Below are 115,343 nucleotides of genomic sequence, written 5' to 3'. Positions count from 1 at the left end.
GACTGTGGGATTTTGTTTAAAATAAAAGCATTTTCTAATACACGCACTAATATATCTTGACCTACTAGATCTTTAAAGCTACTAGGACGATGTTTTAATGCTATATTCATAGCCTCTGATAAAACAAATAAGAAATAGGTATGCAACCCAAAAAGGTTCTGATATGGCTGCTTCATTTCTGATCTGACCAAATTACAGAGTTTTTGCCTGCATACCTTATAAAATATTATACTTTTTTTTTTATTTAGCAAGGTATATCCTATATTAGTCTTATAATTTATATGTTAGACCTTTTGCAACATTACTTTGGAGTAAACAACTGTTACCTAAAATACTCTTCTCTTGTCATTCCAACTTGGATCCAGAGAAAAAAGATGTGGATTTCAGTGTCACACACTGGAATAACAACCTATAGGTACTGGGATAACAAAAGAGGAATATTATGATTTTATATCATTTTCCTCTTTGTCCATTTTCACGAAAAGTTAGAACTTTTCTAAAAGAAAAAAAATTAGGCTGCGATCTAGTGTATGAAAATCCGTGGGAAAAACGGAATGAATTTATGGAGATCAATCCAACTGGGCAAGTACCAGTATTAATAGATAATAACTTTGTAATAGCGGATAGTAATGCCATTTGTGAATATATAGAAGAGACTTACAATAGCGACGTCAAATTACTTGGTTCATCCACTATTATTAAGTCTAAAATACGCGCTCTAATCAATTGGTTCGACAACAAATTTTACAATGAAGTTACTAAGTATATTATGAATGAAAAAGTAATTACTAACCGCAGCCCTGACTCTAGATTTCTTCATGCAGCTCAGCATAACCTGCCTTGCCATATGGAATACATCGAACACTTAATTAACAAGAACGTTTGGCTTGCAACTGATAAGTTCACTTTGGCTGATATTGCTTTAGCATCGCATATTTCCGTAATGGATTATGTAAGTAGTTTTCCATGGGAAAAAAGTAAAATTTTAAAAGAATGGTACTCCATTGTTAAATCAAAGCCTTGTTTTCGTGAGATATTATTAGAGAGAGTTTCCGGTTTAACCCCTCCTAAACATTACGCTGACCTTGATTTTTAACTTATGTTAGCTTTAAAGCTACAGTCATTCCTTCATCAGTTGGAATCAATATAGAGAAATATTTCTTTTCATCTGATAATCTATTATTAAACTCCCTCATAGCATGCCATGATTTTTCTGATACTTCTTTTGGAGGCGATTCTAAAAATACTGTATTAAATAATAGAGTGTTATCTGCAACGATTAGCCCATCTTGTTTAATGTATGACTCTGCCCAATCTAAATACTTAGGATAACTACTTTTGTCAGCATCGATGAATATCATGTCAAATGGTGCCTTTGCTGATAATTCATTAATTTTTTCCAGTGCATCACCTTCTATTAGAGTAATTTTATCACTTAGATTAAAAGCACTAAAATTTTTTTTTGCTATTCTTGAGTGTTGAGGATTATTTTCTATTGTATATATATGACCGTCTTTCAGTAGAGCTTTTGCCATGCAAATCGACGAATAACCGTATAACGTGCCAATCTCAACAATACTTTTGATTTTATGGATTTTTATAAATAAACTTAATAGCTTTCCTTCTTCAGGGCCAATCTGAATATGTTGCTTTTTTTCAAGAATACAATATTCTTCTATTTTTTTATATTCTTTTGCAAATAGATTTCTTATATATGATAATTTTATACTAAAATTATTACGCATTACGTTTTATATTATAAATTAGGGAAGCTTAATTCATACACAGTTTATAAATATAATAATATAGTTTAAAATAATAAAAACATTTATTTTAAGTTATTATTTCATAGTATAAAATTTTAAGTGACAAAAATTATTATATATCGTACTATGGTTAACTAGTATAATAAACAATCGATTATTATACTAGAATTAAAGGGATTGTTTATGCGCATTTCTCTTTTTAAAATATAATTTTTATAATCAATTAGAGGGGGTTATATGTCTTATACTATTGCTAGTGAAGTTGAAACGTTAAACAAAAAATCTAACAAGAATGAAGGGGTTATGTTACTACATAATCCAGCTTATCGTGAAAAGTATAAAGAACGTTTTAATGAAGCTCAGAGAAAAGTTATGGATATGGTTCAGTTTTATGATGGGACAATAGTATTAATAGAGAATAAAATCGCTATGTATTACTACACTTGGCACAGTAAAAAAAGAGAGTTTGAGCGTAAAAAACAACAAACAGTAGTGAAAAACAATGACTCAGCATAGAGTCTTTTATATGGTAAGCTACAGTGGTATTACTTCACTATAGCTTTTCCATATAATTTATCTATCACATCAGTAAGATATTTCAGCTCTTTATACCCTTCATGTTTAACTTTATTATGCTCTATATATGACTTACCATCATCGTTAAGCTTGATGAAAAATATTGGAGTGGCTGTGATACCAAGTTTATTGATTGCCAGTGATTTATCATTTACGATTTTATCCATAATTTTCTTATCATTAATGCATTGGTTAAATGCATCTTGCTTTAAGTTGCTTAGTGCAGCAATTCTTTGTAGTAAAGTCAAATCACTTAAATTGTAGTAATTCCACGAATCTATTGAGTTAAAAACAGCTTTGTTAAAATTAAAGTAGTCTTCTTGTTTTTCGTAGCAATGACTTAGCATTGCAGCCTTTAGCCCTCTGTAATCCAAAGGAAAATGACGAAATATATATAACATCTTACCTGTGTCTATATATTTCTCTTTAATTTTAGGAAAAACATTCTTATGAAAAAGAGAGCAGTGATAGCAAGTTAATGAAGCATATTCTATCATTAGAATTGGTGCTTTTGGATCTCCTAATAATTTATCATCAGGTAATAGTGATAGTAACTCCTTTGATGTTATTTCATTAGTTTCTTTTTGAATATGTTGGTTACTGGATTTAACAACTGCATAAGAATTAACACTCATAAGAATTAGTAAAAACAATAGTCTGAAAATCATTACAATACAAACACTTAACTTACTAAAAAAATTACATATTTATATTAATAATGTCAAGATAACTTTTGTTTAGCAAGGCTTTCAGCCCTATCTTTAAATGCAGCAATTATTTTACTCTGTGTATATTTATATACTGAGTTTAATAAAGTGGAAAATGAGTTGGACTTAAACTTAAACTCTATATAAAACTTTACCATAGTTTTATTTTCATCTATGGGAATGAATTGCCATTCATTGTATAGATGTTTAAATATTCCATTTGATGATACAGCTTTTATCCAACCTTCATTTGTTCCACTTGGAGAAAGAAAGGTTACTTCTGATGTGTACTTTCCTTTAATTCCATGAAAAACTGCGAGAAGATCCACAACCATTTGGTTGTCAATTTTTTCTTTTATATAAACGGCTTTGCACCAAGGAACAAAATCAGGATACCTTTCAACATCAATTACAATTTGGAATACTTCATTAGGCGAACATAGGAAGGTACCTTGTTCTCTGCATTGATGAAGCATAAATTTAGTACCAATCAAAAAAGGATCCGTATCTACCGTCAGCCTTAGTAGATTCCTGAGACCTGAAGTTAAGGTGGGCATCGCATATTAGTTTCAACGAAACCAGCAGAGGCAATTCCCTTCTCTAGAAATTATCGCTCGGGAAATTTAACTTAACTCATAACGCATAGCACAGACCCTTACTTGAATTATAGATGATTTACACAGGGCATGTCTATAGGTATATTAAAGTCAGCGATTATTATTTAATCTTTATTAAATTTTGCATTTTAAGTATTATAGTTTATCTTATGAACATTACTAAAGTTTTAATCATTATTGTTTTTATTGCAATTTCTTCAAGAGCTTACACTAGTTGTACAGATCACAAAATTTTTGTGCATACTATGAAGCAACAAGTGGATGGTATATCTACAAAAGGAAATAGAAAAAACCTAGGGCATGTACACGAAAAGCTTCAGGAGGTCATTCAGAATAATGTTAACCTCAAAGGAATATCGCAATTCGTTATAGGAAAACATTGGGCTTTAGTTAAACAAAAAGAAAAAGAAGATTTTTTAAGAGAGTATGAAGTGTATCTTACGCGTTTGTGCGTTAAAATTTTATATAAATACATGCATGATAGTGAAATGATCATAATGAGTACAAAAGCAGTTGAAGATGAAACTTGCTTAATTGGTACAAGATTTTCTTACGGTGATGAAGAATTTACAAATATTGATTTTAAAGTTACTAAAAATAACAGTTCTTTCTTGATAAGTGATGTTGTAATGAGTGGAATAAGTATTGCTATTAATCAACGTTCTCAATTTAGTGAAAAAATCGACACGCATGGCATAGCAAGCGTTATAGCTGAATTAAAATGCAATAACAATCCATGATATATATGCCTCATTGGCCTAAACCGCTTGGTAGTAGACCAAAGGATTTTTCTCTTGATCGCATAAAAAGCTTTCTAAATAAATTGGACAATCCTGAGAAAAAAATGCCTCCCGTAATTTATATAGCTGGGACTAACGGGAAAGGCTCAACACTAGCATTTATAAGATATATAATGCAAGCAGCAGGGTATAAGGTCCATGCATACACTTCTCCACATTTGGTGAATTTTAATGAAAGAATAGTTATTGCAGGCAGTTATATCGACGATAATGAATTATATAGCTTATTAGAAGAATGCCGTGCCGTGATTGCAGAACAACCTATCACTCTGTTTGAAGCTGCAACTATTGCAGCTTTTTTAGCTTTTTCTCGTCATAAAGCCGATATTACTTTAGTTGAAGTAGGTATGGGCGGAAGACTTGATGCAACAAATGTTATAGATAGTCCGATTTTAACAATAATTACTTCCATTGCCCTTGATCATACAGAATATCTTGGCCCTACTGTAGAAATTATAGCAGGTGAAAAGGCTGGAATAATGAAACCTAATGTTCCTTGCGTAATAGCACCACAAGAAAAGTCTGTGATGAGTACACTAGAATTCCATGCAATAAATAAGAAATCTCCTCTATATAGAGGAGGTCTTGAATGGAATTGCAAAAAAAAGAACAACAAAATGGTTTTCCAATCAGCTATTCAATCAATAGAATTTCCTTTGCCATCTCTGAAGGGTGAACACCAAATAATCAATGCAGGAAACGCCATTGCAGCATGTAGTATTTTAAGTGGAAAATATGGATTTGATATTGGAGAAGAGGATATCACTTCAGGTTTACAGCGTACCTACTGGCCTGCACGACTAGAGCTAATAAAAGAGGGTAATTTAATTTCCCTACTACCGAAAGATTGGCAATTATTTTTAGATGGTGCGCACAATAATGACGGTGCTAGAGTGCTATCTCAGTGGGTAAAAGATAATTTTGCTGAAGGTATCTATATAATTTTTGGTGTTACTCGTAACAGAAATGTGGCAGAGTTCTTAGAGCACTTAAAGCCATATATCAAGCTACTATGTGCGGTTTGTGTTAAGTCTGAACCTAAAGCAACAAATACAAATTTGATTAGGGAAAAAGCCAATAACATAGGAATAAAAGCAGTTGAATGTGAATCAATTGGCGATGCAATATCAAATCACATATTAAAAGCCTCTATCCAAAACATCAAAACCATACTAATCTGTGGCTCATTGTTCCTAGCTAGAGACTTCGCTATGGAGAATAACTAACTTTGATGATATGTGAGCATTAACTGACCGATGGGGAAATAACTTTGATTGCTCATAGTACTGCTTGGTTGTTCGTCATCAACTTCTACAAGTGGACCATCACCTTTAAATTGCTCCTCAATTGAATTTATAGTCGTCTTTTTGAGAATATAATTACTTGCAGCATTGAAAACAGGTGAAGTAACAATTAAAAGCTTGAATGGTAATGAAAGTAATAAGCCGGATAACATCATAGAGTTAGTTATACCAAAGCCGTTGGCAACTAAATCTAATCCCACACCGAAAAACATTAAAGATGTACAGATTATGTTGCTCAAAATAAATGAATTTTTTAGCCACTTTAATTTAGTCCTATCACTCTTTGAAAAATTTTCGCATTCTTGGTCAAAGTAAAACAATAATAAAATATTAGTCTGATTATTAAACTCTTTTCCATTTCTAGTATAAATGCTCTTGATAGCTGAACTCAAAATAAATCCTGCTAACAAGGGAGCAAGAAAACCTACTGCTATTGGTACATTACAAGAAATACCATTAATGATTAAAAATGCAATTGATGTGAAGAATACCTAAAAGACTTCCTAAGAGATGTGAATAAGAAGAATATTTTGAATAAGCAGTTACATTATTGTTAATTGACTGCTGCTTATTATAGAGTTTATTTCTGTGCTTATCATCTAAGTATTTTTGCAATTCTTCATAACTGCGACTCCACAACTTACCGCGTAATTCTTTTATTAAATTATTTCTTTTATTGAGACCTTTCTCCAACGGCTCTATTATAAATTCTTCAAAAAATGGCTTATTTAATGCAATAACCTTAAATTTCTCCTCCGCTTCTTTATTGTTTGGGTTTTTATCTGGGTGATATTTTAACGATAATTTACGATATTGTTCACTAAACTTTTTATTAATATTCTCAATGCCAGAATTTACCACATCCTTCTTCTGAATACCAAACATTAAAAACAACCGCTTAAAAGCGTGATACTCATTTTTATTCAAAATCTTTCTAGCCATATTACACCTACAAATTAACTAACTATTAATGTTCTATAATATACATATTTCCAAACTATGTCAATTATTTCATAAATATCTCTGGTAAAAATTATTTCTGTTATGACTAGCATGATAAGTGTATGAAGCGACTAAAATTGTCATTACAGCGCTTAGTGTACGACAGTGCTCCAACATTTAGGGTTGCAGTTTACTTGTAAGCAAGCAAACTGAGTTGGTGAGTATAAAAGTATAGCTTCTACGTCATAACGCCGCGGTATCTCAGCCGCTAACAAGTAGCGGGATGACGGTTGTCGTTTAGCTATAAATATTTAAGAAATTTACCAAACGAAAAAAAAGGCAAAGAAATCCCGTGGTAATTAGTGTTCACTCCCTAATCCTGCAAATTGGCGTACTATACTGTCTTAAACGACTTATAAGCGCGTTTCAGCTTATATAGGCAAAAACCTAGAAATGTTGTGAAGACATAGGATGCACATAGTGCAAAAAATTAAAAATAAGACGCCAACTACGTTGTTTTTTTGCTGTTTAATCTGCACAGATGAAGATAACTGAATACCTTCAGTACCATGATAAGAGGGCTGGCGGAGTTTGTCAAGGAATTTTTTCGTTTCTATGTTGTCAGCTACTTGGATTTGCCACCTGTTAATTACAACGTTCGTACAGATGTATGCTTGACATAGGATCCAGAAAATTTAGTTATATATAGGAAAATCTGATTTGACTACACCAACTCACGTTCAGCAAAAAAGAAAGCTATCTCCTTACGAGCATTTTCTAGACTATCCGAGCCGTGAACTCTATTTTCACTAATGTCATCAGCAAAATCACCCCTGATTGTACCTTTATCTGCCTGCTTTGGATCGGTAGCTCCCATGATTTGTCTGTATTTACTTACTGCATTTTCACCAACTAAAACTTGAACTATCACAGGACCAGAAGTCATAAACTCTACCAATTCCCCAAAAAAAGACCTATCTTTATGAATTTCATAAAACAGCTCTGCTTGTTTTTTTGTCAGTAACATCATTTTTTGTGCTATAATTTTGAGCCCAGAGCTTTCAATGTATGAATTTATCTTGCCTGTAATATTATTTTTTACTGCATCAGGTTTTAATATCGAAAGTGTTCTCTCAATTGCCATATTATCTCCTTATATAAAATAGTATATTTATAGATTTATTTTATTGTAAATTTTGATTTGATAAAAGCAGTTTTTTACTTATAGTTAAGAATAAACCATCAAGGGAAGATTGTATGCATACTTGTTGTAAAAAAACTAATGAAAAACCTGAATCTACTACCAAACAACTGGTTGAAACTGAATCTACTGCTAAAAAATTGGTCAATAACTTGAAATCGTCAATTTTTTGTGGAGCAAAAGGGTTTTTAACTTTTAATTTGGCTTTTTTAAGTTATTTAGAATATGGTATGTGTGACCATATTCTACAAAAGCAAGGAAAAAGTAATAATCAATACACGGAGCTAAAAAAAGGCGCTGCCTTTGCAATGAAAAGAAACACTATTCCATTTCTTGAAATGGCTATAATAGTGCCATTTGTTTGTTTTGCGCTGCCAGCTATGGTAGGTAGTATAAGTCTTATGCAGTGTGCGCTTATATGTGCTGCATTGATGGTTACAACATGCTTTTTTGTAAGAACTTTTCACGTGCGTGAGTGGTCACTAGAAAAATGGACCAAACATAGTACACAAGAAATAGATGGGCAATTTAAGAAAGATACTATAAAATTTCCTATCTTTGATCAAAATAGAAAGCATATTGAGTATAATTCGCCTAACTCAGGGCGACCACTGGATGAAACAAGTAGCACCTCTCTTTTCGTTAAAGTTTTACTTTTTCCCCTCAAGGTTCTTCTGAATGTCCTGCAAAGTTGTATAATGCTATCTTTAGCTGCTGTTGAACTTCTTGAAACGGTACCAAGTCTTTTTGTCGATACATTTTTCGATTGGAACTTCACATCCACCAAGAGTAACCTGAAGAGATCAGGCCACTTATTGTATGCCAGTGTAAGAAATTTAGTGCCTATAACTAAATTTGATGAGTGTGTAGCTAATTTTATAGGCACCCCAGAAGTAACTTGTTGTAGTAGTGCGTAGGTGAAAAAGGCAGTTATCTTATTTAATCTTGGCGGGCCTGATTCACTAAATGCGGTCCGTCCTTTTTTATTCAACCTTTTTTATGACAGGAGAATAATCAATCTACCGAATCCCTTTCGGTTTCTTTTAGCAAAGTTTATATCTGCGAAACGAGAAAATACTGCACGAAAAATATACGAGGAAATCGGAGGTAAATCGCCAATTCTGGAGAATACAAAAATGCAAGCTAATGCTTTAGAACTAAAATTAAATGAAGATAGAAACCATGTACACAAGGTATTCATTTGCATGCGCTATTGGCATCCATTTGCTGACGAAGTTGTTAAAAGTGTAAAACAGTTTGATCCTGATGAAGTAATTTTGCTGCCACTATACCCTCAATATTCAACTACCACAACTTTGTCATCCATCGAAAATTGGCAAAAAAATGCTAAAAAGCATGGCCTAAAATGCAATACAAAAATAATTCATCATTATTATGACAATGAAAACTTTATTGAGGCTCATACTAACTTGATAGCCAAGTACTACAAATTAGCCAGCAGGATTGGTAAGCCAAGAGTCCTATTTTCAGCTCATAGCTTGCCCCTTAGCGTTATTAAAAAAGGCGACCCTTACGCTTCACAGGTAGAAAGAAGCGCAGAGTTAATAGTAGAAAAGTTAGCTATCAATAACTTAGATTGGTCAATATGTTATCAGAGTAAGATTGGTCCTGTAAAATGGCTAGAGCCAAGCACTGAAAGTGAGCTATCACGTACAAAAGCTGATGGTGTACCTGTAGTTTTATCACCTATATCTTTTGTTTCTGAGCATTCAGAAACTCTAGTTGAACTTGATATAGAATATAAAGCAATTATCAAGGATGGATATTATTTTCGCGTACCAACTCTCAGTATTGATTCCTTGTTTATAAAATGCTTAGCCGATTTATGCATAAATCACCCTTAAAGTCCTGATTTATAGGGCTTTTCTTCAAGGCTTTTATGTGATAGAATAAAAGGGAGTTATTATTTTGTTAACTATTTCATGCCAAACAAGCTAAAAAAGAAATCTAACATACTCGCACAAAAGGTGCATGATATTTATGATCATGATTTCAGGAAGGTAATCTGCATCACAACAGGTTTAACAGCCCTATTGTGTAAGATTTCACTGCAATTTTGCTGCGAGTTCATTGACAATAATAGATCCAATATCTTTCTTATACGGAATGTTGCTCGACTAGTAAAGTTTCCGACATCTATTCTATATATTGCCCATTCTGCATTTACTCTACAGGATCTAATTAAGGATTACAGAAACCCTGAGAGTAAAAAAGAGCTGGCAAAAGTTGTGGGTAAATCGGCTAATCTTGCAAGCAGCATCATAGAAGCATTGATGATGTTGAAAGTCATCCATTTTTTTACTAGGGGTAATGGAGACGTAATAAGTCACATTCACTTAACATCAACGATCCTATTTCTGTTTATTTCAGAACCTATAAGCTACTATTATTCATGGAGAAAATACCTAGATAATAAGGATCCTGAAAAGTCTGCTAAGTGTAAGAAGGACCTTATTATCAGCACATTAACTTTGTCATTAGGTTTGTTAAACTTCATATTAAAAAGAATGGAGACTGCAACCATACCAATAAACTTAGGTAATGGTATAATCTATAATTTCAACTTAAGCGTAACAGTTAGCATAATATATAGTGCAGTATTTCTGGCAGTTCAGCTTGACAAATTGTTTCAACAACCTGTCAATGATGATCCTTCCACTGAACTTGATAATGCTGGCCATAACCATATTCAGCCCGGTAATGATGATAATGATCTGCCCGATGGCAACGCTGTGGGAATGTAAGGGTTAGAGGTGAAAAGATTTTATTTCTACTGCCAACGCTAGTACTGCTAATTTGCCAACAATACTCCAAAGTGACAGAATTTTACCTTCCACAACCTGGCTAACATCATGAAACTCACAGTCAGTGGCATTCAAGCTAGAATATACATCTTTCCTGCTATTACATCGGTATAAGTAACATGTTGGAGTATCTCCTATATAGTATATCAGCGGTTCTGCAGAACTGCTTTTAAATATGTCAATGGTTGGTACACCTTCTTGTATAATAACGCTATTGATTGCTATTCCTTCTTTTATCTTTTTCATTTTATGACGCTTTTTTTTATTGAGATTTAATATTTCCTCTCCACTTGTTGCTGTTATAATGCCCATCCCATATGTGCCATTGCTTGCTTTGATAAAAACGTAAGGTTGTGTTTTTATTTCATATTCCTCATACTTTTTTTGCACTAGAGATAATATTTGGTCAACTTTAGTCGCTACTGCTCCTAGTGATGAATCATCATTAAAGTCAACTCCATTACAGCTTTCTGTAAGCACAGAAATAAGCCATGGGTCCATTTTAAATTCGCTACAAAATTCGGACGCTAATTCTTGATAGATTTCAAAATACTTAAATTTCTGTCTGCTATGCCAACCGTATAGTGGGCTTGGTACTATATCTTGCTTTACGTCTTTTAGCGTGTCTGGAATGTGGCTCGTCATATCACGATTCAGTATAATAACATCAGGCACAAATCCTGAAGTTGTCTTTAGCAGAGAGTTTTCTTTCACGATAGTTTCATATGGTTCTATTAAATTATATGCTTCGTTGTGAAAGAGGCCAATTCTAGTTTCAAAACCTGCGAGCTGCAGTACTTTCTCTATAACAAATACGTTTTCTATATACATTTTATTTCGTGTGTAATTCTCCGGTATTATAAGAGTCTTTTTATATTGTTTTGTTTCAAAATAACTTTTTATTAGTTTTGCTGCTGTTGCTCTTGATGTCTCACTTAGATTGTTGAACCCTGCAGGAAATAAATTAGCGTCCACTGGGGCAATTTTGTAGCTGGAGTTTCTAAGATCTATAGAGCTATAAAATGGCAATGTAAGGCCGTTAAATTTTGCCTCAAACCAATTATTTATACTTTTTTCCAAATCTGGGTGAATTATGTTTTGCATCTACACTTTAAATGTTATAAGGAAGGTATTATATTATAAGCTATAATTAAACATATTTAGCAAATTTGACTAAAGATTAAAGTAAAGATTAAAGTATAATGAGATTCTTATTTAAAGTAATAGAAAAATGATTCAACACGATAACAATAAAATGTATGGAACTACTATACTGTCAATTAGAAAAGATAAAAGCGTAGTAGTAATAGGTGATGGACAGGTTTCACTGGGCCACACTGTTATAAAATCCGGAGCAAAAAAAGTTAGGCGTCTTTCTGGTGATTCTGTAATTGCCGGTTTTGCTGGAGCAACAGCCGATGCATTTACTCTCTTTGAAAGACTAGAATCTAAACTTGACAAGCACCCAGGGCAATTAATGAGAGCATGTGTTGAACTTGCAAAAGACTGGAGAATGGATAAATATCTAAGAAAATTAGAGGCTATGATGATTGTTGCAGATAAATCTATTTCATTAGTAATTACGGGAACAGGTGATGTTCTTGAACCTGAAGATGGAATCGCAGCTATTGGCTCTGGGGGAAATTTTGCTCTATCTGCAGCAAGAGCTTTAATTGACATTAAAGGAATATCAATAGAAGAGATTGCAAAAAAGGCTATGAAGATAGCTGGCGATATATGTGTTTATACAAATCATAATGTAGTTATTGAAAAGATAGAGGAGTGATATGTCTTCCAAGCAAAAAACTTTGTGCACTAATTTTTCCAATCAGCCTATAACCCTTTCAGAAGGGCGGCCTTGTAGTAGTGACACCTATGATGAAAAAAATGACCTCTATAAAGATACTAAGAGTGGTTTTGATTCAAATGACAGCGATATTCAAGTTAATGACAGTACTCAAGTTTTGTTAGATGACCTGCCACCACAGAAGATAGTTAAAGAATTAGATAGATTCATAATCGGACAGGATGATGCAAAGCGTGCTGTTGCTATTGCGCTCAGAAATCGTTGGCGTCGCAATCAGGTTCCATTTCCATTGCGTGATGAAATCATACCTAAGAATATATTGATGATCGGTCATACAGGGGTTGGTAAAACTGAAATAGCTCGCCGCTTAGCAAAACTTGCCGGTGCACCGTTCATAAAAATTGAGGCAACGAAGTTTACTGAAATAGGATACGTTGGACGTGACGTTGATTCGATAATACGCGATTTAGTTGATGCAGCAATAGTTTTAGTTAAAGAGAAAGCCCATAAAGCCTTAGCTAACAAGGCTTTAATTTTAGCTGAGAAAACAATAGTAAACTCTATGGTAGGCGAAAATGCAACCGAAGAGAGTAAAAAAATTTTTAGAGAAAGGTTGAGGAATAAAGAGTTTGAGGACGGAGAAGTTTCTATTAACGTCAGAGAGAGCAAGAGTATGTTACCTACTTTCGATATACCAGGCATGCCAGGTGGGCAAGTTGGTGTGATGAATGTAACAGAAATAGTGGGCAAGATGTTTAACGGGAGCAAAAAAACAAAAACTATTACGGTGAAGGTAAAAGAAGCGCGTGAAATATTAATTAATGAAGAAAGTGAAAGGCTAATCGATGAAGATAAGATAATCAAAGAAGCCATTGATCTTGTTAGTAATGACGGTATAGTATTTTTGGATGAAATAGACAAAATTGCAGCGCGTACAGAAGTAAAAGGTGAAGTAAACAGAGAAGGAGTGCAACGCGATCTGTTACCACTACTTGAAGGAACAACTGTTACAACTAAGTATGGCCATGTAAAAACAGACTATATATTATTTATTGCATCTGGTGCTTTTCATCAGTCTAAACCATCTGACCTCTTACCGGAATTACAGGGCAGATTACCGATCAGGGTAGAACTTAAGGCACTTACTCAAGAGGATTTAATAAGAATATTAAAGGAGCCAGAATCTAGTTTGTTAAAGCAGTACATAGCTTTAATGAAAACAGAAAATGTGATGCTTGAGTTCACTGATGATGGTATAAAAACCATAGCTGAAATAGCGTTTACAGTTAATAGGCAAGTGGAAAATATAGGCGCAAGAAGGCTTCACACTATCATGGAGAAGCTTTTAGATGAAATAAGTTTCATTGCTTCTGAGAAAAATAGCGAAAAATTCATTATAGACAGCAAGTATGTAAAAGATAAACTTGAGTCAATTTCGAAGCAGCTTGATTTATCTAAGTTTATACTTTAGGAAAAACAAAAAGCCTACTTTAAGTAGTATAGAGAGTGTTCAGAAGGTCAGCCAGTAAGCCTAAAATTTCAGCTATATTCTTTAGGCTGTTTTTCAACAGTAGAATGGTGTGCTGCGACCTCTTGCTTAATATCTAAGCTTAAGTCAATTATTGAGATATTTTCTTCATCATAATCTATGTCTTTTATTAACATATCGTCAGTAATAGTCAAAAGGTCAGGCGGAGAAAGAATAGTTCTTTTATTACCAGCTCTCATTCCCACAACTCCAAGCTCTATAGCAAGTGGTATTTTTTTATCGCCAACCCTAAATTGCACTGTTTGATCTTTGACTATATATTCCCCATTATGCTCCTTTACGCTATATTTAACTGATATCTCATCACCGCACCTTACTTGTTTTCCAGTCTTGTTAATTAAGTCATTAAAAACCATCAGATTATTCACTGAGTCGGGATATTTATCCTTTACTTCGATCAGTTTGACGTAATAAGAATTAAAATTCATTTTGTTATCATTGGCAATAGTAACTACACGCTCTCCGCCTTCTTTCATACCTATCACCCCTAAACCCACTTCTTTTAGGTCATCTTGACCTATTTTAAAAGTAACATCAGAAACTTTGCTAGGGAGTGTTGCTGAGTTATTATTAGAAATTTTATATATTTGCAATAGGACTTCCATGCCACAGAAAGCCTTGCTGCCACTGCCTTCAGTAATTTCATAAAAATTTATCGAATCTTCTTCCTTTTGCTGCGTCATTTCTTCTAAATATTCTGTTAGCCCATGCTTTTCAATATAGCGGTCGAGTGCTGATTCAAGTATTGGCTTCACTAGATAATGTGCTATTGTCTGTATCAAACCACCATGCGTGGCACTTATCTCATAAAGCTTGTCCTTTTTTCCCGGTTTACCTTTGTTTATATAGACAATAGTAAACATAAAAGCAGAGGTTAAAGTGAGAATCATTACTATGGAAATAAGCATTTGTAATATAATTTTTCTAACCATCTTTCTTTACTTGATTCAATAAATCATATAAATAATTAGTATCCCCTGAAAGCGCACTCAAATTATCCAAGCCTTGTTTAAAGAGGGCGTCTATATAGTCCTCTACTTCACTTTTACCAAGTACAGACATTAGATTATTTGTTTTATCTTGTTCGTAATCTTCAATATCATCCTTAGCTTGAAAGATAAGCCCTAGGTTTATCCCGTAGTTATATAACGCTTTACGTTGCTTATCTGTAGCATTCCCTATTATAGCACCTATTTCACATGAAGCTGCAAATAGTTTTGCGGTTTTCATCAAATGAATTTCTTTTATTTTGTTAAAATCTGCACCAATATCTAAAATCTGTCCTCCTACCATTCCCCTAATTCCTATTGCCTGAGAAAGAACTTTCATGATTTCACAGCATTTCTCATTTAACGAAGATAATACCTCAAAAGCCAGAGTAAGTAGTGCATCTCCGGCAAGCACTGCTGTTGCTTCATCAAATTTTTTATGGCAGCTTAGCTGGCTTCTGCGAGTATCACTGTTGTCCATGCACGGTAAATCATCGTGAATTAGAGAGTAAGCATGAACAAATTCAATTGCTGCAGCAACTGATATTACTTTTTTAGCTTCCGCGTTAAACACTCGCGATGAAGCTACGACTAAAAAGGAGCGTATATGTTTTGCAGGAGCAAGGAGTATATAACGCATAGCTGATATAAGCTTATTCTCGCTATTTTCTGGTAAAAGTTTATTTACTTCTACAATAAGCAAATTTTTTGTTGTTTCGTCTAGCATTTTTGAATTGTTAATTGTTTAGCACGTAACGCTAGCCAGCTAGGGCAGTAGAAAACTTTGCTGTAGTTTACCAGTTATAAAAGATATTGCAAACATAAAAATTTTTTATAACATCAAAGAATAGGTTATTTTTTTGGTAAGAAATGTGAATAGCGAACTAGCAAAGAGCACTAGAGAAGACATAGAAGAGAAAGTGAAAAAGATTATACTAGAGCACATTAGTAAGGATGTAGAGAAATTCAACAGCTCTTCAAAGCTTTCGGAGCATGGTGCAGACAGTTTAGATGCAGTTGAAATCATCATGGCAGCAGAAGAAGAGTTCGGAATAGAAATTCCAGATGAAGACGCACAAAAAATGGAAACTATGGAGCAAATAGTTGAGTACATTAATAGTAAAAAAGGCTAATAGTTAGTGTTAAATGAGCAGAAGAGTAGTAGTCACTGGTGTTGGTTTAATCACTCCACTAGCGGCAGATGTTGACAACACTTGGTCAAGGCTGATAAAAGGCGAGTCTGGCATAAAAGCAATCAATACAGATAGATTTGACTCTTCTGATCTTGCTTGCAAGGTTGCAGGGCAGGTGCCTGTGCAATCCGATAACATTGAGAATTACTTTAATCCTGTAGGTTATATTTTTGAAAAAGATCTAAAAAGAACGGATCGTTTTATTCATTACGGCATTGCAGCAGCGATTCAAGCTGTGGAAGATTCATCTTTAGAAGATTCAAAAGTAGATAGAGAACGTGTTGGCGTAACTATTGGCTCTGGTATAGGTGGTCTTCCGTCAATTCAGGAAAATGTTATTACCATGCAGGAAAAAGGGCCCAGACGTGTCAGTCCATTTTTTGTCCCTGCAAGTCTAATAAATTTGATATCTGGCCATATTTCTATTAAATACGAATTTACAGGTCCAAACGATTCAGCAGTAACCGCATGTGCAACAGGTGCGCATGCAATCATAAATTCAGCAAGAACTATAAAACTTGGTGAAGCGGATATTATGATTGCAGGTGGAGCAGAAAGTGCACTGTGTAGAGTTGGAATTGCAGGTTTTGCGTCTATGAAGGCATTATCAACTAAATTCAATGATAAACCGGAAGAAGCTTCAAGGCCATGGGATGCAGAACGCGATGGTTTTGTTATGGGTGAAGGAGCAGGTATATTGGTGCTGGAGGAATACGAACATGCAAAAAAAAGGGGGGCAAAAATACATGCAGAACTGGTTGGGTACGGACTCACAGGAGATGCGCACCACATTACAGCACCACATCCAGAAGGAAGAGGCGCATTTAAGGCAATGCAGCTTGCCTTAAAAAGTGCGCAAATTAATCCAAATCAAGTAGGATATATCAATGCACATGGAACTTCAACGCCACTTGGAGATAAAATTGAAGTAATAGCAATGAAACAGTTATTTGGTGACTACGTTTATAAAATACCTGTTTCTTCAACTAAATCTTCTATAGGACATTTACTTGGTGCTGCAGGGAGCGTTGAAGCAATATTCAGTATTCTTGCGTTAAATAATGGAATTATTCCGCCAACCTTAAATTTACATAAACCTTCAGAAGGATGTGATTTAAATTTTGTACCGTTTAAAGCTCAGGAGCATAAAATTCAATATGCACTTTCTAATTCGTTTGGTTTTGGTGGCACTAATGCATCGCTCATCTTTGGACAAGTGTAATCAATTTTGCTGCTAAATAGCTAAAATGTACGAACATTATGATCTGTGATAGCTATATTATCTGTAATTTGCCTTTTACTTTCGATTTACTATACTTATTTGGTAAGATCTAGCTTAATTAAATGCACAAAATATTAGTAAGTAGTAACCATAAACCTCTGGTCGGAAAAATCAAGATTAATGGCTCAAAAAATGCTGTTTTACCAATAATGGCAGCAAGTCTATTGAGTAGCTTCTCGGTAATTTTGCATAATGTACCTGATTTAATTGATGTGCATCTAATGTCTAAGCTGCTTGAGAGTCTTGGAGCGAAAGTGAATTTTACACGCAATAAAGATTATAAAGCAAATCATACTTTGGAAATTGATTGCAGTAATATCAACAATCACGTAATGTCACACGAAACTGCAAGTAAGCTGCGAGCATCTCTTTTAATGCTAGGTCCAATTCTCAGTAGATTTGGTAAAATCACAACAGTCTTTCCTGGTGGATGCAATATCGGAAAGCGTCCCGTTGATATGCATATCAAAGCATTAGAAGAAATGGGAGCTAAAATTGAAGTTGAAGGCTGTAATATAATTGCAACAGTGAAAGGAAAGCTACAAGGAAAAGAAGTTATACTTGAGAAAATAAGCGTTGGTGCAACAGAAAATGTAATAATGGCAGCAACACTTGCAGAAGGAGTGACAATAATAAACAATGCTGCAACGGAGCCGGAAGTTCTTGATTTAATAGAGTTCCTAAAGAAAATGGGTGCTAATATTGAGATTAGTGATACAAGGATCACAATAACAGGAGTTGAAGAATTAAATGGATGTGTTCATAAAATAATACCAGATCGCATAGAAGCAGGCACCTATGCACTAGCTGCTATAATAACCGGTGGTAAGTTGGAGTTAGAAGGAATAAGTCTATCTGATATAAGATGTATTGTGAATGAATTGAAGGCTATAGGGGCTAATGTTGAACTATATAATGAGGGGGTTATGATTTCCAGAAAAAATTGCTCTATTAGGTCTGCTAACATTGCAACAGATCCATACCCCAACTTTCCCAGTGATATGCAACCACAACTGATGTCTGCAATGTGCATCGCTGATGGGATATCAGTAATTGAAGAGAACATTTTTGAAAACAGATTTGCACATGCAGATGAATTGAGAAAGTTAGGCGCTAATATCAGCATCGAGAAAAGCAAAGCTACTATAAGTGGAATAAAAAGCTTATCTGGAGCTAATCTGTGTGCCACTGACTTAAGGTCAACAGCAGCTTTGGTACTTGCTTCTTTGGTAGCTGGTGGAGAAACTACAATAAATAATTCGCATCATTTATGGAGAGGATATGAAGCAATGCACGAAAAACTCAATTCATGTGGAGCTGATATTTCCATTTCATCTTGAGGATATTTTATGAATGAAGCAACTAAACGAACTACAGTAAAAGAGATAGATGAAATCTTATATGAAGAACATAAGGTATTAGACCATGGATTTATTCGAGTAGTGGATTATATGGGCTCTGATAGCGCTATAGTTCAAGCTGCTCGTGTTTCTTATGGCAAGGGAACAAAACAGATAAGTCAGGATGAAGCACTTATAAAGTATTTAATGAGACATCATCATACAACTCCATTTGAAATGTGTGAAATTAAGTTTCACGTGAAACTTCCAATTTTTGTTGCAAGGCAATGGATAAGGCATAGAACTGCAAATGTGAATGAATATTCGGCAAGATATTCAATACTTGACAATGAATTTTATATACCAAAACCAGAACAGATTGCAAAACAATCTGATAATAATAAACAAGGTAGCGGTGAAGCTTTTGATCCGGATACCTCAAAGGAAATAATAGATTCTCTAACAAACGACTCTAATTTAGTATATTCTCATTATGAAAAATTTATTGAGCAGGGGCTTGCAAGAGAAATTGCCCGAACTAATCTAACGCTTAATTACTACACGCAATTTTATTGGAAAATAGATCTGCATAACCTCCTTCATTTTTTGAAGCTTAGAGCTGATAAGCATGCCCAATATGAAATCAGAGTTTATGCAGAAGTTATGCTGGATATAATAAAAAAATGGGTCCCATTGGCCTACAATGCCTTTGTTGAATATTGCCTAGAATCAGCTTGTATTTCAAGAACTGGTCTAGAAATAATTTGCAAATTAATTAAAGGGGAAAACGTTACTAGAGAAGAAAGTAATATTGGTAAAAGAGAATGGGACGAGCTGATGTCTATACTTGATAAACAATCTTAAAGATAAAGGCATACGTGTCAATCTCCTCTGTCAGTTAACTCTCGTTCACCAAATTGAATCTTGCTTTTTACATCACATTAACTCATCACTTCTATAGAACATCTCATTAAAATCATCCAAAGTTCCAAAATCTTTATTTTGAACAAATAGATGACCATCTGTTATGTATGCCTTAGGCAGGGTAAATGGTTTATCATAATGCTGCGATGCTGGCCTAACAATTTCATTATATAAAACCATTACTTGCTCGTAGTTATATCCATCACCAGCATGATATTTACCACGTACGGTATCATAAAAATTCTTTATATCATCATATGTCACTTGCAGCTCCACCTCATACTTTCCCACCTCAAGAGGACTTCCTGTCCTTATTTTTAAGGGATGTTGTGCATTTGCAATACTGTTAGAATCTTCTGCTTCACTATCAGAATTTTTATCCATATTTTCTATCACACTTGCCATAACAGTTTCTTGTTCTTCTTCTATTGGTTTTGCTTGTTTTTCAATTTTATTATTGCTACTGTCAGTTTCCACAGTGACTTTTCTTGTTTCCATATCTTTTTGAGCTTTCTCATTACTTTGCTTGCGTATTTCATCTCCATGCAATTTCTCCTGCAGAGCTTTTTCCATGTCAGCATAACCGTCACGATTGCTTTGCAAAGCTGGTTGATCTTCAACATAACTGCTGCTATCATCTGCTTGCATTTGATCTATATAGTTAGATTCTTCTTCCTGTATAGTATTTTTTGTAACTCCCTTAAGGTAATCAAGCATATCTTTTCCAGTCTTTTCCCAACTTGCAGCATCTGCATATTTTCTATCATTATTGATTACATCCTTTAATATTCTTCTATCATCTATCCATTGTTCAGCATGCTCAAATAGCGTCCATCCTTCATTACCACAAATATCAACATCAGCTCCATTCTCTATCAGGTACTTTACTTTGTCCAATTGCCCATGCCTTACTGCATGAATAAGTGGTGTCCAGCCTTCACTATCTCGAACCTCAATATTTGCATTATTCTTTATTAAATATTCTAATATCTCTTGATTTCCTAAATTAACAGCAAAGTGTAAAGGTGCTAAACCGTAACTATCTTTAACATTAACATCTGCACCATGCTTTATTAGATATTTAGCCACTTCCATGTTTTTTATACTCATAGCAAAATGTAATGGAGATTTACCAGAACTAATATCTCGAGTATTAATATCTACATTGTGATCTATTAAGTATTTAGCTATCTCTGTATGTTTGAGTTCAATAGCATAATGTAGTAGTGTTTGAGCAGAGGTGTTTTTGACATTAAGATCTGCACCATGTTGAGCTAAATATTCCACCATATCCAGCTCACCTAGCTTAACAAAATGGAATATCGGATTACGTACATTAATATCTGCACCATTGTCCACAAGATATTTTACTAAAGCTGTGTTCTTTATAGCATAGTCGAGCGGCCTGAGATTGTGAGCATCTGGAATATTAGGATTTGCACCATGTTCCACTAAGTATTCAACTATTTCCATGTTTCCCGATTTTATGGCATAGTGCAAAGGTGTCTTAAAACAAGAGTAATCAGTTCCTTCGTAATAAATATCTTGAGAATTGAGATTTGCACCTTGATCGATAAGATATTTTGCTATTTCTGTATTTCCTGATTTAATAGCATGATGTAGCGGTGTTTGTCCGGCTTTATCTTTCGCGTCAATATTTGCGCTATGTTCTACAAGTTCGATAACTTCATTCAAATCCCCTGATAAAGAAGCAGAGTGCAAACGCGTCGCACCGGTTACCTCATTTGTTTCATTTATGTTTCCTATAGTATCTTCTGCATTATCTTCTTCAACTGCCCTTTTCTTTCTAGATTTGACTTCACTTTTCACTGTAACTTCTTCGTTCATAGGTTGATCACTAAACATAACTTCTGCATCTATCTGGTTACTATCTTTCTCCAACTCATGAGATAATTTTTCAGATAGCTGATCACCACTCAAATATGGTTCCTTTGAATATTTAGCGTAATTATAGGGATCAGTGCTGTCTGCTGAATAAAACCCACTTTCAAAGTCTGAGTAGAAGCTTTGATTGAGCGCGAAAAATAAATTTTCATAATCAAGTAGCATGTCATAATCAGAGCTAACACAATGCAAGAATTCACTATCTTCATAATCTGCTATATAGAATTTTTCGGAATCAAGGGTAATTTCATTTGTCCCCTTACCTTCTGCAGTAAACTGTAAAACTACTTCTGAACGCCCGTTACCTACGTCATTACCTTTTACCACTTTAAACAAGGTAATTTCACCTTTTTCTATGAACTCCTTTAATTTCTCATTCTTTTGATCTAATTCTTCTTCTGCTTGTCTTTTCTCTCTTATCAATTTCTCCTCTTTTTCAGTAGCTCCATTTTGCAACTGTAAAAACATCTCTTGTGTGGTTAAGCTATTTGTGTTGCTTAAAAAATTATCTAACATATTTGATGCAATTGGTGACAATTCACCGTGATCATCAAATACTTTTTCCTTTGCCTTATCATAGTGATTTGGGTTATAGATTGCATAAAGAGGATAAAAGCCATAATTTGCTATTGACGCCCCATCAGATGATAGTTCCATTGAGAATCCATAGTGATTAAGTGGAAGATTGGAAGTTAAATATCTACCGTTATCATCCCTAACGTATAGCTCACTTCTACCATTGTGCTCACTATATTTATTGTAGTAGATATAAAAATTCTCATGGTTAAGATTGAAGTGATCATCTAGGTTATCGAATTGAATTGTACTGCCAAGCTTCTCACGCAAAAGATTTTTGCTTTCATCTGTAAGCCTCATACGTGCAGAAAAGTAGTATCGATCTATAGGTTCGCCTTTTTCTATCTCAAAGTTCAAAGTAATCTTGTCGTTGACCATTGGTAGCCTCCAAACATTATGTAAATCTATTCATTATTTTATTTATCAATCATACGGTGTGTACTATGAAAAATGTGTTAAGTATTAAGATTTTTTTTTCTGTATCTAGATAAGGTAACAGTAATCTGTCATTTCAGCGCGTGAAGCTGGAATCTAGCTTTTTAAGTCATGAGAGCTACGAAAAATTACTTTACAAACTCCGCCAGCCCCCTTATCATGAAACTGAAGCTATTTATTTATCTTCGCAATCTGTGCAGGTTAATGACAAAAAACTTAGGGTATTTGGCGTCTCATGTTTAATTTTTCGCACTACGTGCATCGCATGTCTTTAAAAATTTCTGGGTTTTTACCTATAAAAGCCGAAACGCGCTTACAAAGCGTTTAAGACAGCAAAAAACGTCAAATTGACAAGGGAGAATTTGAATGCTAGCTACTACGGGGTTTCTTTGCCTTTTTTTCCGCTCAGTAAATTTCTTAACGTTTATAATTTAGGTTAGTTGCAAGTTAAAAGCAGCTAAATCGCTCTTAATCAAGCGTTTTAGAATAAAAAAACGCCGATATTTTAGTACATAGTAAATAGCCAACCACCAACGGGGTTTCTTTTGCCTTTTTTCTTCGTTTAGTAAATTTCTTAATGTTTATAGCTAAAGTAACTTAGGTTCATCGACAATCGTCATCCCGCTACGTGTTAGCGGGATCTATGCTAAGAGATACCGCGAATGAATCGCGGTATGACGGTTAATTATTCCGTGACGGTATCTGCTTTTTCCTTGATCCTAAGTTCCTGCATTGGCAATCTATTCTCATCAATACTCGTGCCATCTTCAAGTACTGCAGGTATTATGATCTTCTCAAACTGTCGCTCTGATTTTTTCTCTAAATAACCAAATATGTCGTAAACACTGATCCTTTGACCAATCACTAAAAATGGCGTATCAGCAGTATTACGCCTTGAAGTTATGCATTGTTCAAACTTTTGACAGGCACTGATCAGCGATACCCGACTATAAGCGCAGCTTGCATCATGTAAATCATCAAGGATAATGCAACCACCGTACTTTCGACCTTCATCAAAATCAAGAGAACTATCCCCAGCTCCTGTACCTGTTACATGCCCTGATATTGAAAAGCCATTAACAAAACCTCCTTCTTTAGTTCTAATTACTCGCGTACTTTTGCGACCAACTACTTTTACGTTTGGAAAGACTTGACGGTAAAATGGAGACTCAAGGACAATGTGCATTTCATTGATTTTTTCACGCATCAAATCTCTTTGGTGCGTAATATACATAAACTTTGCCCTTGGATTATTACCGAGGGCAAACGCCACATGAAATATAAAACCCAGTGTTGTCTTAGCACAGCGTGGTGGTATGTTCCACCATTGACTGTGTGCTTTTTCAAACACCAAGCGATTAATGCTGCTGAACAGCACCCACAAATAGTTTTTGCTGCCATCTTTTCTTTTTAAATTTAATCTGATATTAAACACTCGCAGCATGCCTTGAAACGCAAAGAAACCAAAATCTTTGCGGCATAAAATAATATCCTCCTGAGATAGCATTTTTCATCCTTTAAACTAATTCCAGCATACACTAATTTATTGAAAAATTAAAAAAAATGTTGTAAAATTGTTACAGTAGTAGATTTTGGTAAAACTTATGGCAGACTTAAACGCTAATATAGTTCTCAGTAAAGAAACTTTACTGCACCTTGCCGAGCTAGCTGAGCTCACTAAGCAGCCTGCTCAAGAATTAGCAGAGAAACTACTCAAAGAAGCAATTGAGCTTGAAATCGAGGATTTTTTAGTGTCTAAAATTTCTGATGAGCGTGATGTTGAAGGCGCAGAAACAGTTGATTTTGAAGATATTAAGTGGGACTAGAACGTTATAAAATTAAGTCTCTAAAGAGCGTTACTGAAAGGGATTTACCAAATCTTCCAAAGACAATAAGGCTAAGAGTTCAAAAGGCTATAAAAGAACGACTTACAGTCGATCCAATAAATCTTGGTGAACCACTACATCATAGCTTAAAAGGGCTCAGAAGGTTAAGAGTAGGTGACTATCGCGTGGTCTACAGGGTAGATCAATCAGAACGTACAGTGGTTATCACAGAGATAGGACATAGAGATACTATTTACAAGAGATAAGTACATTCTTTTCTTTATTGAAAAAATAAAATGCTGTAGTTGGCTATATTGCAGCCTTACCCGCAACCTGACCAAAATTATCTAACATTTGATTCATAGCTATCCAACGATCATTTAAAGATTTTCCGTAAGAAGTGTAACCACCACCTAGATTTTGACCAATTTGTGCACCAAGTCCATGTGCTCCGATAAGACTTTGCAGCCCTCCTAAAGATGAACCGATAAAGTCATTCAAGCCACGCGACGCAAGTTCAGAGTTTAAACTTGCAACTTTAGATAGACCATAGCTTGATTGATCAAGCCTACTTGCTCTTAATTGGTTGCCAATCATTTGATTGCTAATAAACTGCTGGTAAGGATTGCCTTGATATTGCGATGCTATTTGATTAATAAATCCTCCTGGACCATCTTTTCCTAAGCCCCCAAGACTATCCATGAATTTATTGTACCGACCATACAATTCTTTTTGTACTCCGATATTATTTTCAAATTGGCGATTAGCTTTAGAACTACCAAAAAGAAAGTCAAATAAATCTCCTAATACCAATTCCCGCTATACAAGTAACGGATAGACAATAATGGAAAAAAGCCATACTGGAGTAAGTAAAATAGCGAGGTTTAAATGGCATTAAGATCAAAATTATTGGATGAAAAAGTGAGCAAAAGAAATGCTGAAGAAAGTAAGAAATAATGCATATGTTGCAAAAAAACTAAATGCTGTAATTGCAGCAAAAAAGCATAGTATAACAGCCGTAGCAAAAATATGTTGCATTTCAAGAAAGGCACTTACTGCATGACCTAAAATTTGGCAGAGAAGAAAAATTATTTGCTCCACCTCAACGCCGTAGAAAAACTATATTGAACCAAAGCCAACTTGAACAAGTTGAAGCATGGATACAAGCATCGAACAGACGAAATCTGTCAAATCAGAAAGAAACACACAAATTTAAGTTTTTAGTAGTTTTCAAGTATAGTTGTACAGGGAGCGCCTCTGCAGTTATGACCGACATTTTCAATGGTGCCTAAGTGCCCGTATGCAAGCATGGTTTTGGAAGGAACGGTCAAATCATTGATGGAGTCATTTAGACTACCTCGGTTAGGAGATTGTACTATCAACCGTTCCAAGCTGAAGCGTTTCCCTATTACAAATTATATGTAGGAGTTACCATGAAAAAAGCAAAAAGTAAATTAGAAATAGTGAATCCTAATGCAGCAGGAATAGACATTGGTTCAGCTGTACACTATGTGTGTGTACCTGAAGGAAGAGATGAACAACGCGTTCAGAAATTTGGCTGCTTTACTGAAGACCTTCATAACTTAGCACAGTGGTTGAAAAAGTGTAAAGTTACAACAGTAGCTATGGAATCAACAGGAGTATACTGGATTCCTTTATTTCAAATACTTGAGTCATACAAATTCGAGGTAAAATGCACGGCATGTAAAGAATGTACCTGGTAGGAAGTCTGACGTTCAAGATTGCCAATGGCTCCAACAACTGCATAGCTACGGACTGCTTCATGGATCGTTTAGGCCAGATAATCAGATGTGTGTATTGCGCAGTTACGTGCGGCAACGCAAAAATCTCACTGAAAGTGCATCTACACATATTCTGCGTATGCAGAAGGCATTAATTCAAATGAATATACAATTACACAAGGTTATTAGTCATATTACTGGGATAACTGGTATGAAAATCATTGAAGCTATAATTGAAGGCGAAAGAGATTCTGAAAAATTAGCAGAATTCAGGGACGTGCGAATGAAAAATGATCAGTCTACTATTGCAAAAGCGTTAGCTGGTGACTATAGAGAGGAACACTTATTCACGCTAAAGCAAGAATTTGAATTATATAATATTTATCAAGAAAAAATAGCAGAATGTGATAGAAATATTGAAGCCTATTATAAAACGTTTGAAACAAAGTCTTGTGAAAGCAAACAGCTAAGTAAGCAAAAGAATAAAAATAGCAAAAGTAAGCCAAGCTTTGCTTTGTATGAGGAACTGCACCGAATAACTGGTATGGATTTCACTAAAATTCCTGGATTTGATGTATTAAGTATACAAACCATAATTTCAGAAGTTGGTATAAACCATAGTAAATGGCCAACAGAAAAGCACTTTTCGTCGTGGTTGGGACTCAGTCCTGCTAATAAAGTTACAGGGGAAAAAGTGTTTAACACAAGAACACGTAAAGTCATTAACCGTGCTGCGAATGCTTTGCGAATAGCTGCTCATTCTGTAGGAAATAGTAAAAGTGCGTTGGGTGCATACTACAGAAGATTGAAAAAACGACTAGGAGCACCAAAAGCAATAACAGCTACTGCAAGAAAAATGGCATGCATATTTTATAGTATGCTCAAATACGGACAGGAATATGTAGAAAAAGGAATGGAATACTATGAAACACGCTATAAAGATAGAACTGTAAAAAATTTGATCAAAAAAGCGAGCGAATTTGGCTACATATTAGTTCAACAAGAAGAGTTAGTTGAGTGAGTTTCTTAGGAGAAGATACCTTAAGAAAAGTTCTGGAATTGATAAACGGCAGTGATTTAGCAATAGATAATTTTATTCATGTTGCATCTATTTGGGGACATGCAAGTAAGCACAGTAGGTTGATTGATGATTTTTATTTTAGTTCTATTTATTGTGAGCACAAAAGTACTATATTACATTTACTAGCTGAAAATAGTGACTGTGAAGCAATTCAAGGAATACTAACGCATATAAAAGAAAAACATTCAGATAGATTTAGTTGTGTTCTTAATGCTAAGAATAAGTATATTATTACCCCATTACATTCAGCTGTTTATGGTGGAAACTTGAATGTAATAGAATATCTTGTTGAAAAAAACGCAGATATCAACGCTAAAGATAAAGACGGTTTAATTCCATTACACGTGGCTGCTGAGTATGAAAACTTAGAAGCAGTAAAGTACTGCATTGAGAAAGGTATTGATGTGAACGTTAAAGATGGATGTGGTAGTACGCCATTACATATGGCTGCTTTGTATGGAAATTTGGAGATAGTGGAATATCTTGTTGTAAGAGGTGCAGATATTAATGCTGAGGCTAAAGGAATATTTTACAGTGGGACTTCATTACATATGGCTGCTAAAGGTGGAAACTTGGAAGTAGTGGAATATCTCGTTAAAAGAGGAGCTTATTTAAGTGCTGAGGATAAAGATGGTATGACTCTGTTACACGTTGCTGCTGAGAATGGTAACTTGGATATAGTTAAGTACTTCGTTAACAAAGGTGCTGACATTAACGCTAGGAATAGTATTGGTAATACTCCATTATATATGGCAGCTTTTTGTGGAAAGTTGGAGGTAGTGGAATATCTTGCGGACAAAGGTGCTAACGCTAACATCAAGAACAAAGCTGGCAATACTCCATTACATCTTGCTGCTATCAGAGAAAAAGTTAATATAGCTAAAGTGCTACTAGAACACAATGCAGATATTAATGCTGAAAATGATGAGGGAGCAACAGTGTTACACTATGCTATTATAGGAAAAAACTTGGAGGTGGTGAAGTACATTATCGAAAAAGGTGCCAATGTCAACGCTAAGGATAAAGATGGCAAAACACCACTACATCATGCTGTTCTGATGGGAAAAGTTGATATAGCTATGGTATTACTAAAACACAATGCAAATGTTAATGCTAGAAATAATTGGGGAATGAAAGTATTAGGTTATGCCGCTGATGACCACCAAGAGCTTGTGGAATTGCTTTTAGCTCATGGTGCATCCTATGACTACTAGAAATTTTGCATTTAATTTATAGCTCCGCTTCTATCAGGGCATAGGATGACAGAAGTGGGCTTTAATAGCTGTAGTACTATAGCTGTTATACTCCAAAAGTAAGTATTAGATATAACAAATAGAAGAAATTAGATAGAATGATTAAAGGGGCAAGGATATAAAGGTTTAACTTGAAATAACCTGATAAAATTTGAATCACACTTCCAAGTGCTGGCACCCATGAAAGTAATAAAGTTGCAAAAATTAGCAAATTTTTTGTAACTTTTGGCATTGTATATTCGTTTTCTAATTTGTGGTATGATTCTCGCATTAAGATTGTTATTCTACCTAAATACCAGTTAACTATTCCACCAAGGCTTGATCCTAGTACTCCAAAAAATAACATAAGTAGTAGATTGTGATGTGATCTAAAGTACAGCATAGCTTCAAACATAAAGCCTTGGTGTATAGGCAAGATTAACGATGATAATAGGCTATCTTTAAACAGCAGAAAGTAATCTTCCATATAAGTTTACCAAGTTGTTGTACCATCTTCATTGTCAGAAATTGTAACCCCCATTTGTTTCAACTGATCCCTTATTTTGTCTGCAGTATCGTAATTTTTATTTTTTTTTGCAATTTTTCTTAAGTCTATCAACCTTTCTATTTCTTGATGATTTACATCCACAGCAAACCACTCTTGATAACTTGACTCAAGAAGACCAATAAATCTGGCACTCTTAACAAAACTCTCAGTTAATTTAAGCTTTTCACTTTCATTACTCATTTTGTTAATTTTTGCAGCCATTTCATGCAGTATAGCTAGAGCTTCAGGAATGTTTAAGTCGTTTTTTAAAGCGTCTATAAAATCTTTAGAAATCTCTGCGTTACTTTCATCAATATTCGTTGTATCTAAGCCACGTAATAACCGATAAAATTTATTTAAGGTTTCCTGTGCATCAGAAATAACGTTTTCTGTCCAATCAAGTGGTTTTCTGTAGTGAGTTTTGAGCAGTGCATAGCGTATTACTTCACCCTTTATTCCACTATCTAGCAAATCTCTTACTTTGACTATATTAAATAAGGACTTGCTCATTTTTTCTTCACTTACTGTAAGAAAGCCGTTATGTATCCAGTATTTTGCAAACATTGATCCAGCAAATGCAGACTTACTCTGTGCAATTTCATTTTCATGGTGAGGAAATTGTAAATCTATGCCGCCACCATGAATATCAAAATCTTTGCCAAGATAAGCATATGACATTGCTGAGCATTCTATATGCCATCCAGGCCTGCCCTCTCCCCATGGGCTATTCCAATAACTTGAAAGTTTGTAGTCAATATCACTTGCAGGCTTCCACAGTACAAAATCTCCAGGGTGCTTTTTATTTTCATTAACTTCAACTCTGCTACCTGGAACCAATTCATCAGTTTTTTTTCCTGATAAAGCACCATATTCATGGTAAGATTCTATATTAAAATACACGTGTTTGTCAGACTCGTAAGCGTGGCCTGATTGCAGTAAATGTTCAATTAATTCTATAATATAATCTACGTTTTCCGTTGCTTTTGGTTCGTGTGTTGGCTCTTTACAATTTATGCTTTCCATATCATTATGAAAAGCTTTAATGTAATATGTGGTTATACTTTCTATGTTGCTATTTTTCTCACTTGCTGCATTGATTATCTTATCATCAATGTCGGTTATGTTACGCACATAGGTAACTTTGCCATAACAAAACTTAAGTAGCTGAAATAACACATCATACACAACAACAGACCGTGCATTGCCTATATGTGCTGTGTCATATACTGTTGGTCCGCAAACATACATTTTCACATGATCTTTATCGATTGGTGTAAAAAGTTCCTTTTTTTTTGTTAAGGTGTTGTAAAGCCTAACCATATACGAAGCTTTTGAGAAAAGAAAATGCCCCAATGATAAGTTGTGGCCCTTTGACTACTACAACAAGAGTAAGCAATAGTCCGCACAATGATATTAAAACTCCCAATATGGATAGAAACCCATCTTTACTCATAATACCAAGTGAAATAAGAGTCGTACCAATTGCAGGAATAAAGTTGGTAAGAGGTAATGGAAGAGCTATTGATAATGCACAAAGCAACATTACAAAAGCTAAAATTTTTTCGCCAGGCCCATAGAAAATAAAAGACATTCTTGGCTTCATGAATTTTTCTATTTTTCTTAATGCTGGAGAAGTTTTCTCCACCACAAGAGCTAGTGTTGAACGTTGAAAAGATCTTCTTTCTAGCCAACTGGGCATCCAAGGAGAATCAAATCCAAATAGAAGCTGCAGTGAGAATAAGATTAAAGGTATAGAAAGAATAGTTGTATAACCAGGTGGAACCGGTATAGGCACCGATAGTGGCAAGGAGAAGATGATTATTAAAATACCAAAACCGCGCTCATGCAAAGCTGTTTTAATATCGAACAAAGTTACTTTATCGCTATCATTGTTATTGGTATCTGCAACCTCTTTTAGAATATCAGAAGCTAGTTTATCACTTTTAGTCAACTTATCATTTTGTGACACGAAAAACCCTTGATAAAAGTAATTCTTAACACAATTATTGTTTTATTTCAATATGCATATTCATTTCGCGCTAGTACTTCATTCTTTTGTTAAAGTGTTGTAAAGCTTTTAAGAAGAGAAAGTGCTCCGGTTATAAGTTGTGGTCCTTTGACTATTACAACAAGAGTAAGCAACAACGCACACAATGACACTAAAACTCCCAATATGGATAGAAACCCGTCTTTACTCATAATACCAAGTGAAATAAGAGTTGTGCCAATTGCAGAAAGGAAGTGAGTAAAAGGTAATGGAAGAGCTATTATTATTGCACAAAGCAACATCATAAAAGCCAGAATCTTCTCACCAGGCCCATAGAAAATGAAAGATAGTCTTGGCTTCATGAATTTTTCTATTTTTTCTAATACAGGGGAAGTTTTCTCTACCACAAGAGCTAGTGTTGAACGCTGAAAAGACCTTCTTTCTAGCCAACTGGGCATCCAAGGAGAATCAAATCCAAATAGAAGCTGCAGTGAGAATAAGATTAAAGGTATAGAAAGAATAGTTGTATAACCAGGTGGAACCGGTATAGGCACCGATAGCGGCAAGGAGAAGATGATTATTAAAATACCAAAACCGCGCTCATGCAAAGCTGTTTTAATGTCAAACAAAGTTACTTTATCGCTATCATTGTTATTGGTATCTGCAACCTCTTTTAGAATATCAGAAGCTAGTTTTTTATCTTTAGTTAGTTTCTCACTTTTTTGCACAATTATCCTTTAATCAAACTATTCCTTTTAAACTAACGTAATTATTGCTGTATTTCAATATACATTTATTATTGTTAATTGTTAGAGTTAAAGTACAATCGTAATTTTGTCATTATACTTGCAGTTGGTGCAAATGAAGTTGTTTGTTACAGCATCAATGCAATACAGTTTTCCCTTGCGTGTTTTTTGGGTTACACGCAAGGGTTAAACTACCTATAAAAAAAAGTTATAGTATATCATTAGTATCTGACTGTGAATAACGACTTTCGTCACTTAATGGATCAGAATACAATGAACTCTGTGATAATTCGATAGATTCACTTTCTTCTTCTGTGCCCCATATCCATGATATAAAACTTCTAAAAATAGATGCAATAGATGAAAATACACCAGGTTCACTCGTTTGTGTAGATTGACTTTCTTCTGTGTTATCATCTAGCTTAGCGGTTTCTTTTTGCACTTCTCTTTTTTCTCTATAGAGTTCTTTGTTATTATATAGTGTATCTCCTTCTGTTTCCTCTTCCTCCACTATATTTGTTTTTTTATCATCTTCATTGCTTTCTCTAAGCTCTAATGCCTTGTTATGAGCTGGATTTTCATATTCTTCAGTTTGATATTCTTTTATCTCTCCACTATCTATATCTTTTTTGTTTTCTTTTTCTACTTGACTCCCAATTAAATTTCCAACTAATTCAGGGTCTAATGAATTCTTCATACTTGTTAATAGCTCATTTGGAACACATGGCCCAGCTCATGACCTAAAACAAAGTCCATACCGGCAAATTTGTATACTACTATCGCTTTACCATCAGTTGCACCATAAGCATTATCTGCGTCAATGCCAGCTAATTCATTATATTTCTGGTAATCATTCTTGTTGTTAAAAACATTAACTTCTAAATTTAAAGTTGTTTCAGGTTTGTTTACATCAAACAATTTTTTAAAATTTTCATAAGCAGCATGAATGTCCTTTTGAATTTGGAACTTCTCTTGTGATGACATGTCATCATACCTTATATTATATTTTATACCTTCATCTTGGAATGAAAATACTTTTGGTAATACTTCCTCTATAGTTTCTGGTGCTTTGTCAAAGATCTTTGACTCTGAAGGCTTATATATCTTATTAAAGAATTTTGGTATACATTGTTCTCTAATGTTATATATATGATTCCCATCCATATCACGAACTTCATAATTGTATACAGGATTTGAGTTATTTTTGATTAATTGAAACTTTTGTCCATTAGTGTTAATACCTATTTTACCATTATAATCTTCAGAATAGTTTTTGTATTGTTGATTGTTATTTTTACTCATTTTCATACCTCACTATTTAAATAAATTTACTCTTACATTATCAGTATAGTATGTATAAAAATTTATTAATAATAATGATTGTATTTTTAAATTTTCACTACAAGACTTGTTTGTATGCTATATAAAGTGACCGCGAAAATTTCTATAAAGCATTTTAACAATATTAGAAAAATTATGAATTCAGAGGAAGGTGAAGCAGACGCAACAGCTTAAGCGGAAAGATTGAAAAATAATTGATGCTTTAAGTGAGTAACACGCACCTTAGTGCGTGTCACGAAGTATGAGGACGCTAACGATCTGGTTCATTAGACGATAATTTTTCTGAGTCCTTAAGCTCCTGTTTAAGGTTTTTGATGCCTTTTCCTAAATCACCCATAACTTGCGGTAATCTGCCTGCACCAAACAGAACTAAAATTATTATTAAGACTAGAAACAATTGCCATGGTCCTAAACTCATTTTCACCTCCATTTAAAATATTGACCTTTAAATATTAAAACTTGACTGAAGTCAAGCAACACATAGATTATATCACCTTTATTTAATTATAAATCAAGGTTTTTTAATTATTTTATAACAATTCCAAATTAGATTGTTTTCTTGCAGCGAATAAGTGGAAACTTTTCGCTTAACTATAGAGTAGAGGAGAGCTCACTAAAAAACTTTGCTAGCGTATCATCTTTAGGCCTATGGTATATATCGCTAGAAACTCCTGATTGAATAATTTTACCATTTTTCATTACGTAGATAAAATCTGCAACTTTCAATGCTTCTTGCGGGTCATGAGTTACCATTAGCACAGGGATATTTTTACTTCTAAAAAGGGACAATATATGTTGTCTTATTCGGCACTTGAGCAGTATATCCAAATTAGAAAATGGTTCATCTAACAACACAACATCAGGGTTTTGTGCCATCACTCTTGCTATTGCAACTAATTGTTGCTGTCCTCCAGATAAGGCGTTAGGGTACATATTTTCATATTTTTCTATATTGAGTAACTTCAAGATTTCCAATGCAATTAGGTGCTTTTCTCTCTTGGAAGAGCTGCGGATAGCAAAGGTTATATTTTCTACTACTGTTTTGTGAGGAAATAATGCAGAATGCTGAAAAATCAATCCGATATTTCTATCCTCTATAGCGACTGATGCCTTATTGCTTGCAACTAACCTATCATTTATAAAAATAGTTCCAGATTTTGGATTTTCTATCCCTGCAATTAATTTCAAAATTGTTGACTTGCCACAGCCAGAATGCCCCAATAAACATGCAACACTTCCTTTTTTTACTTTAATGTTTATATTGCTTAAAGCAAAGTCGTCTTGATTGTTATAGAAATAACCAATGTTGTTAACTAGCATTAATCTTACTTAAACCATGTTATTAAATATAATAGCATTATACTCAAGAAGTACAGAAATGTTTCTTGTCGTCATAAATTGGTTATGCAAGAAATCTAGAAAAGAGAAGGATTTTTTGCTATAACTTTACATAAATGGTAGGAAACACGGGACTATAGCTCAGCAGGATAGAGCGTTGGACTCCTAATCCGAAGGTCGTGCGTTCGAATCGCACTAGTCCCACCACATTGCTTCACAAATTTCATGGAGATTTTTTTTCACAAATACACACACCTATTCCAGTGTCAAGCACTGGAATGACAAGTTCTTGGCAACCCCTACGTCATACCGCCGCGGTATCTCTTAGCATAGATCCCGCTAACAAGCAGCGGGATGACGAGGTTATCGTCATGCCACCGCGAACCGTCATACCGCGATTCATTCGCGGTATCTCTTAGCATAGATCCCGCTAACACGTAGCGGGATACTTGACCTTTACAGGGATGACGGTTGTCGTTTAGTTATAAATATTTAAGAAATTTACCAGGCAGAAAAAAAAGGCAAAGAACTCCCGTGGTGCGAGTTTTGACCCTATAATAATTTAAACTGGCGCTGTAATAATGTGCTAACGCTTAAAATAAGCGCGATTTGGCTGAATGTAGAAAAAATAAAAAAGACATGCAGCCGCTATAATTTTATGTAATCCGCCAAAAAATACCCTAAGTTTTTTACTGAATTTTGTCATTGAGCCTGCAGGTCAAAAACAAGTTTTGAGTCATGAATACCCTTACTATCATAATAAGGGGGCTGGCGGAGTTTGTCAAGGAAGTTTTTTGTTTCTACTGAATGACAGTTGTGGCTTGGGAGGTAGTGCAAGAAGTCTACTGATGGCTTTCAAAGCAGTTGAGCTTAATTATTAGAGTAGTAATGTTTATTTTTATATTGACTATTGAGGTTTATTATTTTATAACTAAAAACTTAGTTATTTTAATGAGCTTGAATTTATAACATATGCCTACGATAAATCAATTAATATGTAAGGGTAGATTAGGATTGACCCATAAGAAAAAGGTACCAGCTTTGGGAGAAAGCAACCCTCAAAGGAGGGGTGTTTGCACTAAGGTGTATACTACAACTCCTAGGAAGCCTAACTCAGCACTCCGTAAAGTAGCCAGAGTAAAAATTAGTGGGTATGGTGAAGTGACAGCTTATATACCTGGTGAAGGTCATAATTTACAAGAGCATTCTGTTGTTTTGATACGTGGTGGGCGGGTTAAAGATTTGCCAGGTGTGCGTTATCACATAATAAGAGGTGCCCTTGATCTGCGTGGCGTGCAAAATCGAAAGAAAGCTCGTTCAAAATATGGTGTAAAGAAATCTGGTTAAAATTTATGGCTCGTCGGAATAAAGCAAAAAAAAGAGAAATAAGTCCTGATTCGCGTTATGGCAGTGTTTTGCTGATGCGTTTCATTAATACAATCATGAAATGTGGTAAAAAATCTACTGCAGAAAAGATTATCTATGACGCTTTGTCTTTAGCTGAAAAGAAAATAGGCGAAGGTGGGTTATCAATTTTTGAAACAGCGGTAGGAAATGTTACTCCTTCTATAGAAGTGCGTTCTCGACGCATTGGTGGTGCAACTTATCAAGTGCCTGTTGAAGTTCGACAAGATAGAGCGATTTCTTTAGCGTTAAGGTGGATTGCTAAAGCAACTTCTGCTGCTCGAAAAAAGAGTGGAAAAACCACTGTTGATTGTTTGCAATCTGAAATACTGGATGCTTATAATAAACGCGGTGGTGCGTTTAAGATGTGCGAAGAAAAATATAAGATGGCTGAGGCTAATAAGGCATTTTCTCATCTTCGTTTTTAATGTTAGCTAATTAATTGTGATATGGAAATTGGGATATCTAAATACAGAAATATAGGAATAATGGCTCACATAGATGCTGGTAAGACTACCACAACAGAGCGTATTTTATTTTATACTGGTAAGCAAAATAGAATTGGTGAAGTGCACGATGGGGCAGCTTCTATGGATTGGATGGAGCAGGAAAAAGAGCGTGGTATTACAATCACATCTGCTGCAACAACATGTTTTTGGAATGATCATAGGGTCAATATAATAGACACTCCAGGTCACGTTGATTTCACTATTGAAGTTGAGAGATCTTTAAGGGTTTTGGATGGTGCAGTTGCTGTATTTGATGGAGTTGCTGGAGTTGAACCTCAATCTGAAACAGTTTGGCGTCAAGCTGATAAATATAGCGTTCCTCGTATCTGCTTTGTTAATAAGATGGATAGAATAGGGGCAAATTTTTATCGATGTGTTGATATGATAAAGACGAAGCTTGGTGCAGCACCTTTAGTCATTCAGTTGCCAATAGGAAGTGAGAAAGATTTCAAAGGTATAATTGACCTTATTTCTATGAAAGCCATTATATGGCAAGAAGAAACGTTGGGTGCTAAATTTTCTTATGAAGATATTCCTTCTGATTTGCTTGACAAGGCTCAAGAATATCGAAATCTTTTATTAGATGCTGCAGCTGAGATGGATGATGAAGCGATGAATACTTACTTTGAGTCTAATGATCTGCCAGTAGATTTACTGAAAAAATGCGTGAGAAATGGAACCATCAAAGGAAAATTTGTTCCTGTATTATGTGGATCAGCTTTTAAAAATAAAGGCGTACAACCACTTTTAGATGGTGTGGTTGACTTTTTACCTTCTCCTATTGATGTTGATGTAATTGTTGGAACTGATCCTAAAGATTCAGAAAAGAAAATTGAGATCAAACCTTCAGAAAAAGAGAAATTCGTTGCTCTTGCGTTTAAAGTGATGACGGATAAGTTTGTAGGCAGCTTGACGTTTATTCGTATTTATTCCGGTAAGTTAAAATCCAAATCCGCTGTGTTAAATGCGGGAAAAAATGAGACTGAAGGAATTGGCAGAATGCTGCTTATGCATGCAAATAACAGAGAAGATATAAACGAAGCTAAAGTTGGCGATATAGTTGCCTTAGTTGGATTAAAGAGAACAATTACTGGTGACACTTTATGTTCACCTGATTTTCCTATATTATTAGAGCGTATGGAATTTCCTGAGCCTGTTATTGAAATTGCTGTGGAACCTAAAACTACTTCAGATCAGGAAAAATTAGGTGTTGCTTTAAATAGATTGGTTGCAGAAGATCCTTCTTTAAGAATGTCAGTAAATGCGGAGAGTGGACAGACTATATTGAAAGGCATGGGTGAGCTGCATCTTGAGATTATTGTTGATAGAATGAAGCGCGAGTTTAACGTTGAAGCTAACGTCGGTGCGCCTCAAGTTGCATATCGTGAAACTATCACTAAATCTGTTGAAATTGATTATACTCATAAAAAACAGTCCGGCGGTGCTGGCCAATTTGCAAAAGTAAAGATTATATTTGAACCTCTTGAGCCTGGTTCTGGGTTTCAATTTGAAAGTAAAATTGTAGGTGGTGCAATTCCAAAAGAATATATTCCTGGTGTACAAAATGGTTTAGAGTTGATAAAAGAAGGAGGCATGATCTCTGGTTTTCCGGTTATTGATTTTAAGGCTACCCTTATTGATGGTGCTTTTCATGAAGTTGATTCTAGTCCTTTAGCTTTTGAACTTGCTGCTAAAGGTGCTTTTAAAGAGATGGCAAATAAAGCTGGTCCAAAAATGTTAGAACCTATAATGAAAGTTGAAATCATTACGCCTGAAGAGTATATGGGCGATATCATGGGCGATGTAAATAGCAGAAGGGGGCAAGTTTCAAGTATGGAAACGCATAATAGTAGCACTATAATTCTTGCTTTCGTACCTCTTGCGAATATGTTTGGTTATATAAATGTTTTGCGTTCTATATCTCAGGGAAGAGCTCAGTATAGTATGCATTTTTCTTATTATGAACAAGTACCACAATATGTGGTTGATGAGTTAAAGTTAAAGTATAATTAAGGGTAATAATTATGACAGCAGTAGTGGAAGCATTTGGAAAGCCGCATGTAAATGTGGGAACAATAGGACATGTGGATCATGGGAAGACAACGTTAACAGCGGCGATAACAAAGCATTATGGAAATTTTGTAGCGTACGATCAGATAGATAAGGCGCCAGAAGAAAGGAAAAGGGGGATAACGATAGCAACAGCGCATGTTGAGTATCAGACGGAAAAAAGGCATTATGCACACGTTGATTGTCCTGGACATGCTGACTATGTAAAGAACATGATAGTAGGTGCAGCACAGATGGATGCGGCGATATTGGTAGTGTCGGGGGTTGATGGGCCAATGCCACAAACGAGAGAGCATATATTGCTAGCGAAGCAGGTAGGTGTTGGATATATCGTGGTGTATATAAATAAAGCTGATGTTGCTGATGCTGATATGATAGATTTGGTAGAAATGGAAGTGAGGGAATTGCTGAATAAATACGGATTTCCAGGGGATGAAGTGCCTGTGGTAGTGGGGTCTGCATTGAAAGCGCTGGAGGATGACAGTAGCGAATATGGAAAGAAATCAATAGATAAATTGATGGAAAAGTTAGATGAGTATGTGGCAGTTCCACCAAGGCCTGTGGATTTACCATTTTTATTGCCAATCGAGGATGTATTTTCGATATCGGGGCGAGGAACGGTGGTAACAGGAAGGATAGAGAAGGGAGAGATAAAGACGGGAGAAGAGATAGAGATAATAGGTCTGAAAGCGACGCAAAAGACGATATGCACAGGTGTAGAAATGTTTAAGAAGTTGCTGGATAAGGGGAGTGCAGGACTCAATGTAGGAATATTGTTAAGAGGAACAAAAAGAGAAGAAGTGGAGAGAGGGCAAGTATTAGCAAAACCGGGGACGATAACGCCGCATAGAAAGTTTAGGGCGGAGGTTTATATATTAAAGAAAGAGGAAGGAGGAAGGCATACACCATTTTTTGCGAATTACCAGCCACAGTTTTATTTAAGGACAACGGATGTAACCGGGAGCATAAAATTGCTAGATGGGAAGGAGATGGTAATGCCAGGAGATAATGTGAGTGTAGAAGTAGAATTGCAAGTACCGATAGCAATGGATAAGGGATTGCGTTTTGCGATAAGAGAAGGCGGTAGAACTGTTGGTTCTGGTGTTGTTTCTGAAATTTTGGAGTGAGAGTTTGAGTTATAGGAGTGTAGCTCAATTGGTAGAGCGCTGGTCTCCAAAACCAGAGGTTGTAGGTTCAATTCCTATCGCTCCTGCATTAATGTTGTGGTGAAAATGTTAAAAAGTTTGTGTGTTTTTTTCTATGATATAAAGCAAGAAATACGAAGAATTGCTTGGGTAAAGAAACAGGAGGTGTTGTCATCTCTATTTGTTGTGATGATTGTTATATTATGCTTTTCGATTTTCTTCTGTTTTGTGGATTTTATGTCTCTTTACGTAATTAAGGCTTTATTTGGAATTATTTATGGAATGTGAATATAAATGGTATATCATTAGAGTTGATTATGGATATGAGCAAAATATACGCGAATTGGTAAGTAATGCTGTTTATTTTAAGGAAGTGTTTATTCCTTATCAAACGGTATGTAATTCAAAGTCTGATATAAAAGAGTTATGTGAAGTGTATGTATATATGCATCTATGTGATGAAAGCAAAAATATTTTGAATCAAACGCCTGGATTCTGCAGTGGCGAATCTGGTGATTTTGAGATGATTTCAGATGATGAGATAAGTTTAAAGTGTAAAGAATTTAATAGATATAAATGGTATATCTTGAGAGTTGCTTCCAATTGTGAAGAGAAAGTGCGCCAACATATATTGGAAAATTCTATGAGATTGAGTGTTAATGGTTACTTTAAGGAAGTTTTTATTCCATATGAAGAGCTAAGTGAAGTAGAGTTGAAATCTAAGAAAATTGCTACACGAAGGAAATGCTTTCCTGGTTATGTCTTTTTATACGTGAATTTATGCGATGAAGTATTGAATTTTATCAATAATATACCAAAATCTCTTAAGGTTTATGGATTTTTGAAAAATGGTAATATTCCAAAGGTGATTTTGGATGATGAGATTCACTCAATGTGTAATGCACTTTATAATGCTCAAGAGACAAAGAAGTTAGGTTATGGTTATGAAAAAGGTGAAAAAGTGAAAATTAATGATGGTCTTTTTCAAAATTTTACTGGTAAGGTAAATATGGTAAACGATGAGAAAAAAATTATTAATGTGGAAGTATCAATTTTAGGTAAGCCGACAATAATAGAGCTTGATCTGGCTCAAGTAGAGAAAATAGAGGATTAATTATGAGTGTTATAGTTGCTAAGATTAACTTACTTATGGAAGCTGGGAAAGCAATTCCAGGACCGAAAATTGCTTCAGTACTTGGTCCACGTGGTATACCTGTTCCTAAGTTTTGTGAAGCTTTTAATAAAGTTACTAGCGCTGCTAACGCTAATTATAAAGTAGGCGATTTAGTAACAGTGCGAATTTCCATAAAGGATGATCGCTCTCATGATTTTACTGTCAGCGGTCCACCTGTGGCTTATTTACTTAAGCAGGAGGCTAAATTAAGTAAAAGTTCTGGTAATCCTGGTAAAGAATTAGTGGCTAAATTACCTATGTCTGCTATAATTAAAGTGGCAAAGTGCAAGATGGTTGATATGAAAGTGGATAATGAAGATTCAGCAGTGAAAATGGTTGTAGGCACTGCAAAATCTATGGGTATAGAAGTTGTGGAAGGTTAGGTAAATGAATACATATAATGATAATCCTAAGCAGTGTTTGAAGAAGATTATTGAGTCTGCTTCAGCAAAATTTAATGAATCAGTTGATATTGCAGTCAATTTAGGCGTAGATTCACGTAAATCTGAAGAGCAGGTGCGTGGTACAGTAGTTTTGCCTAAAGGTATCGGGAAGAATATTAAAGTAGCTGTTTTCGCTCAAGATAAACATTTATTAGAAGCTGAAAAAGCTGGTGCTGATATTGCAGGAGGAGAGGATTTAGTTGAAGAAATAAAAAAGGGTAGAAAATTAGATGTTGATTGGTGCATTACTACTCCTGATTTTATGGCAAAAATCACTCCTATTGCAAAAATATTGGGTGCTAAAGGGCTGATGCCTAACCCTAAATTTGGTACTGTGACTTCTAACATTGCAGAAGCTATTAAAACCATTAAGTCTGGTCAGATAAAATTTAGAACAGATAAAAATGGTGTTATTCATGGTAAATTAGGAAATATTAAATTTGATATTGATGACTTGCTAGAAAATTTAAAAGCCTTTCTTAAAGTAATTAAAGATAATAAACCTATTTCTGCGAAAGGAATTTACTTTAAGGGTGTTTTTTTAAATTCAACTATGGGTGAAGCTTATAAGATAAGCAAAGTGGAAGATATAATTTAAGGGAGTGATACCGTGAAGCGTAAAAATAAGGATGAATTTATACAGAGCACAATAAACGTATTTGTAAATAATGATTTCTTGATATTAGTAAATTTTAAATCTATAAATGCTAATGATTCATTAACTCTGAGGAATAGCCTGAAGTCTATAGCAGGTGGGGTATTAGTAGTTAAAAACACTCTAGCGCGCTTGGCTTTGGAAAGGACTGGTAAATTTTCTTATTTATCAGGCAAATTTTCTGGTTCTGTTGCTATTATATACTCTAGTGGCATAGTAGAAGCTGCAAAGTTAATAGTTGATTTTATTAATGCTAACAAAGAAAAAATGTCTGTGATTTGCGCGGCTCATATAAATGAATTGTTAACAGTGGAAGATGTTAATAAACTGGCTAAGTTGCCTTCTTTGGATGAGTTGCGTGTTAAAATTATGCGTTTAATATCTTATGACATTCCTGCTCGATTGGCGTTGTCTATTAATTCATCTTCTATGAGGCTTATGAGAGTTTTGGATTATTATAGTTCTAAAAAATAAATTTGTTGTTAAGTAAGGTGGTAATTATGAGTAATGTAACAAGTGATTTGGTTGATAAAATATTATCTTTAAACCTATTAGAGGCTTCTGAACTTGTAAAAGTTCTAGAAGAGAAAATAGGGTTGCCTGCTGGTTCTTTTCTTGGTGGGGCTGTTGGTGCTGGGGCGCCTATTAGTGATAATGCTGCTGCTCCTGCTGCTCAAGAAAAAGCTGAGTATAAAGTTGTGATTAAAGAAATTGATGCGAGTAAAAAAATAGGAGTTATTAAAGCTGTGAGAGAAGTTAATTCTACATTGGGTTTAAAAGAAGCAAAAGAGTTGGTTGAATCTTTACCTAAAGATTTAACTGCTAATGTTCCTAAAGACGAAGCAGAAAAAATCAAGCAAAAACTTATTGAAGCAGGAGCAACTAAAGTGGAGCTTGAATAATATTTAATGTATTAATTTTATATTGATATAGCTCTTTTAATTAGTTTGGGGTATTTTAATGGTTGATTCTTCTTATATGTACGCTTCTGGTGCTTTTGTCCCTAGAGTTTCTTATTCTAGGTCGATTGATTTAAAAGATTCTTTATTGGATTTGGTTAAGGTTCAAAAAGAATCGTATGATTCATTTGCTCCTAAGAATAAGGGTAATGAAAGACTTGAAGTTATCTTTCATACAATCTTTCCAATAAATGATCCTTTGCGTAGGGCTACTATTGAGTTTATAAGTTGTAGGGTAGATGATCCTAAGTATGATGAATCTGAGTGTATAAAGCGTGGTGTAACTTTTTCTGCTCAGGTTATTGCTTCTATACGTCTTGTTGTTATGCAGGATGGTATTTCTCTTGATGAATATAAATCGATTAAAGAGAGTGGAGATCATTCTAAACTTGCAACCGTTGTAAAATCTATAGAAGAGGAGGAAGTCCACTTTTGTGGGTTGCCTATGATGACTGATAAGGGCACTTTCATCATTAATGGTGTAGAAAAAGTTATTGTCTCACAAATGCATAGGTCTCCTGGTGTATTTTTTGATAGCGATAAGGGAAAAACTTACAATTCTGGTAAATTGATCTATTCTGCTAGAATTATTCCTTATAGGGGTTCTTGGCTTGATATTGAATTTGATGTTAAAGACCATTTGTATTTTCGTGTTGATAGAAAAAGAAAATTGCCAATCTCAGTTTTGTTAAAGGCGTTAGGTCTATCAAATAATGATATACTCGATAGATTTTATGAGAAAATAAAGTATGTAAAACATAAAGATGGTTGGAAAGTGCCTTTTGTTCCTGATAAATTTAAAGGAGTGAGGTTGCCTTTCGACTTAATGGATATTGAAGGTAATGTGCTGCTTAAAGCTAACGTTCGTATCACCTCAAGACTAGCTAAAAAGCTATATGATAATGAATTGAAAGAGTATCTGGTTCCTTTTAATTCTATATGTGGTTTATTCCTCGCAGAAGATTTAATGGATAGTGCTAGCTCTACGAAAATTTTATCTGCTGGTGAATCTATAAAGCTGGAAGACATAAAGAAGCTTGAGTTATTGTCTGTGGATGAAATATCAGTATTGAACATAGATAATGTATCTGTTGGACCTTATATATTAAATACGCTTTTCTTAGACGAAAACATGTCTTATCAGGATGCGCTATATGAAATATATAGAGTTTTGCGTCCTGGTGAAGTTCCTGTTTTAGAGATAGTAGAGGAGTTTTTCCGTAATCTTTTCTTCAGTCCGGAATATTATGATTTGTCTAACATTGGTAGGTTGAAGCTTAACTCTTACCTTGGATTAAATTATGATGAGGATTTAACTGTTTTAACGTATGAAGATATTATTGAAATTGTAAAAAAAATAGTATTGTTACGTGACGGTCAAGGATCTGTAGATGATATTGATCATTTAGGAAACAGAAGAGTAAGATCAGTTGGAGAGTTTATAGAAAATCAATTTAGAACTGGGTTGTTGAAATTGGAACGCGCAATAGTTGATTCTATGTCCACTTCTAGTTTAGATAAAGTTTCTCCATCTGATTTTATTAATCCAAAAGTGTTAACTAATGTCTTAAGAGATTTCTTCAATTCTTCTCAATTATCTCAATTTATGGATCAGACTAATCCGTTATCTGAAATAACACATAAAAGAAGGTTGTCCGCGTTAGGTCCTGGCGGTTTAACAAGAGAACGGGCAGGATTTGAAGTGCGTGATGTTCATCCAACTCATTATGGAAGAATTTGCCCTATTGAGACTCCTGAAGGGCAAAACATAGGGTTAATCAACAGTTTAGCTATATACGCGCGTATTAATAAATATGGTTTCATTGAAAGTCCTTATAGAAAAGTAGTTAATAGGGTTGTTACTGATCAAATTGAGTATCTGTCTGCCATAGATGAAGGTTTATATTATATAGCTGATACCAGCGCAAAGCTCGATGAAAATAATTGCTTTGTTGATGATATGCTATACTGTAGATATGCTAGTAGTTTCATTATGGTAAGTAGTGATCAGGTGAGTTACATTGACGTATCTCCTAAGCAGGTAATATCAGTTGCGGCTTCCTTGATTCCATTTTTAGAAAATGATGATGCTAATAGAGCATTAATGGGCTCAAATATGCAACGTCAGGCCGTACCTTTATTGAAGCCTACCGCTCCTCTGGTTGCTACTGGTATGGAGTCTTTTGTAGCTTCTGGCTCTGGTGCTGTAGTTTTAGCAAAACGCGATGGCATAGTTGATAGTTCTGATAGTAACTCTATAGTTATACGTGCTTTTGATAAAGAAAGGGTTAACTACTTGGACGTAGATATTTATCATCTAAGGAAATTTCAGCGTTCTAACCATAATACTTGTATTAATCAAAGACCGCTAGTGTGCGTAGGTGATTATGTTAAAAAGGGTGATGTAATAGCTGATGGTCCTGCAATTAACAGTGGTGAGTTGGCGCTTGGTAAAAATTTGCTAGTCGCTTTTATGTCTTGGCAAGGTTATAATTTTGAAGACTCTATTATTATTTCTAGTGAAGTTGTTAAAAAAGATCTCTTTACTTCTATTCATATAGAAGAATTTGACTGTGTTGTACATGATACCCCTTTAGGATCAGAAAAAATAACTCGTGCTATACCTGGTGTTAATGAAGAAAATCTATATCACTTGGATGATAGTGGTATAGTGAAAATTGGTACAAGAGTTGGTCCAGGCTATATTCTGGTAGGTAAAGTTACACCTAAACCTTCTCTTTCATTGCCTCCTGAAACGAAGTTATTAATGACAATTTTTGGTGAAAAGTCATTCGATTGTGCAGATTCCTCTTTATATACATCTCCAGATGTTGAAGGGACAGTAATTGATGTACAAGTCTTTACACGCAGGGGGGTTGAAGAAAATGAAAGGGCATTACTCATCAAACAAAAAGAGGTAAATGACTTTGAGGAAGAGCGAGATTATATAATCAATGTTACTAGTGAATATTTCTATGATGAACTGAAGAAACTTCTTATTAATTCTGGTTCTCAAGATCGAGAAAAATTTGACTCTATTGAACGTGAGCAATGGTGGGGTATAGGATTAAAAAACCAACCCATTTCTGAGCAAGTTAAGAGCTTAAAAAAAGATTTTGATGAAAAAGTATCACATGCAATAGCACAGTTTAAGCGAAAAGTAGAAAAATTACATGAAGGTTATGACCTGCCTCAAGGTGTGTCGATGTCAGTAAAAGTTTTCATTGCTGTGAAACATAGTCTTCAACCAGGGGATAAAATGGCTGGTAGACATGGGAATAAAGGTGTGATCTCTCGAGTTGTGCCAGTGGAAGATATGCCTTATTTGGAAGATGGTACTCCTGTTGATATTATTCTTAACCCTCTTGGTGTTCCTTCACGAATGAATGTAGGGCAAATACTGGAAACGCATGTAGGTTGGGCTTGTAGAAAATTAGGGGAAAGGGTAAGTAATATTCTCGATGAGATCAATAAAATCAAAAGTGCTTTTTGCAAGGGAATTAGGTCCCTTAACGATGATAATTTTACACAATTTGCAGTAGCATACCTTGACAATAAAAAAATTGAAAATATTGATGATGATGAAATAATGGCTTCTGTTTTAAATACACCTAATAAAAATGCACTAAATGACGAGTTGAATGCGTTAGTAGAGAACTATTTGAACTCTTGTAAAAGTTCATACAGCAATTTACGTAATTTCCTGATTGAGGTTTATAGCTATGGTAGTAACGTATCTATCTGTAATGATATTCGTAATATTAGTGATAATAATCTCATTGAATTTGCACGTAAATTACGTGATGGCGTTCCTGTTGCTGCACCTGTATTTGAGGGTCCAAAAGATGAACAAATAGCAAAATTATTTGAACTTGCTGGTTTGGATAACTCTGGACAAGCTGTATTATATGACGGTTGCAGTGGTGAAAAATTCGACCGCAAGGTTACAGTTGGTTACATGTACATGCTTAAGTTGCACCACTTGGTTGATGGTAAAATTCATGCGCGTTCAGTAGGGCCTTATAGTTTGGTTACTCAACAACCTCTAGGAGGAAAATCTCATTTTGGTGGTCAGCGTTTTGGTGAAATGGAATGTTGGGCATTACAAGCCTATGGTGCTGCTTATACTTTGCAGGAAATGTTAACTGTGAAGTCTGATGATATTAATGGTAGAGTTAAGATTTACGAATCGATAATAAAAGGTGACAGTAATTTTGAATGTGGAATTCCTGAATCCTTTAATGTGATGATAAAAGAACTACGTTCTTTATGTTTAAATGTAGATTTAAAGCAAAATGATGTAGTGATTGAAGATATATCTCACACTAACATTGCACAACCTTTTAATGAGGTTAGCATATCGATTGCTAGCCCTGAAAGTATTAAGCGTATATCTTGTGGTGAGATAGAAGATGTTTCAACTGCAAATTATCGTACGTTCAAAGTTGAGAAAGGTGGATTATTTTGCCCTAAGGTTTTTGGCCCTGTCAATGACGATGAATGTTTATGTGGAAAATACAAAAAAAGAAGACACAGAGGTCGCATATGTGAAAAATGCGGAGTAGAAGTTACATCTTCTAAAGTAAGAAGAGAAAGGATGGGTCATATAGAGCTTGCATCTCCTGTTGCTCATATATGGTTTTTGAAATCGCTTCCTTCAAGAATTGGAGCATTATTGGATATGTCTCTCAGAGATATTGAGAATATTTTATATAGCGATAATTATATCGTGATAGATCCTCTTGTTTCGCCTTTTGAAAAAGGTGAGATTATTAGTGAAAAAGCTTATAATGAAGCTAAAGATAGCTATGGGATCGATAGTTTTGTAGCTATGCAAGGTGTTGAAGCTATAAGAGAGTTGCTAACGCGCCTTGATTTACATGAAATTAGGAAGGATTTAAGACTAGAATTAGAGTCTGTTGCTTCTGAGATAAGAAGAAAGAAAATTATAAAGAGATTGCGTATTATTGAAAACTTCATTAAATCTGGAAATAGGCCTGAGTGGATGATACTTACAACTATACCTATTTTACCACCTGATTTGCGTCCTTTGGTATCGCTTGAAAGTGGTCGTCCTGCAGTTTCTGATCTGAATCATCATTATAGGACTATTATTAATAGAAATAACAGGTTGAGGAAATTGTTGAGCTTAAATCCTCCTGAGATTATGATTCGTAATGAAAAAAGGATGTTACAAGAAGCAGTTGATTCTCTTTTTGATAATAGTCGTCGTAATACTTTGGTAAACAAAGCTGGTGCTGTTGGATATAAAAAGTCCATTAGTGATATGTTAAAAGGAAAACAGGGTCGTTTTCGCCAGAACCTCTTAGGAAAAAGGGTAGACTACTCTGGACGTTCTGTAATAGTTGTTGGTCCAACTTTGAAACTAAATCAGTGTGGATTACCAAAAAGAATGGCTCTTGAACTATTCAAACCTTTTGTTTACTCAAAGCTTAAGATGTATGGTATGGCTCCAACTATTAAGTTTGCTAGTAAGTTGATAAGAGCAGAAAAACCAGAAGTTTGGGATATGCTTGAAGAGGTAATAAAAGAGCATCCTGTTTTGTTGAATAGAGCGCCTACGCTACATAGACTTGGTATTCAGGCTTTTGAGCCAATCCTTATTGAAGGCAAAGCAATACAGCTTCATCCGCTTGTCTGTACGGCGTTTAATGCTGATTTTGATGGTGACCAAATGGCAGTGCATGTGCCAATTTCATTGGAAGCTCAGCTTGAAGCTAGGGTGTTGATGATGTCCACTAATAACGTTTTAAGTCCTTCTAATGGCAGACCGATTATAGTTCCTAGTAAAGATATAGTACTTGGTATATATTATCTGACTTTACAAGAACCTAAGGAAGATAATTTACCATCTTTTGGTGCTTTTTGTGAAGTTGAGCATTCTTTGAGTGATGGTACTTTACATATTCATTCTAGTATAAAGTATAGGATGGAGTATATTAATAGCAGCGGTGAAACTCACTATAAAACTGTTTGTACAACTCCTGGCCGTTTAATATTATGGCAAATTTTTCCTAAGCATGAGAATCTAGGCTTCGATCTAATAAATCAGATATTAACAGTCAAGGAAATAACTGGTATAGTTGATTTAGTATATCGTAACTGTGGTCAAAGTGCTACAGTGGCATTTTCTGATAAATTAATGGTACTTGGCTTTGAGTATGCCACATTTTCTGGTGTTTCTTTTGGTCGTTGTGATCTGGTTATACCTGAAACTAAAGCTACACATGTTGATCACGCGAGGGGTGAAATTAAGAAATTCTCTATGCAATATCAAGATGGGCTAATAACTAGAAGTGAGAGGTATAACAAGGTTATAGATGAATGGTCTAAGTGTACGGATATGATAGCTAATGATATGTTAAAAGCAATATCTATATATGATGGAAATAGTAAGTACAACTCAGTGTATATGATGGTTAACTCTGGTGCAAGGGGTTCTACTTCACAGATGAAACAGCTAGCAGGAATGCGAGGGCTCATGACCAAACCTTCTGGTGAGATTATAGAAACACCTATAATTTCTAATTTCCGTGAAGGATTGAACGTATTTGAATACTTTAATTCTACTCACGGTGCGCGTAAAGGTTTAGCTGACACTGCGCTTAAAACTGCAAACTCTGGATACTTAACTCGTCGTTTAGTTGATGTGTCTCAAAATTGCATAGTTACAAAGCATGACTGTAAAACAAAAAATGGTCTTGTTGTGAGAGCTACAGTTGAAGGAAGTACTATAGTTGCATCTCTAGAGAGTGTTGTGCTGGGTAGAACATCTGCAAATGGTATATATAACCCAGTGACAAAAGAATTATTAGTAAAAGCAGGGGAATTAATTGATGAGGATAAAGTAAAGCAAATCAGCATTGCAGGTCTTGATGCTGTAAAAATTAGATCGCCTTTAACTTGTGAAATAAGTCCTGGTGTGTGTTCTTTGTGTTATGGAAGAGACCTTGCAACTGGTAAAATTGTTTCAATAGGTGAAGCAGTTGGTGTTATAGCTGCTCAATCTGTTGGAGAGCCAGGTACTCAGTTAACGATGCGTACTTTCCATATAGGTGGGGTAATGACTAGAGGCGTTGAATCCTCAAATATTATAGCTTCTATTAGTGCTAAAATAAAGTTAAACAATAGTAATATAATTATAGATAGAAACGGAAATAAAATTGTGATAAGCCGTTCCTGTGAAGTCGTGTTGGTTGATAGCCTTGGTAGTGAGAAGTTGAAGCATAGTGTACCTTACGGTGCTAAACTTTATGTGGATGAGAGTGGGTCAGTAAAAATTGGCGATAAAGTTGCGGAATGGGATCCTTATACATTGCCTATTATCACGGAGAAGACTGGTACAGTGTCTTATCAGGACTTAAAAGATGGAATTTCGATCACTGAAGTGATGGATGAATCTACAGGAATATCAAGCAAAGTAGTAAAAGACTGGAAATTGCATTCTGGTGGAGCTAGTTTACGTCCTCGTATTGTGCTGCTTGACGATAATGGTGAAGTAATGACACTCGCAAGTGGCGTTGAAGCATGTTATTTTATACCAATTGGTGCAGTGCTCAATGTACAAAATGGCCAGAAGGTTCATGCAGGTGATGTTATTACAAGAACACCAAGAGAGTCAGTTAAAACTCGTGATATTACTGGTGGTTTACCGAGGGTTATAGAGTTATTTGAAGCACGTCGTCCTAAAGAGCATGCTATTGTTAGTGAGATAGATGGCTATGTAGCGTTTTCTGAAAAAGACCGTAGAGGAAAACGCAGTATATTAATTAAACCTGTAGATGAACAAATTTCTCCAGTTGAATATTTGGTATCAAGAAGTAAGCATGTAATAGTCAATGAAGGTGATTTTGTACGTAAAGGTGATCTATTGATGGATGGTGACCCTGATCTCCATGATATTTTACGTGTGCTTGGGTTAGAAGCTTTAGCGCACTATATGATTTCTGAAATACAGCAAGTTTATAGATTGCAGGGTGTTCGTATAGACAACAAGCATTTAGAGGTGATCTTAAAACAAATGCTACAAAAAGTGGAAATTACTGATCCTGGTGATACTATGTACTTGGTTGGCGAAAGCATTGACAAGCTGGAAGTTGATAGGGAAAATGATGCTATTAGTAACTCTGGCAAACGGCCTGCTCATTATCTTCCTATTCTGCAGGGGATTACTAGGGCAAGTCTTGAAACTAGCTCCTTTATTTCTGCTGCTTCTTTCCAAGAGACAACAAAAGTACTTACAGAAGCAGCATTCTGCGGGAAGAGTGATCCTTTAAGTGGATTAAAAGAAAATGTTATAGTAGGAAGATTAATTCCTGCTGGTACAGGTTTGATTATGAATAAGATCAGAGCACTTTCACTTTGTGATAATATAGATAAATATGAAAAATATTTTGATATTGAAACTTATGACGAGAAATGGTTTATGGATAATAATTGTCATTTACACTCTGGTGAGGAAGAGAGCGTAGTGGCATATGATCAGTCGAATTGAGTACAGCTAGTGTGTCTCTTGACCAAAAAAGCCAATAATATTTTCTTTCACTTCTGTGCTATCTGTCATGTTATTTACTCTCATGCGAAATTCAGATGAGCTTTGAAGCCCGCTACTGTACCAACCTATGTGTTTGCGGGCCATCTTTATTCCTGTGTTATTTCCATAGTACTCAAGAATATTGTCGTAATGCTCGAGTATGATGCTTAATCTCTCTGAAGCTGTTGGCTCAGAAGTTTCACTTCCACTGAGAAAGTTCATTGCTTGATTAATCAGCCAAGGTTTACCGTAGGCACCACGACCTATCATCACTCCTTCTGCTCCAGATTCTTTGAGAGCATTCTGAATATCATTTAAATTTTTAATATCGCCATTTACTATAACTGGAATTTTCACTTGCTCCTTAACATTTCTAACGAATTTCCAATCTGCTTGGCCGTTATAGAGCTGTGCCCTCGTTCTTCCATGCACAGTGATCATTTTTGCTCCTAAGTCTTCGGCAATTTTCGCAAGCCTCGGTGCATTGCGATTTTCATTGTTCCATCCAGTGCGCATTTTTACCGTAACTGGCACATTCACTGCTTTGACCACGGCCTCAATTATCTCAGCGGCTTTTTTCTCATCGCGCATTAGTGCTGATCCTGCATAACCGTTTACAACTTTTTTAACAGGACAACCGAAATTTATATCTATTATTTTTGCACCCATATCCTCGTTGAGCTTTGCAGCCTCTGCCATTACATCCGGCTCGCATCCAGCAAGCTGCACAGCAGTTAATTCATCGACTTTTGCTTTTTGCAGACTCTGGCGAGTTTGCATAATCATGGCTCTGCTTGCAATCATTTCTGAAACTAACAAACTTGCACCTAGCTTCTTTACAATACTTCTAAACGGATAATCAGTTACCCCTGACATTGGAGCTAAAATAACTGAAGAATCAATCGTCAAACTTCCTATTTGGAGGGGCATAAGGTTAATGGTAATCCTTCATTGTAAACTATATAGCAAACTGAGCTGTTATTCTGCACCCTTGAGGTAAGAGAGGTGTCCGTTCCTGGTGGAAGATCGCATAAAAGCCCGTTTTCTAGATCTTCCTTCCATTTTTCATCTTCCATAAGCGCTTTTGTAAACTCTCTTCTTTTCTTTTGCAATTGTTCTGGATTAGGCTTGTATTCCGATAACTCTGCGTCAATTTCATCAAATGATTTACCTTCGTTGAGCATTTGCGTAATCCTATGAGCGTTTTCCAATGCAAATATTCCACAATTATGTCCATCGCTTTGTTGTTTGGCTCCGGAGCTTCTTATATTACAGTTCTCTATTTCCAAGACTGCTTCCAGTGCGCTCACTATATTATCAGTATTTATTGGGACATTAATTAATTCATTTTTCTTGTTCCGACACGTTTGTGCTGTCTCTTTGACATCTTTACTCATTTCTTTTTTTCCTTGCGCATTCAACTCACTAGCTTGATCAGTAAGAGGTGTAACCAATTCTTTAATTGCATTTGCAAGTTCTATTTTCTTACGTTGACTACCAGGACTTGGTAAATCAGCACTAAAAGAATCACAATAATAAGCTCTAAATTGTTTATTATCCGAGTTGTATGCAACAACTAGCGTTACCCAATGATTACCACCCAAATTAATAACTGAAGTAAATATCCTTTTCGAACTCTCTCGTTCTGCTTTATTTTTATATTCTCCTAACCTTTCACTCAAGGTTTCAAGATTACCAGGAATACAGAAGAATACACCATCCGTAAAATCTTCTGAATACTTATATTTAATTCTTGCAATATTAGCAATATCATGTTGCTGCAACCAGTAAGCGTAATTCTTTCTATTTGTTTGATGCACAAGAGTGTCCAAATTTTCATGAAACTCTTTACCACCCAAACCACTATCCAAAGAGCTTCTACGACTACTGTTCCTTGAATCTGGTTCACTGCCTGGTACAACACCACTATCTCCATCTTGAGTTTTTTGCTCACCTTGACCTGCTCCTTTTCCATTAACATAACCTTTTACCAAGTGAAATAAAGGTTTAACAATCATTTTGTATGCTGCTGTAAGGACTACTCCCATTATAATCCAAATCACAGGATGAGAAATTAGCATAGCAAGTGGAAAGGTCAATAGAGGAAATCCTATTATCAACCCCAAACAGCCAACAGCAAATGTGGCTGCTAGGCATACGCAAGTAGCGTAGATAACGAATTTCCCACCAGCAAAGTAAGTGCTCTCTTTAAATTGATTATATTTTTCTGTGATGCCCATACTACATCCTATGAATGCTAAGTTAATTAAATTTTAACAAATTCTAACAAAAAAATCAACCATAATAATTTTAGTAGTATGAGAAAATATTGAATATTAAGAGCTTTTGAAGTACAGTAACAGTGTTAGTAATAGCACAATATATGCACGATATAGAATATATACGCAAAAACCCTGAAGGATTTGAAAAGGCAATGAAAAGCAGGGGGATAAGAGAGTTTACTGCAAAAGAGATATTAGAAATTGATCACGAGAAAAGGTCATTAACCACTAAATTGCAAGATTTAAATAGGCAGCGCAATGAAATCACAGAGGAAATAAAGAAGCTTAAAATGAGCAAGAGCCCTTGTGAAGAGCAAATAGAGTTGTCAAAAGACATCACGAATGAGATAGAGGCAATTAGCTTAAAGGAACAAGCAGAAAAGGATAAGTTAGTGAATGTTTTATCTAACTTGCCGAATATTCCTGCGCAAGATGTGCCAATAGGCGCAGATGAGAACTCTAATTTAGAGGTGAGAAGATATGGAGGAAAAAGACAGTTTGATTTTGTACCAGAATCTCATTATGAACTCGGAGAAAAATTAGGTTTAATGGACTTCGAACAAGCGGCGAAAATTTCCGGATCAAGATTTGCGATATTAAAAGGACAGTTAGCTAAGCTTGGACGAGCGCTAATAAATTTTATGCTTGAAATGCATGTTAATGAATTTGGCTATACTGAGGTGTACCACCCAGCTTTGGTGAAAAACGAAGCTATGTATAACGTTGGTCAGCTACCAAAATTTTCTGACGATTCGTATTTAACTACCGACGAATTGAGGTTGATTCCCACAAGTGAAGTGTTTTTAACAAATTTGGTTGCTGATAAAATAGTAGAGGAAAAAGAACTGCCTATTCGTTTTACTGCGTATTCAGAGTGTTTTCGTAAAGAAGCAGGCAGCGCAGGGCGAGACACGAGAGGCATGATAAGGCAACACCAATTTGGTAAAGTGGAGTTGGTGAGTATTACAACTGAAGACCAATCAAATGATGAACTTGAGCGCATGACGAGTGTTGTTGAAGAGATATTAAAAAAACTAGAATTACCGTATAGAGTAATGCTACTGTGTAGTGGTGATATGGGTTTTGCTGCACAAAGGACTTATGACATAGAGGTATGGTTACCTGAGCAAAATAAATATAGAGAAATATCAAGCTGCTCAAATTGTGGTGCATTTCAAGCAAGAAGGATGAACGCTAAATACTCTTCAGAAACTGATAAAAAGATAAAAAAATATGTTCACACTTTAAACGGCTCAGCTTTAGCTATAGGAAGAACGATTGTTGCCATAATGGAGAATCATCAAAATTCTGACGGGTCGATTGCAATACCAAACGTGTTGCAAAAATACATGAGTAATGATACTGTTATAAGCAAATAATAATTTTGACATATAGAAAAGCGAGGAAATAAAGATGAAGGTTCTGGTTATAGGTTCTGGTGGACGTGAGCACGCTCTACTTTGGGCTCTAAAAAAATCTCCTATCTTGACTGAGTTATATGTAACTCCTGGTCGCCAAGCTATGAAAGATCTTGGGACTCTTGTGGATGTAAATATTCAAAATTCAGTGGATGTTACACAATTTTGCAAGAGAGAAAATATAGAGTTGGTTGTTATTGGTCCAGAACAACCAATAATTGATGGACTTGCTGATGATTTAGTTGCAGAGGGAATAAATGTTTTTGCTCCGAGTCAAGCAACTGCAAAACTTGAGGGATCAAAGTCTTTCACCAAAGGACTATGCAAGCGATATGGCATACCAACTGCCAAGTACGAGTGTTTTGTTGATGAAGGATTAGCTAAAGATTTTGTACGTAGCAATAAAATAAAGTTTCCACTTGTAGTGAAAGCAAATGGAATTGCGGCAGGGAAAGGCGTGATGATATGTTGCGCAGAAAACGAAGCTTTTTCAGCAATAGATTCAATGCTAGTGGAGAAAGAATTTGGTGAATCAGGTGAAGAAATAATCATAGAAGAATTTTTAATTGGAGAAGAAGTAAGCTTTTTTGCTCTTGTTGATGGGTTGAAAGTAGTAACTCTTGGGTGCGCAAAAGATTATAAGAGAGTGAATGAAAATAATGAAGGCCAAAATACTGGGGGTATGGGATCGTACTCATCACCTTCAATTATAAGTAAGGACATGGAGCAAAAAATCATCCAAAAAATAATATACCCTACAGCTCAAGCATTGGTTAACATGGGTACGCCTTATAAGGGAGTACTCTTTGCTGGTTTAATGATTTGCAGAGATGGCCCAAAACTTCTCGAGTATAACGTTAGATTCGGTGATCCAGAAACGCAATCTATATTACCTAGATTTGATTCAAATTGCGATTTGTTAAAATTGATGTTGTCAGTTGCAGAAGGAAAGTTAAATGTCAAAATGGTGGAACTTAACAACAAATCTACAGTTTGTGTAGTTGTTGCAAGTAAAGGCTATCCGGGTGATTATCAAAAGGGAGAAGTAATTAAGGGATTAGATAAAATTGAAAGCATTCCTGGTATATTGGTATTTCACGCTGGTACTAAATTAGATGAGAGTGGTAATTGGGTTTCAGATGGCGGAAGAGTGCTAAATATAGTAGCAGAAGGGAGCACTATAGAGGAAGCCAAAAGTAAGGTGTACTCAGCATTAAATTTTTTAGAATGGCCAGGGGGCTTCTTCAGATACGATATTGGTAGTTAATGTTAGCTGTCGGTTAGCAGGTAGACCAACCGATTCCAAAACGAACACCCCTCACGCTAGCTGATTTTTGTTGCTGAAAATGGTTGTATTATTTAATTTTTTAGTAGTATTCAATGCTAAATTAACATTGATTCGTCAGGAAACAGCGAAGAAAAATGTATCCGTTAAGGGAAGTGGCAAAGAAAAAAAATAAGTGAAAGAATATATTAAAGTGATAATAATGCAAAATATTTGGTAGCAATTGTAGAGCTAGATGTTTCAACTGTTAATTAGTCTTGTCGAGCTGTATAATACCAATTCTCAATAATAATGAGACAAATGAAAAAGAGTGCTTTCCGCCTATAAATGGAGGTTTAAGTGAATTTATCGTATATTCTATTTGTCTTCCCAATAACGAAGTTTGGTATAAGAACTTGTCCGCAAACCAGTAAATTCAAGAATATTCCCTCTGCAACATAACCTTACTCATAGCTAAATATATAAAATTTTCAGTAGATGTTGTAAGCAAATCATACTCCTTTGATAGCCTTCTATTCCTATTGATCCAAGCAAAAGTTCTTTCTACAACCCACCTTCTGGGCTGCACTTTAAATCCTGGATCTCGTTGAGGCAATAGTTCTGGTGGCGTGTCTTGATGCACCCAAAATCTGCACGTAGGCCTCTTAACAATTTCAATGTCTATTCCATATTCTTTCTTTATATGATCCTTTAAATCTTTTTCTTGATACCCCATATCAGCCCACATTTTTCTAATTTTACTATATTTTTTCTTCATGTTATCTAATGCTATTTTCACGCCATCTCTGTCATTTTCATTGGCAGCTCCGACATAGCAACTGAGTATAAACCCTTGAGTATCTGTGATTATATGCCTCTTTCTACCTTTGACTTTCTTGCCTCCATCGTAACCTTTGACCCCCTTTTTCTGTTGTCTTTATAGATTGGCTATCCACTATACAAGCACTTGGCTCCTCGTTTCTTTCCATTTTTGACCTATGTATGGTCCCAGAGTGTGATGGTATGATAAAATATGAGAAAAAAATACCATCAAAGGAGGAGTTATGGTTACATGGGTGCGCCAAAACAACACAGACGATTCGTAGAGCAATACAAAATAGAAAAGAGAGCATAGCAAAACTCTCCAAGCATTATAACCTTAATCCAAAAACTATTATTAAGTGGAGAAAACGTTCATTTACGAAAGATGCTGATATGGGTCCAAAGCATCCAAGATCGACTGTTTTAACGCTAGAAGAGGAAGCTATAATAGTTACATTTCGCAAGTATACACTACTGCCACTAGATGATTGCCTTTACGCTCTGCAGTCTACAATTCCGCATTTGACTCGCTCTAGCTTGCATCGTTGTTTACAAAGACACAACATTAGCAGATTACCAACTGTTGATGGAGAAGTTAAGTCAAAAAAGAAATTCAAACAATATCCTATCGGTTACTTTCATATTGATATTGCTGAAGTTAGAACTGAGGAGGGCAAATTACATTTGTTTGTTGCTATTGATAGGACATCCAAATTCACCTATGTTGAGTTGCATAACAGTGCTACAAAACCCATAGCTGCTGAGTTCTTACGTAATTTAATTAGAACTTTACCGTATAAAATCCATACTATTTTGACAGATAACGGTATACAATTTACAAACCAGAAGCGTCATAAGTATGCTTTCCAACACATATTTGATAGAGTTTGCGAAGAGAATGTTATTGAACATCGTTTGACAAAAGTTAGCTATCCTTGGACAAATGGGCAAGTTGAACGTATGAATAAAACTTTAAAGGATACTACAGTTAAGAAGTATTACTATCAATCGCATCAGCAACTTAAAGAACACCTTTATAACTTTGTTATCGCTTATAATTATGCAAAGAGACTCAAAACTCTTAAGGGTCTTACTCCTTATGAATTTATATGTTATCAGTGGACACAGTCTCCAGAATTATTTATACTAAACCAACACCACCACACTCTGGGACCATACATCTAAGACCTGGACAAACATTAGACTCCCTGCGAAAAGGTAAAAAATGGATAAAAAACACTAAAAAGTGTATAAAATAGCAAATTTGGCAATGGCAATAAGTTACGCAAAAGTTGCAAAAACCCCGTATGTTTTGAGGCAATTAACTGGTCTGACAAAAGAAGAATTTGAAAAAACAGTAGAAAAAGTTAGGCCAGAATGGAAAAAAGTTGAAAAACAAAAGAAATGCCAAGGAAGAAAATCGCACATTGAGACGTTAGAAGACAAGATTTTATGTATATTAATTTATTGTCGAACATACATAACGCACCCATTTTTGGGCTTTTTGTTTAATTTGCACAACTCAAATATTTGCCGACTTTTGAAGAAAATGGAGCCATTATTGGCCAAAAAAATTACTATAAAAAAGGATAGAACGATGACTACAGACGGGATTTTGAAGATTTTAGCAGATGTAACAGAGCAGCCTGTGCAGCGTCCGAAAGACAACAAAAAACGCAAGAAAAGTTATTCCGGAAAAAAGAAAACGACCACGATAAAAACCGAAATTGTGATCGAAGAAAATGGGCAAATTTTGTCGATTTCAAAGTTGCATCGAGCACGATTTTAAGATAAGGAAAAAGGAAAAACTTCTTCCCACGGATAGCATAAAATACGCCGATTCTGGCTATCAGGGCTGGCAAAAGCTGCAGAGCAATGTCATAATTCCATATAAAAAGTATCGTAAAAAGCCATTAACTCCAGAGCAGAAAGAGCATAATAGAAGATTAGCATCATTTAGAATGAGAGTAGAAAATAAGATCCGTGAGATAAAGATATTTAAGATTATGTCGCATGTTTACCGTAATTTTCAGAAAAAATATAACATGAGATTTAATATTATTGCAGGTATTGTGAATTTGAGGCATGGGTTTTAACATCTTTTGGGTTTGGGATTTCTTACCGATTTTATCGGACAACCCGCTTCCACTTGTTTCGCAGGGGGTTTAGTAATTCTTGACAACGCAAGTTTTCATAAGTCCAAAAAAAACAAGGAAATTAATAGAAAGTGGGAAGTGTAAAATCTTATTTTTGCCACCATATTCGCCTGATTTGAATCCAATTGAGAAATTTTGGTTCCCTATTAAACGCTCCATAAGAAAAGCTCTGCCAAACTTTTGGCCAGATATTAATTCTGCTATTGATTTTGTCTTTTAGTGTTTAGGTAAACCTTTCTTGGGTTAGCTATAGCTACTTCGCGCTTTGAGTTTTTATAAAATCCGCTGAACGCTGCAATTATCGATTTAACTTTTCGACCAAATGTATTTGACGTAACACCTTCTGATAATTTGCTGCTTTTTCTTTTTCCACATTTTCGACAACGGCCATGTTCCATCTGATACCAAACTTCGTTATTGGGAAGACAAATAGGACATATTATAAATTTGCTTAAACTCCGCAATTACAGGCAAAAGGGCTATTTTTAATTTGTCTTATTATTAATGAGACTTGGTATGATATTCCATTACATAAGCCTTGATCTCCGGAAGATCTACTTTCTGATGGATATAAGGTTTTTCGCATATTACTATATTCTCTCCGCATTCGCAAGCAGATGACAACTCTATCTTTATCACCTCATCTGCTTCCATTTTAGCGCGATAATTACCTTTATGCCCAACTTGACCACCAATCTTTCTTTCGCTTTTCCTTTTTGTATAATTGTTTTGAGCTTGGTAGAGATGAATTTTTCGAGTTTAAACTAAGCCTTTCCTTTAACTCAGCGTTCTCTATCTTTAAAGCCTTATTTTCTTGCTTCTAGCTCCTCTACCCTTGCTTCCAACCTTTCTATTTTTGCTGTAAATCTCTGCAAAGTTCTAAAAGATTTACCATGTTACCTAATGTTTTCTCTATGATTATCTTTTTAGATCACCTTACCACCTGATTCTGCCACTTTGCTGAACTGAGAAAAAATTCCCGTAAATTGAGACATTGGGTCAGACAACAGTGGATCACATTCTTTGTTAAAGCCATCATCATTGGATTTGATTTCTGCAATTCTTGTTATAAAATCAGCAGTTGTAATGCTCTTGCCACTGCCACGACGTATGGAACCAGCATGTGTAGCACGTACCAGATCTTTCAGTCCTGCCCCTGAAAAACCTTGAGTTTTTCCTAAAATTTTATCAACATCTACTCCTTCAAATGATAAATCCTCTTTCTTCATATGACTTTCCAATATCTTCTTCTATAACTGAGGAGTTTCTGGTGGAGAAAATCGAATTTTTTCAGAGAAACGACCAGGTATAGACAATGCTCCTTTAAAAACTCCTGGATTGTTAGTTGCACCAATTACTATCACACGCTTATTGGAATTAAAGCCATCCATTTGATACAATAATTCAGCTTCCTCAGCCGATCTACCAGTCAACGCACCAAAAATGCCTTTGCTAGTAAGAAGACCATCTATTTCATCTATAAAAACTATACAAGGAGAGTGCTTCCTCGCATCTTCAAAAATCTTACGCAGGTTTACTGCAGTCATAGAAGGAACATTACTGATAATATCAGATGCAGAATAATTGAAAAATGAAACACCAGACTCATTTGCAATTATACGGGCAGCGAAGGTTTTACCATTCCCTGGTGGTCCATAGAAAATATATCCTGGTGCTGGATCAATTGCCATATCCTTTATATCATTGGAAATTTGCTTCAGCACTTTTTCAACTCCTTCTTCTAATATAATATCATCAAATGTTTCACTTCCCTTTTCTGGTTGTTTGGGTTTCGCTTGTGCCATAATTAAGCCAAAAACAAGAAGTAAAGATACAAAAGAAAACACAGTGAACAATACTGTGGATGTTTTTACAAAAGACTCCAGAACGATAGGTACTAAAGAGATACCGCTACCGAAAGATAAATACAACACAAGATAAGAAATCAAGATAGCAAAGGCAGCAATTGCTAAACATAAAAAAATAAATTTAAAATACCTTTTATATATGATAGACCTCACAACAACTATATACTGTAAGTATACTAATTTTTTTGTAGTATACAATGATAATTTTTCTAAATTTGTATAAAATCGTAGATTTAAACCAAAGTTATGTTAGATGTATGGTCCCAGAGTGTGATGGTATGATAAAATGTAAGAACCTGTTTAAAATCTCGGAGAGATGAGGTAAAATAGGCGTAGATTAAGAATGAGGTATATCTATGCGTAAAAATTATCCAAGTGATATAAGTCGAGAGCAATTTGAAAAAATCAGACCAATACTAGAGAGTGGCAGGAAGAAAACGAGACCAAGAAAACTTGATTTGTATGATGTATTTCGTACAGTGTTATACGTCCTAAAAAGTGGTTGCCAGTGGAGCAAAAGATTTTCCAAGGTGGGAAAGCGTATATTACTATTTTCAAATGTGGAATAAAAAGAATGGAGAAGAACCAAGTTTATTGGAATTAGTTTTAAAAAAAATTAGTTAGAGAGATCCGTATCAACAATGGTCGGAAACAGTTTCTGTATAATTGATGCTCAAAGTGTTAAAAACACAGATACTGCTGGCTTTGTTGCATTGCTAGGAATGAGAAGGATTAATGGAAGGAATTTACGAGGCAAATTCGAAAATAGGCATACCTATATCAGTAAAGTTGTTAATCAAATAGCATTTTAAAAGCACCTCTTGAGAGCGATTTACCTCAGATTTATTCTTAAAACTAAAACCAAATGTTTTTTTGAGCCTAAGGAAAAAACTCTCGATACGTGAAGGGAGTGTTAAATAAACTGTGTCAAACCGCATTTTTAGTTCAACTCAATTTTCAATCTGCCAGGAAAGAAAACATCAAGTTGAGAGATAGTTAATGCCCAATCATGTACAGGCATCGTCCACTTTTCCTCTGCCTTCTTTATAGCACAATATACCTGCTTATACAAGGCATTTATGCTGGTAAATGAGCCTTTGGTCTTAGTGAATTTCCTAATTTGCCTATGTAGCCCCTCTATGGGATTGGTGGTGTAGATTATCCTCCTAACTGGACCAGAATACTTAAAATAACCAGACAAGTTTTCCCAATTATTCTGCCAAGATTTTATAACCATAGGGTACTTTGTGCCCCATTTTTCATCCAATTCCAACAGATAATTCTCGGCAATTTCCTTGCTTGAAGCTTGATATACCTTCTTTAAATCGCTCAAAAAACTCTTCGCATCTTTACTGGCCACATACTTCAGTGAGTTGCGTATCTGATGCACTATACACATCTGCACTTCCGCATTAGGAAAGACACTGTTTATAGCTGCAGGAAAGCTTTTCAGCCCATCAACGCAGGCAATAAGGATATCTTCTACTTGTATCTTGTCAAAAGCATCTAATGTTTTAAGCTTAAGCATTAGGTGGAGAAGGGAGGAACTCTGTGCTTCTTCTTAGATATAAAATCTGTAGAGGAGATAAGAATTCCCTTCTCAAAAGTATAGGCTGGACGGTATCGTAGAAAGACCTGAATGGTTCTAATTCTGTATTCACAAGACTAGCCTTACTTTTCATTTTTAATGGTAACGTATGGGGTTATATATGATCAACAACTTTTTGGGCATAGATATATCAAAAGATCGCTTTGATGTTTTTCTCTCATTTATAAGCAAAAAAGGAAAGCGTGAAACTAGAAAAAGAAGCTTTAAGAACGATGGTTTCAAAGTCTACTGAATTTTCTACACAAACATAATGTAGAAAAAGTAAAAACCTGCATGGAATCTAATGGTTGTTATAGCGAAGCACTGGCTGAATTTCTACACAATGCTGGACATTTTGTAAGTGTTGTAAATCCTTATTGCATAAAATCTTATGCAAGGAGTAAGCTGATACGACAAAAGAATGATCAGACCGATGCAGAAGTTATTGCTGATTATTGCCAAAGACAGGAACCTTCTAGTTGGACACCACCTTCTCCTGAAATGAAAAAATTAAAACATCTTTATCGTTGCTCAGTTGCGTTAAAAGATGAGTTAACATTAGTAAATAACCACTTAGAAAAAAAAGAGAGACTGCCTAAAGAAGTTGCAAATGCTTGGGAAGACCTTGCAATGAATATAGCTCAAAAAATAGAAACAATAAAAAACTCCGTACGTGAACTATTAAATCAACACAAAGAATTGTTGGAAAATTTTCAACTTCTATTGACTATTCCAGGCATAGGAGAAGAATCAGCAATAGCTATTTTAGCTGAAGTTTCTGATATAGAGGTTTTTAGAGATGCCAGGCAATTGGCAGCATATACAGGAGTTATACCACGAAATATGACGTCAGGTTCCTCTGTATATGCCAAACCCAGATTAAGTAAATCCGGTTCACAAACATTACGTAAGGCACTTTTCTTTCCTGCCATAGTAGCTAAGAATCACAATCCTATCATTATGAGCTTTTGCCAAAGATTAAAGGAAAAGGGTAAGCATAATATGGCCATCGTTGGTGCTGCAATGCGTAAGCTACTCCATATCATTTTCGGTATTCTGACATCCAAAAGTGCTTTTGATCCTAACCATATCAAAAACTACAGGGCTAGGAGGTTGACTGAAGGTTTAGTACTTTAAAATCAAAAATGCTTCCTATCTATCTTATGTAAAGTGGTATCTTACACAAATTTATTGAATGTTGTTGGTTAGTGGATATGTTGATAAGTAAACTTCATCTGTTTTGTGCGTATAAAACTAATTTACTTATCAACATATCCACTAACTATAATCTGTGTACTGTTACACAATTGGAAGTATTTTTTGATTTTATGATGCAACTTGGGAAATTTTATAATTTTTTTGTTGACTAACAAGACGGTATCTCCTGTCATTCCAGTGCCCAGATACTGGGATCCAGTTTCACCTTATGATGGTGTCATGAAAGTAGCTGACACTGGTTTCCATCCAAGACGGTGTCATTCCAGTCTGGAATCCAGAAAAAAGAATGGTGTCATCCCAGTGCCCAGACACTGGGATCCAGGAAACTTAACTCTACACCAAGTAAATGTACAATAAGAACTAGATTCCAGTGTCAAGCACTGGAATGACAAGTTCTCGGCAACCCCTACATCATACCGCCGCGGTATCTCTTAGCCGCTAACAAGTAGCGGGATGACGATTGTCAGGGTGTCATCCCAGCGCCCCTATGATGTCATCCGAGTAGCTGACACTGGGGTGGCTTTGTTGCATCGCTCAAGTGAAAAGAACTGGCAGTTACTGACAAAATTCATTATAAATAGCCATTTAACTGTTGAAGAAAAAATATGCCACAAAAAATGAGAGTCAGTAACTGCCATGAATATAACAAATTTCTCCAAGAAAGAGGAAGCATTTTTTGTTATATCAATGACGCCATAGAAAATTGGTACGAGAATTGTCCAAAAATGCAGGGCGGCAACTATATTTATAGTGATAAAGTTGTGATTTTGGTGCATATAATCGTCAGTTTCTTTAGAATTGGTTTAAGACAAACAGTCGGGTTTATAAAAGGGTATTTGCAACAAATAGGAAGAGATTTGGCAGTTATCAGCTATTCACAAGCATCAAAAGAAACTTAATATTAAGATAAATGATTGCAGAATTGATAAAAATAATATGGAAGATATCGAAATTGCTATAGACAGTACAGGAATTAGTATATACAACAACACACAGCAAGGAAAATAGCACTGACAGAAAATATCGTGGCTATGAGCAAACGAGAAAATTGCACGTAATGTTGAATATAAACAACAAAAAAGCCATAGCTGTAAAATACAGTAAAGGTGTCTACTCTGATCACTATGGAGCTTGTGATTTGCTAAAAGAAGTTGATTTTCAGCATGCCATAAAAGCACTATATGCAGATAGAGCATGTGATAGGCACAAGTTTTATAAGTTGTGTAACGAATATGATATAAAGACAAAAATTCCACCAATAAACAATGCGGCAGAACATCCAGAAATAGATTATATGTCTGACAGGAATGCTGCTATTAGGTTAATAAAATTATACGGTGAAGATGGCATGAAAGAATGGAAAAAAGAAGTAAATTATGGGAAAAGATCTTATATTGAAGGGTTTTTCTCAAGATTAAAGCAAATATTCGGATTTAGTTTTAGGAATAAATCTGAGATAAATCGAGAAAAAGAACTGCTAAGCAAATGCTATTTGCTTAATAAATTCACTGATATTGGTATGGCTAAATTTGAGATAGTTACATGAATTTACCATAAATCACCATCTCATAAAGTGTGATGCAACAAAGCCATCCCAGTGTCTGGGCACTGGGATGACACCGTCATAAAGGAACCAGTGTCAGCTACTTGGATGACAGGAGAATGACACCCTCCTTGGTAGGCCCAAATTGCAATGTTCGTACAGTTGTGGACGTCGAGCCTATCCTAGTGTTGCATATCAAGCTCATACTCAGTATGTAAATCTTTGACCAAAGCTACAACGTATTCTTTTTGAACAATTATACTGATTTTGATTTCGGATGTTGTGATAGCAAGTATTTCTATCTTTTTTTCGCTTAAAACCTTGAGTGTGCGGTGCATCACTTCAGTGTTAGACATAACACCAATACCAATTATTGAAATTTTAGCTACATTATCGTTTATAGCATAATTTTCATTCTTATTCAGTAACTTTTCCATTAAATCAATATCAAATTTGGAGATAACAAAACTTGACCCATGTATCATATCAATTTTAACGTTTGCCCCTACTATATCTCTTAAAGTACGCAAGTTATTTGCAAGGTTAGTGAAAGTTACAAGAGCTTCATTAGTGCTATAAGCTATTCCAGTAATTAAGTATCTCTCTAGTACATCCCTTTTGTGTAGTACTGTGGTGCCTTCTACTTCTTTAAAAGTGGATAGCACTTGCACTTTAATGTTATGCTTCATTGCAAGTTGTACTGAACGATTATGCAGTATTTTAGCACCAGATGACGACATTTCCAACATTTCATCGTAAGAGATAAATTTGAGCTTGCGTGCCTTTGGAACAATTCTCGGGTCTGCTGTATATATTCCATCAATATCAGTAAAAATTTCGCAAGTTCTAACACCAAAGGCTACCGTGAAGGCAACTGCTGATATATCAGAGCCTCCTCTTCCAAAAGTAGTGATTCTATCATCATTTATACCCTGAAAACCAGCGATGATCGCAGCAGTATAACCCTCAGCAAAAGATCTTTTCACACGGTCAATCTTTATTGTTTTTATTTTAGACTCAGAATAAAAATCATCAGTTACAATCGGTAACTGCCAGGCAAGCCACGATTTAGCATTAACTCCGATCGATTGGAGAGTGATAGCTAATAGACCGCAAGAAATTTGTTCTCCTGCTGAAAGCATAACGTCATACTCTGATAACTCTTGTCTGCAACTTAAATTTGAGATTTGCCTAGCCTGAAAAGCCATTTGGTCAGTAAATCCTGCAACAGCAGATACAACAACGATTACATTACAACCTTTCTCAATATCGTTTTTTATCAAATTTGCAACTCGGTTTAAATCAGTTAGCGAAGTCCCACCAAATTTTTTTATGATTATTTTGTCCATAGTTACAATATAACTCTCTTCTGAAGAAAAATATAGTTTTTGTAGAGATAGAGGTTGTCCGGAAACTAGAATTAAGGTAGAGTATAAGATGTATGGTTCCAGAGTGTGATGGTGTGGGTCTATTATAAATAATTCAGGAGACTTTGTCAACTGAGAACATATAAATTCAAAAGGCGTAAGACCCCTAAGAGCTTTGAGTCTCTTTGCATAATTGTAGGCCATAACAAAGTCATAAAGATGCTCCTTAAGTTGCTGATGCGAACGATAGTAATATTTCCTAACTGTAGCATTCTTTAAAGTTTTATTCATACGTTCAACTTGTCCATTTGTCCAAGAATGGCTAACTTTTGTCAGACGATGTTCAATGTTATTTTCTTCACAAACTCTATCAAATATGTGTTGGAAGGCGTATTTATGGCGCTTCTGATTTGTAAATTGTATGCCATTATCTGTCAAAATAGTGTGGATTTTATACGGTAAAATTCTAATCAGATTACCTAAAAACTCAGCAGCTATGGGTTTTGTAGCACTTTTGTGCAACTCAACGTAGGTGAATTTGATCTATTGCAACAAACAAATACAGCTTTCCTTCTTCTGTTCTAACTTCCGCGATATCAATATGGAAATAGCCTATAGGATATTGTTTGAATTTCTTTCTTGATTTAACTTCACCATCGACATCTGGTAGTCTGCTAATGTTGTGCCTTTGTAAACAACGATGTAAGCTGGAGCGACTCAAATGTGGGATTGAGGTTTGCAAAGCGTAGAGACAGTCATCTAATGGCAATAGAGTATGCTTACGAAATGCAACAATTATAGCCTCCTCTTCTAAAGTTAAAACAGTTGATCTTGGATGCTTTGGACCCATACCAGCATCTTTGGTAAATGAGCGTTTTCTCCACTTAATAATAGTTTTTGGTTTAAGGTTATAACACTTGGAGAGTTTTGCTATGCTCTCTTTACTATTTTGTATTGCTCTACGAATTGTCTCTGTTGTTCTGGCGCACCCATGTAATACTTGTCCCATAATTCCTCCCTTTGATGATATTTTTTTCTCACATTTTATCATACCATCACACTCTGGAACTGTGCATCTAATACAATTATAGAACAAGTTTAAAAGTTCTGGTAAAGTAGTTTTATTTACAAAGAATATGCTACTTGAAATTGAAAAGCGCAGCATAACAAATGCATTGTGGAAGTTGCAAGAAGCAGATCAAAGGGAAATCTTAACTCTTATACAGAGATTTGAGTTGCCAGAAGTACTAGCAAGAATATTGGTTACTCGTGGTGTTAACATAGAAAATGCGAGCGACTTCTTATATCCACTAATCAGATCGCTATTACCAGATCCCTTTCACCTTCTTGATATGGATAAAGCTGTTTCTCGTATAATACGGGCAATAAAAAATAATGAAAACATTGCAATATTTGGTGACTATGATGTTGATGGTGCAACGTCGTCAGCATTGATTAACAGGTACCTGAGAGCAATCGATATACACTCTATAATCTACATTCCAGATCGTGTTGATGAGGGCTATGGATTAAACACAGATGCTTTATTACAACTTAAAAAAAACGGGATCGATTTATGTATTTCCGTTGATTGCGGTACGCTTGCATATCAACCAATAGAAGATGCAAAGGTCTTTGGTCTTGATATTATAGTTGTCGATCATCATCTTGGTACGGAAAAGTTACCAAGCGCCGTAGCAGTTGTTAACCCAAACCGCCTTGATGAAAGCTCTCCTTATACTAACCTTGCAGCAGTTGGAGTGTCATTTCTGCTGATTATTGCTCTTAATAAAAGCCTACGTGAGCAAGGATTTTTTACCAACAAAAAAGAACCAGATTTATTTGATCTGCTGGATTTAGTTGCCCTTGGAACTGTTTGCGATGTTATGCAGATTACAGGCCTCAATAGAGCATTTGTCTCACAAGGATTAAAAGTTATGTCAGCAAGAAAAAACGTTGGCTTGCGTGTTTTATTTGATGCTTTGGGGATCCTTGAAAAACCAAGTGTTTCACGATTAGGGTTTAGTATTGGGCCATGCATAAATGCTGGAGGAAGAATTGGAGAAGCATCGCTCGGTGCAAGGTTGCTTTCCACCGATGATGATGAAGAGGCACATTCAATCGCGCTAAAATTAATAGATTTGAATAATGCAAGGAAAGTGTTAGAAAATGAGGCTCTCTTGGAAGCTACAGCACAAGCGGAAAAATTTGCCCAATTAGGTGTAAATTTTATAATGGTAAGCGGCAACTGGCACCAGGGAATAATCGGTATAATTGCATCGAGGCTAAAGGAGCAGTTTCACTTACCAACAATAGTGATGTCTTTAAACAATGGAATAGGAAAAGCAAGCTGTAGATCAATTTTGGGAGTTGATATCGGTGCTGCAGTCCTTTCCGCAAAGTTTACAAATTTAATTATTGAAGGTGGTGGCCATAGTATGGCGGCAGGATTTTCAATTAAAGAAGACAAAATAAATGATTTGCATGATTTTTTTACTGAAAGATTTTCAAACTCTATAAATGAGAAAACTTTAAAAGCTGATAGTATAGTAACTGCTAAAGCAATAAATTTATCTTTATGGAATCAATTGCAACGCTTGGGACCATTTGGAGTTGGGAATCCTGAACCAAGGTTTATTATCCAAGGAGCAAAGATAAGAAAGCCTGAAGTTATAGGAGTTGACCATATAAAATGTTTTATTGCTGATGATAATATTATGGTAAGAGCTATTGCATTTCGTTCTGCAAATACTCATCTTGGCTCTGCTATCATGCAGGGTAATGTTAAAGCTATTTTGGGTAAAATCTCTATGAATTACTGGAATGGCAATGAATTTGTACAATTTTTAATAGAAGATGTATTGACCATTAGTTGAGTTGCTATTTTACAATAATTACCTATCAATCTCACCAAAAACTATATCGAGTGAGCCAATAATTGCTGCAACGTCGGCAAGCATGTGTCCTTTTGCCATAAAATCTAAGGCTTGTAAATGTGCAAAGCCAGGTGCTCTTATTCGGCATCTGTAAGGTCTATTGGTACCATCTGAAACTATATACACTCCAAACTCGCCTTTTGGTGCCTCAACAGCTGTGTAAGCCTCACCTTTTGGTACATGATACCCTTCCGAATAAAGTTTAAAATGGTGGATGAGAGCTTCCATAGATTTTTTCATCTCCGCTCTTGGCGGTGGAGAAATTTTTCTATCTTCAGTTTTTACTGGCCCTTCAGGCATTTTCTCTATACACTGCTTCACTAAGCTAACAGACTGCCTGATCTCTGCCATTCTAACTAGATAACGGTCATAACAGTCGCCATTTTGGCCGATCGGTATATCAAAATCTAGTTGATCATATATCTCATATGGCTGGCTTTTTCGCAAATCCCAAGCAAGCCCAGCAGCGCGCAACATTGGGCCACTAAAGCCCCAATCAAGTGCTTGCGCTACTGATATTTCACTAATTCCTACAGTGCGTTGCTTCCATATTCTATTTTCTGTTAAAAGTTCATCAACATCGTCTATATACTTTGGAAATTGCTCTATAAACTTTGCAATATCCTCAATCAAACCTTCTGGAACATCTGCTGCAATTCCACCTGGCCTGATGTAAGCTGCGTGAAACCTTGCACCTGAAGCTCTTTCGTAAAATTCCAGTATTTTTTCTCTTTCTTCAAAGAGCCATAAAAGGGGAGTCATTGCTCCAACATCAAGTGCTTGAGAAGAGACGTTCAGTAAATGATTTAGTATTCTCGTCAGTTCACAAAACAAGACACGTAAATACTTTGCCCTAATTGGAATTTCGCATTGCAACAATTTCTCCACACACAGTGAATATGCATGCTCTTGTGACATTGGTGATACATAATCAAGGCGATCAAAATAAGGCAAAGCTTGAAGGTACGTTTTATGTTCTATTAATTTTTCAGTACCGCGGTGCAAAAGCCCAATATGAGGATCAGCTCTCTCAACCACTTCGCCGTCCATCTCTAAAACAAGGCGCAACACTCCATGTGCAGCTGGGTGCTGAGGGCCAAAATTTAACATCATTGTCTTTAGATCGGGCATGTCCAGTAGTTTAAGATATTAAAATTGTATAGGCTAAAGTGCGCTCAAAGTCAATAGACTTCTTGCATAGGCTACAACTGTCATTCAATAGAAACAAAAACTTTTACAATGCTAATAAGTGTTGGTAAAACTAAGTCACTTTAGCTATAGAATGACAAAAAAGGTTTGCATTAGCCAAATTTTTAGTTGAGGTAGCATAAGAGGTTAAAGGAAAAGCTTTGTGTTAATGGATTCATTTCAGGTATAATACAGATAATACCACAATACTTATAAAATGGATCATGTTGTTAATGCGTACAATAGACTTGACACTCCTATAGTTAGGGGAGAAGGGGCATATCTTTTTGACAAAGATGGTAAAAAATATTTAGATTTTGCTGCAGGTATTTCTACAACTTCTTTAGGGCATTGTCATCCATACATTACAGACAAACTGAAAGAGCAATTGAGCTCACTATGGCACTGCTCTAACATTTTCACTATTCCCGAGCAAGAAAGGCTTGCTGACCGTTTAACAACCCTTACTTTTGCAGATAAAGTTTTTTTCTGCTCAAGTGGGCTTGAAGCAACAGAAGCTGCAATTAAGTTTATTCGTCGTTACTTTTATTCAAAAAGGCAAGCAAAACGTAATCGTATTGTTACAATTGAAGGAGGGTTTCATGGCCGCAGTATTGCTGCAATTTCTGCTGGAAACAGTGAAAAATCACGCGAAGGTTTTGCTCCGCTTCTTTCTGGTTTTGATAAAGTGCCAAGAAATGACATTAAAGCTTTGGAGAAAAAAATCAGCAATGAAACAGCTGCTGTGTTTTTAGAGCCCATACAAAGCGAAGGCGGAGTATATCCACTAGACGTAGAATATCTTCAAAAAGTAAGGAAAATAACAAAAGCTCAAGGGATAATTTTGTGCTTTGATGAAGTGCAATGCGGATATGGACGCATCGGTTCTTTATTTTATTATCAAAATGTCGGCATTGAACCTGATATGCTAACCTGTGCAAAAGCTATGGGTAACGGTTTTCCTCTAGCTGCATGTTTAGTAAAAGATTACATAGCAGAAGCAATCACTCCAGGAACTCATGGATCAACCTATGGTGGCAATCCACTTGCCATGACTGTTGGTAATGCAGTGCTCGATATAATGCTAAAAGAAGGCTTTTTTGATCATGTTAAGAGAATTAGTAAATATTTAAAAGAAAAGCTGTTGCCTTTAGCTAAAGAATTTCCTGAGATGATTTCAGAAGTTCGTGGAGAAGGGTTACTAATGGGAATAGAACTAGCAACTCCTGTAGCTGATAAAGTTATTAGTCGATCTCTTGATAAAGGTTTAATAATAACTAGGGTTTCAAACAACAAAGTAGTAAGGATAACCCCACCACTTATCATTGAGGATGAGCATGTGAATGCGGCGTGTAATATGCTTTATGATTTATTTTTTAAGATTAAAGATATATAAAATTCGGCAATATAAATTCAGGCTTGCAAATACCTCTCATAACATGTAAAATTAATTTTATTTTTTATCACAATAACATCGTACTTTAATGGATTGGTTATTGGTCTTAGTATCATCAGCAATTTTTATTTTGTTAATTTTATCGTTTTTGTTCTCAGGAGCAGAAATAGGCTTAACCTCAATTAGCCGTTCTCGAGTTAATAAGCTAAAGCTAGACGGTAACAAAAGAGCCAGGATAATAGACCGCTTATTAAATAAGAAAGAATTGACAATAGGAACGGTATTGCTCGGCAATACAATTATTAATATTACTTGCTCTGCTTTATTTACAGCAATATTTATCAATCTTTTTGGAAATGAGGGCATTCTCCTATCAACAATTATAATGACATTTTGTATTTTATTATTCTGCGAAGTTCTACCAAAAACTTATGCTATTCAAAATCCTGAAAAATTTGCATCATTTTCTGCTTATTTTGTATTGTTTTTTGTAAAGATTTTTTCTCCATTGACGCTAGGTATTCAATTTATTGTTAACCTCATCCTGAAATTATGTGGGCTGCATAAAGATAAGGAAGTAATATCTGCAGCGGATGCAATGCGTAATATGATTACTCTTCACCGCAGTGAAGGAACTATGTTACAACAGGATTTAGATATGCTAAGCAGCATACTTGATTTGGCTGAGACAGAAATATCACAAATTATGACCCATAGAAGAAATTTATTTTCTCTTGATATAAATCGAAGTAAAGAAGAGTTAATAAGGGAAATTTTAACTAGCAGTCATAGTAGGATACCTTTATGGCAAAAAGAACCAGATGATATTATCGGTGTAATTCACGTGAAGGGTCTAATAAATGCCTTGCGTGAAAAGAATAATAAAGCGGAAGAAGTTGACATTACCCAAGTTATGTCAAAGCCTTGGTTTATACCAGAAAGTACACCGCTCAGCGTGCAACTTCATAACTTCCGTAAGAACAGGAAACACCTTGCATTTGTTATTGATGAGTATGGAGCACTGCAGGGAATTGTAACTCTTGAGGACATACTGGAAGAAATAGTTGGAGAAATTTCGGATGAACATGATTTGATCACGGAGAATTTCATAAAGAAAATATCTGACAATATGTATCACATAGAAGGAAAATCTACTATTAGGGACATTAACAGGCAGTTACACTGGAATCTCCCTGATGAAGAAGCTACAACTCTAGCAGGTATGATTGTGAATGAAATAGAGCGCATTCCTGACGAAGGCGAGGAGTTTTCCATGTATGGTTTTCGCTTTAAGATTTTAAAAAAAGATAAAAATATTATTACTGTTGTTGAAGTGCAAGTAAAAACTGGTAATACTAGTAGCAGCAATTAATTAGTGGAGTTTCATGGAAGATACAGTAAAAATAACGGCTGAAGAGTTGAAGGGTTACATAGAGAGAATCGAAAAACTTGAACAAGAAAAGAGGGATGTGCAAGATCACATTCGTGATGTATATGTAAAAGCCGCAGATGAAGGTTGGGATATAAAAGTGATGAAACAAATTATTAGGCTGAGGAAGATGGATGATGATGACAGAGAGGAACAGGAAATATTGCTTGATACCTATAAACGTGCATTGGGAATGAGCTACGAAGAAGAGTTAAGTGAATAGCAGAATTGTAATTGGAATAAGTGGAGCATCTGGTTCTATTTACGGTGTACGTATTTTAGAGGCGTTAAGAAATATTAATAGATCTCTTATCCCTGTCATCCGAGTAGCTGACACTGGGATCCAGGGAAAAAGAAATATAGATTCCAGCGTCACGCGCTGCAAATTTGGTTATGAAACTCATTTAGTGATAAGTCGTGCTGGAAAAATAACTCTAGCTCATGAGATTAAAGAAAAACTTGAAGATATTACATCACTTGCAGATTTTTACTATTCTGAAGAAAAAATAGGAGAAAAAATAGCAAGTGGCTCATTTAAAACCTCAGGAATGATTGTAGCACCATGCTCTATGAAGACAATGTCTGAAATTGCATCAGGTGTTACTTCCAATCTATTGACAAGGGCTGCAGATGTAACGCTAAAAGAAAGAAGAAAATTAATTCTTATGGTGCGAGAGTCACCACTACATCTTGGGCATTTACAAAATATGTTAAAATTAACGGAGATGGGAGCAATAATTGCTCCACCAGTGCCTGCTTTCTATATTAAACCAAAATCGTTGGATGATATTATTAATCATTCTGTTGGCAAAGTATTGGATTTATTTGATATCAAATTACCTGACTTTAAGGAGTGGCAAGGAAGTGACAATTATTATTGATGGTAAAAAAATAGCAAACGACCTATGTGAGAGGCTATCACAAAAAATTGATATTTTAAAGAGAGAGTATAACATTTTTCCTTGCCTGAAAGTAATTCTCGTGGGCAGCAATCCAGCAAGTCAGGTTTATGTTCGCAACAAACAGAAAAAAGCGGAATCAATAGGCATAAGTTCTGAGACCATTGTTTTGCCTAATAATATTTCAGAAGATGAATTGATTGAAAAAATCAATGAGTTAAATGAAGATCGATCTGTGCATGGCATTTTAGTACAGTTGCCTTTACCAAATCATATTAGTGCAAGCAGAGTAATTAACGCAGTAAGTATTGAAAAAGATGTAGATGGCTTCCACGATGAAAACGTTGGTAGATTAGTTAAAGGTGAAAAAAACTGCCTTATACCTTGCACTCCTAAAGGTTCTTTGCATTTAATTAAATCAATTGAAGAGAACCTTTCCGGTAAAAACGCAGTGGTGATTGGTAGGTCAAATATCGTGGGCAAGCCAATGTTTCACCTATTGCTGCAGGAAAATTGCACTGCTACCATCTTGCACTCACAGAGTAAAGATTTAGCTGAATATTGCTCTAAAGCGGATATAGTAGTTGCAGCAGTCGGAAAGCCAAATTTTGTTCAAGCAGACTGGATAAAGAAAGGTGCAATAGTGATCGATGTTGGCATAAATAGTGTTAATGTAGGAGAGCTTGTAGGTGATGTTGACTTTGAGGGAATAAAAGGGAAAGCCAAAGCTATTACCCCAGTACCCGGAGGCGTTGGCCCAATGACAATTGCATTTCTAATGATGAACACTGTTATTGCTGCTTGCTTGCAGAAGGGAGTTGATGCTTCTAATTTCATTAGTTGAGGTATGAAGAGGAAAGCTATATGAAGATAGAATGTACCACATCTCACAATTAATAAAAAATTGAGATTTTTGAAATTCCTCAGTAGTCAAATTTATTAAATATTTAGGATCATCATCTATTCTTTTTTCTCTACAAGTATAGTATTTTCAAAAGCGAATGATAAAGGTATAATATATTCTATACTGAGAATATGCACGAGCTCCAAGAGGAGAAAAAATATATGCTGATGTTCCAGGAAAAAAGCGGGAAAGAGTGAGTATAATAGGTGGATGGATTGAAAAGAAGTTTATTGCACCAATGACCTTCACAGGAGGGTGTAATAAAGATGTATTTAATGTATGGTTAGAGCGAACCACAATTGCAGCGTAATACAACCATAGTTATGGATAATGCTACATTCCATAAAACTCCCAAAACAAAGTCATTAATAGAGTCTTTTGGCTGTCATTTGCTTTATCTTCCAACATATTCACCTGATCTAAATCCGATAGAGCATTGTTGGCACACCATCAAAAGTCGCCTCAGACCTCTAATGCATCAATGTACAGACTTACACCTTTTAGTTGGTAATACCATTTTAGACGTTTATCATTCGTTTTAGAAAATACTATACTTGTAGAGAAAAAAGAATAGATGATGATCCTATAGCTAACCCAAGAAAGGGTTACCTGAATACTGAAAAACAAAATCAATAGCAGAATTGATATCAGGCCAAAAGCTTGGCAGCGCTTTTTTTATGGCATGCTTGATGGCAAACCAGAACTTCTCAATTGGATTTAAATCAGACGAGTATGGCGGCAAAAATAAAACTTTACATCCAACACTTTCTATTGGGAGTGTTAAATAAACTGTGTCAAACCGCATTTTTAGTTCAACTCAATTTTCAATCTGCCAGGAAAGAAAACATCAAGTTGAGAGATAGTTAATGCCCAATCATGTACAGGCATCGTCCACTTTTCCTCTGCCTTCTTTATAGCACAATATACCTGCTTATACAAGGCATTTATGCTGGTAAATGAGCCTTTGGTCTTAGTGAATTTCCTAATTTGCCTATGTAGCCCCTCTATGGGATTGGTGGTGTAGATTATCCTCCTAACTGGACCAGAATACTTAAAATAACCAGACAAGTTTTCCCAATTATTCTGCCAAGATTTTATAACCATAGGGTACTTTGTGCCCCATTTTTCATCCAATTCCAACAGATAATTCTCGGCAATTTCCTTGCTTGAAGCTTGATATACCTTCTTTAAATCGCTCAAAAAACTCTTCGCATCTTTACTGGCCACATACTTCAGTGAGTTGCGTATCTGATGCACTATACACATCTGCACTTCCGCATTAGGAAAGACACTGTTTATAGCTGCAGGAAAGCTTTTCAGCCCATCAACGCAGGCAATAAGGATATCTTCTACTTGTATCTTGTCAAAAGCATCTAATGTTTTAAGCTTAAGCATTAGGTGGAGAAGGGAGGAACTCTGTGCTTCTTCTTAGATATAAAATCTGTAGAGGAGATAAGAATTCCCTTCTCAAAAGTATAGGCTGGACGGTATCGTAGAAAGACCTGAATGGTTCTAATTCTGTATTCACAAGACTAGCCTTACTTTTCATTTTTAATGGTAACGTATGGGGTTATATATGATCAACAACTTTTTGGGCATAGATATATCAAAAGATCGCTTTGATGTTTTTCTCTCATTTATAAGCAAAAAAGGAAAGCGTGAAACTAGAAAAAGAAGCTTTAAGAACGATGGTTTCAAAGTCTACTGAATTTTCTACACAAACATAATGTAGAAAAAGTAAAAACCTGCATGGAATCTAATGGTTGTTATAGCGAAGCACTGGCTGAATTTCTACACAATGCTGGACATTTTGTAAGTGTTGTAAATCCTTATTGCATAAAATCTTATGCAAGGAGTAAGCTGATACGACAAAAGAATGATCAGACCGATGCAGAAGTTATTGCTGATTATTGCCAAAGACAGGAACCTTCTAGTTGGACACCACCTTCTCCTGAAATGAAAAAATTAAAACATCTTTATCGTTGCTCAGTTGCGTTAAAAGATGAGTTAACATTAGTAAATAACCACTTAGAAAAAAAAGAGAGACTGCCTAAAGAAGTTGCAAATGCTTGGGAAGACCTTGCAATGAATATAGCTCAAAAAATAGAAACAATAAAAAACTCCGTACGTGAACTATTAAATCAACACAAAGAATTGTTGGAAAATTTTCAACTTCTATTGACTATTCCAGGCATAGGAGAAGAATCAGCAATAGCTATTTTAGCTGAAGTTTCTGATATAGAGGTTTTTAGAGATGCCAGGCAATTGGCAGCATATACAGGAGTTATACCACGAAATATGACGTCAGGTTCCTCTGTATATGCCAAACCCAGATTAAGTAAATCCGGTTCACAAACATTACGTAAGGCACTTTTCTTTCCTGCCATAGTAGCTAAGAATCACAATCCTATCATTATGAGCTTTTGCCAAAGATTAAAGGAAAAGGGTAAGCATAATATGGCCATCGTTGGTGCTGCAATGCGTAAGCTACTCCATATCATTTTCGGTATTCTGACATCCAAAAGTGCTTTTGATCCTAACCATATCAAAAACTACAGGGCTAGGAGGTTGACTGAAGGTTTAGTACTTTAAAATCAAAAATGCTTCCTATCTATCTTATGTAAAGTGGTATCTTACACAAATTTATTGAATGTTGTTGGTTAGTGGATATGTTGATAAGTAAACTTCATCTGTTTTGTGCGTATAAAACTAATTTACTTATCAACATATCCACTAACTATAATCTGTGTACTGTTACACAATTGGAAGTATTTTTTGATTTTATGATGCAACTTGGGAAATTTTATAATTTTTTTGTTGACTAACAAGACGGTATCTCCTGTCATCCAGCCCTTCCATCCAAGACGGTGTCATTCCAGTGCCCAGACACTGGAATGGCTTTGTTGCATCGCTAGCTATGATGGATTAAAGATAAAAAAGATGGAGAATATCAGTAGCTTATTATTCTGGTATTTATAACAAGAACGGTCAGTGAATACCTAAATTTGAGTAAAAGAAATTTCACTACCACTCACTAATCCGGCTAAAATTCAAGAATTTCAATGCTTTAGCTATTTTCAATAGAATTAAGTTTATTAATATAAATAATAAATTACTATTCTTAAATTTGATCAGATTGATTGCAAAAAAACAAGATTTTCAATAGGTTGCTTATAATCCTAGCTATAGTTAGCCTTTCATAAGTAGCGATGCAACAAAGCCCACTGGAATCCAGAAAACTTAACTTTATACCAGGTAATAAGAACTGGATCCCAGTGTCTGGGCACTGGGATGACAAGAGAAGGTACTGGAATGACGGTTGTCGTTTAGCTATAAACATTAAGAAATTTACCAAATGAAAAAAAAGGCAAAAGAAGCCCCGTGGTTGGCTAATTACTTACATTATACTTTCAAGTATGGCGTTTTTTTAAGTCTTAAACACTGCGATTCAGCTGCTTTTAAGTGCAACTAACCTTAGCTTTAATATTTAAGAAATTTACTAAGCAAAAAAAAGGCAAAAGATATCCCGTGTTAGCTAGTTGTCACTCTCTAATCCTGCAAATCGGCGTTCTATACTGTCTTAAACGCTTTGTAAGCGCGTTTCAGCTTATATGGGTAAAAACCCAGAAAGGTTGTGAAGACATAAGGTGCACATAGTGCAAAAAATTAAAAATAAGACGCCAATCACGTAATACTGTTGTCGTTTAATCTGCACAGATTGAAGATAATAAAATACCTTCATTTTCATGATATGTATAACAATGTTACAAAAAATAATATCATAGAATTCAATAGGATAATTCCTAGAAAACCCCTACATACTAAAAAAAGCAAAATGCTGTTAAAATGAGCTTAAGAATAAATAGCAAACATCTAACATAACAATTCTATTTGTAAATCAGGTGAGACTTATCCTATAGAAAGCTTTCGAACTACGCAAGCGTATCTTTTGCCTTTAGTATTTCTTTAAACCTGCTGCAAAAGAGTAGGAATGGTTATAAAATAGGGAGGTATAGCAAGAGAATAGAGAGGGAAGATGAGCTTAAACTACCATAATCTAAAAGAACATCCGAGAAATTTTCGAGATGTAACAGGTTTGAAAATAGAAGAATTCGAAAAGGTTGTAGAAAAAGTGCGCCCAGAGTGGGAAAAAGTTCAAGAACAGAAGAAATGCCATGGAAGAACGTCAAGATTGCCTGTATTGGAAGATAAAATACTCTGTATAATTCTATAGACCTGCTGCAAAAGAGGAGATATTTAAAGAGAGATGTAGCAAGAGGGAAGATGAGCTTAAATTATCAAATCAACGTTATTCTACTTTACCTCACTAGCATTTTCCTTACCTTGAACCTTACTATTACTCACAAATATAAACATTCGTTACGTAGTTCTTAATATGTCTACAGAGACGAAATTTCCCGAATTATTTATAATGGACCCTTACGATCACATTCTGGGGACGTACATCAGAAAACTTTTATATTATTAGTTTTGTAGTAAAATTATATGAGTACATCGTATCTATTAAATCAGAAGCTTTATGGATTACAGATTGAGAGCTTATTTGTTTGGGGTTATCTGGTTTATACTTAGCTTACTTAGTAGTGTAGCTAATGATACTATATCAAAATATCTAAGTTTACATCTTCAGAGTTTTGAAATAATTTTTTTCCGCTTTCTGTTTACCACTATTACCCTTGTACCTTTTATGTTTTACTATGGAATAGAAGCTTTTAAAACAAGTCAAATATCTATTCAAATAACTAGAGGAACACTGTTGTTTTGTGGAATGGTCTTATGGACATATGGATTGAGTACTTTCCCCATAGTAACTGCAACGATTATAAGTTTTTCTATACCATTATTTGTTATATTTCTTGCAATCCCTTTACTAAACGAAAATATAATTTGGCAAAGATGGATAGTAACTATTATTGGTTTTGTTGGTATTGCTATTACTATCAAAGCTCATAGTGAAGACTTTAATCCTAAAATTCTTATTTTTATTGTATCTGCATTAATCTTTGCTATATTAGACATACTTAATAAGAAACTTGTGATAAAAGAGTCAGTAATAAGTATGTTATTTTATTCAGCTCTAATGACAACTGTTTTTTCTACTCCACCTTTGTTATTTTATTGGCATATGCCTTCCTTGTTGGAATTAGTATTACTGCTGATTTTGGGAATTAATTCAAATCTAATTTTGCTCTTTATGTTAAAAGCTTTTACTCTTACTGATGCTACTGCACTTGCACCTTATAGGTACATAGAGCTAATAATTTCTGCAATAGTAGCATACGTTATATTTAATGAATTACCTGATAAAAGTGCTTTATATGGTACTTTGATATTAATACCATCAACCTTATTTATAGCTTATTCGGAAGGTAAGGCAATTAAGAAAAATAGTGTAACAACAAAAGTTTATAATTGTTAATGGTATTTATTTTAGATGCTAAGCTATATTTTTAAGGTGATAATAAAATGCACATAACTATTATAGGAGTAGGGTATGTAGGATTAGTATCTGGTACAATGTTATCGGAGCAGGGCCATAAAGTTGATTGCATTGACATAAATACTGAGAAGATTGAACTTTTGAAATCAGGGAACATTCCTCTATATGAACCTGGATTAGCAGATTATTTAGAGAATAATATAAAGTCACAAAGGATAAGATTTTTCGATTCGTATTTTCAAATAAATCCCAATACAGAAGTAGTATTTATAACTGTAGATACTCCATCAGACTCCCTAGGAAATGCAAATTTAAAGAATGTATATAATGCAGTAAGTGAAGTTTCTGAGAGAGTTAATCAAGATTGCTTAATAGTGATAAAGTCAACTGTTCCTCCTGGTACTGCAGAAAATATATATAATTATTTATCTAATAAGGGCTATAACTTTGATTTGGGGGTTAATCCAGAGTTTCTCAAGCAAGGCTCTGCAGTATCAGATTTTTTATACCCAGATAGGATAATAATAGGAGTAAAAACTAAGCTAGCTAGGGCAAAACTAGAAGTTATATATAAATCATTTATAGATAAGAATATTCCGTTAATGGTCACTGATACAGTTACTGCTGAAATGATTAAATATGCTTCTAATGCTTTTCTAGCAACAAAGGTTGCTTTTATCAATGAGATGGCAGGTTTATGTGAGCTATTAGGAGCAGACATTGACCTTTTAGCTAACACTATGGGAATGGACCATAGAATAGGTAAGGAGTTTCTCAAAGCTGGTCCAGGATTTGGAGGATCATGTTTTCCTAAAGATTTATCGGCCTTAATAAGGCTTGCTGAAGATCACAATGTCAAGCTACAAATTTTAAATTCAGTTAAGGAATCTAACTATAATCATATAACAAACATTGCTAAAAAGGTAGAATATCTATTAAATGGAGTCCAAAATAAAAAAATAGCAATATGGGGGCTAACTTTTAAGTCTGGTACTGATGATGTAAGAAATAGCCCAGCTATAGATATTGCACAATTGTTAGTGAATAACAAGGCTAAAATTACTGCATATGACCCAATGGGGATGGATAATGCTAGGCAAGTTCTAAAGGATATAGAGTACGCGGACAATGCTATAGGGGCTGCAAGGGACGCGGAAGCCTTGTTATTGTTAACGGAGTGGAAAGAATTTAAAAATCAAGATTTTGCAAGTTTAAAGAGTATTATGACTGCACCTAATGTTTTTGATTTCCGTAATTTATTAGATAGCGAGCTGTTACTAAGATATGGTTACCATGTTTATTCCTTGGGTAAAAAATCTATCTACAAAGTTTAACTGTTGAGAAATATTTTTTACACCGCTTTACTTAGTTTTTTAAGGTCTTTGCTTGATAATATGGAAAAGCAAACGAGTGCAACAACAGAGCAAATGGAAAAAAATGAAAACATAATACTGTTACCACAGTGCTTAACAAGTACTCCTAAGAGCACGCATGAAAATATTGAACTTGCAATATACCCAAATAATCCTGTTAAGCTTACAATTGCACATACATTATTTTGTGAAGCAATTTCTACAGCTATAACACCTGTCAGTACTTGAACTCCAAATATAAAGAATCCTGATAAGATTGCACCAAGGTTCATAAGAATTATGTTTTGACCAAAGTTCATTGCAATAAAAGTGAGTGCTATACCCAACATGTAAAGTAATGCCAGCAAGCTTCTATTTTGAAAGAAGTACATATCACTAATTCTTCCTGTGATTAAAGTTCCAAGGATTCCACCTAAATCATATACACCTGTTATTAGTGAGGATTGTACAAGAGAAATTTGTAATTTATCCCTTAAAATTATAGGAAACCAAAAGAAGATTCCCATTTTTATAATATAAGCACAAAAAGTAGCACAACATAGAAACCATATGGAACTTGTTACCTTGATACCTATTTGAGATTTATGCACCTTATAATAGGTAGTAAAGTTGGCACTTTCTTTGTAATATGCTTTTAATATTATATAAATTCCAAAAAGTAAGCATAAGAGACCAGAGTACAAAAATGCACTCTTTGCATCATACATTTTTATTATACTTGGTAATACAATTAAAGTAATACAAGAACCAAGTTGCTGAGATGCGCTCATAACTCCCCATGATGATGCAATTGAAGAGAGGCTAGAGTTTGTAACCATAAACTTGGTAATAGCTGGCCAACCTAACCCTTGTGTCCAAGCTAATAATATTAATGTTAACAGTAATAAAGTTAGATTATTATATGATAAAGTTATACCAATGGTTAATAATCCAGTTGCAATATTGCATAGCCCAAACATAAATAGTGGATTATTTTTGGAGTCCATGACTATTCCATTAACGAATTTTGATACTCCATAAAAAAAAGAAAAGCAGGCAAAAAAATAGCTTAATTTTACATGGTCAGTATCTATTAACAGTGGTAGAGCAATTGGTATACTTTGTCTTGATAAATAAAGCAGCATATATCCACAGAAGAATAGTAAATATTGAAAGAAGACAAAGTTCACACCTATTCCCAAATAGCTCTATGCAGATGCCAGCATAATACTATATTGGTATAATATTATTTGACAAGAAGTTTTCAAACAATTAGTGCAGAAAATTACTTACTTAGTATCTTTCTTATAGCAGATACAGTAATATTAATATCTTCATAGCTTATATCTCTATGTGTTATAGCTCTGATTTTACCTTTGATGTTAGCCATTCTAATTCCATAATTTGTTATTAGTACGTTTATTAATTCTTGAGTAGATATACAATTATTACGTAATGAGAAATACGCTATATTAGTTTTGTATAGGTCAATATCAATTATAACTTGATCTATTGAGTCTAGGCCTTCTATAAGGTGCTGCATTTTTTTATGATCTTCTTCTAAAGAATTTACATTATTACGTAGAGCATATAAACATGCAGCTGAAATAATGCCAGCTTGGTGCATACCTCCGCCAATTTGAAACTTATAGTACCAAGCTTTTTCAATAAACTCTTCACTTCCAAGCAATATTGCGCCCATTGGAGCACCTAATCCTTTACTAAAATCAATGAATACCGAATCAAAATAACTTGCATACTCTTTTGGAGATATTTTAGTATGAGCACAAGCGTTGAACAGTCTTGCTCCATCTAAATGAGTGAATACGTCATTCTCTTTGCAGAGACTTGAGATCTCTTGAATATATTCTAAAGGCCACACAGCTCCACCACCAAAATTTGTCGTTTGTTCGATAGAAACAAGCCCAACTCTCGGAATATTTCTTAAACTAGGACGAGTAATAAACTCAACAATTTGTTCTCCAGTAAATATTCCTCTCGTACCTTTGATTGGCAAAGGAGTGGCATGTGCCTGGGCTGCGATCAAGCCAGATTGTACTATGAGCGGATGTGAAGTTTCATCAAGCAGCAAGTAATCACCAGGTCTTTGAATGTGTACTTTATAAGCAATTACATTGGACATTGTTCCTGAAATCAAAAAGATTCCTGCAGGTTTACCTAATATTTTACATGCGGTTGCCACTAATTCGTTCACAGTTGGATCTTCACATGCAGCTTCGTTTCCAACTTTTGCTTTAGCCATCGCTTCCCTCATTTTAGCTGAAGGGTCAGTGTTTGAATCGCTAAAGAAATCTATTTTTATTCTCATATTAAATTTAACACAACCTCCTTTATAATTTCAGCAGCTTTCATGATGTCTGTTTCCTTTGTGCCAAGATGGGTAACTGCTCTTATATGAGACTCGAGCCAAGGAAAAAGTAATAAACCATAAGCTTGGCACTTACTCAAGAAAACCTCATTAGTTACATTTAGTGCTTTTATACTAAAGCTTACTATATTAGTTTCTGGATAAGGTAGTACCAGTTTTATGTGTGGAATTTCCTTAATCTTGTCTGCAAACAGTTTGGCGAGTTTATTGTCTTCTTTAAGCCTAGAAATATTGTTCTGTAGTACATACTTTGCTGCATTAGCACAATACCCTATCTGATGATAACCACTACCTAGCCAAACCTGTAGCTTTTTAGCCCTTTCAATTATCTCTCTTTTACCCATAAGCATTGAACCAAAAGGAGCGCCAAGTCCTTTAGTAAAAGAAAAGCTCATTGTATCCACATATTTAGCATAATCTGCTAAAGCAATATTTGTTTCGATATGAGCATTAAATATTCTTGCACCGTCTAAATGAAGATTTACATTGTGAGCTTTTAAAAAGTGATATAACTCGACTTGTTTTTCAAAAGGATAAATTTTACCATTAAACCCATTTATACTATTTTCTATAGAAACAAGACTCACCTGAGCAAAAATTTTATACCTCGGCTTAGAATTAATAGCACATTCTACTTCAGCAACATCTAAGATTCCGCTATTATTTCTAATACAATTAAATACGATATTATTTACTTTTGCATTGCCTGCACTATCGAAAAAATTAACGTGATAATTATAATGAGTTATTAGTTCATCACCAGGACTTGTTTGACTGGCAATGGCTAATCTATTTGCAAGCATACCGCTGGTTACAAATAATGCCTCTTCTACTTTGAATAATTGTTTGCAATATTCTGATAAGTCATTACAGCTTTTGTCTTCACCATAAGCAAAATCTCCAACAGTTGCATTACTTATTGCATGTATAACGTTGGAGCTCTGCAGAGTTGTAGTGTCACTTCTCAGATCAATAATTTTTTCCATCTTATTTTTTGCCATTCAAACAACCAATTTGAGCATTCCAAAGTTCCTTGTAAAGACCTTGCTTAGAAACTAGTTCAGCATGTTTACCATCTTGGACAATTTTTCCTTTGTTAAATACTAGAATTCGGTCCATGTGTAAAAGTGTAGAAATACGGTGTGCTATAGTAATCGTAGTTTTATTTTGCATCAGTTTAAATAAACTCATTTGAATTGTTTTTTCTGTTATAGAATCTAACTGACTAGTTGGTTCATCAAGAAATAATATTGGAGCGTTTTTTAAAAATGCCCTTGCTATTATTATTCTTTGTCTTTCTCCTCCAGATAGTTTGATGCCTTTTTCTCCGACTGTAGTTCCATATTGATCTGGTAGAGTCATAATGAAATCGTGAATACCAGCCAGCTTTGCAGCTCTCATTATTTCTTCGATAGTAGATTGAAGTCTACCATATATGATGTTTGCTAAAATAGTATCATGAAATAACAATGGGTCTTGAGGTATTACAGATATTTGTTGCCTCAAAGAACTCTGTGTAACTTCTGATACTATTTGATTATCAATCTCTATATTACCTTTTTTAACATCAAATAGCCTTAGGATTAAGTTTATAAAAGTAGATTTACCACCTCCAGAATAACCAACTAGACCTACCTTTTCGCAAGGATTAATGGTAACTGAGAAATCTTGAAATAATGGCTCCTGACCTTCATAAGAAAAAGAAACATTGTTAAACGTTATTCTTCCACTTAATAAATTTAATTCTTTAGCATTTTCCTTATCTTGAATTTCTGGTACGGTATTCAAGATTGGCAATGCATCTGAAACTTTGCCGAAATGAGTAGAAAATTGGGTAAGATTTCTAGTTAGATGGTTAAGAAACTCTATAATCGATATATTAATTCCAAGTACAAGGGCAATATCTCCTATTGCGATCTTGTTCAATTGATAATCATGAATTAAAAAATACAAGTTTACTGCTTGGAGTATATCAAATGAATAGCCATATATAAACCAAAGCCAAAAGTATGCCCATTGTAATTTTCTCTCTGCAATAGTTCTTTTCTTGCATATTTGAAAAAATTTGTGTCTCTCATGTGCTTGCTGAGAAAATAACCTTACTGATATAACATTTAAAATACTATCTGCTATACTAGCTATTACTTTTGAATTTTGTTTAGAGTAATTATCAGCTAGTTCAGTAAGTACACGAAAGCTGAAAATCGAGACTAAAATAAAAATGCTTACCCAAGTGAATGTAGCGATTGCAAACTTTATGTTTACTAATGATAAGGTATAAATAGCTAAGACTAATGCTATACTGTAACCGAAAAAACAATCTATAAGCAATCTTATTAACTCTATCACACTATCCATTAAGCTACTGACCTTATGTACTAAGCTTCCAGATAAATTGTTCTGATAATAGGAATGGTCTTGTTGGAGTAGCCTACAAAAAGATATATCAGCTATTTTTTGACGCATTAAGGTAAACATTCGAATGTCAACAAAATAGCCATAGAATCTAAAAGCAGTAGTGATAAGTAATGCCATGCCAAGATAAGCGCTTACAGGTAATAAAAGATTTTCAATTACATTACCTTCCTGATATTTTACAGCTGTATCTAGAATATTTTTTACTAAATACTTTCTAAAAGACAAATCAACAGCTACCACCAGAGCAACTAAAGACATTATAAGTACATTAAGCTTGAATTTAGATACTATATTCAAGATGAACATCAATACACATTTGAAGCTATCAACTCTACTTCTGTTCATTTACAATGCTAGCTCCACTACTTTGACTTTTTTATTGAGAAATACAAGTAGTGAAAACCATAAATTTTTGTATATTTTTCCTGAGATGTCTCCAGCATCATGTAGTGCTGATGCTTGATTTAGAATAAGCAGCTTATATAAATCTCGCTTAGCCTCAGTAGTGTCGATCTCAGAGATATTTTTAGTTGTGTCTGCAATAAAGGCTAACCAGCTCTTGATAAGTTCTTCCATGTTTTTTGCTTTTATACTTTCCTGGTAGCCAAACAATGACAAGCATTCTCTCAGTATAGATTCTGTTAACTCACCACAATTGAGTATACCAAAAACTGAAGGCTGAGGTTTTGGCACATAGGGAAGGTCTTGATCTTTTATAATCCACCTTGTTACATAAGCAAATCTATCTTTAGCATCTGTATTCTTATCACTACCATGCCATAACCGGGAATCAAAAACTATTGCATCTCCTGCTGAAATAGGTAGTGACTTAATTTTGTAATTTTCTCGGTTATTTGAGTGCTGATCAAAAAAATATGGGTACCAAAAATCAACTAAAGGCTGTATTTCCCATTTATGACTGTTTTCTATAATTTGTAGTGCACCTGAAGTTTCACTGACATTATTCAAAGCTAACCAAACGGAAAAGTGGTAAGGATCATTAAAACTATAGGAGATGTCTTGATGGAAGGGAACTGCATCTATTAAATCAGCAGTTTTACATATAACATTTGATTTTTTCTGCAGTATCTGACACTGAAGTGATTTTTCAAGGTAATTTTTAATAATTTTATCTAATGCTTGAGAGATAATTCTAGTTACTTGAGATGACGTGCCCCATCTGCCGGTACAGTTTAAGTAGTCAGAAGTTGAAACACTTAGTTCTTGGGATAGCTTTGATATCTTATTTGTTATATCACTTAAAGACTGAGTTATTAGCTCTAAAGGAACCAGATTTTTGATAATAAAAAAACCATTTTTTTGTAATGTTTCCATATGATTAACACCTGACATCAATAACTGATAAGTAATCTGTTAAAGGTATAACAGCAAAAATTTTGAATCCTTTTACTTGTTTGAGTATTTTTTCCCAATCGCTTAATGTTCTTAGTTTACCTCCTGTTTCAACCATTACATTAATATCTACAGAGCCTCCAGCTGGAGAGCGGTAATCTAAAATAGTTTCTATCAATAAAATACGAGATATTCCTTTGACCAATTTTAAATAAGATAATACTTTATCATCATCATAATGCTGTAGAAAGCGGCAAAAGACACCTAATTCATAATTTGTAGCTGATAGTTCTTCCTGAGTTATAAGTTTGACTTTTAAATTTTCTACTAACTGTCTTGGCACTTTATGTTCGTTATATAGGCCTATGGAACCTTTATTGTGTATATCAGAATAAGCAAGAAATAAAGAGTGTACACCAAATAGCAATATATTCTTAGCACCATCTATATTAATCCTAGAATTAAACTCTTTAGTATCAAACCTAGAATATCCTAGCAATGCTTGGTAAAACGCTATTTTCTTATCTTCTGATGCTTCTCTTTCCTTAAAAGATTCAAATGAAGAGATTGACTTCTGTTTTAGTATATCGGCAATCTTTAACCAATTCTTTTCAGCGGCAACTCTCGCCCACATTATTGATGCTTTTGGCAAAAATGGTATTTCCTTAAAACACTTACCTTTTAATGATAGTTGCCACAAGTCGTTGTTCTTATCATAATCAATAAACCCTACTTCCCACAACGCCCTTAACAGCCTTTCTAGATTTGGTACGATAATGTTTAACTTTTTAGATAAAACCGGCATAGTTGCAGGTAAAATATTTAACAAATCAAGTTCAATAGCAACGCTTGTTAGGTACGTTTTCCAAAAGGCTGAAAGTTCTGCAGAAATCCTATGCACTTGAGATTCTTTACCTAAATCAAAAATACTAAACTTTACATTTCCGGTAATATCGATTTGTCCTAACACACCTTCAAAAGTTTCAACTTTTGCCATGCCATTATAGAATGCTTCTACCATTTTAAATCTCTGCTGGTAAACAGGATTACCATTAATATCTATATGAAACCAACCATGTTGATCTTCTGCAATAGAATATCCTTTATGAAAAACATTAAGTTTTTTATACCATTTATTATGTACTAACTTTCCATGATGATTAATATGTGTAGCTTTACCATCCTTATAGACTACAGCGATACCATCCTTAAAATCTCCAACATAATCATATTCCTCCTGATAAATCCTGTTGCCATTTAAATTAATATGAAAACATTTATCATGTCTTCTAACTATACAAGCATCTTCCTGATAATTTCCAACCCATTGATACGACTGTTTATATACTCTACATCCAGATGAATCAATATGGTAACACCCTGTATCATCTTCTACGGCTGCTCTATTGAAGTAGAATCCAAAAGTTTTTAGAAATCTATGATGATAAACTGCTTCTCCTCTTACATTGATATGATAAGCACCTGTCTGATCATAAACCGGTGCAAGACCGGGCTCATGAAATTTACCAGCCTTTATAAACCTATTTTCATACAAAGGATTTCCTAGTAATTCGTGAAAACTCTCACACGGTGAAATTTTAATAGATTTAAGATTATCTTTGATTAATTGATCAAAGGTTTTCTCATGTTGCATGTTTTGCATAATTTATAATTTAAATAATTCTTTTGTAAGCTTAGGTACTCACTACTCTGCCATATTTCCTCGAGTTTAACCTCATTAACATTACCAAAATTTCCTAATGTCTTACGGAGTTCATCTGGAGCACAGCAAGGACTAAACTTTCCTTCATTGTTTATCCATGCTTCTTTACCTAAAAATGGGCATTGACCACCTGGAGCCAAATCCTTAATACCTTCTTGAGAAAGGATTGTGAAATTTTCTAATTTTATCTTTTTACCATTTGGCAATAGCATATTATCTCTAAGTTCGTATAACCTTCTCACCTCCGTGTTCCATCTACTAATTGCTAACTCATCTCTTCTCATAGATAGATCCTTAATTTCCTCAAAATGTGCCCAAAGATGATGTCCTTTAACTCTATCTATGCCGTTTTTTATGGCCATCTTAACTATGTCATAGAGTTCATGTAAATTACTTTCCAAAAATGTTAATTGTAAAGTAACGGTACACCTTTCACCTGTATCGCTAAAGTATTTATCTCTAACTTCAAGGAAAGTTTTTAAGTTTTCTGTCACTACTTCCCATTTTGAACCTTTCATGATTCTTTCATGAGTTTCTTTAGTTGCCCCATTCCAGGAAATCTTAACATCAGATAAAATTGGTACCAATAGTTCAGCCCATTTTCTAGCTCCTTTAATGGGAAAAGAACCATTGGTCGTGAGGTTAAGCTTCAGGCCGAACTCATGGCACAAATTGATTATTTCATCAAAGCTTTTGTACATTAAAGGCTCACCCATAGTAGAAGGAATGATTTCCCTTAAAGGTGTACCAGCTGCTTCTTTAATTACTTTTCTGATAGTTTCTATTGATAGTATCTTAGGTTTTATTCCTTTAGCTTTCTTCTCTTCTTTAACTTTACTGTATGGTGAAAAACATTCGCACATTATACAAGAAAAATTGCAGTAATCTGGATTAGTATCAAAAGTAATTCTCCAAGGACCGGGTTTAACAGCTACTGATTTGCCTTTCTTTTCAATAGCATTACGGTAAATCTTGTTAAGTTTTTCAGTATGCTCACTTATAGAAGGTATATTTCCATTTTCAGTATAAGGATAGCCTTTTTGGGTAAGTTTATTGTATAACTCCTGATTTGTAGATAGGACTTGCATTTTTTCTGATAAACTACTTGCATCTCTGTGCTTAAACAATAGTCCATCTCTTACATATTCTGCCATGCCACCATAATCGGCTGTTATAACTGGTATTCTAAGTTGCTGTGCTTCATGTATTACTAACGGTGAATTTTCACCCCAAATTGAAGGAACGACTATTGCATCAACTTTATTAAATACGTCAGTAACTATATTCTTATTATCATAACTTCCCATCCACTCTATTCTTTCTTTAACAACAGGTGAAAACTGATTGGCAATCGCTTTTAAGGCTTTAGTTTCTTCTCTTGCTGCTCCCCAAATTCTAAGTTTTACTTTAGATGATAAGTGAGAAAAAGCTTTCAATAATAGATCAATACCTTTTTCGGGAGTATGAGTACCAATATAACCGAAAATAAACTCTTTTTCTTGTGCTCTATTTCTATTCTTAAGACGATTGAGATCAAAACCATAATCAAGATAAGAAATTTTGTTTATCGGAACATTAAAATCCTGAGTAAATTTGTCCATCAAGAATTTCGATGGGGAAATAAAGTAATCTATATAGTCTATTATTTTCCTTGTGTGCTTCATTCTAGTTGCAACCCATTGTTCCCAATAATTTATGTCTAAATTCAGGAATTCTTTATCTCCTGTAAAATATCCTTTGTAACATTGGGTTGCACATTTTTGATCCTTTTGTCCATCACAAAGCCGTAACAAATCTTCAGAATTGCGTTGAATAAACCTTCCTCTTGGACACATTAACCAAAAGTCATGTAGCGTAAAAATTGTAGTTATATTTTCTTTAAAAGCAATTTCTGGTAAAGTAATTGATAGATGATTAAGATGACCAAAATGTATAAGATCTGGCTGAAAGTTATCTATTACTCTTTTAAATTGTATATCTACTTCTTCATTGATAAATTTGTAACGATATTTAGCTATGGGTATATTAATTAAATGCAGTAAGATTCGAGAATCACTACGATCTAGGACTGTAGTGTAATAAAAATCAGGTAAAAAGCTATTTTCATACCTAGTAAATACTTGTACCTCATTGTTATTTGCTAGTTCATGAGCAAGAGTTTGGCTATAAACCTCTGAACCAGCACTATAATAAGGAGGGTAACCATGAATAACTTTTAATATTTTCATATATTACCATATCTATATTGTTAGGATATTCTTGTGTATTGTTTTGTAGACTTTTTATAAATTTACTTAATCCTACTTCTAATGAATGTTTTGGAGACCAACCAAGTAGCTCTTTAGCTCTAGTAAAATCACCATAGAACTTAGTTACGTCAAAATTTCTTGGAGGATAAAAATCAATTCTAGAATCACTTTTCGTGACTTTTAATATTGTTTTTGCTAAGTTTTCTAAAGTACATGGGCTATTAGTAGTAAGATGAATAGCAGGAAGAGAAGATTTTTCGCTTTGTAAATATTTAACAGTTAAGCATATACCCTCTATAACATCATCCAAATAGGTAAAATCAAAAACACATTCTTTACCTTCTATTTTAATTGGATCACCTCTTAATGCATTAATACAGAGTGCAGGAATTACTCTACTGTTATGATCTAGTAAACCACCGTATACATTTGAAAAGCGTAATATTGCTACATTAAAATCTTTTGAACTTGTTATTTGTTCCTCAATAAATGCTTTACCTTTGGCATAATTATTTATTGGATCGATACTAGCAGATTCTGTAACTGGCAGTTCCTTCTGCTCTCCATAGACTTCCCTACTACTTGCATATATAAACCATGGTTTATTTGAAAGTGACTTACATAACCCTAAAAACTGCATTGTACCATCAACATTAATTTTTCTACACAGTTCAGGATAAAGTTCACCATGTATAACTCGAGAAATTGCAGCCAGATGAATAATTCCTGTACACTTAGCAAGTAGTGGTACTATATCTTCTGAAAAAAAACTGAGTGGATTGTTGTGAAACCTAATATCACAGCTTATTACTTCATGGCCCTGGTTTTCTAACTTTTTCACCAAGGTTGACCCTATCAAACCTGCAGCACCTGTTATTAATATCCCCATGTATACCCTCTCACTACAACTAGGAAAATTTGTCGTACCAATTATCTTACAAGTAAGAATCAAAAGGTATTATAAAACCAATATAAAACAAATGTCAACTTAAATTAATGAATAAGAAAATGTAGTTATGAAAGAAAAGTTGGCCGCCTTTTTTTTTGAAAATAGTGTTCGGCTTTAATCAAATCCTCTTTATTATTTACTCCCATTGCTTCTCTTTCATCAGAAACTACATAACCTACACTCAAGTTATTGTTTGCTGCAATGGGTACTATATCATTAAGACAATATTCATTGGTCGAATTATTAAATTTTATTTCTTTTACTAAGGTAAAAAGATCTTTAGCATATGAAACTATTATTCCAGAGTTTGCAAGAAGCATTTTATCTCCATTTTTTAGGATTTTTTGAACATTTCCGTAATTATCAATTACTAATCTTCCATATTGTTCATCTTGACTATTGAATCCAAGAAGAACTAAATTATTATACTTTAAACAATCAGTCATTTTCATAACTGTATCACTAGATATAAAGGGAGTGTCTCCATACTGTATTAAAACTATGTCTTGATCAGATAACTCCTCCAGATTTTCTAGAGCAATTTTAACTGCAGTGCCAGTACCTGTAATATCTTCTTGAATTATTAGTTTTATATTGTATTGATCGATTATACTTTTTAGGGTATCAAACTTTTCTAAATCTTTTAGAAGGGAGTTGTTAACAACAATTGATAAGCTTTTTAGACTCAGCAATTTTGCATTAGAAATTATATGTTCTAAAAGAGTAAGATTTCCCACTTGGTGCAACGCTTTTGAATATTCAGAATTCATTCTACTGCTCTTTCCTGCTGCTAATATTATCAAAATGTTACTCATACATGACTTAGGGATTGATTAGATAGTAAGTTAATTTATAATTAATAAGATGTAAAGCCCACTATAATTTTCTAAATGATCTAGATCTTGGCACCCTCATTAGAGTTTCATTTAAGAGAGCTATAACTTCAAACTCTTTACTCTATTTTCTACGCTGACATCTTGTAAACTCTGATCTGGACTTTTTAATATTTCTAATAATCTACTTGCAAGGTTTAAGTGTTTATTGATTACTGCAACCTGGACTAATGACTTGCCTTGATCATCACGAGCATTTGTTACAGCTACGCGCTCATCGGGTTTTATTGCTCTCAGCTTACTGATAATTTCAACATTACCATTTTTTGCATTTTCAAATAGCTCTTCTACTAATTTCAATAGGTTAGTAATATTCTGGTCTCGAGAAAGATCAAGTGGTGTTTTACCTTCTTTATTCTTGATGTTATAAATTGCACCATGTTTCAACAAAGATTTTACAGCTTCGAAAAAGCTATTTTCAGTAGCAACATGCAACGATGTAGTGCCTTTAACTATTGTTTTAGCATTAATAAAATCACTCAATTTATTGTGGCTTACACGTTGTAACAAAGCTTCAATAATTTCTTTATGACCTTTGGAAGCAGCAGTGTGTAATGGTGTATTACCCTTGTTAGTAACTTTAGTAGCATCAGCTCCATTTGCTAGCAAGATATTTACAACTTTTATGTGCCCATTATTAACAGCATAATGTAATGGCGTTCTTCCATCCACGTTTTTCGAATCAATTATTGCTCCATCTCTAATGGAACTCTCAATTCCTAAATAATTATTATCTTCTATAGCCTTAAATAACTTCTCAGTCAATTTTAGTAATTTTATAACTTCTGGGTTTCCTCTTCTTTCCGCAAAGTGTAATGGTAAAACATATCTACCTTCTTCAGCTCTAGCATTAAAGTATGCTCCGCTCATAAGTAGAGACCTAACTATATCTAAATTACCAATTTGTGCCCCTAAGTGTAAAGGCGTAGCATTTTTATCCATTTTTGCATTAACATCCGCTCCATTTATAATAAGAGTTTTAACTACCTTAGGATGACCATATTGAGCTGCAAGATGTAGGGCTGTGCATTTATTTTGATTTTCTTTTACATTTACATCAGCACCATGTTTCAATAGAACGGTTGCTATCTGATCATAACCTTTTTCTGCTGCAAAATGTAAAGGAGTCCAATTTGTGTGATCTAAAGCATTAATATCTGCTTCCTTTTCTAAGAGCAATTCAACCACCTCTAAATGATCATGGTCTACTGCAAAGTGTAGAGGTGTAGTACTTTTAACTGTTTTAGCATTAATGTCTGCTCCTTTATCAAGCAAAGATTTAGCAACTTCTAAATTACCATCATATGCTGCACAATGTAGAGGAGTCCAACTTCTGTTATCTAGAGCATTAATATCTGCTCCATTTTCAATCAAGAAATTCATTATTTCCAAGCGATTATGTTCTGCTGCCAAATGTAGAGCTCTTCTACCATCATCCATCTTTGCATTTATATTTGCTCCTTTTGCAATTAAGCTCTCTACTATTTTTAAAGAAAAACCATTATATGCTGCATTATGTAAAGGAGTCCAATTCTGATCATCCACGGTGTTAATGTTTGCTCCATTTTTAATTAAAAAATCACTCACCTCGAAATGACTTTGCTGAATTGCTAGATGCAAAGGTGTAAAACCTTCGTTTTTTTTAGCATTAACATTGGCTTTTTTCTCTATTAGTAGCTTCACTACTTCTAAGTGACCATTCTGAGATCCTATATGTAAAGCTGTGGAATGATCGTGGCCTTTAGCATTAACATCAATTCCCCTTACGAGAAGAAGAGACTTAACTACTCCAAAGTGATTACGTTCTGCTGCTAAATGTAGAGGTGTAAGATTCTCATAATCCTTAGCATTAACATTAGATTTTGCTTTTAGTAAAATGTCTACTAACTCTAAAAAGCCATTTTGAGACGCTAAATGTAGAGGTGTAATCTTATCATCTGTTTTTGCATTAACGTTTGCTCCCGCTTCAAGCAGAACTTTAACTATATCTAACCTACCAGTTTGTGTTCCCAGATGTAAGGGTGTAATGTTTGCATCAACTTTACGATTACCTATGCCTGAAGATCCAGCGTTAATATTAGACCCTTGTGAAATAAGAGCTTTAACTACTTCGAGGTTACCATTTTGTACTGCAGAATGCAAAGGTCTTGCTCGATCATTATTTACAGCATTAACATCTAATCCCTTTTCAATAAAAACATTTACTATATCTAGATGACCATTCTCTGCTGCTAGGTGTAAAGGTGTATGAAGTTTATCTGTTTTAGTACTAAGATCTGCTCCATTTGCAATCAAGGTGTTGACTATATCTAAATATCCTTGCTGGGATGCAAAACTTAAAGGTGTAAAGCCTAGAATGGTCTTATGGTTTACATCTGCTCCATGAGCAATAAGAAAGTTAACCATCTCTAAGCGATTTTTTGCAATTGCAAAATACAGTGGCGTAAAGCCATCGTACTTAATCTCTGAGTTAATATCTAAACCCTCTCCTAATAAAGTGTTGACTAAATCCAACTGACCATTTCCTGCTGCTAAATGTAGCGGTGTAAGACTAAGATGTTTCTGAGTTTCATAGTTTTCATTTAAAAACTCTACAAAAAATTGCAGCTGATCCAGACTATTAGATATTCTATTAGTAAACATAAAGGCCTCGCATTGAAGAATTTACGTAAAATATAGCATCTACAAGTCTTTAAGCAAGATAAATCTTCTTCTTAAAAAAGATACTGTAATCCAACCTGTATGCTTATAACTTTTTTATTTGATCATGGATAGATTAGGTGTCTCATCTGCAATAGAGACACCTGCCTTAAGTAGCTACATCAAATTTCTCTGTTTTTGCCCCTTTTTTTCTGATGAAGATGTCTTCATTCTTCTCAGTAGCCAATATTCTTTTTAAAGAATAACCGTTACGTGCACCAAAGCATTAATAATTATACACAATTGTGAAGAAATATTCAATCTTTTTATTGTTTTGAATGTGTTGATGAAAAAAACGTCTGTCAGAGATCATCTGAGAATTGCATTTTAGGCTTTAGATGTAGAAGGGGGTCTTATCGTCTTTTTATAAATACTCTAAAAATAGGCTTAAATCGCCAAGAGATGGATATCATGAATTTAGTAGCGTAAAAACATCAAAGATACCTCATATCATAAAGTTTAATGTCAACATTTGGTAGCAACATTCCCGATTTACAAAGCAGAGTCAATAAAGGTTGCAAATAATCTACGTATGTTGGACGTTTCTGTTGATGCTATTTCTAAAATAACAGATTTATCTATTGAGGAACTTGAAAATCACGCTTCCAAAACTTAACCTGAATTAAAAGCAACATTAGTTTACTGATTTCTACACAATATATTAAAATATCAACAAAGGTGATTACATAATTAATTATCTGCATTACTGGATGAAATTCTTGTGCTTCTGTATTCAATATATAATATTAAAAAAATATTTTAGTAAATTTATTAAAGTAGATACTAGAAACTCGCTTATTTTGTTTTTCTAGCTCAGTTATAGTTTTGGATTTTGCTTGCAGAATTTGTCTATCACTTTCTGGTTATCCTCTATCATTTTACTTGCCTCTTGCTGCAAACATTTAATATTTTGAGGTGTTATATCATCCATCTCAGCTGATGCAACTTTCAATTGCGATTGTATTCTTATGTATTTATCATCTATTACTTGTTCTAGTTGATAATCAACGCAATCCAATCCAGAAGCAAACATCACATTCAGTAGTGGCTTGATCCACCCTATTTTGCCAAATCTCCTTGAGTTAGCATACTTTATACTTCTATTTGTTCCACCAGTACCTATTGATAGCAGTATAATCTCATCATTTGGAAATAACCTTTTACCACTTGCATATGCACAAGCCGCTGGATTATTGGCAAACACTCCGCCATCTATCAACACTCTCTCTGTTTGGCTAATTTTCAGACGTTTTGGTGTGAAGTACGTTGGAGCAGCTGTTGTAGCTCTGAGTGCATCTTTCAACTTAATGTTTTTTTCTTTCCAACTTTTGAAGAAAAATTCACAACTATTGTGAATATCATAACTGGTGAGTAGTAGATTACTTGCAACATCGGCCATAGTACTTTCACCAAAGTATTTGTTGAGAATAAATTCCATATTTCTATACGAGTACTGAGAACCACTCAGCCAAGAAGCAATTGATTTTCTCCAAAATGATGATTGAAAGATATAAGCTCCATACTCTTGGTAAAGTTCAACTAAATCATTGGCAGAGTATTGAGGTTTATTGCTTTTACAAAGTCCAGCAACAATAATTCCACCGGTTGAGGTTCCTGCCATTAAGTCAAAAATCTGGGAAATTGGCTTTTTTGTTCTAGATTCAATTTCTGCTAGAATAATGGCAGGAATTATTCCTCTGATTCCACCTCCATCAACAGATAAAATATACTTTGCCACTTTTTTATTTTTGTCTCTGCTCAAGTTCATTAACTTCCTCAGCAAGGTTTTTGACCCTTTCTTCAAGGCGATAGATGATTTCTGTAGTCCTTTGATTTTGCTCTATAAATTTATCATGCATATGCACTCTTAAATCGAGTTTGGCCAGCCACCAGATAAATGCTATTGTTTGTATCACCATAGTAGCAATTACTGCTACAGGGATCTTTCCTGTGTTTGTCATCTTTTTTAAAGGAAAAGTTGTATATATACATATACAAGATTCATCAAAAATACGTCCAAAAAATCTTTTCTAAAATAAAGTTAATTAGTTGCACTAAACAAGCGATGTAAATAATATAATCAACATGAAATCTAGCCTTTTTTGGAAATTGTTAACAAGTTCAATAATACCAATAATATGCGTTATTGTTCTGTATCAGCACTTTAGTACAGACCAATTATCAAAAGATGTGCCAATAAAAAGTAAGGCAAGTGGCAATGATCTGGAAACATTATCTACTGCAGCTGAAAAATGTAATTTAGATACTGTAAGATCCTTAATAAAAAATGTAGTAGATATCAATGCTACTCATCATTTTGGTGCAACATCATTACACTATGCTACAAGTGGAGGCTGTTTAGAAGTTGTAAAATTTCTAATTGAAGAAGGCATTGATGTAAATACTACTGATGCTTTTAGCTGGACGGCTCTGCACTATGCTGCACGAAAAGGACATCTGGAAATTGCTAAATTTCTACTGAAAAATGGAGCAAATCCTTCTGCTAAAAACAAAGATAAAAAAACTCCTTTAGATCTTGCTGTAGAGGAATTAAACAATAATAAAGAAGATATCTATGAAGAAATTATCAATTTACTTTCCAACTATCAATTATTCCCGTAACAATAGTACGATAGCCAAGGTTATCAATTACATGCTCAGCCCTATTTATTATCCATTTACCATAAACTCCTTTGCGAAATCCAGAAAGATTAATCTTTGCTTCAGCAAATAATTCAGGATTTCCTGGCATTGTGACATTGAGTGTTGCTGCATTACTCATCAGCTGATTCAACTTCGCAGATGCTGCACTTTGTGCCAAATCACTACTTGCATAAATATCTCGCAAAATATAGCTTGGTTCTTGATCACCTACTTTTTCCGTTATTGTCTCTGCTTTTTCATAATCATACCAGTAAGCAATAACCGAGCCATATTGATTACGCTCATTAAATTTTACTTTCCAATTTGTAATATCTCTAGGTGTTAAAGTAATAGTGCTTAAAGTTTTTCCGGTAACTGATTTTGCTTTTCCTTTTGAAACAAACAGTAAATATCCTCCTGCAGGTTTTGCTATTGCTCCATAAATTTGAGCAAGCCTGGTTAAAAAATGCATATCGCTCTCTGCAGTTTGATCAATATGTGATATCATGATATTTACAAACTCTGCAGCAACTTTAGCTTGATAGCCATGTTTGCTTGCGATTTTTTTCACCAAATCATTCAAAGTAATTTGATGCCACTCATTAAACACTTGTTCCTTTAATGACTCTTTTAGATCCGCTGCATGACTTTTAATCTTTAGTGCTTGTGGTGGACCTTGTATCGTAATTTCATTTACTATGTAATCTCCCATCGGCATAATGCCAGTTTCCTTATATCCAAGCAAAATATTCAGCTTTGCTCCAGTTCTAGGAATCTCAAATAATGAATCACGGTCATCAAGATGAATTACAGCAGTATCACTTATTACTCCAGCTTCATCAGTAATATGCATTGATACTAACCGACTTTTTATCAACTCAGTGATGGAAATGCCTTCTACTGAAATACTAAAGTCTGGTGTCATTTTAATCCCATAGTTTTATTACTTGCTTTTGTATCGTTCTTTGAATGACAGGCAATTTAATAATTAAGCCTGCAGGAAGAAGTTCATACTCTGCAAGTCCAGGATTAGCTCTTAACACAATCTCAACTGCTCCTGAGCTGAATCCATAGTAGTTCCAGCAGATTAAATCTAACATATCATTTTCCTTAGTTTTGTAACACATCATCATCAAGTTGTATATCATCAACGAGATTATTTAGTGATCCGTCTGACAACGCGTTATCATAGTGCTTCAAACTTAAGTGAAACTCAGTCTTTTTTGGTTCACCATTTGGAAAAAAATATTTCTGCGTTTCTTCTATTTTTACGATAACAAAATGGCCTAAAATGTTACCTTGGCCATCAATGAGTAAAAAAGGCTTCGATGAATTTCTCATATTATTTATTTGCTTCAATCCTCCCGAAAAATGCGAATAGATTACTCCCGCAAGCTCAATAACATCCTCTCCAGGACCAATACTTTGAAGCAATGGCTTTTCTCCAATACGCTCAAGTGCAGGCCAGCGATATTCACTCCTCCGTGTAAAGCCTCGCTCAGTTAATGAAAATCTATATGGACCAAGAGATAGCATAATTTAATTTATATCGTAAAGCGCACCACTAAATTGTTCTCTAATTCGCTCCATTACTTCATCAGCAATACTACGTACGTCTTGTCCAGAGCTTGGGTGAATATTAATATTAAAGTGATTATTGTGTGTTTTATTCTCTATAGTCTTATTATGCTCTGCAATTGGGTGTTTAAGAGAATCGCTTATAACATTATTTACAGACCTAACTTCTAGTCTAGCCTCATTTTTTTTGCTCCACAGATTATTGATTGTTTTAAAAGGCTGAGTAATATTATTCCAAAACTTTCCTACCCAATCAGAAAAAGATTTCCATACAATTTTCACTGATTCCCAGATAGTAACAAAAAAATTCTTTACCACTTGCCATTTGGTAATTATCAAAGTTGCAGCAATAACAAGACCTCCGATAATTAGCCCAATAGGGTTACTCATTAGAGCAATTGTCAGTGCTTTAAATCCAGCAATTACCGCTGGAAAAACTGCAGAAAGACCTATTTTTACCAAAGTAATAACAGATGCAAACACTCTCCAAGTAGATAAAAGAGCGAATAAAGAACCTTTTACGAAAGTCCAAGCATATCCAAGAGATATAGCTGTTATTTTTATGCTAATCAATGTTGCAATTGTACTTATGACCACTGTAGTCAGTACTGGATATTCCTTGGCACAAAGTGCTACTTGTGTAGTTGCTGACTTTAGAAGATTAACAGTAAAATTTAAAGGTGGTAATAGTACAGAACCAAGATTCATTCCTACTTCTGCTATTGAATTCTTAAGTAGCTGAAGATTATTTGCTGTAGTATTTGCTCTATTTTCAAACTCCCTTTGCATTGAGCCCTTATATTCTCCGTTTATTAATCGTAAAGATTTTTTGTATTCATCAAGACTACCAATAAGTAGTGCTATATCATCTTGATATTCAAGGCCAAAGAGATCAAAGAGAACGCTAGAACGTTCTTGTTTACCTAGTTTTGCAATCGTTTCTAAAAACTTAACTAATGTACCTTGTGCATTCTTACCAATTGCTTTTTCAAATTCATTAGCATTTATTTTTAGCATTTGAAAAGCTTTTTGAAAATTGCCACCTTGTTTGCTTGCAGTTTGCAGCTTGCTGAGCATTGCATTAATTGCCGTACCTGCTTTTTCAGGGGCCTTGCCAAGACTAATAAAGCTACTTGCTAAAGCTCCCGCTTCTACTGCAGTTAAGCCAAATTGCCTTGCTGTACCACCGATTCTGTTTAATGCAGGAACAATGTCTTTAGCTTTTGCTGCAGTGTTATCAGAGATATGGTTTATTGCATCACCAATACCTTTCATTTCACCAATTTCAATTTGATAAATATTAGAAAGTTTAGCAATAGCATCTCCTGCCTCTTCTGCTGACATATCAAATGCAGTTGCCATTTTGGCCACAGTGTCTGTAAAAGTCGTAAGATCTTTGGCTTTAATACCAAGTTGACCACCACTTGCAGTAATTTGCGCAAGTTCTGCTGCAGATAGCGGAATTGTACGCGACATTTCCTTTAATGTTTCCCCAAGTTTTGTTAAGCCATTTACATCTGTATCTTCAAACTTTACAACTTTCTTTACATCAGCCATGGCACTCTCAAAACTAATTGCAGCCTTAAGTGGTGCAGCAAGTGTGAGGCCAAGTGCTACAGCATCCATCATTTGAGCTCTAAAATTTGCTCTTTGCGCTAAAACTCCTTTACGTTTTTGCATTACGGAATTTAAAGCCGTATAGTTATTTTTAAGCTTTTCAATAGAAGAGCCAAGTTTAGCTTGTTCTCCAATAAGAGATTTTATATCTCTACCACTTTTACTGAACTCCGTGCGTAAATGGTGGAGAGCACTTCTTTTTTGTAAATAAGCTGTTTTAGCTTTCAGTGCCGCAGCTTTAGATTTTGTAAATTCATTTTGCAGGCTCTTACTTGGTGCTTCTGTGTTTTTTATCTGTTTAGCCAGAGATTTTGTCTTTATTTCTAGCTCATTCCAAGAGCGCCGAGCAAGCAGAGCATCGTGGCTAAGCTCTTTAAACTTGGATACTGATTTACTTGATGATTCAAGTTGTTTTATCGTACTACCAATACGGAAAAGTTGCTTCGTGCTACCTGCTATCGTACTATTAAAACTGCTTTGCAGTGTTGCTCCAATTACTATAGAAATTGCCTTCATTTGTATAATTTTCCGCTACTTTCAAACCAAGTAATAAATTCTTCAATATCCATATCAAGCCACTGATTGATTCCACCACCAACCATTGAGCTAAGTGACAATATGCTCAGCCTCAACTCTTCTGCTGAGACAAAAAACCTTGTAACACTTCTTGAATCTTACTGTAGTCTGCCAAATCAAGTTCTTCTACTGCTTCTCTTGAAATACTTGCAAGATTTGCAATCAGTGCTACTTCTTTCTCTGCATCGCTATTACCCATACGTTCAACAGCTAAACGATCTCGAACTTTTGGGCGACGTAGAGTTATCTCTGAAACTAAAATTCCATCGATTTTTATTGGTTCAGTTAATTTAATTTTTTGCATTGTTTTACCCTTTTAGTTAAATTCCTAAAGCTGTGCGCATAGAAGTCATTTGATCAACACCATCGATCTTGCGAATCATATTCTCAGCGTCAATTTCAATCAATTCTCTGCCATCAATGGTAAGCTTATAATAGTTGGCAGCTACAGTGCATTTTAGTGTTGCTTTTTCAGCAGCCTTCCAGTTACCAAAATCAAGTTCCTTAAAGAGCCCTCTTAAGTTAATTACTACTGATTCGGCATCACTACCTCCCTGCAAACCTCCTCTTAAAGTAAGAGAAACAGCATTATTGTTTATCAATCCGAAAAGTCTAAAGAGCTCAGAGTCATATTCAGAAAAAGTGAAATCTGCTTCAAGCTTTTCCATGCCCATATCAATATTTATTGGAATATCCATACCACCAGCTCTGTATTCTTCTGTTTTTATGGTAAGTTTTGGCAAGGTTACTTCATCTATTTTTCCTGCATAGCCACGACCATCAACAAATACGTTAAAATTCTTTAGGATCTTTGGTAACATCTCTCTTTCTCCTTTTACAATATTGCGCCACTCACAAGGTGTGACCTGAAAGTAATCTGTTCAGCTGGATATGGTGGCGTGAACTCAAAGTCAAAATACACTTTTCCGCTCGCAATATTTGTTGGTGTATTGAGTTCGGGTGTTGCATAACATTTTCCGCTGATAATAGCTCCTTGGGCTTTTAAATTGGCCAAATAAGAATTCACCCCCTCGATCACATCATCTATGTAAGTTTTGGTGATATTGCGATCAACTGCCCAAAGGTGTGCACGCAGAAGACTATCATTAATTAAATCAGCTGTTCTTTTTACTGATAAAAATGTCCATTTCGAATCGTTTGAACATGTTCTATTTCCCCAAAGCCTATAGCCATTTTGATGAATTATCGTCGTTACTTCATTTTCATTTAAATAATTTGCTCGAGAGCTTCTATCGCCAAGTGTAAAATCAATAGGCCTGCTTGTTCCAACAATACCATTTATCTCTTTATTTGAAGGCGAGTGCCAGAATCCTTGTTCGCTATCTACTTTCGCTATTAAACCAGCTACAAATGGGCTAGACGGCAAAATTTCTTCTTTTCCTTCAATAAACACCTTAACCCATGGGTCAACAACGTAAACTCTTGAGCTACCTACACTTTTTCTCCATTTTATGGCTTCTTCATCATTGGTATTTGGTCCATCTGCAACTATTATTGCCCTTAGCTTTTCTGCTACTCCTATCAAAGCTGCTACTACTGGGTTTTTAGGATTTTCAGATTCAGGCAATTGATGAGTAAACTGAGGTGCAATTAGTATTCTTGGGGCAACATGTATTATGCTTTCACTGCTGAGGAATGCTTGAATTCCCTGATATTTTCCAGTCTCTTCATCAACTCCACCAATTATATTTTGAATAGCTTCACTTTCTTCAACTCGAATAACTACTACTGTTGCACCAATTTGGGAAAATATCCCGTTTATTGCAGAAGGTAGTGTTCCACTTTTCCCAAGCTTTGCTGCTTCCTTTAAGCTTCCTGCTATTAATACTGGACTATTGAGTGGAAATTTTTGCTCATCAGCTTCAGGGGCAGTACCAATTACACCTATCACTGATGATTTAGCTGTACGTACTGTCTTTGCTCCTGAGGTAACCTCGATAACATTTACTCCATGTAGAAACTGTTCTGTCATTTCTTTTTCCCCTTTTCAACTTTCTTGCATTTTTTGTTTACAATCATCTAGCAAAGTTTGCAGCTCTTCCTTACTTTTAGCTTCACCGATTTCCCTTTCAGCTATATCCACCAATTCTTCGCACTTGATTATTGCTTTTTTCGCTCTTTTTGCTTTTTCCTGAATTATTCTTGCCATTTCTACTACTGAAATTCCTCGGACTTTTGCTAATGGCTCTATAATTTCTGCATCTTTTTTGTCTATAGATTCTGGTGCTGCTAAAATGTTCTCTGCGGCTTTTGCTTGTATTTCGTACGACTTAGACTTCTGATGAGAATATCCTGCGTATTGGTGAGTATAGTTATCATAATAAGCATGAAGATTAGAAAGTGCAGAAAACTTCGCATTTTGTAGTAACTCCAATTCAATATCTTCTTGATTCCGCTGAGCAATTTTGCCTCCTTCTGTTAAACAATAGCTTTTTTGCCAATCAAAATCTTCTGGTGCTTCATACCAATCATTTTCAGTTGGCTTGCTTTCAAGTGTTGTTGTTTCTACTTGTTTATCATTTTCAAATCTAATGTAGATAGACATTGTTTGTTACCTCCAAATCTCATACGTGTTAGATAATCCTGGACATTGCCAAGCTTTTAGCGTTCTCTCCACATCTACTTCAAGTCCTGTAGTTAGAACATTGCTACGTATGTTATAAATCCCCCACTGAATAAATTGACCATAGTTGTGTACATAATTTGATGCAAGCATACCTTGACTAACTTGTGTTCTGGAATACAGGTAAGATGATGTGTAAAGTAATATTGCAACTGTTTTTCCTGCTGGAATCTCCACATTACCAGATCCAGCTAATTTGCTATCAGAACTCGTGTATTGGTAAACATTTTTCCATATTATTCTTGAAATTCTTGATTTATTAGAATTGGTATTATCTGGTGTTCCCACAAATAATCCTGCTCCCCCATACTCCGTACTCGAATACGATGATCCAACAAATTCCATTGTCTTATTTATGTTCACATTGGTTGTATTTTTTACAAATACTACTCCAAGTGCAGCATACGGGTAATAGTATATCTCATCATAACTACCCGAAAAACTTTTTGTGCATAACTCTCCGTAAATAAATGTTCCTTTACTTCCCTCTATAAAACTTAGTTGTCTTGGCCGATAAAAACTAACGTAATCTGTATTGTACGTATGGCTACCTGCTAGTAGTTGTAACATATAGTCAGTTTTTGTTATATCACTACTCCACTTTCCAAGCTCTGTCGTAAAAGTTCCGTGGCCAAAATAATTATTTTTTCTGCCAAGTACACCAAATAAGAAAGGTAATGACCCTGGTTCAACCATGTTGCGCTTTCTTATTTCATTTATAAGAGACACTTTTAACTGTTCATCCCGAGTTTTTACCTCATTTATCAGGGATGTTTTTAATTGGTTATCACGAGTTTCTATTTCCCCAATAATTGATGAGCCAGGTGGTACATTATTAACAGCACGAAAATCTTCTACTAAACCTTTAAGACCATCTTTATGACTGTTACTAATGCTATTTATTGCTGCAATATTGGCATTCTTTCTCGTATCAAGTAGCGATATATGTGAATCTGATGATGCTTTTAAAGTGTTTAAGGAATTATCCCTAAGCTTGTTAATTTCATTGACAGAATCTGTTTTCGCTTCAGTTATTGCAGATATTGAATTTTCCTTATTGCTGTTTATGTCGCTTAAGTGCGTCCTTGCAGCGCTTAAAAGTTCATTTAACTTACCATCTGTCATCTGTACAATTTCAGAAACTGAACTTTTACCGATTATTGATTCCAGTGCTTTAGCAAGATATGCTAATTGATCTGGTGTACTGTTTACTGCTAAATCCCTAAGCCTTTCTTGTAGTGCATCAATTATTTCTTTTACTTTAGTCATTTGCGCAATATCAGAAATAGCTTTTTTATCTGCTATCAATTCCAGCGATTTTGCAAGATATGCCAGTTGATCAGCCGTGCTATTTGCTGCTAAATCCTTTATCCTTTGCTGTAATGCTTCTATTGCTTCTTTCATTCCCAAAAATTCAAAAAAGTTTCAAATCTAAATCGTTCAAAATTATTTTTAAGTTCATCTTCTCTTTCACTCATATCTTCATCTATCTTTTCTATGGCTCTGCGAATACGTACTACATCTTCTACAGCTATGTTCTCTGGATGCGGCAAAGGATATCCTCGTTTGGTTTGATCAAAAGTCATTTAAATTTTATGTTACTATTACTCTGAGATTTTTGACTTTAGGACGATAAATAACCGTTCCACTTAAAACTAATTTTATCCTTGTCTCATTAGCATTAAAATTTGTCAGCACATGAGTTCTCTCTACCCAATTTTCTCCAATTGGTTTTCCTGATGTTAAATTTACTAATTGCCAATCACTGTTGCTTTTTTGTACATAAGCTTTAACATCTGCAGTGCCAGGTATCAGCGCATCGTACGTTATGGTGATTTTAGTATTAGCTCCTGCTGTAATACTTCTTGTAACATAATCTCCAGACTCTAAAAGATTACCTAGAACTAGCTGTAACCCTGGATATAGCACTGGACTTTTTTCTTTTGACCCTTTTAAATTTGCCTTTACTGTTAACTCTCCAGATAGTCTTTCACGCAGCGCGAGCGGCAAGTTATCAGATAGAAAATTTTCTTTTCCTTCTTCATCTGTCAGAATAAATTCTACATTGGTATCAAATGCTACTTTTTCGACGTTCGTCAAAACAATTAAATCTGAAGTATTGGTTGCTGTAACTTTGCCAAGATCAATAACATGAGAATTTTCGCTAAATTTTGCAGCCAAAAGCCGAAACGTTAAATCTAAATTTTGATGTGGAGTCCAGGTGCTTGCATTGCTTGATGAAAGTAATACTCCTACTTGATATGGCTGACTCGTTACCCAACGGCTATTTACTGCATCATATTTGCCAAGTTCTGCTATTTTTACTGCAGTATCTGCATCATCAGTAAGTAGTACTATTGCATACTCCTCTCCTGCATGGCAAAACACTGGTGACCACTCTATACGTGTTGCTGTGCCATCTATCTTTATATCTTTTGGCTCAATATAGCTTTCAGCAATGACAGTTTGCGAGGGCACTCCCACTGCTGTTTCTCTAATCTGCACAACAACACGTTTTTTGCCTTTATTTATAAACCATAACTCTAGACCTCCTATGTGCCTACTCTCATTTAAAGTAAATGTTTGCGCTAAAGGATCAATTCTTCTTGCTGCGATAACTCTTCTTCTCTCTTCTATGGTAATAGTTTTTTTACCAGTGTACGTTGCTTCTCCATAGCTTCCTTTATCACCATAAAACTGTACTAATTTAGTACCTGCTGGAATATTTGCTGGGATTTTTATTTTTCCACTTATTTGTCCTTGATTGTTAACTATTAACATATTTTTATGCTATAGGTTGAATAATTATTCCGTCAAATTTTATCTCTTTAAGCTTCTCACTTGGCTCAAAACCTTCAATTTCAAAATTCTGTACTGCTTCTCTCATAAATTCAGTTTCGTATGAAGTACTTGACAGCAGCTCTGTCGTTTCTTTAACATTAAATACTCTTTTTACTGGACTTTTCCAATTCGTGGTAACCTCTGTCCAGTGGTCAATGTTTTTATTTAGAGTAATTTGTGCCGGGACTGGATCAAAAGCTTGATACGGATTAATCTTTTCTCCTTTAGTCTGTAAAAGCTGCTCCAGTACCGGTTCAAGTTTATAAGGCAAAAGATATCTTTCCCCACCTTTTTCAATATCTGCAACTTCTACATCTATTGGCAGAACTAGCTCTCTATTTACTATTGCTGCAGACTGCGAAATTCCTTGATCACGCATATCATCGTCAAAAAACGAATCAACAAATACTCCTTTTTTGGTAGTAGGTTCTCTTGAATTTGCATCACTGCGTAAACGTTCCTGTGCAACAAGAGCATAAAGATCATTTATTCCTTTTTTCATTGCTTCAAGCTCATTCATCGGTACAGCATGAATAGCATTATTCACTATTTTTACCCCTTCGCCTTTTTTCCACGTCTGATGAATGTAGCAGAGCAAAAGTTGTCCACTAGGCGCTCTAGGCATTGATGGTCGCCAAGGGTGAGAAATTCCTTTTATTCTTCTTACCACTCCTTTGCTATCGATAGTAATTAAATCAAAGCGGGGCATTTTCCAGGTGTAATCAATCAGAACCAAGCTGTTATCAACTGCTCCTTTTACTTTGCATCCCTCTTCACTTATATCTTCAGGACTTACATGAGTACGACAGCGATAGGTTATCAGGTAACTACTCCCAGGAGCTGGTTCTTTGCCAGGTAATGACCAATCAACGTTTCCTGCATTTAACTTATAGTCTGTACTATTTTCATAAATAACATTGCCTTGTTTAACTTGAATAATCTCAAGTACTGCAGAATCAGGTATCGGATCAATAGCTCCAGAATATGAACCGTGAGTAACAGTAATGGTTTTCTGAACAGTTATATCTACTTTTTTAATTTCACTTATTGGAAAATCATTAACCTTCAGTTCCATTACCCTTTGGCTATTTGGCTGAAAAGTATGTGGTTCTGATTCAACTGATTTTATATTAGGATCTTCATCAAAAGAAACACGAATACTATGAGGTAACTCAATCTCATAGCCATCAACATGAGCTTTTCCCTCATTAATCACGAATACTTGTTTTTTGCCCTCTTCTTCCTTTTGCAAAAACATTACTTCAAGGCCATTTACAACGTAGGAACCATTAGCTTCTTTGTCATAACGAGCAAGAGCGGTAGTTACTATGTTTGCTTGTGGTGGTGGTGAATGTTCTATTAATACTCCATTTTCAATGTTATAGATTGGATAAAACTCTCCTGCAGAAAAACGTGGAGAAAGACCTTCTGCTTGATAACCCCAAATGGTGGAAACTTTAAGCCTTGCAGCTCCTACTTCTTGATAATTACGTGTACCAACAGCAGGATCACGAAGATTTTCGTCCTCAAGTTCTGTAATGGTAGATTCTACGTAATAAACACCGATACGAACTGTGGTACTCAGTGGAATAACAAACTCTTTTGCCTCTACCTTTCTCACCGCTCCACGAAGATAGATTTTTCCTCCTTCAAGTGTAACTTTACCAGTTTCTCTATCTATAATACAATTGCTTCCTGTTATAACATCACCATCACGAAATATTGCATCACCTATGCCTTTAAGCTTAGAAAGAGCATACTCCTGAGTCTCGTTTAATTCTGCAGATTGCAAACCTCTTCCTGCAAGAAATAAGCTTTTCTCATATTCTTTGTCAGGATTAAAGCGGTTATAATAACTATTTAAGGTCATTTTATTTCAAAAAGTTACAACAAATGAAAAAGTTTCCCGAGTTGCAGATGTTCTGATAAGTGGCACGGTGTGTTCTAAAACTAACAAAATTCCAGGATTTTCCACGTCTTTTGGCTCAAAATATCTCTGCCCAGATGACACTTTTTCCTTTACCTTTGTACCAACCATAACCCCGAGCTCCCTTATTACTTGATTTGCTGCGTCCGTGAAATCGAAAGTAAATTTAAGGTACAAATTATTGGTTGGTACATTTGAGGGTTTAAACCTACCTGTGGGAGTTAGAAGCTCTCCATCATCATCACCAGTACAAAAGAGTATCTCATCAACAACACGACGTCCAACTTCCTTAATTAATGTTGCAGAAGTAATTAGTTCCGGTGGTGTGTCTTGAGTGTACTCTATAGTGATTACGCTATCTGCTATAATTGCACCATTTTCTACACGCTCAATAGTGCCTGAGCTACTATCAACTATATAATCTATGCTTGACTGATAAATTGTTTGCCCTGTATAAACTTTTACATCTTTAATAGTGTGGTGATCTAAACTTATCTTGCCGCCTGCTGCAAAAGTTTTTTCAACTTTGTAGCTGCTTTCCCAGGTAGAATCTCCAGATCCCCAAGCAAGATGTATCGGTTGCTCTTTTATGCTCGCAGCAATAGCTGCTCTGCCTGATTGTGTGAGTACTGACATAGTTGATTGTGCAGTTGATATTATGTATATACAAGATCCGTAGAAAAAACGTCCAATTTTTTTGCAATAATAGGATCAAAATCTTTCCAAGGGCGATGTAAGTGGCGATGTTCATGCCAAGTAACCATACCTAGATAGAATGCTGCTACGTAATTTTCTAGCTCATGAATGGGATCTTTCTGTTTTGAATCTGAATCATTTTTACAATCAACGTGATATTCCACTAAATTAGACTCTATTATTTTTTGATCAGTAAAATTCTTCGCTTCATAGTAATAAGTTATACTAAATCGCTCTAAAATTGGTGTACGTTGAAAATTCCAAATCTGCTCAGAAAGTTTATCTTCACTTAAGTGAAATGTATGCTCTATTTCTTCATAAGTAGTTGATGCAAAACAAGCATTGATATCCCCTAAATTCCAACTATCTGACAATACTATCAATGCTTTAGCAAACTTAATTTCTGGCAATAAACTCTGTGGTAGAGGATATAGTGCTTCTAAGTTGTACCACTCATGATTTCTTTCATATGTACCGTTGTAATTCTTCGTGTGAGGCTCTGTCTCTCCTAATGTTGCAACATCTAACCTATATAAATCATTACTGTAACTTCTATCATAATGTGATCTAAAAGTGCCAAATTTAAATCTTGGATTTCCTATTTTCAGCTCAAATGAGTTTTTTCTTCCAAACGATAATACTGGTCCTTCTTTTGCTATTTTTACACCTGAGTAGTCTGAAAGAAGATCTCCAAAAATACTTTCATCTAACATAAACCGCTGAGCATTGTAATAGTCATTGAATATTCGCATTAATCGAGATCTTGCCGGTGCAGAAAGTTTTGCCAGAGCAATTACACTATCGACAAAAAAGTCATTAGGAACATCAGAGATGCCAATTTGAAATTCAGCAAAATGCTCTCCTGGTGGTTCTTCTTGAATGGTAATATTATCAATGTTTGCCCACTTCAGCGCCATCTTCAGTGACTGTGGTGTACCGCGCAAACGTTGAAATCTTATTCCGTTTTGCTTAGCTAAGACCCATTCTTTTAATGCACTCTTAGTAGCTTTCTTACCCCAGGATAAAATTTCTCCCAAGCCGTATTCCGCTACTAGCCACGGCAACATTTCAGTCTGTGGGTTAAATTTAAATCCCCGTAGAGAATTTGCATCAAAAGAATAATTAATTATGTCTGTAAGTATTTGCTCTTGCTTTGAAGCATTTGGAGGAAGTATCACCAATTTTTACCTAACACTTAAATTATTTAAAGTAACGCATTCATTATCTTGCACGACGATGTCTTCTATCGGCTCTGTAAGCTCTATATTCTGCATACCTTCTATAAAGAGGTGGGCAATAATCCATGATCTGGTAACATTCCACCCTAAACCTTTAGCAGATTCAAGATCTTTGATAAATTTTTCCTTTGCAGCTTCGATAACATCTTTGGATGCAGTAGGGTAAATATGCACTTTAGCATGAATAGTAATGGGAATAATACCACAGCCAATAACTGTAAGCGTATCTGTTAATACACGAATATCATCACGAATAACGTGATTTCTGACGATCTCTAGCAATTCTTCTGAAGGTACTCCATCATTTTCTGTGGAAAGTATTGAAATCTGTACACTTCCTGGTATAGGTGATACCACTTGCGCATCTTTTACTCTCGTGTCAGCAGATAATGCATGATAGCGATAATGCTCTTTACTCCCTGCTGTTGACCAACCAACAATTTTGGCTTTTACCCGCTTCCTTAAGGATTCATCATTCTCTGACTCCTTTCTCAGCACACCATAAAATTCAGCCAAGTGATCAAGGTCATTACCTCTTGCAAAAGCAAGTAAATTTGCCTGTGCTGCATCATTAATCCTTTGCCTAAGCAAAAGTTCACGCCAGGCTGCTACTTCCAGTATCTTTATTGCTGGATCACTCTCAGTTAGTGCAGAAAAACTTGCATTCCGACGCACTAACTCTTCTTTCATTCGCGAAAAGATTTCCTCAAATTTTAATGTTTCGACAATATTTGGTGTTTTCATCCTACTACCTTATACTATAATACCATCAAGGCGGATCAGCTTTCCATTTGGCAGATAGATTCCCTCTAAAATGAGAGTTACTTTACCTTCTTTTATTTCTGTTATTTGTACACGTTTAAGCTTAAATCGACGCTCCCACTTTTCTAATGCTTCTGCAACTGCTGCATAAAGTTCTTGTGCAAAACCAGGTACAATTGGATGATCAATCAGCTCAAATAACCTTGATCCGTAATCTCGGCGCATAACACGAGTGCCAATTGGCGTAGTTAAAATATCAACTATTGATTGTTTTAAATGCTCTATACCACTTATTGTTTTACCAGTTTCAGAACTCATACCACGCATATTATTTACCCTGCAAAAACGTTATCACTCCCTTCTTCTGCAATTGCTCCACAGGAAATTAGATCACCAGTACGAGCAATGGCTTTGCCATTTACAAACACTGCTTTCGACCCTTGTGTCATTACTTTTCCTTCACTAAAATTATCTCCTTGCCTACAGACAGGTCTTCCGTTTATAAATACATCTCTGCTTCCACTTATACAAAAATGCAGCAACGCTCCTTCACAGTGATCTCCTAGGCGTATAACTGATTTATTCATTCCTTTCCCTAATTTAGATTTACTCTTTTTGCTTTTAGTTTTATTTCGCTCTTTGTTATCTCTACACTTGATTCCCCAACATTCAGTGTTATCTTGTCTACTACTTCAATCTCTAAATGATGTTTCTCTTTATCATATGTAAATCTTGTCCCATCTTGAAATTTTACACTATTTACTTCCTTTTTATTCTCTGGAGGAGGGTATTTTTCCTGATATATTGCCGGTAACACCACCCCCAAAGACAATTCTCCCAATGGTGATAATACTATTACCTGTTCATCAATATTTGGTGGTGACCAACTTTCAGCTCTATTTGTTATCCATGGAAGAAAATCTGTTACAAGTTCACCTATTTTAACTTTTACTTTAGCTTTTTCATAATCTATTTTTTCGACAATGCCTATACGGACAATGTTGGCCAATTTCCTCCGCAATTCTGAAATTGCAAAATTACTTTCCAACATTCACATCGATTAAATGAGGTTTTATTTTACTCACTTCCCAAATCGATCGCCCTACATGCAATTCGTGCGCCCAGTCTACCATCCACACTAAATATGCATCGAGCTCTGGCCTAAAATCATCTCCTCCTCCTGATATAAATTCTCCTGGTGAAACATTTTTCACGTTCCAAGTATTTTTATTTACTACTCTGGCAACCTCAGCAGCTAATGATCTGACAATAATAGGGGCACTTTCTATTGTACGATCAATCACTATTCGTGCCTCAAATTTTGCTCTCAGCGCTAATTCTTCTGTTGCTGGATCATGTCCTTTCTCAAAGCCACTAAGTTCTATAAATACTGCTGGTGCTATCAATTCTTTCCTGATTGCTGGATAAACCTCACAAGTTTGAATTGCTGGTATCTCTGCCTTTAGCGTATTACAAATTGCCTCATGTAAATTAGTCCAAAATGCCGTCATAAAATAACTCATGTGTAAAATATTTTTCAAATATCCTTTCAACTTCATAATTAA

General features: G+C 35.0%; 103 protein-coding genes, 2 tRNA genes, 2 other RNA genes and 16 pseudogenes (1 of these 123 running past the window's edge). 54 read left to right on the top strand and 69 right to left on the bottom strand.

Annotated elements, in window-relative coordinates:
- Window positions 1–110: the 5' portion of a DNA polymerase III subunit gamma/tau gene (gene dnaX / locus OOK87_RS00615; RefSeq protein ID WP_264687753.1), read on the bottom strand. The gene continues 1,375 nt to the left of window position 1, outside the view; the window shows 110 of its 1,485 coding nt (coding positions 1–110); it begins with the start codon at window positions 108–110; its stop codon lies beyond the left edge, outside the window.
- A gap of 19 nt (window positions 111–129) precedes the next feature.
- Window positions 130–221: signal recognition particle sRNA small type (gene ffs / locus OOK87_RS00610), an RNA gene on the bottom strand.
- Between the two features lie 221 nt (window positions 222–442).
- Here ffs and OOK87_RS00605 point away from each other — a divergent pair.
- Window positions 443–1,096: a glutathione S-transferase family protein gene (locus OOK87_RS00605; protein WP_064125276.1), complete on the top strand. Its 654-nt coding sequence runs from the start codon at window positions 443–445 to the stop codon at window positions 1,094–1,096.
- A 1-nt stretch (window position 1,097) separates the two neighbouring features.
- On the opposite strand, the gene OOK87_RS00600 is transcribed toward OOK87_RS00605, so the two are convergent.
- Window positions 1,098–1,745 carry an O-methyltransferase gene (locus OOK87_RS00600; protein WP_253309236.1) on the bottom strand — a complete coding sequence of 216 codons (648 nt, stop codon included), beginning with the start codon at window positions 1,743–1,745 and terminating at the stop codon, window positions 1,098–1,100.
- 258 nt (window positions 1,746–2,003) lie between these two features.
- Here OOK87_RS00600 and OOK87_RS00595 point away from each other — a divergent pair, with 258 nt between their 5' ends.
- Complete coding sequence (locus OOK87_RS00595; protein WP_253309235.1) at window positions 2,004–2,282, top strand: DUF2671 domain-containing protein; 279 nt, start codon at window positions 2,004–2,006, stop codon at window positions 2,280–2,282.
- Between the two features lie 29 nt (window positions 2,283–2,311).
- Here the strand turns inward: OOK87_RS00595 and OOK87_RS00590 are convergent, their stop codons facing one another.
- The 3 genes from OOK87_RS00590 to ssrS form a co-directional block, all read right to left on the bottom strand.
- The gene (locus OOK87_RS00590) at window positions 2,312–3,010 is read right to left on the bottom strand and encodes a DsbA family protein (RefSeq protein WP_253309234.1); all 699 of its coding nucleotides are present in this window, start codon (window positions 3,008–3,010) and stop codon (window positions 2,312–2,314) included.
- Window positions 3,011–3,063: 53 nt separating this feature from the next.
- Window positions 3,064–3,525: a type II toxin-antitoxin system RatA family toxin gene (locus OOK87_RS00585; RefSeq protein WP_253309233.1), complete on the bottom strand. Its 462-nt coding sequence runs from the start codon at window positions 3,523–3,525 to the stop codon at window positions 3,064–3,066.
- 19 nt (window positions 3,526–3,544) lie between these two features.
- A non-coding RNA gene (gene ssrS / locus OOK87_RS00580) (6S RNA) lies at window positions 3,545–3,706 on the bottom strand.
- A gap of 109 nt (window positions 3,707–3,815) precedes the next feature.
- Between ssrS and OOK87_RS00575 the strand changes: the two genes are divergently transcribed.
- Window positions 3,816–4,406, top strand: coding sequence for an MlaC/ttg2D family ABC transporter substrate-binding protein (locus OOK87_RS00575; RefSeq protein ID WP_264687751.1), 591 nt, complete (start codon window positions 3,816–3,818; stop codon window positions 4,404–4,406).
- Complete coding sequence (locus OOK87_RS00570; RefSeq protein WP_253309231.1) at window positions 4,403–5,692, top strand: bifunctional folylpolyglutamate synthase/dihydrofolate synthase; 1,290 nt, start codon at window positions 4,403–4,405, stop codon at window positions 5,690–5,692. Before OOK87_RS00575 ends, OOK87_RS00570 begins: the two co-directional genes overlap by 4 nt.
- On the opposite strand, the gene OOK87_RS00565 is transcribed toward OOK87_RS00570, so the two are convergent.
- The 3 genes and pseudogenes from OOK87_RS00565 to ndk form a co-directional block, all read right to left on the bottom strand.
- Window positions 5,689–6,180, bottom strand: a complete 492-nt coding sequence (locus OOK87_RS00565) for a hypothetical protein (protein WP_264687750.1) — start codon at window positions 6,178–6,180, stop codon at window positions 5,689–5,691. The two genes, OOK87_RS00570 and OOK87_RS00565, sit on opposite strands and share 4 nt — an antisense overlap.
- A gap of 325 nt (window positions 6,181–6,505) precedes the next feature.
- Window positions 6,506–6,655: pseudogene (locus OOK87_RS07380) on the bottom strand (DnaJ domain-containing protein); the annotation flags it as partial.
- A gap of 781 nt (window positions 6,656–7,436) precedes the next feature.
- Complete coding sequence (gene ndk / locus OOK87_RS00555) at window positions 7,437–7,856, bottom strand: nucleoside-diphosphate kinase (RefSeq protein ID WP_253309229.1); 420 nt, start codon at window positions 7,854–7,856, stop codon at window positions 7,437–7,439.
- A gap of 113 nt (window positions 7,857–7,969) precedes the next feature.
- On the opposite strand from ndk, the gene OOK87_RS00550 reads away from it, so the two are divergent.
- The 3 genes from OOK87_RS00550 (at window position 7,970) to OOK87_RS00540 (ending at window position 10,678) form a co-directional block, all read left to right on the top strand.
- A complete protein-coding gene (locus OOK87_RS00550; RefSeq protein WP_264687749.1) occupies window positions 7,970–8,830 on the top strand; it encodes a hypothetical protein in 861 nt (286 codons plus the stop codon).
- On the top strand, window positions 8,831–9,778 hold the full coding sequence (gene hemH / locus OOK87_RS00545; protein WP_264687748.1) for a ferrochelatase: 948 nt from the start codon (window positions 8,831–8,833) through the stop codon (window positions 9,776–9,778). It abuts the gene before it with no gap.
- 78 nt (window positions 9,779–9,856) lie between these two features.
- Complete coding sequence (locus tag OOK87_RS00540; protein WP_253309226.1) at window positions 9,857–10,678, top strand: hypothetical protein; 822 nt, start codon at window positions 9,857–9,859, stop codon at window positions 10,676–10,678.
- A gap of 3 nt (window positions 10,679–10,681) precedes the next feature.
- Here OOK87_RS00540 and gshA read toward each other — a convergent pair whose 3' ends face one another.
- Window positions 10,682–11,842 carry a glutamate--cysteine ligase gene (gene gshA, locus OOK87_RS00535; protein ID WP_253309225.1) on the bottom strand — a complete coding sequence of 387 codons (1,161 nt, stop codon included), beginning with the start codon at window positions 11,840–11,842 and terminating at the stop codon, window positions 10,682–10,684.
- 127 nt (window positions 11,843–11,969) lie between these two features.
- Between gshA and hslV the strand changes: the two genes are divergently transcribed.
- Together hslV and hslU are read left to right on the top strand one after the other, a co-directional pair.
- On the top strand, window positions 11,970–12,524 hold the full coding sequence (gene hslV / locus OOK87_RS00530) for an ATP-dependent protease subunit HslV (protein ID WP_096617344.1): 555 nt from the start codon (window positions 11,970–11,972) through the stop codon (window positions 12,522–12,524).
- A 1-nt stretch (window position 12,525) separates the two neighbouring features.
- Window positions 12,526–14,016, top strand: a complete 1,491-nt coding sequence (hslU, locus tag OOK87_RS00525; RefSeq protein ID WP_264687747.1) for an ATP-dependent protease ATPase subunit HslU — start codon at window positions 12,526–12,528, stop codon at window positions 14,014–14,016.
- Between the two features lie 68 nt (window positions 14,017–14,084).
- On the opposite strand, the gene OOK87_RS00520 is transcribed toward hslU, so the two are convergent.
- The gene (locus tag OOK87_RS00520) at window positions 14,085–15,026 is read right to left on the bottom strand and encodes an FKBP-type peptidyl-prolyl cis-trans isomerase (protein WP_264687746.1); all 942 of its coding nucleotides are present in this window, start codon (window positions 15,024–15,026) and stop codon (window positions 14,085–14,087) included.
- Window positions 15,019–15,810: a polyprenyl synthetase family protein gene (locus OOK87_RS00515; protein WP_253309222.1), complete on the bottom strand. Its 792-nt coding sequence runs from the start codon at window positions 15,808–15,810 to the stop codon at window positions 15,019–15,021. Before OOK87_RS00515 ends, OOK87_RS00520 begins: the two co-directional genes overlap by 8 nt.
- Before the next feature lie 145 nt (window positions 15,811–15,955).
- On the opposite strand from OOK87_RS00515, the gene acpP reads away from it, so the two are divergent.
- The 4 genes from acpP to thyX all read left to right on the top strand — a co-directional run bounded on the left by acpP (window position 15,956) and on the right by thyX (window position 19,762).
- Window positions 15,956–16,216 carry an acyl carrier protein gene (acpP, locus tag OOK87_RS00510; RefSeq protein ID WP_341811841.1) on the top strand — a complete coding sequence of 87 codons (261 nt, stop codon included), beginning with the start codon at window positions 15,956–15,958 and terminating at the stop codon, window positions 16,214–16,216.
- Window positions 16,217–16,229: 13 nt separating this feature from the next.
- Entirely contained in the window at window positions 16,230–17,498 is a 1,269-nt protein-coding gene (gene fabF, locus OOK87_RS00505; protein WP_253309221.1) for a beta-ketoacyl-ACP synthase II, read from the top strand.
- A 122-nt stretch (window positions 17,499–17,620) separates the two neighbouring features.
- Window positions 17,621–18,898 carry a UDP-N-acetylglucosamine 1-carboxyvinyltransferase gene (murA, locus tag OOK87_RS00500; RefSeq protein WP_264687745.1) on the top strand — a complete coding sequence of 426 codons (1,278 nt, stop codon included), beginning with the start codon at window positions 17,621–17,623 and terminating at the stop codon, window positions 18,896–18,898.
- A gap of 9 nt (window positions 18,899–18,907) precedes the next feature.
- Window positions 18,908–19,762: an FAD-dependent thymidylate synthase gene (thyX, locus tag OOK87_RS00495; RefSeq protein ID WP_264687744.1), complete on the top strand. Its 855-nt coding sequence runs from the start codon at window positions 18,908–18,910 to the stop codon at window positions 19,760–19,762.
- 72 nt (window positions 19,763–19,834) lie between these two features.
- Here the strand turns inward: thyX and OOK87_RS00490 are convergent, their stop codons facing one another.
- Together OOK87_RS00490 and OOK87_RS00485 are read right to left on the bottom strand one after the other, a co-directional pair.
- Window positions 19,835–22,681: an ankyrin repeat domain-containing protein gene (locus tag OOK87_RS00490; RefSeq protein ID WP_264687743.1), complete on the bottom strand. Its 2,847-nt coding sequence runs from the start codon at window positions 22,679–22,681 to the stop codon at window positions 19,835–19,837.
- Window positions 22,682–23,423: 742 nt separating this feature from the next.
- The gene (locus OOK87_RS00485; RefSeq protein ID WP_264687742.1) at window positions 23,424–24,245 is read right to left on the bottom strand and encodes a hypothetical protein; all 822 of its coding nucleotides are present in this window, start codon (window positions 24,243–24,245) and stop codon (window positions 23,424–23,426) included.
- A gap of 97 nt (window positions 24,246–24,342) precedes the next feature.
- Between OOK87_RS00485 and OOK87_RS00480 the strand changes: the two genes are divergently transcribed.
- Both OOK87_RS00480 and OOK87_RS00475 read left to right on the top strand, forming a co-directional pair.
- Window positions 24,343–24,564, top strand: a complete 222-nt coding sequence (locus OOK87_RS00480; RefSeq protein ID WP_253309216.1) for a hypothetical protein — start codon at window positions 24,343–24,345, stop codon at window positions 24,562–24,564.
- Window positions 24,555–24,830: a type II toxin-antitoxin system RelE family toxin gene (locus OOK87_RS00475; RefSeq protein WP_264687741.1), complete on the top strand. Its 276-nt coding sequence runs from the start codon at window positions 24,555–24,557 to the stop codon at window positions 24,828–24,830. Before OOK87_RS00480 ends, OOK87_RS00475 begins: the two co-directional genes overlap by 10 nt.
- 43 nt (window positions 24,831–24,873) lie before the next feature.
- Here the strand turns inward: OOK87_RS00475 and OOK87_RS00470 are convergent, their stop codons facing one another.
- Window positions 24,874–25,377, bottom strand: coding sequence for a hypothetical protein (locus OOK87_RS00470; RefSeq protein ID WP_253309214.1), 504 nt, complete (start codon window positions 25,375–25,377; stop codon window positions 24,874–24,876).
- A gap of 75 nt (window positions 25,378–25,452) precedes the next feature.
- Between OOK87_RS00470 and OOK87_RS00465 the strand changes: the two are divergent.
- The 3 genes and pseudogenes from OOK87_RS00465 to OOK87_RS00455 form a co-directional block, all read left to right on the top strand.
- Window positions 25,453–25,730: pseudogene (locus tag OOK87_RS00465) on the top strand (IS630-like element ISWpi10 family transposase); the annotation flags it as partial.
- A 267-nt stretch (window positions 25,731–25,997) separates the two neighbouring features.
- A pseudogene (locus OOK87_RS00460) lies at window positions 25,998–27,327 on the top strand (IS110 family RNA-guided transposase).
- Entirely contained in the window at window positions 27,324–28,601 is a 1,278-nt protein-coding gene (locus OOK87_RS00455; protein ID WP_264687739.1) for an ankyrin repeat domain-containing protein, read from the top strand. Before OOK87_RS00460 ends, OOK87_RS00455 begins: the two are co-directional and overlap by 4 nt.
- Window positions 28,602–28,686: 85 nt before the next feature.
- On the opposite strand, the gene OOK87_RS00450 is transcribed toward OOK87_RS00455, so the two are convergent.
- The 8 genes from OOK87_RS00450 to OOK87_RS00415 all read right to left on the bottom strand — a co-directional run bounded on the left by OOK87_RS00450 (window position 28,687) and on the right by OOK87_RS00415 (window position 34,560).
- Window positions 28,687–29,106, bottom strand: a complete 420-nt coding sequence (locus OOK87_RS00450; RefSeq protein ID WP_253309412.1) for a YqaA family protein — start codon at window positions 29,104–29,106, stop codon at window positions 28,687–28,689.
- A gap of 6 nt (window positions 29,107–29,112) precedes the next feature.
- Window positions 29,113–30,486, bottom strand: coding sequence for a cysteine--tRNA ligase (cysS, locus tag OOK87_RS00445; RefSeq protein WP_264687738.1), 1,374 nt, complete (start codon window positions 30,484–30,486; stop codon window positions 29,113–29,115).
- Window positions 30,479–31,135 (bottom strand): exopolysaccharide biosynthesis protein, encoded by a 657-nt coding sequence (locus OOK87_RS00440; RefSeq protein WP_264687737.1) that lies wholly within the window; start codon window positions 31,133–31,135, stop codon window positions 30,479–30,481. The genes cysS and OOK87_RS00440 overlap by 8 nt, the downstream gene beginning before the upstream one ends.
- Before the next feature lie 89 nt (window positions 31,136–31,224).
- Window positions 31,225–31,881, bottom strand: coding sequence for an exopolysaccharide biosynthesis protein (locus tag OOK87_RS00435; protein WP_264687736.1), 657 nt, complete (start codon window positions 31,879–31,881; stop codon window positions 31,225–31,227).
- Window positions 31,882–32,107: 226 nt separating this feature from the next.
- Window positions 32,108–32,596, bottom strand: a complete 489-nt coding sequence (locus tag OOK87_RS00430; RefSeq protein ID WP_264687735.1) for a hypothetical protein — start codon at window positions 32,594–32,596, stop codon at window positions 32,108–32,110.
- 5 nt (window positions 32,597–32,601) lie between these two features.
- Complete coding sequence (locus OOK87_RS00425) at window positions 32,602–33,201, bottom strand: hypothetical protein (RefSeq protein ID WP_264687734.1); 600 nt, start codon at window positions 33,199–33,201, stop codon at window positions 32,602–32,604.
- A gap of 289 nt (window positions 33,202–33,490) precedes the next feature.
- On the bottom strand, window positions 33,491–33,658 hold the full coding sequence (gene tatA / locus OOK87_RS00420; RefSeq protein ID WP_006013840.1) for a twin-arginine translocase TatA: 168 nt from the start codon (window positions 33,656–33,658) through the stop codon (window positions 33,491–33,493).
- A 173-nt stretch (window positions 33,659–33,831) separates the two neighbouring features.
- A complete protein-coding gene (locus OOK87_RS00415) occupies window positions 33,832–34,560 on the bottom strand; it encodes an ABC transporter ATP-binding protein (RefSeq protein ID WP_264687733.1) in 729 nt (242 codons plus the stop codon).
- A gap of 148 nt (window positions 34,561–34,708) precedes the next feature.
- Here OOK87_RS00415 and OOK87_RS00410 point away from each other — a divergent pair.
- The 13 genes from OOK87_RS00410 (at window position 34,709) to OOK87_RS00350 (ending at window position 51,452) form a co-directional block, all read left to right on the top strand.
- A tRNA-Arg gene (locus OOK87_RS00410) sits at window positions 34,709–34,785 on the top strand.
- Window positions 34,786–35,550: 765 nt separating this feature from the next.
- Complete coding sequence (rpsL, locus tag OOK87_RS00405; protein WP_264687732.1) at window positions 35,551–35,925, top strand: 30S ribosomal protein S12; 375 nt, start codon at window positions 35,551–35,553, stop codon at window positions 35,923–35,925.
- Window positions 35,926–35,930: 5 nt separating this feature from the next.
- Entirely contained in the window at window positions 35,931–36,410 is a 480-nt protein-coding gene (gene rpsG / locus OOK87_RS00400) for a 30S ribosomal protein S7 (protein ID WP_253307294.1), read from the top strand.
- A 21-nt stretch (window positions 36,411–36,431) separates the two neighbouring features.
- Window positions 36,432–38,504 (top strand): elongation factor G, encoded by a 2,073-nt coding sequence (fusA, locus tag OOK87_RS00395; RefSeq protein WP_253307295.1) that lies wholly within the window; start codon window positions 36,432–36,434, stop codon window positions 38,502–38,504.
- A gap of 11 nt (window positions 38,505–38,515) precedes the next feature.
- Window positions 38,516–39,688: an elongation factor Tu gene (gene tuf / locus OOK87_RS00390; protein ID WP_264329094.1), complete on the top strand. Its 1,173-nt coding sequence runs from the start codon at window positions 38,516–38,518 to the stop codon at window positions 39,686–39,688.
- Window positions 39,689–39,701: 13 nt separating this feature from the next.
- Window positions 39,702–39,774: transfer RNA gene (locus tag OOK87_RS00385), tRNA-Trp, on the top strand.
- 19 nt (window positions 39,775–39,793) lie between these two features.
- Window positions 39,794–39,994 (top strand): preprotein translocase subunit SecE, encoded by a 201-nt coding sequence (gene secE, locus OOK87_RS00380; protein ID WP_205517846.1) that lies wholly within the window; start codon window positions 39,794–39,796, stop codon window positions 39,992–39,994.
- Window positions 39,984–40,820, top strand: a complete 837-nt coding sequence (gene nusG / locus OOK87_RS00375; protein ID WP_309166466.1) for a transcription termination/antitermination protein NusG — start codon at window positions 39,984–39,986, stop codon at window positions 40,818–40,820. The genes secE and nusG overlap by 11 nt, the downstream gene beginning before the upstream one ends.
- A gap of 2 nt (window positions 40,821–40,822) precedes the next feature.
- Window positions 40,823–41,263 carry a 50S ribosomal protein L11 gene (locus tag OOK87_RS00370; RefSeq protein ID WP_253307298.1) on the top strand — a complete coding sequence of 147 codons (441 nt, stop codon included), beginning with the start codon at window positions 40,823–40,825 and terminating at the stop codon, window positions 41,261–41,263.
- 4 nt (window positions 41,264–41,267) lie between these two features.
- A complete protein-coding gene (gene rplA / locus OOK87_RS00365; RefSeq protein WP_253307299.1) occupies window positions 41,268–41,921 on the top strand; it encodes a 50S ribosomal protein L1 in 654 nt (217 codons plus the stop codon).
- Window positions 41,922–41,933: 12 nt separating this feature from the next.
- Window positions 41,934–42,452 (top strand): 50S ribosomal protein L10, encoded by a 519-nt coding sequence (rplJ, locus tag OOK87_RS00360; protein WP_253307300.1) that lies wholly within the window; start codon window positions 41,934–41,936, stop codon window positions 42,450–42,452.
- Between the two features lie 26 nt (window positions 42,453–42,478).
- Window positions 42,479–42,880 (top strand): 50S ribosomal protein L7/L12, encoded by a 402-nt coding sequence (gene rplL / locus OOK87_RS00355; RefSeq protein WP_253307301.1) that lies wholly within the window; start codon window positions 42,479–42,481, stop codon window positions 42,878–42,880.
- 58 nt (window positions 42,881–42,938) lie between these two features.
- On the top strand, window positions 42,939–51,452 hold the full coding sequence (locus OOK87_RS00350) for a DNA-directed RNA polymerase subunit beta/beta' (protein ID WP_264687730.1): 8,514 nt from the start codon (window positions 42,939–42,941) through the stop codon (window positions 51,450–51,452).
- 6 nt (window positions 51,453–51,458) lie between these two features.
- On the opposite strand, the gene dusB is transcribed toward OOK87_RS00350, so the two are convergent.
- Entirely contained in the window at window positions 51,459–52,421 is a 963-nt protein-coding gene (gene dusB, locus OOK87_RS00345) for a tRNA dihydrouridine synthase DusB (protein ID WP_264687729.1), read from the bottom strand.
- Complete coding sequence (locus tag OOK87_RS00340) at window positions 52,406–53,731, bottom strand: hypothetical protein (protein WP_264687728.1); 1,326 nt, start codon at window positions 53,729–53,731, stop codon at window positions 52,406–52,408. Before OOK87_RS00340 ends, dusB begins: the two co-directional genes overlap by 16 nt.
- 143 nt (window positions 53,732–53,874) lie before the next feature.
- On the opposite strand from OOK87_RS00340, the gene serS reads away from it, so the two are divergent.
- Together serS and purD are read left to right on the top strand one after the other, a co-directional pair.
- The gene (serS, locus tag OOK87_RS00335) at window positions 53,875–55,152 is read left to right on the top strand and encodes a serine--tRNA ligase (RefSeq protein WP_264687727.1); all 1,278 of its coding nucleotides are present in this window, start codon (window positions 53,875–53,877) and stop codon (window positions 55,150–55,152) included.
- A 34-nt stretch (window positions 55,153–55,186) separates the two neighbouring features.
- Window positions 55,187–56,458 (top strand): phosphoribosylamine--glycine ligase, encoded by a 1,272-nt coding sequence (purD, locus tag OOK87_RS00330; RefSeq protein ID WP_253307305.1) that lies wholly within the window; start codon window positions 55,187–55,189, stop codon window positions 56,456–56,458.
- 433 nt (window positions 56,459–56,891) lie between these two features.
- On the opposite strand, the pseudogene OOK87_RS00325 reads toward purD, so the two are convergent.
- Window positions 56,892–57,453: pseudogene (locus OOK87_RS00325) on the bottom strand (IS5 family transposase); the annotation flags it as partial.
- A gap of 25 nt (window positions 57,454–57,478) precedes the next feature.
- On the opposite strand from OOK87_RS00325, the gene OOK87_RS00320 reads away from it, so the two are divergent.
- The 3 genes and pseudogenes from OOK87_RS00320 to OOK87_RS00310 form a co-directional block, all read left to right on the top strand.
- Window positions 57,479–58,462 (top strand): IS481 family transposase, encoded by a 984-nt coding sequence (locus tag OOK87_RS00320; protein WP_264687726.1) that lies wholly within the window; start codon window positions 57,479–57,481, stop codon window positions 58,460–58,462.
- An 85-nt stretch (window positions 58,463–58,547) separates the two neighbouring features.
- Window positions 58,548–59,373: pseudogene (locus OOK87_RS00315) on the top strand (transposase family protein).
- Window positions 59,374–59,436: 63 nt separating this feature from the next.
- A pseudogene (locus OOK87_RS00310) lies at window positions 59,437–59,653 on the top strand (transposase); the annotation flags it as partial.
- 31 nt (window positions 59,654–59,684) lie between these two features.
- Here the strand turns inward: OOK87_RS00310 and OOK87_RS07375 are convergent.
- From OOK87_RS07375 to OOK87_RS00290, 3 genes and pseudogenes are all read right to left on the bottom strand, one after another.
- A pseudogene (locus OOK87_RS07375) lies at window positions 59,685–60,328 on the bottom strand (hypothetical protein); the annotation flags it as partial.
- A gap of 31 nt (window positions 60,329–60,359) precedes the next feature.
- The gene (locus OOK87_RS00295; protein ID WP_264687725.1) at window positions 60,360–60,662 is read right to left on the bottom strand and encodes a hypothetical protein; all 303 of its coding nucleotides are present in this window, start codon (window positions 60,660–60,662) and stop codon (window positions 60,360–60,362) included.
- 21 nt (window positions 60,663–60,683) lie between these two features.
- Window positions 60,684–61,238: an AAA family ATPase gene (locus OOK87_RS00290; protein ID WP_264687724.1), complete on the bottom strand. Its 555-nt coding sequence runs from the start codon at window positions 61,236–61,238 to the stop codon at window positions 60,684–60,686.
- A 419-nt stretch (window positions 61,239–61,657) separates the two neighbouring features.
- Here OOK87_RS00290 and OOK87_RS00285 point away from each other — a divergent pair.
- Window positions 61,658–62,002: pseudogene (locus OOK87_RS00285) on the top strand (transposase); the annotation flags it as partial.
- Between the two features lie 45 nt (window positions 62,003–62,047).
- Here OOK87_RS00285 and OOK87_RS07490 read toward each other — a convergent pair.
- A pseudogene (locus tag OOK87_RS07490) lies at window positions 62,048–62,206 on the bottom strand (IS5 family transposase); the annotation flags it as partial.
- Between the two features lie 35 nt (window positions 62,207–62,241).
- A pseudogene (locus OOK87_RS00280) lies at window positions 62,242–62,787 on the bottom strand (IS256-like element ISWpi15 family transposase); the annotation flags it as partial.
- 223 nt (window positions 62,788–63,010) lie between these two features.
- On the opposite strand from OOK87_RS00280, the pseudogene OOK87_RS00275 reads away from it, so the two are divergent.
- The 4 genes and pseudogenes from OOK87_RS00275 (at window position 63,011) to OOK87_RS07485 (ending at window position 65,653) form a co-directional block, all read left to right on the top strand.
- Window positions 63,011–64,026, top strand: a pseudogene (locus tag OOK87_RS00275) (IS110 family RNA-guided transposase).
- Between the two features lie 222 nt (window positions 64,027–64,248).
- The gene (locus tag OOK87_RS00270) at window positions 64,249–64,464 is read left to right on the top strand and encodes a hypothetical protein (RefSeq protein WP_264687723.1); all 216 of its coding nucleotides are present in this window, start codon (window positions 64,249–64,251) and stop codon (window positions 64,462–64,464) included.
- A 96-nt stretch (window positions 64,465–64,560) separates the two neighbouring features.
- Window positions 64,561–64,728, top strand: a complete 168-nt coding sequence (locus OOK87_RS00265) for a hypothetical protein (RefSeq protein ID WP_264687722.1) — start codon at window positions 64,561–64,563, stop codon at window positions 64,726–64,728.
- Window positions 64,713–65,653, top strand: a pseudogene (locus tag OOK87_RS07485) (IS5 family transposase). Before OOK87_RS00265 ends, OOK87_RS07485 begins: the two are co-directional and overlap by 16 nt.
- Before the next feature lie 179 nt (window positions 65,654–65,832).
- On the opposite strand, the gene OOK87_RS00250 reads toward OOK87_RS07485, so the two are convergent.
- Both OOK87_RS00250 and OOK87_RS00245 read right to left on the bottom strand, forming a co-directional pair.
- Window positions 65,833–66,999 (bottom strand): aspartate kinase, encoded by a 1,167-nt coding sequence (locus tag OOK87_RS00250; protein ID WP_253309957.1) that lies wholly within the window; start codon window positions 66,997–66,999, stop codon window positions 65,833–65,835.
- Between the two features lie 90 nt (window positions 67,000–67,089).
- A pseudogene (locus OOK87_RS00245) lies at window positions 67,090–68,026 on the bottom strand (IS481 family transposase); the annotation flags it as partial.
- 127 nt (window positions 68,027–68,153) lie between these two features.
- Between OOK87_RS00245 and recJ the strand changes: the two are divergent.
- Window positions 68,154–69,893 (top strand): single-stranded-DNA-specific exonuclease RecJ, encoded by a 1,740-nt coding sequence (recJ, locus tag OOK87_RS00240; RefSeq protein ID WP_264687720.1) that lies wholly within the window; start codon window positions 68,154–68,156, stop codon window positions 69,891–69,893.
- Window positions 69,894–69,911: 18 nt separating this feature from the next.
- Here recJ and OOK87_RS00235 read toward each other — a convergent pair whose 3' ends face one another.
- Window positions 69,912–71,084: an NADH-quinone oxidoreductase subunit D gene (locus tag OOK87_RS00235; RefSeq protein ID WP_253309374.1), complete on the bottom strand. Its 1,173-nt coding sequence runs from the start codon at window positions 71,082–71,084 to the stop codon at window positions 69,912–69,914.
- 274 nt (window positions 71,085–71,358) lie between these two features.
- On the opposite strand from OOK87_RS00235, the gene OOK87_RS00230 reads away from it, so the two are divergent.
- From OOK87_RS00230 to OOK87_RS07370, 6 genes and pseudogenes are all read left to right on the top strand, one after another.
- Window positions 71,359–72,537 (top strand): aspartate aminotransferase family protein, encoded by a 1,179-nt coding sequence (locus OOK87_RS00230; RefSeq protein WP_253309373.1) that lies wholly within the window; start codon window positions 71,359–71,361, stop codon window positions 72,535–72,537.
- An 88-nt stretch (window positions 72,538–72,625) separates the two neighbouring features.
- A complete protein-coding gene (locus tag OOK87_RS00225; RefSeq protein ID WP_253309372.1) occupies window positions 72,626–73,909 on the top strand; it encodes an HlyC/CorC family transporter in 1,284 nt (427 codons plus the stop codon).
- 13 nt (window positions 73,910–73,922) lie between these two features.
- The gene (locus OOK87_RS00220; protein WP_064125346.1) at window positions 73,923–74,189 is read left to right on the top strand and encodes a DUF2312 domain-containing protein; all 267 of its coding nucleotides are present in this window, start codon (window positions 73,923–73,925) and stop codon (window positions 74,187–74,189) included.
- Entirely contained in the window at window positions 74,182–74,847 is a 666-nt protein-coding gene (locus tag OOK87_RS00215) for a UbiX family flavin prenyltransferase (RefSeq protein ID WP_253309371.1), read from the top strand. The genes OOK87_RS00220 and OOK87_RS00215 overlap by 8 nt, the downstream gene beginning before the upstream one ends.
- Entirely contained in the window at window positions 74,831–75,709 is an 879-nt protein-coding gene (folD, locus tag OOK87_RS00210) for a bifunctional methylenetetrahydrofolate dehydrogenase/methenyltetrahydrofolate cyclohydrolase FolD (RefSeq protein WP_253309370.1), read from the top strand. The genes OOK87_RS00215 and folD overlap by 17 nt, the downstream gene beginning before the upstream one ends.
- A gap of 217 nt (window positions 75,710–75,926) precedes the next feature.
- A pseudogene (locus OOK87_RS07370) lies at window positions 75,927–76,311 on the top strand (transposase).
- 47 nt (window positions 76,312–76,358) lie between these two features.
- Here OOK87_RS07370 and OOK87_RS00205 read toward each other — a convergent pair.
- The gene (locus OOK87_RS00205; protein WP_373457553.1) at window positions 76,359–76,574 is read right to left on the bottom strand and encodes a transposase; all 216 of its coding nucleotides are present in this window, start codon (window positions 76,572–76,574) and stop codon (window positions 76,359–76,361) included.
- A 2-nt stretch (window positions 76,575–76,576) separates the two neighbouring features.
- Window positions 76,577–77,122: pseudogene (locus OOK87_RS00200) on the bottom strand (IS256-like element ISWpi15 family transposase); the annotation flags it as partial.
- Window positions 77,123–77,345: 223 nt separating this feature from the next.
- On the opposite strand from OOK87_RS00200, the pseudogene OOK87_RS00195 reads away from it, so the two are divergent.
- Window positions 77,346–78,361, top strand: a pseudogene (locus OOK87_RS00195) (IS110 family RNA-guided transposase).
- Between the two features lie 122 nt (window positions 78,362–78,483).
- On the opposite strand, the gene OOK87_RS00190 reads toward OOK87_RS00195, so the two are convergent.
- Complete coding sequence (locus tag OOK87_RS00190) at window positions 78,484–78,615, bottom strand: hypothetical protein (RefSeq protein WP_264687719.1); 132 nt, start codon at window positions 78,613–78,615, stop codon at window positions 78,484–78,486.
- A 363-nt stretch (window positions 78,616–78,978) separates the two neighbouring features.
- On the opposite strand from OOK87_RS00190, the gene OOK87_RS00185 reads away from it, so the two are divergent.
- The 4 genes from OOK87_RS00185 to OOK87_RS00170 all read left to right on the top strand — a co-directional run bounded on the left by OOK87_RS00185 (window position 78,979) and on the right by OOK87_RS00170 (window position 82,564).
- Window positions 78,979–79,128 carry a hypothetical protein gene (locus OOK87_RS00185; RefSeq protein WP_264687718.1) on the top strand — a complete coding sequence of 50 codons (150 nt, stop codon included), beginning with the start codon at window positions 78,979–78,981 and terminating at the stop codon, window positions 79,126–79,128.
- A 677-nt stretch (window positions 79,129–79,805) separates the two neighbouring features.
- On the top strand, window positions 79,806–80,003 hold the full coding sequence (locus OOK87_RS00180; protein WP_155968442.1) for a hypothetical protein: 198 nt from the start codon (window positions 79,806–79,808) through the stop codon (window positions 80,001–80,003).
- Between the two features lie 306 nt (window positions 80,004–80,309).
- The gene (locus tag OOK87_RS00175; protein WP_264687717.1) at window positions 80,310–81,209 is read left to right on the top strand and encodes a DMT family transporter; all 900 of its coding nucleotides are present in this window, start codon (window positions 80,310–80,312) and stop codon (window positions 81,207–81,209) included.
- 47 nt (window positions 81,210–81,256) lie between these two features.
- Window positions 81,257–82,564, top strand: coding sequence for a UDP-glucose dehydrogenase family protein (locus OOK87_RS00170; protein WP_264687716.1), 1,308 nt, complete (start codon window positions 81,257–81,259; stop codon window positions 82,562–82,564).
- A gap of 17 nt (window positions 82,565–82,581) precedes the next feature.
- Here the strand turns inward: OOK87_RS00170 and OOK87_RS00165 are convergent, their stop codons facing one another.
- The 13 genes from OOK87_RS00165 to OOK87_RS00105 form a co-directional block, all read right to left on the bottom strand.
- The gene (locus OOK87_RS00165) at window positions 82,582–83,727 is read right to left on the bottom strand and encodes an MFS transporter (RefSeq protein ID WP_353275342.1); all 1,146 of its coding nucleotides are present in this window, start codon (window positions 83,725–83,727) and stop codon (window positions 82,582–82,584) included.
- A 140-nt stretch (window positions 83,728–83,867) separates the two neighbouring features.
- Complete coding sequence (locus OOK87_RS00160) at window positions 83,868–84,911, bottom strand: threonine aldolase family protein (protein ID WP_264687714.1); 1,044 nt, start codon at window positions 84,909–84,911, stop codon at window positions 83,868–83,870.
- Window positions 84,908–85,957: a threonine aldolase family protein gene (locus OOK87_RS00155; RefSeq protein ID WP_264687713.1), complete on the bottom strand. Its 1,050-nt coding sequence runs from the start codon at window positions 85,955–85,957 to the stop codon at window positions 84,908–84,910. Before OOK87_RS00155 ends, OOK87_RS00160 begins: the two co-directional genes overlap by 4 nt.
- A gap of 1 nt (window position 85,958) precedes the next feature.
- On the bottom strand, window positions 85,959–87,734 hold the full coding sequence (locus tag OOK87_RS00150; protein WP_264687712.1) for an ABC transporter ATP-binding protein: 1,776 nt from the start codon (window positions 87,732–87,734) through the stop codon (window positions 85,959–85,961).
- Window positions 87,735–88,724 carry a phytanoyl-CoA dioxygenase family protein gene (locus OOK87_RS00145; RefSeq protein WP_264687711.1) on the bottom strand — a complete coding sequence of 330 codons (990 nt, stop codon included), beginning with the start codon at window positions 88,722–88,724 and terminating at the stop codon, window positions 87,735–87,737.
- 4 nt (window positions 88,725–88,728) lie between these two features.
- Window positions 88,729–90,405 (bottom strand): WG repeat-containing protein, encoded by a 1,677-nt coding sequence (locus tag OOK87_RS00140; RefSeq protein ID WP_182183384.1) that lies wholly within the window; start codon window positions 90,403–90,405, stop codon window positions 88,729–88,731.
- A complete protein-coding gene (locus OOK87_RS00135; RefSeq protein WP_264687710.1) occupies window positions 90,366–92,693 on the bottom strand; it encodes a glycosyltransferase in 2,328 nt (775 codons plus the stop codon). The genes OOK87_RS00140 and OOK87_RS00135 overlap by 40 nt, the downstream gene beginning before the upstream one ends.
- The gene (locus OOK87_RS00130; RefSeq protein ID WP_182183380.1) at window positions 92,650–93,603 is read right to left on the bottom strand and encodes an NAD-dependent epimerase/dehydratase family protein; all 954 of its coding nucleotides are present in this window, start codon (window positions 93,601–93,603) and stop codon (window positions 92,650–92,652) included. The genes OOK87_RS00135 and OOK87_RS00130 overlap by 44 nt, the downstream gene beginning before the upstream one ends.
- 125 nt (window positions 93,604–93,728) lie before the next feature.
- On the bottom strand, window positions 93,729–94,478 hold the full coding sequence (locus tag OOK87_RS00125) for an NTP transferase domain-containing protein (RefSeq protein ID WP_182183378.1): 750 nt from the start codon (window positions 94,476–94,478) through the stop codon (window positions 93,729–93,731).
- 120 nt (window positions 94,479–94,598) lie between these two features.
- Window positions 94,599–97,199, bottom strand: a complete 2,601-nt coding sequence (locus OOK87_RS00120) for an ankyrin repeat domain-containing protein (RefSeq protein ID WP_264687709.1) — start codon at window positions 97,197–97,199, stop codon at window positions 94,599–94,601.
- A 635-nt stretch (window positions 97,200–97,834) separates the two neighbouring features.
- On the bottom strand, window positions 97,835–97,993 hold the full coding sequence (locus tag OOK87_RS00115) for a hypothetical protein (protein WP_264687708.1): 159 nt from the start codon (window positions 97,991–97,993) through the stop codon (window positions 97,835–97,837).
- An 80-nt stretch (window positions 97,994–98,073) separates the two neighbouring features.
- Window positions 98,074–98,994 (bottom strand): patatin-like phospholipase family protein, encoded by a 921-nt coding sequence (locus OOK87_RS00110; protein WP_264688460.1) that lies wholly within the window; start codon window positions 98,992–98,994, stop codon window positions 98,074–98,076.
- Between the two features lie 4 nt (window positions 98,995–98,998).
- Window positions 98,999–99,217, bottom strand: a complete 219-nt coding sequence (locus tag OOK87_RS00105) for a hypothetical protein (protein WP_264687707.1) — start codon at window positions 99,215–99,217, stop codon at window positions 98,999–99,001.
- Between the two features lie 124 nt (window positions 99,218–99,341).
- On the opposite strand from OOK87_RS00105, the gene OOK87_RS00100 reads away from it, so the two are divergent.
- Window positions 99,342–99,878, top strand: coding sequence for an ankyrin repeat domain-containing protein (locus tag OOK87_RS00100; RefSeq protein ID WP_007549904.1), 537 nt, complete (start codon window positions 99,342–99,344; stop codon window positions 99,876–99,878).
- On the opposite strand, the gene OOK87_RS00095 is transcribed toward OOK87_RS00100, so the two are convergent.
- From OOK87_RS00095 to OOK87_RS00005, 19 genes are all read right to left on the bottom strand, one after another.
- Entirely contained in the window at window positions 99,844–100,824 is a 981-nt protein-coding gene (locus OOK87_RS00095; protein ID WP_264376303.1) for a phage late control D family protein, read from the bottom strand. The two genes, OOK87_RS00100 and OOK87_RS00095, sit on opposite strands and share 35 nt — an antisense overlap.
- 1 nt (window position 100,825) lies before the next feature.
- Complete coding sequence (locus tag OOK87_RS00090; RefSeq protein ID WP_264376336.1) at window positions 100,826–101,032, bottom strand: tail protein X; 207 nt, start codon at window positions 101,030–101,032, stop codon at window positions 100,826–100,828.
- A complete protein-coding gene (locus OOK87_RS00085; protein ID WP_264687705.1) occupies window positions 101,010–101,435 on the bottom strand; it encodes a phage tail protein in 426 nt (141 codons plus the stop codon). The genes OOK87_RS00090 and OOK87_RS00085 overlap by 23 nt, the downstream gene beginning before the upstream one ends.
- Window positions 101,436–101,438: 3 nt before the next feature.
- Window positions 101,439–103,610 carry a phage tail tape measure protein gene (locus OOK87_RS00080; RefSeq protein ID WP_264687704.1) on the bottom strand — a complete coding sequence of 724 codons (2,172 nt, stop codon included), beginning with the start codon at window positions 103,608–103,610 and terminating at the stop codon, window positions 101,439–101,441.
- A 112-nt stretch (window positions 103,611–103,722) separates the two neighbouring features.
- A complete protein-coding gene (locus OOK87_RS00075; protein ID WP_264687703.1) occupies window positions 103,723–103,974 on the bottom strand; it encodes a phage tail assembly protein in 252 nt (83 codons plus the stop codon).
- 16 nt (window positions 103,975–103,990) lie between these two features.
- Window positions 103,991–104,491 (bottom strand): phage major tail tube protein, encoded by a 501-nt coding sequence (locus OOK87_RS00070; RefSeq protein WP_264687702.1) that lies wholly within the window; start codon window positions 104,489–104,491, stop codon window positions 103,991–103,993.
- A gap of 14 nt (window positions 104,492–104,505) precedes the next feature.
- The gene (locus tag OOK87_RS00065) at window positions 104,506–105,663 is read right to left on the bottom strand and encodes a phage tail sheath subtilisin-like domain-containing protein (protein WP_264687701.1); all 1,158 of its coding nucleotides are present in this window, start codon (window positions 105,661–105,663) and stop codon (window positions 104,506–104,508) included.
- A gap of 15 nt (window positions 105,664–105,678) precedes the next feature.
- Window positions 105,679–106,236 carry a hypothetical protein gene (locus OOK87_RS00060; protein ID WP_264330657.1) on the bottom strand — a complete coding sequence of 186 codons (558 nt, stop codon included), beginning with the start codon at window positions 106,234–106,236 and terminating at the stop codon, window positions 105,679–105,681.
- A 6-nt stretch (window positions 106,237–106,242) separates the two neighbouring features.
- Complete coding sequence (locus OOK87_RS00055; protein ID WP_264687700.1) at window positions 106,243–107,718, bottom strand: hypothetical protein; 1,476 nt, start codon at window positions 107,716–107,718, stop codon at window positions 106,243–106,245.
- Window positions 107,715–107,900, bottom strand: coding sequence for a hypothetical protein (locus OOK87_RS00050; RefSeq protein WP_174517025.1), 186 nt, complete (start codon window positions 107,898–107,900; stop codon window positions 107,715–107,717). The genes OOK87_RS00055 and OOK87_RS00050 overlap by 4 nt, the downstream gene beginning before the upstream one ends.
- Before the next feature lie 7 nt (window positions 107,901–107,907).
- Complete coding sequence (locus OOK87_RS00045; RefSeq protein ID WP_264687699.1) at window positions 107,908–109,095, bottom strand: hypothetical protein; 1,188 nt, start codon at window positions 109,093–109,095, stop codon at window positions 107,908–107,910.
- A 4-nt stretch (window positions 109,096–109,099) separates the two neighbouring features.
- The gene (locus tag OOK87_RS00040) at window positions 109,100–111,025 is read right to left on the bottom strand and encodes a DUF4815 domain-containing protein (RefSeq protein WP_264687698.1); all 1,926 of its coding nucleotides are present in this window, start codon (window positions 111,023–111,025) and stop codon (window positions 109,100–109,102) included.
- A 6-nt stretch (window positions 111,026–111,031) separates the two neighbouring features.
- Complete coding sequence (locus OOK87_RS00035; RefSeq protein WP_264378050.1) at window positions 111,032–111,718, bottom strand: hypothetical protein; 687 nt, start codon at window positions 111,716–111,718, stop codon at window positions 111,032–111,034.
- Window positions 111,719–111,738: 20 nt separating this feature from the next.
- On the bottom strand, window positions 111,739–112,956 hold the full coding sequence (locus OOK87_RS00030) for a phage tail protein (RefSeq protein ID WP_264687697.1): 1,218 nt from the start codon (window positions 112,954–112,956) through the stop codon (window positions 111,739–111,741).
- 6 nt (window positions 112,957–112,962) lie between these two features.
- Window positions 112,963–113,760 carry a baseplate assembly protein gene (locus OOK87_RS00025; protein ID WP_264687696.1) on the bottom strand — a complete coding sequence of 266 codons (798 nt, stop codon included), beginning with the start codon at window positions 113,758–113,760 and terminating at the stop codon, window positions 112,963–112,965.
- A gap of 9 nt (window positions 113,761–113,769) precedes the next feature.
- Window positions 113,770–114,105, bottom strand: a complete 336-nt coding sequence (locus tag OOK87_RS00020; protein WP_264687695.1) for a GPW/gp25 family protein — start codon at window positions 114,103–114,105, stop codon at window positions 113,770–113,772.
- 5 nt (window positions 114,106–114,110) lie between these two features.
- Window positions 114,111–114,365, bottom strand: coding sequence for a PAAR domain-containing protein (locus tag OOK87_RS00015; RefSeq protein WP_065094333.1), 255 nt, complete (start codon window positions 114,363–114,365; stop codon window positions 114,111–114,113).
- A gap of 8 nt (window positions 114,366–114,373) precedes the next feature.
- Window positions 114,374–114,829 (bottom strand): phage baseplate assembly protein V, encoded by a 456-nt coding sequence (locus OOK87_RS00010; RefSeq protein ID WP_065094332.1) that lies wholly within the window; start codon window positions 114,827–114,829, stop codon window positions 114,374–114,376.
- Entirely contained in the window at window positions 114,816–115,289 is a 474-nt protein-coding gene (locus OOK87_RS00005) for a hypothetical protein (RefSeq protein ID WP_264688345.1), read from the bottom strand. Before OOK87_RS00005 ends, OOK87_RS00010 begins: the two co-directional genes overlap by 14 nt.
- Window positions 115,290–115,343: the final 54 nt, after the last annotated feature.

This window comes from Wolbachia endosymbiont (group A) of Sympetrum striolatum (assembly GCF_947250715.1).
Classification (GTDB): Bacteria; Pseudomonadota; Alphaproteobacteria; order Rickettsiales; family Anaplasmataceae; genus Wolbachia.
Note: the sequence above shows the minus strand (reverse complement) of the source record. Positions and strands in the feature narration are given on the sequence as shown.

Excerpts from the sequence above, each read along its gene's own strand:
- OOK87_RS00100 (WP_007549904.1), top strand. The coding sequence starts at position 99,342 with ATGAAATCTAGCCTTTTTTGGAAATTGTTAACAAGTTCAATAATACCA.
- OOK87_RS00085 (WP_264687705.1), bottom strand. The coding sequence starts at position 101,435 with ATGCTATCTCTTGGTCCATATAGATTTTCATTAACTGAGCGAGGCTTT.
- OOK87_RS00290 (WP_264687724.1), bottom strand. The coding sequence starts at position 61,238 with ATGGCACAAGCGAAACCCAAACAACCAGAAAAGGGAAGTGAAACATTT.
- OOK87_RS00230 (WP_253309373.1), top strand. The coding sequence starts at position 71,359 with ATGGATCATGTTGTTAATGCGTACAATAGACTTGACACTCCTATAGTT.
- ndk (WP_253309229.1), bottom strand. The coding sequence starts at position 7,856 with ATGGCAATTGAGAGAACACTTTCGATATTAAAACCTGATGCAGTAAAA.
- purD (WP_253307305.1), top strand. The coding sequence starts at position 55,187 with ATGAAGGTTCTGGTTATAGGTTCTGGTGGACGTGAGCACGCTCTACTT.
- fabF (WP_253309221.1), top strand. The coding sequence starts at position 16,230 with ATGAGCAGAAGAGTAGTAGTCACTGGTGTTGGTTTAATCACTCCACTA.
- cysS (WP_264687738.1), bottom strand. The coding sequence starts at position 30,486 with ATGGTTAGGCTTTACAACACCTTAACAAAAAAAAAGGAACTTTTTACA.
- OOK87_RS00015 (WP_065094333.1), bottom strand. The coding sequence starts at position 114,365 with ATGAATAAATCAGTTATACGCCTAGGAGATCACTGTGAAGGAGCGTTG.
- OOK87_RS00450 (WP_253309412.1), bottom strand. The coding sequence starts at position 29,106 with ATGGAAGATTACTTTCTGCTGTTTAAAGATAGCCTATTATCATCGTTA.
- OOK87_RS00295 (WP_264687725.1), bottom strand. The coding sequence starts at position 60,662 with ATGAAGAAAGAGGATTTATCATTTGAAGGAGTAGATGTTGATAAAATT.
- recJ (WP_264687720.1), top strand. The coding sequence starts at position 68,154 with ATGCTACTTGAAATTGAAAAGCGCAGCATAACAAATGCATTGTGGAAG.
- OOK87_RS00135 (WP_264687710.1), bottom strand. The coding sequence starts at position 92,693 with ATGAAAATATTAAAAGTTATTCATGGTTACCCTCCTTATTATAGTGCT.
- OOK87_RS00430 (WP_264687735.1), bottom strand. The coding sequence starts at position 32,596 with ATGAAGAATTCATTAGACCCTGAATTAGTTGGAAATTTAATTGGGAGT.
- OOK87_RS00485 (WP_264687742.1), bottom strand. The coding sequence starts at position 24,245 with ATGCTATCTCAGGAGGATATTATTTTATGCCGCAAAGATTTTGGTTTC.
- OOK87_RS00035 (WP_264378050.1), bottom strand. The coding sequence starts at position 111,718 with ATGTCAGTACTCACACAATCAGGCAGAGCAGCTATTGCTGCGAGCATA.
- OOK87_RS00130 (WP_182183380.1), bottom strand. The coding sequence starts at position 93,603 with ATGGGGATATTAATAACAGGTGCTGCAGGTTTGATAGGGTCAACCTTG.
- OOK87_RS00050 (WP_174517025.1), bottom strand. The coding sequence starts at position 107,900 with ATGACTTTTGATCAAACCAAACGAGGATATCCTTTGCCGCATCCAGAG.
- OOK87_RS00105 (WP_264687707.1), bottom strand. The coding sequence starts at position 99,217 with ATGACAAACACAGGAAAGATCCCTGTAGCAGTAATTGCTACTATGGTG.
- OOK87_RS00170 (WP_264687716.1), top strand. The coding sequence starts at position 81,257 with ATGCACATAACTATTATAGGAGTAGGGTATGTAGGATTAGTATCTGGT.
- OOK87_RS00060 (WP_264330657.1), bottom strand. The coding sequence starts at position 106,236 with ATGTCTATCTACATTAGATTTGAAAATGATAAACAAGTAGAAACAACA.
- OOK87_RS00185 (WP_264687718.1), top strand. The coding sequence starts at position 78,979 with ATGCAACAAAGCCCACTGGAATCCAGAAAACTTAACTTTATACCAGGT.
- rplA (WP_253307299.1), top strand. The coding sequence starts at position 41,268 with ATGAATACATATAATGATAATCCTAAGCAGTGTTTGAAGAAGATTATT.
- OOK87_RS00415 (WP_264687733.1), bottom strand. The coding sequence starts at position 34,560 with ATGCTAGTTAACAACATTGGTTATTTCTATAACAATCAAGACGACTTT.
- OOK87_RS00600 (WP_253309236.1), bottom strand. The coding sequence starts at position 1,745 with ATGCGTAATAATTTTAGTATAAAATTATCATATATAAGAAATCTATTT.
- OOK87_RS00055 (WP_264687700.1), bottom strand. The coding sequence starts at position 107,718 with ATGAAAGAAGCAATAGAAGCATTACAGCAAAGGATAAAGGATTTAGCA.
- OOK87_RS00350 (WP_264687730.1), top strand. The coding sequence starts at position 42,939 with ATGGTTGATTCTTCTTATATGTACGCTTCTGGTGCTTTTGTCCCTAGA.
- OOK87_RS00590 (WP_253309234.1), bottom strand. The coding sequence starts at position 3,010 with ATGATTTTCAGACTATTGTTTTTACTAATTCTTATGAGTGTTAATTCT.
- OOK87_RS00175 (WP_264687717.1), top strand. The coding sequence starts at position 80,310 with ATGGATTACAGATTGAGAGCTTATTTGTTTGGGGTTATCTGGTTTATA.
- rplL (WP_253307301.1), top strand. The coding sequence starts at position 42,479 with ATGAGTAATGTAACAAGTGATTTGGTTGATAAAATATTATCTTTAAAC.
- OOK87_RS00095 (WP_264376303.1), bottom strand. The coding sequence starts at position 100,824 with ATGACACCAGACTTTAGTATTTCAGTAGAAGGCATTTCCATCACTGAG.
- OOK87_RS00235 (WP_253309374.1), bottom strand. The coding sequence starts at position 71,084 with ATGCCCGATCTAAAGACAATGATGTTAAATTTTGGCCCTCAGCACCCA.
- OOK87_RS00010 (WP_065094332.1), bottom strand. The coding sequence starts at position 114,829 with ATGTTGGAAAGTAATTTTGCAATTTCAGAATTGCGGAGGAAATTGGCC.
- OOK87_RS00250 (WP_253309957.1), bottom strand. The coding sequence starts at position 66,999 with ATGGACAAAATAATCATAAAAAAATTTGGTGGGACTTCGCTAACTGAT.
- OOK87_RS00490 (WP_264687743.1), bottom strand. The coding sequence starts at position 22,681 with ATGGTCAACGACAAGATTACTTTGAACTTTGAGATAGAAAAAGGCGAA.
- OOK87_RS00040 (WP_264687698.1), bottom strand. The coding sequence starts at position 111,025 with ATGACCTTAAATAGTTATTATAACCGCTTTAATCCTGACAAAGAATAT.
- secE (WP_205517846.1), top strand. The coding sequence starts at position 39,794 with ATGTTAAAAAGTTTGTGTGTTTTTTTCTATGATATAAAGCAAGAAATA.
- OOK87_RS00480 (WP_253309216.1), top strand. The coding sequence starts at position 24,343 with ATGGCAGACTTAAACGCTAATATAGTTCTCAGTAAAGAAACTTTACTG.
- OOK87_RS00225 (WP_253309372.1), top strand. The coding sequence starts at position 72,626 with ATGGATTGGTTATTGGTCTTAGTATCATCAGCAATTTTTATTTTGTTA.
- rpsL (WP_264687732.1), top strand. The coding sequence starts at position 35,551 with ATGCCTACGATAAATCAATTAATATGTAAGGGTAGATTAGGATTGACC.
- OOK87_RS00005 (WP_264688345.1), bottom strand. The coding sequence starts at position 115,289 with ATGACGGCATTTTGGACTAATTTACATGAGGCAATTTGTAATACGCTA.
- OOK87_RS00190 (WP_264687719.1), bottom strand. The coding sequence starts at position 78,615 with ATGACAGGAGATACCGTCTTGTTAGTCAACAAAAAAATTATAAAATTT.
- OOK87_RS00150 (WP_264687712.1), bottom strand. The coding sequence starts at position 87,734 with ATGAACAGAAGTAGAGTTGATAGCTTCAAATGTGTATTGATGTTCATC.
- thyX (WP_264687744.1), top strand. The coding sequence starts at position 18,908 with ATGAATGAAGCAACTAAACGAACTACAGTAAAAGAGATAGATGAAATC.
- OOK87_RS00320 (WP_264687726.1), top strand. The coding sequence starts at position 57,479 with ATGATAAAATATGAGAAAAAAATACCATCAAAGGAGGAGTTATGGTTA.
- OOK87_RS00265 (WP_264687722.1), top strand. The coding sequence starts at position 64,561 with ATGACGATTGTCAGGGTGTCATCCCAGCGCCCCTATGATGTCATCCGA.
- OOK87_RS00125 (WP_182183378.1), bottom strand. The coding sequence starts at position 94,478 with ATGAGTAACATTTTGATAATATTAGCAGCAGGAAAGAGCAGTAGAATG.
- OOK87_RS00080 (WP_264687704.1), bottom strand. The coding sequence starts at position 103,610 with ATGAAGGCAATTTCTATAGTAATTGGAGCAACACTGCAAAGCAGTTTT.
- OOK87_RS00595 (WP_253309235.1), top strand. The coding sequence starts at position 2,004 with ATGTCTTATACTATTGCTAGTGAAGTTGAAACGTTAAACAAAAAATCT.
- hslU (WP_264687747.1), top strand. The coding sequence starts at position 12,526 with ATGTCTTCCAAGCAAAAAACTTTGTGCACTAATTTTTCCAATCAGCCT.
- dusB (WP_264687729.1), bottom strand. The coding sequence starts at position 52,421 with ATGCCCCTCCAAATAGGAAGTTTGACGATTGATTCTTCAGTTATTTTA.
- gshA (WP_253309225.1), bottom strand. The coding sequence starts at position 11,842 with ATGCAAAACATAATTCACCCAGATTTGGAAAAAAGTATAAATAATTGG.
- rpsG (WP_253307294.1), top strand. The coding sequence starts at position 35,931 with ATGGCTCGTCGGAATAAAGCAAAAAAAAGAGAAATAAGTCCTGATTCG.
- nusG (WP_309166466.1), top strand. The coding sequence starts at position 39,984 with ATGGAATGTGAATATAAATGGTATATCATTAGAGTTGATTATGGATAT.
- OOK87_RS00370 (WP_253307298.1), top strand. The coding sequence starts at position 40,823 with ATGAGTGTTATAGTTGCTAAGATTAACTTACTTATGGAAGCTGGGAAA.
- OOK87_RS00605 (WP_064125276.1), top strand. The coding sequence starts at position 443 with ATGATTTTATATCATTTTCCTCTTTGTCCATTTTCACGAAAAGTTAGA.
- OOK87_RS00065 (WP_264687701.1), bottom strand. The coding sequence starts at position 105,663 with ATGACAGAACAGTTTCTACATGGAGTAAATGTTATCGAGGTTACCTCA.
- tuf (WP_264329094.1), top strand. The coding sequence starts at position 38,516 with ATGACAGCAGTAGTGGAAGCATTTGGAAAGCCGCATGTAAATGTGGGA.
- OOK87_RS00540 (WP_253309226.1), top strand. The coding sequence starts at position 9,857 with ATGCCAAACAAGCTAAAAAAGAAATCTAACATACTCGCACAAAAGGTG.
- OOK87_RS00575 (WP_264687751.1), top strand. The coding sequence starts at position 3,816 with ATGAACATTACTAAAGTTTTAATCATTATTGTTTTTATTGCAATTTCT.
- OOK87_RS00140 (WP_182183384.1), bottom strand. The coding sequence starts at position 90,405 with ATGCAAAACATGCAACATGAGAAAACCTTTGATCAATTAATCAAAGAT.
- OOK87_RS00515 (WP_253309222.1), bottom strand. The coding sequence starts at position 15,810 with ATGCTAGACGAAACAACAAAAAATTTGCTTATTGTAGAAGTAAATAAA.
- OOK87_RS00120 (WP_264687709.1), bottom strand. The coding sequence starts at position 97,199 with ATGTTTACTAATAGAATATCTAATAGTCTGGATCAGCTGCAATTTTTT.
- OOK87_RS00425 (WP_264687734.1), bottom strand. The coding sequence starts at position 33,201 with ATGAGTAAAAATAACAATCAACAATACAAAAACTATTCTGAAGATTAT.
- OOK87_RS00550 (WP_264687749.1), top strand. The coding sequence starts at position 7,970 with ATGCATACTTGTTGTAAAAAAACTAATGAAAAACCTGAATCTACTACC.
- OOK87_RS00155 (WP_264687713.1), bottom strand. The coding sequence starts at position 85,957 with ATGGAAAAAATTATTGATCTGAGAAGTGACACTACAACTCTGCAGAGC.
- OOK87_RS00340 (WP_264687728.1), bottom strand. The coding sequence starts at position 53,731 with ATGGGCATCACAGAAAAATATAATCAATTTAAAGAGAGCACTTACTTT.
- OOK87_RS00145 (WP_264687711.1), bottom strand. The coding sequence starts at position 88,724 with ATGGAAACATTACAAAAAAATGGTTTTTTTATTATCAAAAATCTGGTT.
- OOK87_RS00180 (WP_155968442.1), top strand. The coding sequence starts at position 79,806 with ATGAGCTTAAACTACCATAATCTAAAAGAACATCCGAGAAATTTTCGA.
- OOK87_RS00090 (WP_264376336.1), bottom strand. The coding sequence starts at position 101,032 with ATGATGATGTGTTACAAAACTAAGGAAAATGATATGTTAGATTTAATC.
- fusA (WP_253307295.1), top strand. The coding sequence starts at position 36,432 with ATGGAAATTGGGATATCTAAATACAGAAATATAGGAATAATGGCTCAC.
- OOK87_RS00020 (WP_264687695.1), bottom strand. The coding sequence starts at position 114,105 with ATGCGTGGTATGAGTTCTGAAACTGGTAAAACAATAAGTGGTATAGAG.
- OOK87_RS00075 (WP_264687703.1), bottom strand. The coding sequence starts at position 103,974 with ATGCAAAAAATTAAATTAACTGAACCAATAAAAATCGATGGAATTTTA.
- OOK87_RS00160 (WP_264687714.1), bottom strand. The coding sequence starts at position 84,911 with ATGAGAATAAAAATAGATTTCTTTAGCGATTCAAACACTGACCCTTCA.
- OOK87_RS00025 (WP_264687696.1), bottom strand. The coding sequence starts at position 113,760 with ATGAAAACACCAAATATTGTCGAAACATTAAAATTTGAGGAAATCTTT.
- OOK87_RS00070 (WP_264687702.1), bottom strand. The coding sequence starts at position 104,491 with ATGTTACCAAAGATCCTAAAGAATTTTAACGTATTTGTTGATGGTCGT.
- tatA (WP_006013840.1), bottom strand. The coding sequence starts at position 33,658 with ATGAGTTTAGGACCATGGCAATTGTTTCTAGTCTTAATAATAATTTTA.
- serS (WP_264687727.1), top strand. The coding sequence starts at position 53,875 with ATGCACGATATAGAATATATACGCAAAAACCCTGAAGGATTTGAAAAG.
- OOK87_RS00570 (WP_253309231.1), top strand. The coding sequence starts at position 4,403 with ATGATATATATGCCTCATTGGCCTAAACCGCTTGGTAGTAGACCAAAG.
- OOK87_RS00585 (WP_253309233.1), bottom strand. The coding sequence starts at position 3,525 with ATGCTTCATCAATGCAGAGAACAAGGTACCTTCCTATGTTCGCCTAAT.
- OOK87_RS00205 (WP_373457553.1), bottom strand. The coding sequence starts at position 76,574 with ATGCGGTTTGACACAGTTTATTTAACACTCCCAATAGAAAGTGTTGGA.
- OOK87_RS00520 (WP_264687746.1), bottom strand. The coding sequence starts at position 15,026 with ATGGTTAGAAAAATTATATTACAAATGCTTATTTCCATAGTAATGATT.
- OOK87_RS00165 (WP_353275342.1), bottom strand. The coding sequence starts at position 83,727 with ATGCTGCTTTATTTATCAAGACAAAGTATACCAATTGCTCTACCACTG.
- murA (WP_264687745.1), top strand. The coding sequence starts at position 17,621 with ATGCACAAAATATTAGTAAGTAGTAACCATAAACCTCTGGTCGGAAAA.
- OOK87_RS00220 (WP_064125346.1), top strand. The coding sequence starts at position 73,923 with ATGGAAGATACAGTAAAAATAACGGCTGAAGAGTTGAAGGGTTACATA.
- OOK87_RS00045 (WP_264687699.1), bottom strand. The coding sequence starts at position 109,095 with ATGTTAATAGTTAACAATCAAGGACAAATAAGTGGAAAAATAAAAATC.
- hslV (WP_096617344.1), top strand. The coding sequence starts at position 11,970 with ATGATTCAACACGATAACAATAAAATGTATGGAACTACTATACTGTCA.